Consider the following 114,358-nt stretch of genomic DNA (forward strand, 5'->3'; position numbering starts at 1 on the left):
CCCGGAAGTCGGCGCCCGTGACGGCCTTGACGATGTGCGGCACGGCCAGCCCGACGAAGGCGATGGGCCCGACGGCCGCGGTCGCCGCCGCGCTGAGCAGCGTCGCCGCGAGCAGCCCGAGCGCCCGCGTCACGCCGGGGCGCGCGCCGAGCGCGGAGGCGGACTCGTCGCCGAGCGCGAGCGTGTTGAGCGCGGGCGCCAGCAGCAGCGCCAGGAGCAGCCCGAGCCCGGCCGTCGGCAGCACGGACAGCAGCACCTCGAAGTCCCGGCCGCCGAGCGCGCCGACCACCCAGTAGCGGTAGCTGTCGAAGACCTTCGGCATGCCCAGGGTCACGGCCTGCACGTACGCCGACAGCACCGCGGTCACGACCGCGCCCGCCAGCACCAGCCTCACCAGGCCCGCGCCGGAGCCGGCCGAGCCGATGACGTGCACCAGCACGCCGGCCAGCAGCGCGCCGGGCAGCGCCCACCACACGGTGCCCCACTGGCCGGACACCCCCAGGAAGGCCGTGGCGCTGACCACCCCGGCCGAGGCCCCCGCCGTGATGCCGAGCAGGCCGGGGTCGGCCAGCGGGTTGCGGGTGACGCCCTGCATGAGGGTGCCCGCGACGGCGAGGGCCAGCCCGGCCAGCAGGCCGAGCGCGGTGCGCGGGTAGCGGCTCTCGACGACCGCGGTGGTGTTGGCGTCCGCGGTGCCGCGCAGCACGTCCACGGCGTCGCCGATGGAGGTGGGCAGGCTGCCGAAGGCGATGCTGGCCAGCATCGCCAGCGCCAGCACGGCCAGCCCGGCGATCAGGAACCACACGAGCCGGGAGGCTCGGGCGCGCGGGGCGCCCGAGCCTCCCGGCGCGGTGCGTACGACGGTGGCGGTCACTGTCAGCGGTCGAGCTTCCCGACCGCCTCGTCGATGAGCGGCAGGTAGCGGTCGATCACCCACGGCACGGTCAGCGGGTTGATGATCGAGGACGCGGTGACGAACGGGTTGTCGTTGCTCGCCACGACGCTGCCGCGCTTGATCGCGGGGATGGCCGCGTACAGCTTCTGGGCCTCGATCTCCTTGCGGGTCTTGGCGTCGGTGTAGAACGTGAAGATCAGGTCGCTCTTGGCCAGCTTCTGGGCGTTCTCCAGGCCGATCACGGCCGAGTCGGTGCCCTTGGTCTCCTCGAACGTCTTGACCACCGGGTCCACGGTCAGGCCGAGGGAGGAGACCATCTCCACCCGCTGCTCCTCGGGCATGAACACGCCGAGGGTGCCGGGGCCGGTGGTGTAGATGTAGGAGAAGGTCACGTCCTTGTACTGCGGCCGGGTCGCGGCGGCGTCGGCGAGCTGCTTCCTGATGTCCGCGATCAGCTTGGCGGCCTGGTCGGGCTTGCCCAGCGCCTTGGCGATGATCTCGATCTGCTCGTCCCAGTTCGTGCTCCAGGCCAGGTCCGGGTAGGCGACGGTGGGCGCGATGTCCGAGAGGATCTTGAACTGGTCCTGCGTGATGCCCGACCACGGGGCCAGGATCACGTCGGGCTCCAGTTCGACGATGGCCTCGATGTCGATGTTCTCGCCGCCGGTGAACTGCTTGGGCAGCGTGCCGCCGGCCTTGGTCACCGCCTCGTGGATCCACGGCAGGTAGCCGGTCTTGTCGCTGCCCCACTCGTAGCTCTCGATGCCGACGGGCGTGTGGCCGAGCGCGATCGCGGTCTCCGCCGAGCCCTGGCCGAGCGTGACGACGCGCTCGGGCTGCTTGGTGATCGTCGCCTGGCCGAGGGCGCTGTCGATCGTCACCGGGAACGCGCCGGCCGCGCTGCCGCTCGTCGTGGGCGCCGCCGACGCCTGGGGCTCGGGGGCGGAGGTGCCGCAGCCGGTGACGACCAGCAGGGCGGTGACGGCGACGGCCGAGAAGGCGCGCACGCGGGTGAACCTGAACGGCATGGGAGTTTCCTTGTACGTCGACACGCTCGTGGGGCGGGGCGCCACGATCACCGGGGTTGTGGCATCGCACAGGCCACAACCTGAACTCGCACCACTTAGGTAAGCCTAACCTATAGATTCTTAAGCCATCAAACCCTCCCCGAGAGGGACAAATCACCCCGCAAGGGTGGGCGGGTGACTGCGGAAAGGCAGCGGCCCCGGGTGGGCACCTTCGGAGGGCGGGCTCGGGAGGGAGGCGGGGGTAACGGGGGCCTCGGGAGGCGGCGGTCCGGGGAGGCGGGGGGTCTCGGGAGGCGGCGGTCCGGGGAGGCGGCGGGCTCGGGAGGGCGGCGGCTCTGAGGGGGCCGCGGGTTCATGGAGGCCGAGGGGCCGGAAAAGGGCGCGACGAGGCCTGAGCGGTCGTGTCAGCATGCACGGTCATGGTGGAGCACGAGCCGAGCGACGAGACCCTGGCCGCCCTCGCCCGCCGGCACGGCGTCGCGGCCGGCCGGGTGCGGCCCCTGCCACGCGGGGTGGCCAACCACGTCTTCCTGCTCGGGGACGACCTGGTCCTGCGCATCCCGCGCGGCGAGCGGTTCCTGCCCGACCTGGTCAAGGAGGCCGCGGTCATCCCCGTCGCCCGGCGGGCCGGGGTGCGGGCGCCGGAGGTCGCCGACTTCGACGCCACCCGCGAACGGGTGGGCGTGCCGTACATGGTGCTGGCCCGGGTGCGGGGCGTGGAGCTCTCCGACCTCGCGCCGGACGGCGCCGCCAGGGCCCTGCGCGAGGTGGGCCGGGAGCTGGCCAGGCTGCACCGGCTGTCCCCGGACACCGCGCCCGAACTGCCCGGCGTGCCCGTCGACGACGTCACCGCCGACCCCTGGACACTCATCGCCGGCCTGCACGCCGAGGGCTGGATCGACGCCGAGGCCGCCCGCCTCCTGGGCCTGCTCCGCTTCTTCACCTCGCCCCCGCCCCACCCCTGGGCCGAACTGGCCTGACCCTCGCGCGACCGGCCTCGTGGCCACCCCTCCTGACCAGGACCGTGGACGCCCGAACCCGGCCTCCCAAGTCCCAAGCCCCAGGCCCCAGGGCGGGTGGCGCGGGTCGTCGTCAGTTCTGCGCCGCGGGGCGGTCGTAGATGCCGATCGCCCAGTTCCCCGGCCGTTCGCCGACCCGGGCCAGCAGGCGTTCGCGTACGTCGGCGTTCATCAGCGCCTGCTCCTGGGCGGACTCGTCGCACTCACCCGCCGGCGAGGGGCAGCCGGTCACCTCCTGAGCCACCTCCCGCACCGGCGCGTCCGCCGGGAAGACCCAGACCCGTATGGACTGCGGACGCCGCAGCCAGTCCGAAGGGGTGGAGAGCTTGTCGTGATGGCCTCCCAGCAAGCCGTCGCACCGTGCGGCCGTGCCGCCCGTCTCGCCGCCCTTGAGCCGCTGCGACGTGACGACCCAGGCCCGGGGGTCGTCGCAGACCACCCTGTAGCTGGTCCAGTGGCTGGTCGGCTCGAAGATCACCGTCCACGTGGCGCCGACGGTGTCGAAGCGGAAGGGGTGGGCGAGCGTGAGGTCGACCCGCGTCCCCCCCAGCCGTACGGGGAACGTCGCGGGCAGCTCGGGGCCCTGATCGACCACGGCCGAGTCCGGCGGCTCCGCCGCCACCGGCGGGCCCTCCGTCCTGGGCAGGCCGTTGACCAGCACCACGGCGGCGACCGCCGCCGCCACCCCGGACGCCAGGGCCCGCCTCTTCCGGCGGATGCGCCGGCCGCGCCGGACGATCGCGTCGAGGGACACGGACGGCTGTCCGGCCTCCGCGCGTACGGTCAGCAGCTCGCGCAGGTCGCTTTCCTCATGCCTCATCGCCGGCCCCTCTCCAAGCTCATGGTCCGAACGTCCGGATCGACCCTCAGGCGCGTCAGAGCCCGGTTGAGCTGGCTCTTCACCGCCCCCAGTGAGGAGCCGACGATGTCGGCCACCTGGGTGAGCGTCCGTCCCTCGTAGTAGTGCAGAACGATCACCGCGCGCTGGCGCGGGGAGAGCGCGCCGATCGCGTTCCACAGTGCCGCCTGGTCGTCCAGCTCGGCGGGCGCGTCGCGCGGATCGGCCGTCTCGGGCAGCGTCTCGGCCGGGACCTCACCCCGCCACCTGCGCCGCCACCACGACGTGTGGGTGTTGACGATGATCCGGTAGACGTACGGGTCGGGGTTGCCCTCGATCCGCCGCCAGGCCAGCCAGGCCCGTGCGAGCGCGGTCTGCACCAAATCCTCAGCCGTGCCCCAGTCCCGGGTGAGGAGATACGCCATCCGGCACAACCGCGACTGCCGCTGTGCCACGTACTCGGCGAACCCGTCGTCCATCCGTCATCTCCGTCTCGTCGCCACCGGTGATGACTACCGCCCAGGAGACGTGTTCGGTTCACAGCCGTCCGGCAGTGATTTTCACGCGGGCCGGCGGGCGGTGCGTTCAGCCGGCCGGTTCCAGGGCTTCGGCGGGGTGGTGGCGGGCCCGCAGCAGTGGTACGGCGGCGGCCAGGCAGAGCGCCGTGGCCAGGGCCAGGCCGGGAAGGAGCGCCGGCGGCGCGGGCGTGTCGGCGGCGAGGCCGGTCAGCCGGCTGACGGGCCCGCTCAGGACGTCGCCCGCCGTCTGGCCCAGCATGGCCAGGGCCACCAGCAGGCCGCTGACCCGGCCCAGCAGCCGGCCGGGCGTGATCGCCTGGCGGTGGCTGACCAGGGCGATGGCGGCCACGATCGTGCCGATCAGCGGGACGAGCCCGCCCAGCGTGTGCCAGACCGGCCCTCCCGGAGCGCCGGACAGCGCGAGCAGCAGCAGGCACGGCTGGCTCACCAGCACGGCCGCCGCCGCCAGCCGGAAGGTGCCGAACCTGCGGTGCAGCAGCACGGCCAGCAGCGGGCCCAGGACGAACCCGCCGAGGGACGAGATCATGGTGGAGAAGGAGACGACGGCGTACGTCATCGAGTCGTCCGTCACGAGCACGCGGCGGGCGGCGCGCGTCGCCTCGTCCGCGAACTGCCCGGCCGCCGCCGACACCACGACGTACAGGGTGATCGCCCGCAGCACCGGGTGCCGCGCCGTGAAGCGGACCCCCTCCAGAGCCTCCCGCCACAACCCGGCCCCGGGCGGCGGCTCCTCCACCGGCCTCCCCGCCGGCTCGATCCCGTGGAAGGCCGCTGCCGCGCAGAGCGCCAGCGCCCCGGCGGCGAGCAGCACGCCGGTCTCGTCGATGTCCAGCGCGGACAGCGGCAGGGTGACGGCGACGAGCAGGACGGTGGGCAGCACGTACAGCAGGGCGTTGGCCCGGACCAGGAACCCGCGGCCGGCCACGGCGGGCAGCAGGGCCTCCTGCGGGACCGGCGCCAGCGCCCCCACCCCGCTCACGGCCACCACCGCGACCAGGACGTGCGGCGCGGTCATCAGGCCGAGCCCGCCGGTCGCCGCCACGGAGGGCACGATCGCCGCCGCCAGCAGGGCCGCCACGACCAGCACGGTACGGCGGCGCCGCGCCCGGTCCACGAGCACCCCGAGGGGCGCCCCCAGCAGGACGGCCGCCACGACGGTCGCGACACCGCCCGCCGCGAACCAGCCGGAGGTCGCGCCCGACGCCTCGTAGCCCGCCGACGGCAGGGACGACGTGGCGAGCGAGGTGGCGGCGGACAGGGCGGCGACGCCCAGGATGAAGAGCGGCAGCCGCCGTGGCGGTAAGGGGCTGGGGGAGTTCATCCGGACATCTTCCTATGTGTGGCAGCTCTGATGGTGGTGCCGATGTGTCGTCGGCGGCAGGAGTTCACTGCTGAGTGGTGACATGATTACTAAGCGGTATTGGCCGGGGTCGCGAGCAGAGCGGAGAGTTGAGGAACCCCCGGCCTTTTGGAGACCGCACATGGATCCCCTGCAGATTCCAGTTCTCGGTGAGCGGACGTCGGAGACGATCCGCCGGTTCAGAGACCAAGGTGGGCCGGTCGTTCCCATCGAACTGCCCGGCAAGGTCAACGCCTGGATGGTCGCCTCGTACGAAGCGGTCGGCGAGGTCCTCGCCGGCGACGGCACCCTCTTCAGCAAGAACTCGATCAACTGCCCGGCCATGCACGACGGCACCATCCCCCCTGACTGGCCGCTGCGGCGGCTCGTCGAGGGCGACCACCTGCTCACCCAGGACGGCGCCGACCACCGCCGCCTGCGCGGCCTGGTCAACCGCGCCTTCACCCCCGCCCGCGTGGAGGCCATGGCCCCGCGCATCCAGGAGATCACCGACGGCCTGCTCGACGGGCTGGCGGCGCAGGGCGAGGTGGCGGATCTCGTCCGCCACTTCTCCGAGCCGCTGCCCATCGCGGTGATCTGCGAGCTGTTCGGCGTGCCCGAAGAGGAGCGCTACCAGATCCGCGAGTGGACGAACGTCCTGCTGTCGCACCTGGCCACCCCCGAGGAGACCACCGCGGCGGCGCAGTCGACGCTCGGCTACCTGGCCTCCTACATCCAGCGCAGGCGCGTGGAGCCGGGCGACGACCTCACCACCGGCCTCATCCGGGCCCAGGAGGACGACGGCGACCGGCTGTCGGACAAGGAGATGTTGTGGCTCCTGTGGCTGGCGCTCATCGCCGGCCACGAGACGACCGTGCACCAGATCGCGAACGCCGTCATCGCCCTGTGCCGCGACCCCGCGCAGCTCGCCGCGGTGAAGGAGCGCGGCGCCTGGGCCGAGGCGGTGGAGGAGGCGCTGCGCAGCCGCACCTCGGTGCTCACCGTCATGTTCCGCTACCCGCTGCGGGACGCGATGGTGTGCGGGACGGTGATCCCGGCGGGCGAGCCGATCGTCGTCGCGCTGGAGGGGGCGGGCACCGACCCGGCCCGGTTCGGCCCGGACGCCGGGCGGTTCGACGTCTTCCGCGAGCCCGACACGCACTTCGCCTTCGGCCGCGGGCCGCACTTCTGCCTGGGCGCGCCGCTGGCCCGGCTGGAGCTGCGGATCGCGCTGGAGTCGCTGTTCGGGCGCTTCCCCGATCTGCGGCTCGCGATCGCGGCGGACGAGATCGCCTACACCCCCTCGCTGATCACGGAGGGGCCGCTGGAGCTGCCGGTGCTCCTGGGCAAGCCCCGCTGACCGATGATCCCGGGGCCGCCCCACCGACCGGGGCGGCCCGGGCGCCGGCGCCGGTCCCGGCAACGGCCCCGGCGCCGGTTTCGGCAAGGGCCCCGGTGCTGGTCCCGGCTCCAGTTCCGGTTCCGGATGCTGTGAGGGTGTTCAGCAGGTTCGTGACGAGCGGGTTGCGGTCGTCCGCGCGCCACGCCACGGCCACGTCCGTACGCGCGTCCCCCGGCGTCACCCCGCGGAAGGCCACGCCCCTGAGCCGGAGCCGCCGGATGCCCGCCGGGGCCAGCGAGACCCCGAGCCCGGCCCCCACCAGCGCGCAGACCGTCTGCCACTCCACCGCGTGCTGGCCCACCTCGGGCGTGAACCCGGCCGCCCGGCACACGTCCACGATCCGGTCGTACAGGCCCGGCCCCTGCTCGCGCGGCAGGAGCACGAAGGGCGAGCCGGCCAGGTCCGCGAGCCGCACCGTGCGGCCGGCGGCCAGCGGGTGGGCGGCCGGCAGCACCGCCACGAACGGCTCGCGCAGCACCGTCGCGAACGCCAGGCCGGGCTCTCCGCCCTCCGGCGGCTCGCGCAGCAGGCCGACGTCGATGCGCCGCTCCCGCAGGGCGGCGAGCTGCGGCGCGGTGGTCATCTCGTGCAGCTCGACGCGCACCCGCGGCACCCGCTCCCGGTACGCGCCCAGCAGCGCGGGCAGCACCGTCAGCGCCAGCGAGGCGGCGAACCCGAGCCGGACCCGGCCCGCCCGCCCGTCGCCGACCGCCCGCGCCGCCGCCAGGCCGCCCGCCAGCTCGGCCAGCGCCGTGCGCGCGGCGGGCAGCAGCTCGCGGCCCGCCGGGGTGAGCTCGACCCGGCCCGGCGCCCGGCTGAACAGCGCGTGCCCGACCTTGTCCTCCAGGCGGCGGATCTGCTGGCTCAGCGGTGGCTGCGCGATGCCCAGGCGGTCGGCCGCGTGACCGAAGTGCAGCTCCTCGGCGAGCACGACGAACGCGTGGAGCTGCGCGAGCGGAACTTTCGGGCGATCCATACCTCTAGAGATATCAGCCCATGGGCTTGGCTGTATTAGACGTATCGGCCCTGGTCCCCTAGCGTTCGGCACATGATGGAGCGACGCGCGATCCTCAGCGGTTCCACGTTCGAGGAGCAGATCGGATATGCCCGGGCCGTGGTGGACGGCGACTGGGTGCACGTCTCGGGGACGACCGGTTTCGACTACACCACCATGACGATCTCCGACGACGTGGTGGAGCAGGCCAGGCAGTGCCTGCGCAATATCGGGGCGGCGCTGGAGGAGGCCGGCTGCACCTTCGCCGACGTCGTGCGCGTGCGCTACCTGCTGCCCGACCGCGCCGACTTCGAGCCCTGCTGGCCCGTGTTGCGCGAGTGCTTCGGCGAGGTGCGGCCGGCGGCCACGATGCTCATGTGCGGCCTGGCCGACCCGCGCATGAAGATCGAGATCGAGGTGTACGCCAGGCGCCGCCCCGCCGCGTGAGACCCCGGCCGGGGCGCTACCCGCGGCCGGCCAGCCCGCCGAACAGGTCCGTGACGCCGATGGACTCCAGCAGCGAGGACGACGACCGGACCGAGGGCGCGCCGGGCGCGGCGGGCGGGCAGGCGGCCGGGTCGCCGGCCAGCGCCTCCAGGAAGTGACGCACGCCGAGCGCGGCCAGCAACGACGTGGCCCCCTCCGACTGACCCTGAGCCTGGCCCTGTGCCGCGCTCTGCGCCTGCCCCTGCGCCGGGTTCTGGGCGGGGGCCTGTCCCTGCGCCGGGTTCTGGCCGGTGGCCGGGCCGGGGGCGGGCGCGCAGGCGGCCGAGGGCCGGCCGGTCACGAGCGCTTCGAGGTAGCGCGCCAGGGCCGCCGTGCCGATGAGCGGCTTGACCGCCAGGCCGGTGCCCGCCCCGGCCGCCTGCCACGCACCCGCGCCCGAGCCCGCCCCGGCCGCCTGTCCCGCGCCTGGCACGGCGCTCGATCCCGCGCCGGGGACCGTGCCGGGCGGTGTGCCCGGGTTCGTCCCCGGGGAGGCCGTGCTGCGGGCGCACGCCAGCGCTTGGTTGATGAGGTCTTCGAGCACGACCCGCAGGGGAGAGGGCGAGGACTCGCCGGAGTTCGCGTTCAGGGGCTGACCCGGGCTCGCGTCCAGGGCCCGGCCGGGGCTCGGGAAGGGCGCCTGGCTGGGGTTCGGAAGAGCCGACTGGCTGGGGTTGGGGAGAGGCGCCTGGCTCGGGTTGGGGAAAGGCGGCTGGCCGGGGTTGGGGAAGGGGGACTGGCGGGGGCTGGGCAGGGGTGGCAGGCTCGGGCGCGGGAAGGGCGGCAGGGTCGGACCGGCCTGATCGGGCGCGGGCGACGCGGCGAGCGGCGTCCCGTACGGCACCCAGGGCACGGCCGGCACGCCCATCCCCTGCGTGAAGAACCCGCTCAGCAGGGTGCCGTCCGCGATCGAGTGCAGCAGGGCGCTGATCTCCTCGGTGGTGACGTTCCCGGCCAGCGGCGGGGGCGGCGAGACGTTGATGCTGATGACGTCGAAATTGCCGCAGCGGGCGGTGGGAGCGGCGCTTTCGCCCTCCGCGTGGGCGGGCGCGGCACCCGTGAGCAGAACGGCGGAGGCGGCGGTGAATACGGCAACGGTATGCCGGTACATGATGCTCCTTGATGGCGATGATCCGGTTATCGTTGCGATCAGTACCCTTAGCGATGGTCCAATTACTTAATTGTTGGATCTAGCCCTCTTTACCGCTCATCGCCACGTTGCGAGGAAAGCCGCCTGGCCCTAGGGTCACGCTTCATGAAACCCCTCAAGACCGCTGTTCTGGCGTGCGCCCTCATCGCTCCTTTAGGGGTCGGCGCGACCGCCGCCTCGGCAGCCGCGTACCCGGTGAACGAGACCGAGCTGACCGCCAACCCGCTCTATGAGAGCGGCGCGCTGCCCAAGTCGACCTGCGCGGAGCCCAAGGTCAAGGCGGGCGACGTCAAGCAGGCTCGCAACTATCTCGACAAGATCATCGCCTGCATGGGGAAGACCTGGGAACCTCACCTCACCAAGGCGGGCCTCACCTACAGCCAGGTGAAGGTCCAGCACGTGAACAAGCTGCCCAAGAAGTGGTGCGACCTCGAGACGAACAAGGACGATTCGCAGGCGTACTACTGCGACCAGACCCGCACAATTGTCTTCAAGGTCGGTAAAACCTGGACCGAGTCGCCGTCCGACCTGTGGCTGTTCTACGTGGCCTCCTCCATGTACGGCTATCACGTGCAGAACCTCGTGGGCATCGCCGAGGCATTCGACGCGGTCCCCTATGACAAGAGGGCCGAACTTCTCGAGCAGAACCGCCGGCTGGCTCTTCAGGCGGACTGCCTGGGTACCGCCTCGATGAAGAGTGTGTGGCCGTTGAAGGGCCGTACGACGAAGGACTGGAAGCACTTCCTGACGCTGCCCGAGGGCGATGTCGCCGGCCAGGAGCGCTGGCGCGGCAAGGAGCCCAACATCCGGTACTGGCTCAAGAAGGGCTTCGCCACCGGCGACCCCGCCTCGTGCAACACCTGGACGGCCTCGCCCTCCAAGGTGGCTTAGCCAGAGCCTGAAAGCCTACAGACCTGGGCGGCCTTCCGCGGTGGCTGTCGCGGAAGGCCGTACGGGGCGCCGGCTCCCGGTACATTGAAGCGCTGTTATATCCAGGGAGAGGAGCCCCATGTATCCCCCGATCGAGCCGTACGAGCACGGGATGCTCGACGTCGGCGACGGCGACCTCGTCTACTGGGAGGTCTGCGGCAACCCGGACGGCAAGCCGGCGGTCGTCGTCCACGGCGGCCCGGGATCGGGCTGCTCGGTCAACGCGCGCCGCACCTTCGACCCGGAGCGGTTCCGCATCGTCCTGTTCGACCAGCGCAACTGCGGCCGCAGCCGCCCGCACGCCAGTGACCCGGCGACCGACCTGACCCGCAACTCTTCCCCGAGGCGCAGGAGCGGTTCCTCCAGGGCGTGCCCGAGGCCCACCGCGACGGGGACGTGTTCGAGGTGCTGGCGGCGTACTCGCGCCTGCTGTCCAGCCCCGACCGGGAGGTGCGCGAGAAGGCCTGCGCCGACTGGATCGCCTGGGAGGACGCGGTGATCTCGCAGGAGAGCAACGGCAAGCCCAACGCCTACAGCGACCGGCCCGCCGACGCCCAGATGGCGATGGTCCGGATCTGTGCCCACTACTTCTCCAACGCCGCCTGGCTGGAGGAGGGCGCGCTGCTGCGCGACGCGGACCGGCTGGCCGGCATCCCCGGCGCGCTCGTCCACGGCCGGCTCGACCTGGGCAGCCCGCTGAGCACCGCGTGGGAGCTGACCAAGGTCTGGAAGGACGCCAGGCTGACCGTGGTGGGCGACTCCGGGCACACCGGCAGCGAGACGTTCAGGAAGGTCCTGCACGAGGCCATCGAGGGCTTCTCCCCGGCCAAGAAGGGCTGAGCCGCACCGCCCCCGCGACACTGAATCCCGCCGCCCCCGCGCGACGCTGAGCCCCGCCGTCCCCGCGACGCTGAGCTCCACCGCCCGTGACGCTGAGCCGCACCGTCCCCGCGATCATCGCGGAGCCGGCGCCCGCTCAGCGTTTGCGGCCGGTCCTCGGGCGTGACGGGCGCTCGGGGGGCAGCACCTCCACCGACGTCTTGCGGATGTGGTCGTAGACCAGCGAGGTGCGCACGTCGGCGATGTTGCGGTGGCGCGAGACGTGGTCGAGCACGAAGTCGCGCAGGTGGCCGGCGTCCCGCACGCCCACCTGGATGATGAAGTCGTCGCCGCCCGACACGACGAACACCGCCAGCGTCTCGGGCAGCGCGGCCACGTAGTCGCGGAAGCCCTCGACGGCCTCGCGGATCTTCGGGTGCAGGCGCACGTTGATCAGCGCCTGCACCGGGCGGCCGATCGCGTCGAGGTTGACCTCGGCGTGGAAGCCCTCGATGACGCCGGCCGCGCGCAGCGAGCGCACCCGCTCCAGGCAGGTCGAGGGGGCGATGCCGAGGTGCTCGGCGAGCTCCCGGTTGGTCTGGCGGCCGTCGCGCTGCAGCTCGGCGAGGATCGCCGTATCAAGTTCGTCCACGTTCCCATCCTGCCAGCACTTTCCGAACTTCCTTCGGAAATCGGCTCTTCCGGTTGGTGGATCGACGGTGAAAGTGTGAATGTTCTGGGTGACCTTCGGAGAAAGGAGCCCGTGAATGAGCGTGCTGGACGAGCTCGACCGCCGTACCGATCTGCCCACCAAGGAGCTCGCGGTCAAGTGGGTGATCGTGATCGACCGCGACCTGCCGCGCGGCCTCCAGGCCAACGCCGCCGCCTGCCTGGCCGCCTCCACCGGGGTCGCCGTGCCGGCGATCGTCGGGTCGGGCGGCGTGGACGCCTCGGGGCTCGCGCACGCCGGGCTGCCGTGGACGGGCTGCACGGTGCTCGGCGCCCCCGGCCCGGTCGTGGGACGGCTCAGGAGCGACGCGGCGGCCGAGCCCGAGCTGGTGGTGACCGACATGGCCGCCATCGCCCAGCGCACCAACGTCTACGACGACTATCTCGCCGAGCTGGCGCGTACGGAGGAGCCGGCGTACTACGCGGTCAGCCTGTTCGGGCCCCGGGCGATCGTCGACCGGCTCACCGGGCGGCTGCCGCTCCTGCGCTGAACCGCGCCGGCCTCCCGCCGCCCGGCGGGCGCCGTGTCAGGTGAGGGTCACTCCGTCGATTACTTGAAGTATCCGAAGAGTAACTTTAAGTAATATTCCCTGGTGGAAGGTAATCACGGACAGCCGGATGACGCAAGACGCGTCCGGAAACTCTCACGAAGGGAAACCGACCATGGAGAACGTCCACGACCGCCCGCAGAGCCCCTATGAGCCGCCCGTGATCCAGGAGGCCGGCGGCTTCGCCGGCGTCACCCACGGCCCCGGCCTCGGGGGCGACCCTGACACCTTCACTTACTACTTCGACTTCGGCAACTGACGGGGGCCGATCGGTGTCGTCCGTGAGCATCGGCTACGACTGGTTCACGGTGCTGCCCGACAGCCCGGCCGCCGCCTCGGTGGCGCGGCGGCTGGCGGCCGTGGCGGGCGCCACCGTGGTGCTGCGCCATCCCTCCGGCCGTCCGTGCCTGATCGGCTCCTTCCCCCATGATCCGGTCGTCAGTGCCACGGCGGGCCCGGTCCGCCTGGCGGTGATCGGGCACTGCCCGGTCACCGCCGCGGCTCTTGAGCGGCACGCCGCCCGGCTGGATCACCTGGACGACGCCGATCGCCTCGCCCGCGCCCTGGCGGGCAGCGTCCACCTGGTGGTCGCGCACCAGGGCCGGGTGCGCGTGCAGGGCAGCGCGTCGGGCCTGCGGCGCGTCTTCCACACCCGCCTGCCCGCCGGAACGGAGGGCTCGCCGGGGATGGCCGCCGACCGCGCCGACGTGCTCGCCGCGCTGATCGGCGCCGAGGTGGACCCGGAACACCTGGCGCTGCGCCTGCTCACCTTCCTGCCGCCCGCGCTGTCGGCGCCCCTGTGGAAGGGGGTGCACGCCGTGCCTCCGGGCAGCGCCGCCTGCCTCGAGGCCGGCGGCGCCGTGCGCGTGCGCCGCTGGTGGTCCCCGCCCGAGCCGCGGCTGAGCCTGGAACAGGCGGCCCCGGCACTGGCGGACGCGTTGCGGGACGCCGTGGCCGCCCGGGTCCCGGCGGGCGGCGTGGTGGCCGCCGACCTGTCCGGCGGGCTCGACTCCACCCCGATCTGCTTCCTGGCCCAGGACGCCGCGCGCCGCCGCGACACCCGGCAGCTCACCGTCCGCTACCGGGTGGACGATCCCGCCCACGACGACGAGGCGTGGGCCCGCCTGGCCGCCGCGCACCTCGACGGCGAGCACCTGGTGCTGGGCTTCGACGAGATGCCCGCCCGTTACGAGGGCGTGGCCGACCCCGTGACGGGGCTGGACGAGCCGCTGCCGCTGCTGTTCGGCTGGCGCAGGGAGAGCGCCGTCGCCGGCCTGTTGGCCGGGCGCGGCGCGCGCGTCCGCCTGAGCGGCCACGGCGGCGACGAGGTCACCCAGCCCCTGCCCTGCTACCTGCACGACCTGGCGATCGTCAGGCCGCTCGCCCTGCCCGCCCGCCTGCGCGCCTTCCGCGCCCAGTCCCGCTGGTCCCGCGCCGAGGTGGCCATGGCGCTGGCCGAGCGGCGCCGGTACGCGCCCTGGCTGGCCGGCCGGGCCGACCGGCTCACCATGGCGCCGGCCGCGTCCGCGCCGGACTTCGGCTGGGACCCGCCGATGCGGCTGCCCGCCTGGATCCACCCCGACGCGGCGGCCACCGTGGTCCGGCTGGCGCGCCGGGCCGCCGGCCGGGCCAGGCCGCTGGCCGCGCTGCGCTCCCAGCACCAGACCCTGTCCCTCGTCCGGCACAACGCCGGGATGTACCGGCTCATGCACCGCCTGACCGCCCGGTACGGCGCCGCCCTGCACCTGCCGTTCCTCGACGACCGGGTGATCGAGGCGTGCCTGTCGGCGCGCATCGACCAGCGGGCCCGGCCGGGACACTACAAACCGCTCATCGTGGCCGCGATGACCGGGCACATGCCGGCCCAGTGCCTGGGGCGCACCACCAAGGGGCAGTTCTCCAGCGAGATCTACCAGGGCCTGCGCCGGCACCGTGACCAGCTCGCCGCCCTGGCGGCCGACTCCCGGCTGGCGGAGCTCAGGCTCGCCGACGCCGCCGCGCTGCGCCAGGCCGTCGTCCGCCCCCTGGTCGACGGGCAGGACCTGGACCTGCGGCTGCTGGTGGCGATGGAGAACTGGCTGCGGGCCCTGCCCGCCCGGCCGGCCGCGGCGTTCCCGGGTGCGGGCGGGCGCGCCGCGGCCCCACTCGGGAGGGGGCGGTCATGAGCGTGCCCATGGTGCCCGACCCCCGCCCGAGCCTGCCCTGGCGGCGGCGTCCTGCGGCGCTGGTGGCGGTGGCCGCCGCGCACGTGCTCGCCCGCCGCCCGCCGGCCCGGATCCGCGCCGTGCTCCTCCTCGTCAGGCGGGGCGCCCGCCCGGCCACCGCGGCCCAGGCCAAGGCCGCGCGGGACGCGGTGCTCGCGGTGAGCGCCTCCTGCGCGGGAAAGGGCTGCCTGCCCCGGTCCCTCGCCGCCGCGCTGCTGTGCCGCCTGTGGGGCGTCTGGCCGACCTGGCGCACCGGGGTACGGCTGCGGCCGTTCGCCGCGCACGCCTGGATCGAGGCCGACGGCCACCCCATCGACGAGCCGCCCGTCCGGTACGAAGCGGTCATCACGGTCGCTCCCGTGACCCGAGAGCCACCGCCGGCCGGATGACCCTTCGTCACCGTCCGTTACTATACAAAGGCGACTAGTCGCGATGCGTGACGGCTGGGGCGCCTCGACGGCGGTCCGGAAGCGGGCGATGGAGGTGAGGGCAGCGTGGGGCAGGTCGCCGGCGGCCGGTCGGGCACGGTGTGCGTCGGGGTGGTGGTGCCGCGGACGGGCCGGCTGTCCCAGCTCGGTGATCCGCTGTCGTTCGTGGCCGAGTCACTCGCGCCGGCGCTGGCGGGCGGCGGGCCAGGCGGCGGCGGGCGGCGGAACGTGCGCCTGCTCTGCCGCGACAGCCGATCCGATCCGGAGACGGCCCGGCGGGTGGTGCGCGAGCTGGCGCGCGACGAGCGGGTCGCCGTCGTGGTCACCATGGCCGGCACCAAGGTGCTGCCGGCGGTGGCCGACGCCTGCGAGGAGGCCGGCCTGCCCTGCCTGTCCACCACCTTCCCCTGGCAGGCCTTCGTGTACGGCCGGGGCGGCGACCCGCGACGGCCGTTCGCTTGGACCTACCACTTCGCCTGGGGCCTGGACGACATCGCCGACGTCTTCGCCGAGATGTGGGAGCGTCTCGGCCCGTCCCGCCGGGTGGGCTGCCTGTGGAACGACGACCTCCAGGGGCGGTTGCTGCGCCATCCCGAGCACGGGTTCGTCCCCCGTGCCCTGGCGCGCGGGCACGTGCTGACCGACCTGGGCGGCTACTCAGAGCCGGCCGGCGACTTCACCCCGCACCTGGACACGCTGGGCAGCAGCGGCGCCGAGATCGTCACCAGCGCCGCGACCGGCCGCGACCTCGCCCTGTTCGCCGGGCAGGCCGCCGCCCGCGGGCTCCTGCCCCGCCTGATGACCTGCTCGCGCTGGCTCGCCTACCCCCACCTGACCCCCGGCGCCCACGATGCCTCCGGCACCGGGGACGCGCCGGGCGCACGTGACGCCACTGACGCCGCCGGTGCCCCCGGCCTGCCTGACGCCGGGGGAGAGCCGGGCGCCGCGGACTGGGCCGCGCTGGCGCGGGCGCGGGTGGCCACGCTGTTGTACTGGTCGCCCAGGCATCCCTACCGCTCGTCACTGGACGGCACCACCGCGGCCAGCCTCGCCGAGGCGTACGAGCGGCGCACCGGCAGCCAGTGGCTCCAGCCCCTCGGCCTGGCGCACGCCCTGCTGGAGGTCGCGCTCCACGCCCTCGGCACCGTGGCCGACCCCGCCGACCGCCGCGCGGTCGCCGACGCGATCGCGGCGACCCGGCTGTCCACCATCGCCGGAGTGCTCGACTGGCAGGCCGGGCCCACGCCGAACGTGGCGCTGGTGCCGCTGATCGGCGGGCAGTGGCGGCCGGGCCGCCACCACCCGGGCGACCTCGCGGTGGTCACCAACACCGCCCTGCCCGAGATCCCCATCGAGGCCGAGCTGGCGACCGCGTTCTGAGGGGCTCGTCCGGCGGGTGCTCCCCTTCATGCACCTCGCTGTGCCCCGCGCCGGAGATCGGCCTCCATCGCTTCTCGCCGCGGGTACGCGACGGCGGCCACGGCCAGCGAGAGCCCGACGAGCAGCGCGCTGACCCACAGCGGCGCGCGGAACCCGAGCCCGGCCCCGATGACCACCCCGCCCAGCCAGGGGCCGAGCACCGCGCCCACGTTGAGCGCCGACGTGGCGAAGGCGCCGGCCAGGGTGGGGGCGCCGGTGGCGGCGTACAGGACCTGGGAGATCAGCGTGGAGCCGACGGCGAACGACAACGTCCCCTGGACGAAGACGAGCACGACCGCCAGGGCCGTCGTGCCGGCCGCCGCCCCGAACGCGGCCCAGCCCGCCGCCAGCGCCACCCCGCCGATCACCAGCAGCGGCATGGGGCGCGTGTCCCCGATCCGCCCGCTGATCGTCACCCCCGCGAACGAGCCCAGCCCGAACAGCGCCAGCATCGCCGGCATCCAGGCCGGGCCGAGCCCGGTGACCTCGGTGAGCAGGGGTGCGAGGTAGGTGAACGTGCAGAAGGTGGCGCCGTTCACCAGCGCGCCGAGCAGCAGGAGCACCAGCAGCCGGGGGCGGCGCAACGTCCGCAGCTCACCCCTGGCCGTCCCCTCGGCGCCCCCGCCGGCCGCCGCGCTCGCCTCCCCGCCGGTGGCGGGCTCGGCGGCCCTGCCCGGTACGGACTTCAGGACCGCGACGATGGCGGGCACCAGGGCCAGCGCGACCGCCCAGAACGCCGAGCGCCACCCCCACAGCTCGCCGAGCAGCGCGCCTCCCGGCACCCCCGCCACGCAGGCGATGGTGACGCCGCCCAGCAGGACGGAGGTGGCGCGGGCCTTGGCGTGCGGCGGCGCGAGGGCGATGGCGGTCGCCATGGCCACCGCCAGGAACCCGGCGTTGGCCAGCGCCGCCACGACGCGGGTGACGAGCAGCACCTCGTAGCTGGTCGTGACCGCGCCGATCACGTGCACGAGCAGGAAGACGGCCAGGAACGCCGGCAGCGCGGACCGCCGGGACAGCCGCAGGCTGAGCACCGCCATCAGCGGCGCCCCCACCACCATCCCGGCGGCGAACGCCGAGGTCAGCAGCCCTGCGGCGGGGATGGACACGTTCAGGTCGGCGGCGATGCCGGGCACGAGCCCGGACAGCATGAACTCGGACGTCCCTTGGGCGAAGACCGCCAGTCCGAGCAGGTAAATGGCAAGAGGCATGACGAACTCCCGCGACCACGCGATGGGCCGGAACAGGAAGGCGGGCGGGCCGGAGCCCGGCGTCCGCCCGCGATGGGCAGGCCCGGCGGCGCGGGCGCCGTGACGGCGACGCGCGGCCGGGCGGGACACGGCCGGTGTCACGGCGATCCGGAATGGCGGGAGGAATTGAGCGCACGACGGCGCGGCAAAGGCGAGCGAAGGCTCAGACTCGGCGGGCGAGCCGTGAGCGAAGGCTCAGACTCGGCCGGCGAGCCGTGAGCGAAGGCTCAGGGCCGGCGGGTGAGCCGGCACTCCCGAAGCTCCGCGAAAGCGCGCCCTCGCCTCAGCGGGCGGGGCGGCACGGCGGAACAGCCACCGGATGACCGGTGGCTAGCGTCTTGACGCCTCGGGGCTGGACATGCCAGGCAACCTAGCAAGCCCGTGCGAGCGGCGTCGAATCGATTTCTCCGTCAATGCGACCGCCCCGGGGCGCTCGGGGGCGGTCGCTCACGCGTGCCGGCGCAGGAAGTCCAGCACCATCGGGCTGGCCACGTGCCTGAACTCCTCGAAGTAGGCGTGCCGGGCCCCCTCGATCAGCCGCAGCTCGGCCCCGGGGATGCGGCCGGCCAGCAGCGGGGCGTTGGCGGCCGGGTTGAACACGTCGTCGGTCCCGTGCACGACCAGCGTGGGCGCGGTGATGGAGGGCAGCGCGTCCCAGGCGTCGTGGCCCGCGCTGGCCGCCAGGTGGCGGCGGCGGGCGTGGGCGGGCATGCGCGGGTCGCCGATCGTGTGGTACGGGCCGGGGTGGGCGGCCAGCCAGGCGGGCGTGTACATGAGCTCCAGCAGCGCCCGCTCGGCGGCGGCCCGGTCCGGCTGGGCCAGCGACCTGCGGACGTCGTTGTCGCGCTCGATCCCGTGGGCGCCGCCCGGCGAGCTGCATCCGAGCACCAGCGCCCCGACCCGCCCGGGATGGTCGGCCGCCAGCCACTGGGCCACCCGGCCGCCCATCGACGTCCCGTACACGTCGGCCCGCGCCACCCCCGCGTCGTCGAGCACGGTCACCACGTCGGCGGCGAACCCGCGGGTCGTGTACGGCTCATCGGGCTTGTCGCTGTCGCCCGTGCCCCGGTAGTCGAGGGTGATGGTCAGGTGTCCGGCGTCGAAGTCCGCGCGCACCGGATCCCACCAGCGGTGGTCGTTGGCCTGCCCCTGCAGCAGCACGAGGGGCCGGCCACCGCCGCGGACCTGGTAGGACAGCTTCACGCCGTCCGGGGTGGTTACGTATGGCACGCCTTCGATGGTGCCGCACGCGAAAAAAGAGGAGAAAACCGGGTGCATGATGTCCGGTGGGCGGGCCCGGCTCCGACGTCCCTGCTGAAAGGCAACGGAAGAGAGGACGAAGACCATGAAGTACATGATCCTTTCGTACGCGTCCCAGCGGGAGTACGACGAGATGGCCGGCAAGGACACCGGGGGGAGCTCCTGGAGGGCGGAAAATATTCGCGGCGCGGCGGGAATGAGGCGGGCGGAGGTGTGGTTACATACATCGTGGCCGGTGTGCCCAGTGTCCCCGGGCCTCACCTATCGCCTTCGCGGACTACCGTTCGGCTGGAGCCGCGTTGTGCCTTTCGCCGAGAGGCGACACGCACACCGGTACGCACTCGTCGGGCGCCCGCCCTCTCCGGAGGGCGGGCGCTCACGTGTGTTCAGCTCCGCTGGTAATACGGGTCCGTGATGCCCCCGGGGCAGGCCAGCCCCTCGGCGTCCAGCCCGGTCAGCCGGGCCCCCGCCTGATAGGCGCTGTCCAGGAACTCCAGCACGGCCCCCACGGGGTCCTCCATCACGCGTACGTCGTCGTACCGCAGCACGGCCAGATGGCTGCCCCGCGCGGGCAGCCACTCCGCCTGGGCCGGGCGCAGCGGCTCCCGTTCCAGCCCCTCGGGCTCCGGGGCGGTGTAGGAGTAGAAGGCCGGCCACGGCCGCTCCTTGTCCCCGAACCAGAACCCCGAGCTGATCACCTCCCAGCTGTACGCCTCCCGCGTGACCGGGTCGGCCTCGGGCGAGACCTTCACCACCCGCCCGGTGAACCGGGTGACCGCGATGTCGAAGGTGTGCCAGAAGTGGTGCACGGGGCTCGTCTTGCCGGCGTAGTCGGCGGCGAAGCGGTCCAGGAGCTGCACCACCTGCGACAGGATCCGCCAGTAGCGGTTGATGAGCACAGGGTCGTAGCGCGCGTGCAGCGTGTCCTCGGCGAACGGCGTGTCGTCGTCCAGGTCGAACGGCACCGCCCAGATCTCGGGCCGGATGCCCAGCCCCGCCAGGGTCTCGAAGAGCCGGTCGTGGAACGAGGCCACCGACCTGCCGATCAGGCTGAACTCCGCGCTGCGGCCGTCGAACACGTCCACCACGAGCCGGTGGCGCACGAGGTCGAAGTCCACGCAGAACAGCGGCTGCTCGCCGAGCCCGCCCATCGGCCGGGTGGTCAGGCCCCGGCCCGTGGGATGGAACGGCACCTGCCACCAGTGGTTGCGCCGGTTGCACGATGCCAGCCGGATCTTCCCGACGATCTGGGCGAACCGGTGAAAGGTCTCCTTGGCCTCCTTCCACTCGGCCAGTGGCATGGGTGGAAACAGCTCCATGACGGCCCCCTCCGGCGTAGAGCGCATTTCACCACAATCGTAACTACTCGCCGTATTCGACCGGCTCCCCGGGGTCGCAGGGGCGGCCGGGCACGCCGGGCGGTGCCGGCCGGGCGGTGCCGGCCGGGCGGTGCCGGCCGGCAGTGTCGGCCGGCACCTCGGGTCAGCCGGAGCTGACGTATTTCCTGGGCCGCAGGGCGTGGGCGCGCAGCGCCGCCAGGGCCGCGAGCTGGCCCGGCCGGTCCATGCGCACCGCCAGCTCGTCCCCGAACGCCAGCCTCAGCGCCGTGAGCTGGGCCACCAGATCGTTCACCGGCCCCGCGACGTCCTCCAGGCTCGTCGCCGGATGCCAGCCCTCGCCGCCCACCACCTCGGCCACCCGCTCGCGCAGCTCGGCGGGCGACATCAGCGTGCCGTCGGCGAGCAGCAGCAGCGCGGCCTCCCTGGCCGACACCTCGAACTCGTGCTCGCCCCTGGCCAGCAGCAGCCGGGTGACCGCCGTCCACATGGCCGACTTCGACTCCAGCAGGCGCAGGCCGTAGTCGGTGATGGCCAGCCGGGCGCCGTCGCGGCGGATCGCGCCCAGCTCCCGCTCGGCCAGGTCGCGCAGCCGCAGCGCCTCGGGCGAGGGCGCCAGCCGCAGCGGCAGGGTCTCCCCGGAGGCGGCCACGGACAGCAGCCGGTGCAGGGCCGGCAGCGGCTGCGGGGCCACGGGGGCGTGCAGCCGCACCTCGAACGGCTGCGCCAGCTTGCGCCGGGCCGGCCCCCGGCCCAGCACCCAGCGGTTGAGCCGCTCGCCGTGCACGCGGTTGAGCCAGCTGTCGCCGCCCAGGTCGCCGCGCGGCTCGGTGAGCCAGCGGCGGGTCAGGGCGGTGCGGTCGACGCTCTCGCCGGCCACGATGGCCAGCTCCAGGGCGGCCGAGCAGGCGAGGTGCGCGCCCAGCTCCTCCGGCCCCATGATCATGCTCCACTGCAGCTCGGGCACGTCGGGCGGGAGCACCCCGGTGGCCTCCAGCGCCTGCTGGTAGGCGGTGGTGCCGGCGTCCTCGCCCTCGTGGGCGTAGGTGCGCAGGATCTGTACGGTCGTGGGGGACACACACAGGGCGGCGTAGCGTTCCATGCCGCCGAGCTGAAGCAGCCGCCCCAAGGAACGTGCCAGACGTTCCAGGTCGTCCTCGGCCTTCATGGGCCCGACCTTGAGCGGCAACGTGTACCAGAGGAACTCGCAGACGTCGAGCTGGGTCACCGTCTCCAGTGGCTCCCCACCCGTCAACCATTCGACGGCGGTCCTGGCCTCCTCGGCCAGATCCGGCTGAGATCGCTCCAACTCGGCGAGCAGGGCGGTGACATCCGGTGCACTCATGCCTCGAAGTTTGCCGTATCGACCCCGGGCCTGACGATGACCGAATCCGGTGCGTATTGGGTCTTGCACAGCACTACCCTAAAAACCCCTATTGAGCCGACTGTGAAGCGATCATATCCACCGTTTCTCGAACAACATACGGGCCTTCCAGTCCACGTAGGGGATCAGCTCGCCGGACAGCACCGGGTGCAGCCACCAGAAGTTGATCAGGGCGAGCAGGGCGAAGGCGCCCACGACGGCCGCCCCGAGCGTGCGCCGCAGCGGCATGCCGCCGGTGGCCGTCGGCGTGGCCGGCCCGATCAGCAGCCCGGCGCACAACGTGATGGCCAGCACCATGAACGGCACCATCGGGATGGCGTAGAACAGGAACATCGTGCGGTTGTCGGCGATGGCGAAGTAGAACCACGGCAGCCAGCCCATGGCGTAGGCCAGCAGCACGGCCCCGGCCCGCCAGTCGCGGGAGGAGACGTACCACGCGATGAGGGCCACCAGGGCGGCCAGCGCGCCGAACCAGATCACCGGCGTGCCGACGCCGAGCACGGCCTCCGAGCAGTCCTTGGCGCCGCACCCGGTCTGCTTGCCCTCGTAGTAGAAGGCGACGGGGCGCAGCAGCAGCGGCCACGACCACGGCTCGGACATGTACGGATGCGAGGTCTCCAGCCCGCTGTGGAAGGTGAAGACCTGCCACTGGTAGTGGATCCAGGAGCGCATCGAGTCGAAGACGAAGAAGATCGGGTTGCCAGGCGAGGTGGCCTGGTCCCAGTTGCGGCCGTAGCCGCCGGCGGTGACGAACCAGCCCGTCCAGGTCGCCATGTACGCCGCGAACGGCACGACGCCGAACGCCACGACCCCCTGCGGCACGTCCTTGTTGAACGCCCCCACGTAGGGCCGGCGCAGCCCCACGGCGCGGCGGGCGCCGAAGTCCCACATCAGCGACATGATCGCGAACGCCACCGCGAACGCCAGCCCGGACCACTTGACCGACATCGCGAAGGCCAGGCACACCCCGGCCGCGATCCGCCACCACCTGATGCCCAGCGACGGGCCGAGCGGGGAGACCGGCGAGCTCTCGTACCAGGTGACCAGCCTCTCCCGCGCCTGGTCGCGGTCGGTCACCAGGCACGCGAAGGCGGCCAGGACCCAGAACATCAGGAAGATGTCCAGCAGCGCCGTGCGGGAGAGCACGTAGTGCAGGCCGTCGAGCGCCAGCAGCAGGCCCGCGAAGCAGCCGAGCAGCGTCGAGCGGGTCATCCGGCGCGCCACCCTGGCCAGCACGAGGATCGACAGCGTGCCGATCACGGCGGCGGCGAAGCGCCAGCCGAACGGGTTGAGCCCGAACAGCCACTCGCCCGCGCCGATCATCCACTTGCCCAGCGGCGGGTGGACGACGTAGGAGGCGCACTTGTCGAGCTCCTGCGCGCCGCACGCCTGCCAGATGTCGGTGTTGCCGGCGATGATCGCCTTGTCGGCGTCTTTGATGGTGACCTTCTCGACACCGTGGGTGATGAGCGAGAAGCCGTCTTTCATATAGTACGTCTCGTCGAACACCACGGCCTTGGGATGGCCGAGGTTGATGAAACGCAGGATCCCGCCGAACACGGCGATGATCAGCGGCCCGACCCATCCCCACATCACGCTGCCGCGCATGGGGGGAATGACCCGATCGCGTACGGACCTCGTCTGCGGGTGGCTCTCGCCGGCCTCCGAGTTCTCGTAGGCCTGGTACGGGGAATCGGTCACCGCCATTCGGACATCGTACGGGCCCCAGAGCGGTGGTTACCCAAGAAACACGGTCTAATTGGGATGCCCTGCCACAATGGTCAGGTGACAGGGAACGGCAGGTTGGTGCTGGCAGGAGCCCCCATCGGGCAGGTGGGAGACGTCTCGCCCCGGCTGCGCGAGGCGCTGGAGGGCGCGGACGTCGTGGCGGCCGAGGACACGAGGCGGCTGCGCAGGCTCGCGGCCGACCTCGGCGTCGAGCTCACCGCCCGGGTGGTGTCCTACTACGACCAGAACGAGGCGGGCCGGGCCCAGGAGCTGGTCGAGATCCTGAAACAGGGCCGCACGGTCCTGGTGATCACCGACGCGGGCATGCCGGGCGTGTCCGACCCCGGCTACCGCCTGACGCACCTGGCGGTCGAGGCGGGCGTCACCGTCACCGCGCTGCCGGGGCCGAGCGCCGTCACCACCGCGCTGGCCGTGTCGGGCCTGGCCAGCGACCGGTTCTGCTTCGAGGGCTTCCCGCCGCGCAAGACCGGCGACCGGGCGCGCCGGCTGGCCGCGCTGGCGGGCGAGGAACGCACGATGGTCTTCTTCGAGGCGCCGCACCGGCTGGCCGAGTCGCTGGGGGCGATGGCCGAGGCGTTCGGGCGCGACCGGCCGGCCGCGGTGTGCCGGGAGCTGACCAAGACCTACGAAGAGGTGCGCAGGGGCGGGCTCGGCGAGCTGGCCGAGTGGGCCGCCGCCGGGGTGAAGGGCGAGATCACGGTCGTGGTCGCCGGCCGGGCCCCGGGCGAGGCGGAGCCGGACCTCGGCGAGCTGGTCGCCGAGGTGGAGCGCAGGGTCGCCGAAGGGGAGCGGCGCGGCCAGGCCGTGGCAGAGGTGGCCAAGGGCGCCGGCGTGCCCAGACGGGAGCTGTACGACCTGGTTCACAGGAGAAGTGCCACCCCATAGGGTGCGCATCGTGAAGAACTGGGGGGTGTCGGCACGACGGCTGGTCCCGCCGATGCAGGGCGGCCCCCTCCCGGGCTGGCTCGGCCCCCTCGCGGTGGCGGTCTTCGGCGGCCTGCTGCGCTTCCTCAGGCTCGGCGAGCCCAGGGCCGTGGTCTTCGACGAGACCTTCTACGTCAAGGACGCCTACTCCCTCATCAGGCACGGCGTCGAGCGGACCATGCTCGGCGACGCCGACGACCCGATCGCCGACCGGCGGATCATGGCCGGCGACCTCGACGTCTTCAAGCAGTGCCCGCAGCCGGCCGACTGCGCCTCCTTCGTGGCGCACCCGCCGCTGGGCAAGTGGATGATCGGCGCGGGGGAGTGGCTGTTCGGGATGAACCCGTTCGGCTGGCGCTTCTTCGCCGCGCTCGCGGGCACGCTGTCCATCCTCATCCTGGCCAGGGTGGCCCGCCGGATGACCCGCTCGACGCTGCTGGGCTGCCTGGCCGGGCTGCTGCTGGCGCTCGACGGCCTGCACCTGGTGCTGTCGCGCACGGCGCTGCTGGACATCTTCCTGATGTTCTGGGTCCTGGCCGCCTTCGCGTGCCTGGTGACCGACCGCGACCGCGCGCGGGAGAGGCTGGTCGCCTGGTACGAGCGCGGGGCCCGCACGGAGTCCGGCCCGCGGCTGGGGTGGCGGCCGTGGCGGCTGGCGGCCGGGGCCTGCCTCGGCGCGGCCTGCGCGGTCAAGTGGTCGGGGATCTTCTTCCTCATCGCGTTCGCCGTCCTGTCGCTCATGTGGGACATGGGGGCCAGGCGGGCGCTGGGGCTGCGGGAGCCGTACCGGGAGGCGACGGCCCGCGACCTGCCGGGCGGGCTCGGGGCGCTGGCGCTGGTGCCGGCCGTGACGTACACGGCGTCGTGGACCGGCTGGTTCGTCACCGCCGGCGGGTGGGGGCGCGACTGGGACCAGGCGGTCTCCGCGGGCAACCCGTTCTTCTTCGTCTTCGACAGCCTGCGGTCGTGGTTGCGCTATCACGCGCAGGTGCTCGGCTATCACAGCGGGCTTGAGACGTATCACCCGTACATGTCGGAGCCCTGGCAGTGGCCGCTGCTGTTACGGCCGGTCTCCTTCTACTACCCCGCCGACCTGCCGCCGTCGGCCTGCGGGGCCGGCGAGTGCGCGCAGGCCGTGCTCGGCGTCGGCACCCCCGCCCTCTGGTACGCCGCCATCCCCGCGCTGCTCGGGCTCGTCATGTGGTACGTCTCCGCCCGCGACTGGCGGGCGGGGGCGACGCTGCTGGCCTTCGCGGCCGGCTGGCTGCCGTGGTTCTACTACGCCCTGGCCGACAACCGCACGATGTACCTGTTCTACATGATCCCCGTGGTGCCGTTCATGGTGCTGGCGCTCACGCTGTGCGCCGGGCTCATCCTCGGCAGGCGGGACGCCCCGCCCGCCAGGAGGGCGGCCGGGGCGGCGGTCGTGGGCGCCTTCGCGCTCGTCGTGCTGGTCAACTTCTGGTGGCTGCACCCGGTGCTGGCGGGCGAGATCATCACGCACGGGGAGTGGTGGAGCCGGATGCTGCTGAGCTCTTGGGTGACCGCCGCGCCCAAGTGACCCCGTGGCGCAGCGTGATCGCCGCCGCGATGCAGGCCAGCGGCACGGCCGGCAGCACGTAGCGGTAGTCGAACTCCGCCGTGGCCGCCGGGGCCAGCAGCAGCCCGACCGCGCCCAGCCAGGGCAGCACCACCGGGCCGCCGAACTTGCGCCAGCGCACCACGACGCCGTACAGGCCGATCAGCAGGATGCCGCCGAGCATGATGCCGCGCAGGTAGAAGACCTTCTGGTAGTTGCTCATGATCGTGGCCCAGGGCTGCACGACCCGCGTCTCCGGGGGGCCCTGCTCGTAGCTGAACGCGTCGGTGTCGGTGCGGCCGCCCGCGTAGGACGACCACTTCGGCAGCCGCTTGGGCTGGCCGGTGTCGTCCAGCTCCACGTACGGCTTGAACTCGTACATGCTGTATGTCGACGGGTCCGGGAAGCGCGGCCGGGACCAGTGGAACGAGCGGAAGAAGTCGCGCGCCACGACCTTGAGATAGTCGCCCGGCTGCGACAGGATCGCCCGCGTGGCGAACGCGCTGGCCGCGTCGTTGGTGATCTCGCTCCACTTCTTGTTGGTGCCCCATCGGTGCAGCACCTCACCGGTGCCGACGCCGTCGCCGTTGCCCTGGCCCCACAGGTACCACTGTGCGTAGTCCTTGCGCTGGTGCACCGGATCGTTGATGCACAGCAGCAGAAGTTGCACCTCTTTGTACTTGTCGATGTCCATCTTGTTGCAGTCGGCGAAGATGGCCGTGCGCATGTAGAGGATGAGGCCGTCGCTGTTGGTCATGGCAAATTTCCCGTAAACAGTGGCGAACCATCCCATGTACGCCATGACCGGGATCGCGCAGGCCGTCACCACCGCCACGATGGGCCGCCAGCCGGTCCGCTTGACCAGCAGGTAGAGCACCACGAGCGCCAGGATCGGCAGGCCGATCGAGCGGGTCAGCCAGGTCATCGCCAGCAGCAGGCCGATGACCGCGCCCGCCCGCCACGTCAGCCGCCGCTTCCACAGCACCAGCGTGATCACGCCCACCACGAGCAGCATGAACAGCGTGTCGGACATGATGAGCTGTTCGAGCTGGATCTGGTAGGCGTCGAGCAGCACCGGCGCCGCCGCCAGCGTGGCCCCCCACTTCGGCAGCCGGAACTTGATGCGCAGCAGCGCGTAGATCAGGCAGGCCGTCGCCAGGCCCATCAGGTGCTGGGTGAAGACCACCAGGGAGAAGCTGTGGAAGGGCTGCAGCAGCATCAGCCAGAAGCTGTAGCCGTCGGGCCTGATCGGGTGCGGCCGCGGGTGCAGCGCCACCGAGACGTACTCGTAGGAGTCGTTGAACCACATGGCCGGCCCGTAGCCGAGCATGGTGATGAGCCGCAGCACGGCGCCCACGCCGAAGGCCGCGGCGAACACCCGATGCCTGCGCACCATCGCCAGCAGACGTGCCGTCCTGCCAGGGGCGGAGTGGTCCGCAGGGGTAATCTCCGCGACGCTCACCATGCTGTAAAGAATGCCAGTCGTTTCCAGCTCTGTGCCCGAGCATGGGGGCGTTCGGTGCATGATGGTTCACTGGAAGAGCCTTAACTGAAGGGTAGACACGTGGAACTGACGGTGGTCATGCCCTGCCTCAACGAGGCGGAGACCGTGGAAGTCTGTGTACGCAAGGCCCTGGCGTGCATGGAGGAGCACGGCATCGAGGGCGAGGTGGTGATCGCCGACAACGGCAGCACGGACGGCTCGCAGCAGCTGGCCCGCGACGCCGGCGCCCGCGTGGTGCATGTGGATGAGAAGGGCTATGGAAACGCCTTGATGGGCGGAATCAGGGCTGCTCGCGGCAAATACGTCATCATGGGCGATGCCGACGACTCCTATGACTTCACCGCCCTGTTGCCGTTCGTCGAACAGCTGCGCGACGGCGCCGACCTGGTGATGGGCAACCGCTTCCGGGGCGGCATCGCCCCCGGCGCGATGCCGCCGCTCCACCGCTACCTGGGCAACCCGGTCCTGTCGTTCATCGGGAGGCTGTTCTTCCCGTCGGCGATCAAGGACTTCCACTGCGGGCTGCGCGGCTTCAGGCGCGACTCGATCCTGCGGCTGCACCTCCAGACCGGCGGCATGGAGTTCGCCTCCGAGATGGTGGTCCGCTCCACCCTGGCCGGCCTCGACGTGCGCGAGGTGCCCACGACGCTCTCGCCCGACGGCCGCTCCCGCCCGCCGCACCTGCGCTCCTGGCGCGACGGCTGGCGCCACCTGCGCTTCCTGCTCCTCTACAGCCCGAAGTGGTTGTTCTTCTACCCCGGCGTGCTGATGATGATCATCGGTCTGGTGGCGGGCACGGCGCTCGTCTTCGGCCCGGTGGAGATCGGCGAGCTGGCCTTCGACGTCGACACGCTGGTCGGCTCGGCCGCCCTCGTGGTGATCGGCTTCCAGGCGGCGCTGTTCGCGGTGTTCACCAAGGTCTACGCGGCCGAGGAGGGCTTCCTGCCGGAGTCGTCGCGCATCCGGCGGCTGATCTCCATCGTGAGCCTGGAGAAGGGGCTCGTGGTGGGCGGCCTGCTGGCGCTGGCCGGCCTGGTCGGGCTGGTGGCCTCGCTGGTGCACTGGCAGGTGCGCGACTTCGGCGAGCTCAACCCGCGCGAGTCGCTGCGGCTGGTGGTGCCGTCGGCGACGGCGCTCATCATGAGCTTCCAGACGATCTTCGCGGCGCTGTTCATCAGCATCCTGGGCATCCGCCGCACCCGCGAGACCTCGATCGACCACGCCGCCGCCGCTGCCGAGGAGGCCGCCGCCGCGCTCTCGCTGGAGGACTCCAAGCGCTGAGGCGCGTTCTCAGGACTTCTCTACGCGGGCGGGTGCCGTGTCCGGTCCTGCGCGGTGCTGTGGCCGGTCCTGCGCGGTGCCGTGTCCGGTCCTATGCGGTGCTGTGTCCGGTTTACGCGGTGACGTGGCCGGCCACCCGCCGTCGCCGGCCGGCGCCCGTCCAGGGAAACGCCCGCTGACCGGTCAGTGGCGCGCCGCCGTGACGGCGCGCACGGCCGGCCGGGTTCCGTGGTCCACGGGCCGGCCGCGTCCCGCACGGGTGTTCGGTGGGCGGGGACGGCGGGGGCGAGCGGGCGGACGGCATGGCGGCGGGGAACAAATGATCTTGGAGAACCCCGTAGGCTTAGGACCATGTCCCAGCACATCTTGACCGCCGTTGCGTGGCCGTACGCCAATGGTCCTCGTCATATCGGGCACGTCTCCGGTTTCGGCGTGCCGTCCGACGTCTTCAGCCGTTACCAGCGGATGGCGGGCAACAAGGTGCTGATGGTGTCCGGCACCGACGAGCACGGCACGCCCATCCAGGTCCAGGCCGACAAGGAGGGCGTGACCGCCAGGGAGCTGGCCGACCGCTACAACCGGGTCATCGCCGAAGACCTGACCGGGCTCGGCCTGTCCTACGACCTGTTCACCAGGACCACGACGCAAAACCACTACGCCGTCACGCAGGAGATCTTCAAGGGTCTCTACAACAACGGCTACATCTTCCCCAAGACCACGATGGGGGCGATCTCCCCCTCCACCGGGCGCACCCTCCCCGACCGCTACATCGAGGGCACCTGCCCCATCTGCAGTTACGACGGCGCGCGCGGCGACCAGTGCGACAACTGCGGCAACCAGCTCGACCCGATCCAGCTCATCAACCCGAAGAGCCGCATCAACGGCGAGACGCCCACGTTCGTCGAGACCGAGCACTTCATGCTCGACCTGCCCGCCTTCGCCGAGGTGCTCGGCACCTATCTGCAGTCCAAGCAGGGCGAGTGGCGGCCCAACGTGCTGAAGTTCGCCCTCAACCTGCTCGGCGACCTGCAGCCGCGGGCGATCAGCCGCGACCTCGACTGGGGCGTGCCGATCCCGCTCGACGGCTGGCGCGACCAGCCCAACAAGCGGCTCTACGTCTGGTTCGACGCGGTCATCGGTTACCTGTCGGCCTCCATCGAGTGGGCCAGGCGCTCCGGCGACCCCGACGCCTGGCGCCAGTGGTGGCAGAACCCCGACGCCCGCGGCTACTACTTCATGGGCAAGGACAACATCGTCTTCCACGCCGAGATCTGGCCGGCGATGCTGTTCGGCTACAGCGGCATCGGCGCGCGCGACGGCTCGGCGGGCTCGCTGGGCGCGCTCAACGTGCCGTCCGAGGTGGTCTCCAGCGAGTTCCTGACGATGGAGGGCAAGAAGTTCTCCTCCTCCCGCCAGGTCGTCATCTACGTGCGCGACTTCCTGGCCCGCTACGACGCCGACGCGCTGCGCTACTACATCGCCGTGGCCGGCCCGGAAAACCAGGACACCGACTTCACCTGGCAGGAGTTCGTCAACCGCAACAACGGCGAGCTGGTCGCGGCCTGGGGCAACCTGGTCAACCGGTCGATCTCGATGGCGGCCAAGAACTTCGGGGCCGTGCCCGAGGCGGGCGACCTCACCGACGCCGACCGGGCGCTGCTGGAGCGCTCGCGCAAGGCGTTCGGGCCGGTGGGCGAGGAGCTGGGCCGGTCGCGCTTCAAGAACGCGATCACCGAGGCGTTCGACGTCGTCCGCGAGGCCAACAAATACCTGGCCGAGCAGGAGCCCTGGAAGCTCAAGGAGGACCCGGAGCGGCAGAAGTCCATCCTGCACGTCGCGCTGCAGGTGGTCGACGACGCCAAGACGATGCTCACGCCGTTCCTGCCCGGCTCCTCCAACAAGGTCTTCGCCATGCTGGGCGGCGAGGGCGTGTGGTCGGGCATGCCGGAGATCCGCGAGGTCGACGAGGACGGCGGCACCCCCTACCCGGTGATCACCGGCGAATACGACGGGGCGGCCCGCTGGGAGCACCGGCCGATCAAGCCGGGCACGCCGCTGGCGCCGCCCGTGCCGCTGTTCAAGAAGCTCGACCCGAAGGTCGTGGACGAGGAGCTGGCCCGGCTGGGCGAGTGACACCGGCGCCGCGCGGGCCTCTGGTGAGGCTTCGGGTCCGCGCGGGCCGTACGCGTGAGGGTGCGGTCCGCGCGGGCCGTACGCGTGAGGGTGCGGTCCGCGGGGGCCGGGCGGGAGGCTAATTTGGAGGGCGTGAGCAAGCTTCCCGCCGCGCCAGAGCCGCTTTCCGCGCCCGTGTTCGACAGTCACTGCCACCTCGACATCATGGTGGGCAACCGGCAGGCGTCGTCCGGTGACCCGGTCGCGCAGGCCGCGCAGGCGGCCGCGGCGAGCGTGCGGAGCATCCTCGACGACGCCAGGGCCGTCGGCGTGACGCGGCTGGTCACGATCGGCTACGACCTGGCCTCCTCCCGCTGGAACGCCGAGGTGGCGGCCGAGCAGGAGGGCGTCTACGCCGGCGTCGCCATCCACCCCAACGAGGCCCACGAGGCCACCCCCGAGGTGCTGGCCGAGATCGAGGCGCTGGCCCGGCGGCCGGAGGTGCGGGCGGTCGGGGAGACGGGGCTCGACTACTACCGCGACTGGGCCGGCAAGGACGACCAGCACGTCAGCTTCCGGGCGCACATCGAGATCGCCAAGCGCACCGGCAAGGCCCTGGTCATCCACGACCGTGACGCGCACGACGACGTGCTGAAGGTGCTGGCCTCGGAGGGCGCGCCGGACAAGGTCGTCTTCCACAGCTTCTCCGGCGACGCCGAGATGGCCAAGAAATGCGTCGAGGCCGGATATTTCATGTCCTTCTCCGGGCCGGTCACGTACAAGAACGCCGCCTACCTGCGCGCGGCGGCCGAGGTCGCGCCCGCCGAGCTCATGCTGGTCGAGACCGACGCCCCCTACCTGCCGCCCGTCCCGCACCGCGGCAAGCCCAACGCGCCCTACCTCATCCCGCTCACCCTGCGCTGCCTCGCCGAGGTCAAGAACGTCCATCCCGACGAGTTGTGCGCGGCGATCAGCGGCAACGGAGTCAACGTCTTCGGCGAGTGGTGACCATCTTTCGGTGAACCGGCGGGGCCCGGCACGGGGCCGCCACTAGCGTTCGGGCCATCCTGCCCCCTTTACCGGAGGTGGTCCGTGCGAGGAAAGAGGCGCGCGCCCCGTCCGCCGATCCCCTGGCGTTCTCCGTGGACGCCCGTGGTGTGCGTGGCCGGCATGGTGGCCGCCGGCGCACTCGTGGCGGTGTCGTCCCTGGTCAAAGAGGTGGTGGTGGTCGTCGACGGCGAGCGCAGGCCGGTCCGCGCGTTCGCCGGGACCGTACGCGAGGTGCTCGCCGACGCCGGGGTGCCCGTCGCGCAGGGTGACGTCGTGCGCCCGTCCGGCCACGAGGAGGTCTCGGACGGGACCACGATCGAGGTGCGCCGCGCCCGTCCCCTCACCCTGATCCTCGACGGCCACACCAGCAGGCACCTGATCACCGCCACGAACGTGGGCGACGCCCTGGCCGAGCTCGACCTCACCCCCGTCGCCGGCGAGCTGTCCTCCCCGCCCGGGCAGGCGGTGCCGCTGGAGGGGATGGAGCTGACGGTCTACACGCGGCGGAAGGTGTACGTGGTGGCGGGCACCACGCGGATGACCTCCCGTACGACGGCCAGGACGGTGCGCGAGGTGCTCAGGCAGAAGCGCATCGCGCTGCGCCGCGGCTACCAGGTGGACCCGCCGCTGGGCAGCTTCCCCAAGGACGGGACGGTCATCACGGTCACGCCACCGCGAACCGTGCCGATCCGCCCCGATGTCATGCGGCTCGACTGGCAGGCGCTGGCCGTGTGCGAGTCCCACGGGGACCCGCAGGCGTACAACCCGGACGGGCCCTACTACGGCATGTACCAGTTCAGCCTGCCCGTGTGGCAGGCGGTGGGCGGCATGGGGCTGCCGAGCACGTGGCCGGAGGAGGAGCAGACCTATCGGGCGCAGCTCCTCTACCAGCAGGTGGGCGGCCGGTGGCAGAGCCAGTGGCCGAACTGCGGCAACCGCCTCTTCCCCACCCCGCCCCCCGCCCCTGCCCCGGCCCCCGGCCACGACTCGGGCCCCGCTGACGAACCCCGCCCGGACCGGGCGGGAAGGCCCGCCGGCCGTGACCCCCTGGCCCGGGCCCCGGCCACGACTCCGGCCCCGCTGACGAAACCCGCCCGGACCGGGCCGGAAGGCCCGCCGGCCGTGACCCGCTCCCGTGAAACACCCGCCGGCCGGGACCCGGACGCCGTGACGCCGGAGGCGGTGTCCTGGTCGGGCACGGTGACGCCGGGAGGCGGCGTGCTAGCCGGAGATCGAGACGCCGAAGTCGGCGCCCTTGGAAGGCTGGAGCGGCTGGAGCGTGTCGCTGTTGCGCGGCGCCACCGAGACCCTCCCGTACGGCCGCGCGTCCGGCTGCCCCACGTACAGCTTGTTCCCGCTGAACGCCACCGACCAGCCGAACAACCCCTCCTCGGCCGTCAGCCTCCGATCCTCGGACGCGTCCTTCCACGAGACGATCCGCACCGCGTCACCGTAGGGGGCGCCGATCGCCAGCCGGCCGTCGGCGGAGGCGGCCATCGAGAACCCGAACGCCTCCCCGCCCGCCTGCGCCACCTGCCGCACCTGCCGCACCTGCTTCCGCGCGAGATCCAGGAGCTGCACGTAACCGGGGCCGGGAGCGCCGATGGCGTACCCGGAGCCCTCGGCGTAGGCGATGGCGTATCCGTACCTGTCGCCCGAGGCGGCCGTCGGGGAGTCCAGCTTGACCGAGGTGATTCTCGCGGCCAGCGCGTCGTCGATGAAGACCACCGAGCCCGAGTCGATCCGGCCCGCCTCGACCTGGCGGCCCGCGCCGTCGTCGTTCTCGTACGGCACGCCGACGACCAGCCCGTTCCGCGGGCCGAACGCCAGCGACCAGCCGAACTGGTCGCCCACCTCGCCGTTGCCCCGCACGTCCACGCTCTCCTGGCTGATCCGGCGCAGCTCGCCCGTGCCCTTGCGTACGTAGACGGCGCCCGTGTCAGGAAGCCGGCCTTCGTCCTCGTGGGGCGCGCCGATCGCGACCAGGTCGCCGCGTGCGGCCAGCGACCAGCCGAAGTGCGCGAACGGCTGCGGCCGGGGCGCGGTCAGGCGCTGCGGGGGCGTCGTGCCGCCGCCGTGGACGACGTACGCGGCGCCGGCGTCCTCGATGCCGTCCACGTCCGCGTATGGGGCGCCGATCACCAGGTCGGCGCAGGCGTCACCGTCGACCCGTGCCAGCCGTACGGACCAGCCGAACCCGTCACCCCCGGCCGGGCCGGGCACGGCGACGGGAACGACCTTGCCCGCCGACAGCACGTGCACCGCGCCCTTCTGATCGTCCGCGAACGGATCACCCACGGCCACGTCGTCCACACCGTCCCCGTCGAAGTCCGCCCCGCCGGCGCAGGCCCGCCCGGCGGTGGCCTGCGCCTCACCCGCGGCACCGGTGACGGCGGTGGCGGTGGCGGCGGTGGCGGTGGCGGCGGTGGCGGTGGCGGCGGTGGTGCTGGCGGCGGTGGTGGTGACGGCGGTGGCGGTGGCCAGAAGGAGTGCGGCGAGTGCCGGTCCGATCGTCACAGCCGCACCTCGATCTGCTCGCCGTTCTCCAGCAGGTTCGCCGTCATCCGCACCGGTCTGCGATAGGTCGCCAGGTCGAACACGAACGCGCTGTCCACCCGCCCGCCGGGCAGGATGGCCGGCGGCAGCGTGACGGGGGCCGCGTCGTGCTCCCCGCCCCTGTCGTCGAGCAGGGTGACCACGGGCTGGATCAGCACCCGCCGCTCCCCGCCCGGATTGATCATCGTCCAGCGGACCACGCAGAGCTGGCCCTTGGCGGACCTCCGGCCCTCGTACTCCTTCAGCCCGCACTCCGGCGCCGCCGGGACGATCGCGACGGGGTCGTCGAAGGCGCCGCCGAGCGCGAACCTGCGGCCCACGTCGTCGGGGACGTTGCCGCCCGGGGGCGCGGACGGGGTGCCGGGCTGCGCGGTGACGGTGGTGTCGCGCTCGGAGTTCACGATCAGCACGGCCACGGTCACGACGATCGCCAGCACGGCCGCCCCGGCGGCGATGAGCCACCGGGTGCCGGCCGTACGCGTGCCGCCGAGCGTGTCGGGCTCGTCGGCGGGCACCGCGGGAGAGGTCAGCGCACCCGGCCGCGTCTCGGAGCCCGGCGACATGTCCTGCCGGGTCGGGTGGTCCGGCCGGCGCTCGTCCTGCCGCGTTCCATCCGTGGGGTCCGTGAGCGGCGGCTTGCCCGTACGGAACAGCCCGCGCAGCCCCGGCCTCTGAGGCGGCTCCTGACCGGGAACCTGCCACCGAGCCAGCTCCTCCTTGGCCTCCGCCTCCTCCCGCCTGGCCCGCTCCTCCAGAGACCCGCCACCAGAGCTGGCAGAGCCGCCGCCGGAGCCACTGTGAGAACCGCCGGCAGGCCCGCCACCATTGCCGAGCCCCGGCCGCGCCGCCCCGCCGGGCGATGACCTGCCCGTCGCGTCACTCGGTGGCGGTGTCGTGAACGTGGCGGTGATGTCGGGTTCGTCCACCACGTTCTGCGGCGGCTCCCAGTCGCCGAGCATCTCGGTGGCGGCGAGGGTCGGCAGGTTGGCCGTCGCGGGCGCGGGCGTACTGCCTCCCACCAGGGCGATCAGCAGATCCTGCGCGGAGGGCCGCAGGGCGGGGTCCATGGAGGTGGCGCGCCGTACGAGCTCGTTGAGCGGCGCCGGCAGCGCGCCCAGGTCGGGGGGCGTGTTCAGGACGCGGTTGGCCAGCGTGATGGGGGCGCCACGGCCGAAGGGGTGCCGCCCGTTGCCCGCGTACGCCACCAGGCAGCCCCAGGCGAAGATGTCGGCGGCGGGGCTGACGAGCTCGCCGCGCACCTGCTCGGGAGCCCACCACCCCGGGCTGCCCAGCAGCTCGCCGGAGAGCGTGAAGCCGGTCTCGCGGTCGAGCGCCCGGGCGATGCCGAAGTCGATCACCCGTGGCCCGGACAGGGAGAGGATCACGTTCGCCGGCTTCAGGTCACGATGCACCAGCCCCGCCACGTGGATCGCGGCCAGCGCGGCCGCGACCCCCAGCGCGACCCCGTGTAACGGCCCCGGATCCAGCGCCCCGTGGGTCGTGATCTGTTCCGACAGGGGGGTGCCCGCGATGTACTCGGTCACCATGTACGGGCGCCCGTCCCGGGTGTTGCCGTTGTCCAGGACCTGGGCCGTACAGAACGACGCCGCCCGGCGGGCGTTGTCGACCTCCGCGTGGAACCTGGCGGCGAAACCCTCCTGATTGGCGAACTCGGCCTTGACCACCTTCAGCGCGACGAAACGCCCCGTCGGGGCCCGCGCGAGGAACACGGTCCCCATCCCGCCCTCACCGAGCCGGCCCAGCAGCCGGTACGGGCCGATCTCCCGCAGGTCGGTCGGCCGGAGGGGCGCGGCGCCCGTTGGCTCCATGAGGGAAGTCCCTTCCTGTTCCACGCCATCCTCTCCTTAGGTCTCCCCATCCGCCATCGCACGTAGTTCGATGCGGGAGACTGGTTGGATGATGAGGCTGTTGGGCCCTGCAGAAATACGTAATTTGGCAGACAGGCTAGATCTTCGTCCGACAAAAAAACTTGGCCAGAACTTCGTGATCGACGCGGGCACCGTCCGGCGCATCGTCCGTGTGGCGGATCTGTCCCCCGATGACGTGGTCATCGAGGTGGGCCCCGGCCTCGGCTCGCTCACCCTCGCCCTGCTGCCGTCGGCCGCCCACGTGGTCGCCGTCGAGATCGACCCGGTGCTGGCCAGGCAACTCCCCATCACGGTGGCCGACCGCGACGCCGCCGACCGGCTCACGGTCGTCAACGCCGACGCGATGAAGATCACCCTCGACGACCTGTGCGGCCACGTCCCCACCGCCCTGGTGGCCAACCTGCCGTACAACGTGGCCGTCCCCGTGGTGCTGCACCTCCTTGAGGTCCTGCCGTCGCTGCGCAAGGGCCTGGTCATGGTGCAGTCGGAGGTGGCCGACCGGCTCGCCGCCGGTCCCGGCTCGAAGGTGTACGGCGTGCCGTCGGTCAAGGCCGCCTGGTACGCCGACGTACGCCGGGCGGGCCCCGTGGGCCGTACGGTCTTCTGGCCCGTCCCCAACGTCGACTCGGGCCTCGTCTCCCTCGTCCGCCGCGACCCGCCGGAGACGACGGCGTCGCGCGAGGAGGTGTTCGCGGTGGTGGACGCCGCCTTCGCCCAGCGCCGCAAGACCCTGCGAGCGGCCCTGTCCTCCTGGGCCGGCAGCCCCGCCGACGCCGAACGCGCCCTGCGCGCCGCCGGGGTGGACCCTTCGGCGAGAGGCGAACAACTCGACATCCACGCCTTCGCCCGCATAGCCGAACTCAAACCCTGAACACCGCCGCGGGGAGGCCGGGCCGCTGATTTCAACACCAGGACCGGACGAACCAGGACACCACGCCGCCGCCTCGAACCAAGCCCTTCCCGCACCACCTTTTCCACAGAACCGCGTTCGGCCCAACCCCACCCCCTCCCGCCGGCAGATCCTGGCCTCCCACCGATCCGCAGCACCGGGAGGCACGATGTCCAAGCTCCTTCTCTTCCCTCGCCCCGCCCGCGCCGCAGGGCTCCTGACGGCCGTCATCACGGCCTTGCTCACCATTACGGCCTTGCTCACCATCGCGGCCATGTCGGCCACCGCCGCCCAGGCCGCCACACCTCCACGACCATCACGCCTCCTGTCCAGCATGTCGGGCCTGTCCGGGCTGGCTGGGCTGGCCGAGCTGTCCGGCAAGGGCAAGAAGGTGCTCACAAGAGGCCAGATCGCCGCCGCGGCCGCCCTGACCCAGTTGGGCGTGCCGTTCTCCTGGGGCGCAGGCTCGCCGAAGGGCCCGACCCTCGGCAAAGGCAGAGGTTCGTCCACCAGAGGCTTCGACTGCAGCGGCCTGACCCTCTACGCCTGGTCCAGAGCCGGCATAAGACTGAGCCACTACACGGGCGCCCAGTTCCGCCAGGGCCGCAGAGTCCCCATCGGCTCCCGTCGCACCGGCGACCTGCTCTTCTTCGGCGGCGGCACGGGCGACCCCACCCACGTGGCCATCTTCCTGACCGGAGGCCTGATGATCCACGCCCCGAAGACGGGCGACGTGGTGAAGACGACGAACTTCCTCGGCGTCCCCTACTACCGCGCCACCTACCGAGGCGCCATCCGCCCGGCCTGACTCGCCCTGCCGACGGTCGGGCGCGAACACCCGCTCGGCGGGGCGGCCGGGCGCGAGCACCTGCTTGGTCGGATGGTCCGGCGTGGACACTCGCTTATCCGGGCAGGTCCGGTGAGGGGCAGCGGTGCTCGTCGGCCGGCATCGGCAGCACGTCAAATCCGCGAATAGTCGAATGACCGGAAAACCTCACGATCAGTCACCATCGGACGAACCTCACCAAATCTGACTCTCCGTGTTGAGGAAATGACAGTCCTGCAGTTCATCTTTCAAGAACCGCATGTCAGGGCGGCGAGCCCGGATAACATCGAGTGTCCTTGACCCCGGCAAGTGATGAGAGTGGCAGAAGATCGATGAGTTCGGTGACCGTACGTGTGCCCGCGAAGGTCAACGTGCAGCTTTCTGTCGGCCCGCTCAGGGAAGATGGCTACCACGACCTGGTCAACGTCTTCCACGCAGTATCGATCTTCGATGAGGTGGTGGCGAAGGAGTCGGAGTCGATCACCGTACAGGTGGATGGCAAGTGGTCCGACCAGGTGCCGACCGACGACGGCAACCTGGCGATCCGGGCCGCTCGCGCGCTCGCCAAGCACGCGGGCCGCACCTATGGCGCCGACCTGGTCATCCAGAAGGCCATCCCCGTGGCGGGCGGCATGGCGGGCGGCAGCGCCGACGCCGCCGGGGCGCTGGTGGCCTGCAACGAGCTGTGGGGTCTGGGGCTGCCCGTCGAGGACCTGATGGAGATCGCGGGCGACCTCGGCAGCGACGTGCCGTTCTCCCTGATCGGTGGCACGGCCGTCGGCATCGGGCGCGGTGAGCAGCTGAGCGAGCTGCCCACCGGGGGCACGTTCCACTGGGTGTTCGCGCTGGCCGACGGCGGCCTCTCGACGGCCAGCGTGTACGCCGAGTGCGACCGCCTGCGCGAGGCGTCCGGCGTCCAGGTGCCCTGGCCCCAGCTGAACGACTCCCTGATGGAGGCCCTCGGCACCGGCGACGCCTACGCCCTCGGCTCCCACCTGAGCAACGACCTGCAGGCCGCCGCGCTCAGCCTCCGCCCCGAACTGGCCCTCACCCTCGACGCGGGCCGCCAGCACGGAGCCTTGGGCGCCATCGTCTCCGGCTCGGGCCCCACCTGCGCCTTCCTGGCCATCGACGCCACCCACGCCCGCGACCTCGCGGAGAGCCTGACCACGACGGGCGCCGCCCACACCGCGGTCGCCGCCCACGGCCCCGTCCACGGCGCCACCCTGGTCTGACCCCTGGTCCGATCCACCCCCATCCGGCATCACGCAGCCTTCGAGCGGCCTCGGGGCCCGCGTGGTGCCGGTGCGGCGCCGGGCCCGAGCCGCTTCCCGGCCGCTCTGGGTTGTGCCGGGCCGGAGCCGTTTCCCGGCCGCTCCGGGTTGTGCCGGGCCGGAGCCGTTTCCCGGCCGCTCCGGGTTGTGCCGGGACCGGCTCCGAGCGGGCCGGGACGCGTGCGACTCGGCTTCCCGGGGGCGACATCTGGCGGGCTGGTCCCGGCTGTGGACGGGGTCACCGTGGGGGTGCTCTTCATGGGGCGGCCGTGTTCTGCCGGGACGGGGGTTGTGACGGCGGGGAGGTGGGCGGGAGCCGATACCCTGGGGAGGCCATGAATCTGGTCAATCTTGAGTCGGTTTCCCACGCGTACGGTCCCAAGCCGCTCCTCAGTGACGTCTCCCTCGGGCTGGAGGCCGGTGATCGCATCGGCGTCGTCGGCCGCAACGGGGGCGGCAAGACGACGTTGCTGTCCGTGCTGGCGGGCACCGTACGCCCCGACAGCGGCCGCGTCACCCACAACCGCGGCCTCCGGGTCGGGTTCCTGTCCCAGCAGGACACGCTCGACCCGGCGGCCACCGTCAGCGAGCTCGTCCTGGGCGGGCTGGCCGAGCACGAGTGGGCGGGGAACCAGCGCGTACGCGAGATCCTCGCCAACCTCATCGGCGACCTCGACCTCGACGCCAGGTCGGCGGACCTGTCGGGCGGGGAGCGCAGGCGTACGGCGCTGGCCAGGCTGCTCATCGACGACCACGACCTGATCATGCTGGACGAGCCCACGAACCACCTCGACATCGAGGCCATCGCGTGGCTGGCCGGGCACCTGTCGAGCCGGAAGAGCGCGCTGGTGGTCGTGACCCACGACCGGTGGTTCCTCGACGCCGTCTCCACCCGCACCTGGGAGGTCGTGGACGGCCGGGTCGAGCGCTACGAGGGCGGTTACGCGGCATACGTGCTGGCCAAGGCCGAGCGCGCGCGCATCGCCCAGGCCGCCGAGGAGCGCCGCCAGAACCTCATGCGCAAGGAGATCGCCTGGCTGCGGCGCGGCCCGCCCGCCCGTACGTCGAAGCCGAAGTTCCGCATCGATGCCGCCCAGGCCCTGATCGCGAACGAGCCACCGCCGCGCGAGACCGTCGAGCTGATGCGCTTCGCCGCGGCCAGGCTCGGCAAGACCGTCTACGACCTGGAGGACGTCACCCTGCACGCGGGCGGTCCCGGCACGGGCCCGCTGGTGCTCGACCACCTGACGTGGCAGTTCGGCCCGGGTGACCGGATCGGGCTGATCGGCGTGAACGGGTCGGGCAAGTCCTCGGTGCTGCGGCTGCTCGCCGACTCGATCAAGCCCGACTCGGGCCGGGTGATCCGCGGCAAGACCGTCCGCCTGGCGCACCTGTCGCAGGAGCTGGCCGAGCTCGACCCGACGCGGCGGGTGCTGGAGTCGGTGGAGGAGGTGCGCAAGTACCTCCAGCTCGGCAAGCGCGAGTGGACCGCCTCCCAGCTGCTCGAACGCCTCGGCTTCCGCGGCGAGGCGCAGTGGAAGGTGATCGGCGACCTGTCGGGCGGCGAGCGGCGGCGGTTGCAGCTGCTCCGGCTGCTGATGGACGACCCCAACGTCCTGCTGCTCGACGAGCCGACCAACGACCTCGACATCGAGACGCTCAACGAGCTGGAAGACCTGCTGGACGGCTGGCCGGGCACGCTGATCCTGGTGAGCCACGACCGCTACTTCCTGGAGCGGGTCACCGACCGGTGCGTGGCGCTGCTCGGCGACGGCAAGCTCTCGCTGCTGCCCGGCGGGGTGGACGAATACCTCGAACGGCGTGCGGCGGGCACGGCGGTCACCGCCCGTCTCGGCGCCGGCGCTCCGGCGTCCGGCCGCCCCGGCGACGGGGCCGCCGCGTCCGGGCGTCCCGGTGGTGGCGCGGAGGGCGTGGGCGTCGCGGCGTCCGGACCAGCCGGTACGCCGACCGCGCCCGCGTCCGGGCCGGCCCAGGGCGGCGGGTTGTCGGCCAAGGAGGAACGCGAACTCCGCAAGGAGCTCAACCGCCTGGAACGCCAGCTCGACAAGCTCAGCGACCAGGAGTCCCGGCTCCACGCGGCCATGGCAGAGGCGGCCAGCGACTACGCCAAGCTGGGGTCGCTCGACGCCCAGCTACGCGAGATCACGGCCCAGAAGGACACCATCGAGGCCGAGTGGCTGGAGGTCGCCGACCGCCTCGGCGAGTGACCCCACCCCACGACGCCCCGATCCGCCACGACACCACGGGTACGACGGCCGTCCGCCGAGCGAGCGGACGGCCGTCGGCGCAAGCAGAGCCTGCTGAAACGGACAGAACCGACCGATGTGGACCCGGTCGCCCTCCAGGCAGGGAGCCGCTCCGGGCAGGGAGCCGCTCCGGGCAGGGAGCCGCTCCGGGCAGGGAGCCGGCCCGGGCAGGGAGCCGGCCCGGGCAGGGAGCCGGCTCGGGCGGAGGAGCCGGCCCGGGCGCGGAAGTCGCCCCCGCGCAGGGAAAGTCGTCCCAGGTGGGAAAAGTTGGTTGATGTGGGAAGGGAAGGGGAGGAGCAGGGTCAGAGCGGGGAGTCGAAGGGGGCGAGGAGCGTGCGGAGGAGTGAGGCCAGGGCCCGCTGGTCCGCGCCCCCCAGCCCCGACAACAGCTCCCGCTCCCGCCGCAACAGGTCGGCGAAGGCCGCGTCCACCCGGGCCAGCCCCGTCTCCGTCAGCGACACCAGCACCCCCCGCCGGTCCTCCGGGTCGGGTCGCCGGCGCACCAGCCCCGCCTGGGCCAGCCGGTCGATGCGGTTGGTCATGGTGCCAGAGGTCACCAGCGTGGCCCGCAGCAGGGCTCCGGGGCTGAGTTCGTACGGCTTGCCGGCCCGCCGCAGCGCGGTCAGCACGTCGAACTCCCAGGGCTCCAGATCGTGTTCGGCGAACGCCGCCCGCCGCGCCCGGTCGAGATGCTTGGCCAGTCGTGACACCCTGGAGAGCACCTGGAGCGGCTCGACGTCGAGGTCGGGGCGCTCAGCTCGCCAAGCCGCGACGAGGCGGTCCACCTCGTCTCTAGCATCCTCCGTCATGACACAAGAGTGTACTGTCTTGACATCGAGATATCTCTCTCGATATCAATTATCTTTATGTCGAGAGATATTTGGGACCCGGTGACCTACGCGGTCTACGCGGACGAGCGGTCGCGGCCGTTCATCGAGCTGATCTCCAGGGTGGGGGCCGTGGAGCCCGATTATGTCGTGGACGCGGGCTGCGGCAGCGGTGAACTCACCGTGGAGCTGGGCAGCCGCTGGCCCAACGCGACCATCGAGGGCTTCGACTCGTCACCGGCGATGATCACCAAGGCCCGCAAGCTGGAGACGCGGGCCAGGTTCGCGGTCGCCGACGTCGCCACCTGGCGGCCCGACCGCCCCATCGACGTGCTGATCTCCAACGCCGTCCTGCAGTGGGTGCCCCATCACCGCGACGTGCTGGAGCACTGGGTCGAGGTGGTGGCCCCGGGCGGCTGGCTGGCCTTCCAGGTGCCGGGCAACTTCGACGCCCCCAGTCACGTCGCGATCCGCGAGCTGTGCGCCTCGCGGACCTGGTCCGACCGGCTCGGCGACTACAGCAGGGGCAACCCCGTCGGCGACCCGCTGGAGTACGTCGACCTGCTCAACCAGGGCGGCTCCCAGGTGGACGCGTGGGAGACGACGTACGTGCACATCCTGCACGGCGAGAACCCGGTGCTCGAATGGGTCTCCGGCACCGCCCTGCGCCCCATCCTCGACCGCCTCGACCCGGACGAGCAGCGGCGCTTCAAGCAGGACCTGGCCAAGCCGCTGGCCGAGGCGTACCCGGCGCGCAGCTACGGCACGCCGTTCCCGTTCCGGCGGGTCTTCGTGGTGGCGCAGAAGTGACCTCCGGCGTCCCGAGGCGCCGCCGGCCCCCCAACACGGTGGCATAGGAGCCGCCGGCCCCCAGCACGGCGGGATAGGAGCCGCCGTCCCCCCAGCACGGCGGGATGGGAAATGTCGGGTGTGATGGCGGACGGCCCGGTTTGTAGCTGTCGGCACATCTACGTTTCCGGCCCGACGGGCAACACAATCGAACTCCTGCAACCCGTGTGATATTCGCCGGTCAGTGGCATCATTGTCCGAAATCGGACTCTTGCGAGGTGCAGTGGGCATCGAGATCGAGGACAAGTTCGACGTTCCCCCGGAGTACGCGATCCCGGACCTCAGCGGTCTGGCGGACGTCGTGGGCCCGAAGAGCCACCAGCTCGTGGCGCTCTACTATGACACGCCCGACCTGCGGCTGGCCGCCCGCGGCGTCACGCTCAGGCGGCGGCGGGGCGGCTCCGACCCCGGCTGGCACCTGAAACTGCCCAAGGCCAAGGGCGTGCGCCAGGAGATCACCCACCCGCTCACCCGCAGCACCAAGGTCGTGCCCGTGGAACTGGCCGAACTCGTCCGCGCCTACACCCGCGGAGCCGAGCTGCGGCCGGTCGCCGAGCTCGACACCCGCAGGAGCGTCACGCTCCTGCGCGACGGCGACACCCCGCTGGTCGAGATCGCCGACGACCGCGTCAAGGGCACCGCGTTCGGTACGGAGCCCAAGGTCGTACGGTGGCGCGAGGTCGAGGCCGAGCTGCTGCAAGGCACCACGACGCTGCTGGCCAAGGTCGGCAAGCGGCTCAGGAAGGCCGGGGCCACCCCCTCGGAGTCCGCCAGCAAGCTCGCCAGGCTGCTCGAACCCGCCCCGCCCCCCATCGCCGCCACCAAGCCGGGCTCGGCCGGCGAGGTCGTCGTCGCCTACCTGGCGGGCCAGGTCAAGGCCCTGCTCTCGCAGGATCCGCGGGTCCGCCGCGCCGAAGAGGACGCCGTGCACCAGATGCGCGTGGCGGCCCGCAGGATGCGCAGCGCGCTGAAGGCGTTCAAGAGCGTCGTGACCGGCACCGAGGCGCTGCAGGACGAGCTGCGCTGGCTCGGCAACGTGCTGGGCGAGGCCCGCGACCTGGAGGTGATCAGGGCCAGGTTCGCCAAGGAGCTGGCGGGGCTCGCGCCCGAGCTGGTCACCGGCCCCATCCAGACCCGGCTCGGCTCCGACCTGCTCAAGCGCGAGGAGGAGGCGTACGGGCGGATCAAGGAGACGCTCAGCGGCGAGCGCTACTACCTGCTGCTGAACGCCCTCGACGCGCTCGTCGCGGCTCCGTCCCTGGGCAAGGCGGCGGCCAAGCCGGCGCAGGAGCAGCTGCGCACCGTCGCCGCGGCCAACTGGAACAGGGTGACCAGGGCCTACGACACCGCCCAGGCCATCGAGGACCCGGAGCGCCGCGAGATCGCCATGCACGACGTGCGCAAGGCGGCCAAGCGCGCCCGCTACACCGCCGAGGCGCTGCGGCCGACGCTGGGCGACGACATGGGCAGGCTGGCCAAGCTGGCGGCGGGCGTGCAGGAGGTCCTCGGGACCTACCAGGACGGCGTGGTGGCGCAGGAGCTGCTGGCCAAGGAGGCGGAGAGCGCCCGGCAGGCGGGTGAGGACACCTTCACGTACGGGCTGCTCATCGGGATCGAGCGCGGTGCCGCCGAGCGCGCGCACGCCGAGTTCCCCCGGGTGTGGCAGGAAACGCTCAAAGCGGTCACGAAGGTCCTCTGAGAACGCGTCCTGGAACCGTCAGGTGGAGTAGCGTTCGATGTCGCCGGCCGGTTGCCCGGCCGCCGTGTGCAGCACCGCGAACGCCCCCTTGCGCAGGTGCACGCTCTTGCCGCCGCGCAACGCCTCGATCAGCCCCGGCAGCACCTTGCCGTGACTGCACACGACGGCGGGCGCCGCCAGGCCGCGCACCAGCGCGGGAGTCTTCTCCGGGTCCTGGCCCTCCTCGCTGAGCAGCGGCTCGGTCCTGACCTCGGCCCGGAGCGCCCGCGCGTACGGCTCCAGCGTCTGCACGCACCGGGCGCTGGGCGAGCTGACCAGCGTCGCGGGCCGGTACGCGGGCAGCACGGCGGCCAGGTTCGCCGCCTGGGAGGCCCCGCCGGCGTCGAGCGGGCGCGCGGCGTCCGCGCCCGTCCACTCGCTCCTGGAGCCGGCCGAGCCGTGGCGGACGAGGACGAGGGGCACCGTGTCGAGCGGCGCCGCGCGCAGGCCGCGCAGCAGCCCGGCGTCCCATTCGTACGTCAGCAGCCGCCCGGCCTCGTCCACGGGCACCCAGCGCAGCTCGTCCACCTCGTCGCCGGGCTCGAACCCGGCGTCGGCGAAGACCCGCGCCGCCCAGTAGTCCACCCGCTTGAGCCGGTCGCCCAGCAGGTAGCGCACGGGCGGCAGCGCGCGGCCGAGCAGCACGGTCAGGCCGGTCTCCTCGCGCACCTCGCGCAGCGCGGCGGCGATGACGTGCTCGCCGGGCTTCAGCTTGCCCTTGGGGAAGGTCCAGTCGTCATAGGCGGGGCGGTGGACGACGGCCACCTCGGGGCGGTGCTGCGCGCCCCGCCAGACCACGGCTCCGGCGGCCCGGAGCAGGTCAGTCGTCAACGGTCCTCCAGCGGCGGGTGGCGATGAGGCGGCTCTGCAGGTCGTCGCCGGCATGGCGGGCCCAGGTGCCGTCGGAGTTGAGCCACCACGCGTTCGTGGTGTCGGCCATGGCCTGGTCCATCAGCTCGATGAGGTACGCCTTGTGCTGCTGGGAGGTCACCTTGACCAGGGCCTCGACGCGGCGGTCGAGGTTCCTGCGCATCAGGTCGGCGCTGCCGATCCACACCTCGGGCCGCCTGCCCAGGCCGAACTCGTACACCCTGGAGTGTTCGAGGAAGCGGCCCAGCACCGAGCGCACGCGGATGTTCTCCGACAGGCCGGGGATGCCGGGGCGCAGGATGCAGATGCCGCGCACCCACAGGTCCACCGGCACGCCGGCGCGGGAGGCGCGGTAGAGGGCGTCGATGATCGGCTCGTCCACCAGCGAGTTCGTCTTGATCCTGATCCGCGCGGGGCGGCCGGCCTGCTGGTGGGCGATCTCCCGCTCGATCCTGGCCACCAGGCCGCTGCGCATGGAGTGCGGCGCGACCAGCAGGCGGCGGTAGGCAGAGTGGTGGGAGTAGCCGGTCAGGTGGATGAACAGGTCCGTCACGTCCTCGCCGACCAGCGGGTCGGCGGTGAGCAGGCCGAAATCCTCGTACTGGCGGGCGGTCTTGGGGTTGTAGTTGCCGGTGCCGATGTGGCAGTAGCGGCGCAACTCGCCCGAGGGCTCCTGGCGCACGACGAGGGCCAGCTTGCAGTGGGTCTTCAGGCCGACCACACCGTAGACGACGTGGCAGCCGGCGCGCTCCAGCTTGCGGGCCCAGGAGATGTTGGCGTGCTCGTCGAAGCGGGCCTTGATCTCCACGACCACGACGACCTGCTTGCCCGCCTCGGCCGCGTCGATGAGCGCGTCCACGATGGGGGAGTCGCCGCTGGTGCGGTAGAGGGTCTGCTTGATCGCCAGCACCCTCGGGTCGGCCGCGGCCACCTCGATGAAGCGCTGCACGCTGGTGGCGAAGGAGTCGTACGGGTGGTGCAGCAGCACGTCGCGCTCGCGCAGCGTGGAGAAGATGTCGTCCTCGGCGTTGATCACCTCGGCGGGCACGAACGGCCGGTAGCTCAGCTCGCCCCGGTCCAGGTCGGCGATGGCGTGCAGGCCGGACAGGTCGAGCGGGCCGGGCAGCCGGTAGATCTCGTGCGGGGCCAGCTCCAGCTCCTCCACCAGCGGCGCCAGCACCTCGGGCGTGATGGTGTCCTCCACCTCCAGCCGTACGGGCGGCCCGAACCGGCGCTTGAGCAGCTCCTTCTCCAGGGCCTGCATGAGGTTCTCGGTGACGTCCTCGTCCACGTCGAGATCCTCGTTCCTGGTCACGCGGAAAACGTGGTGCTGGAGGATCTCCATGCCCTTGAAGAGCTGCCCGAGATGGGCGGCGATGACGTCTTCGAGCGGTACGAAGCGGTCCTTGGACGCCTGGACGAACCGCGGCAACTGCGAAGGAACCTTTACCCGGGCGAAAACGGTGTGATCGGTCGCCGGATTACGCACTAGGACCGCCAAATTCAGGCTAAGTCCTGAAATGTAAGGAAATGGGTGTGCCGGGTCCACGGCCAGCGGCGTGAGCACCGGCCGGATGCGCTCCCTGAACAGCTTGCGCAGCTCCGTACGCTCCTCGCGGCCCAGATCGTCCCACCGGACGATCTCGATGCCCTCGGAGCCGAGCTGCGGGCAGATCTGCTGATGGAAGACGGCCGCGTGGCGCCTGGCCAGCTCGTCCGCGATCGCGGCGATCCTGACCAGCTCCTCGCGCGGCTTGAGCCCGCTCTTGGTGCGCAGCAGCAGGCCGGTGGCCATGCGCCGCTTGAGGCCGGCCACCCGCACCCGGAAGAACTCGTCCAGGTTGCTGGCGAAGATGGCCAGGAAGCGCACCCGTTCGAGCAGGGGCAGCGAAGGGTCCTCGGCGAGTTCGAGCACGCGTTCGTTGAACTGGAGCCAGCTCTCCTCGCGATTGAGGAACCGCTCCTGTGGTAGCGGGAGGTCATTTGCAGGCTGGAACGGTTCCGCGGACATATGGCGTATATTGCCCCGTTTGGTTGAACAGCACGTTAACGTAGCCGCAACGGCTCACCCGTAATGGTCAGCCTTGCTCAACACAATCGTCACTCCGGACACCACGCTCGTTCAAGAGTCAATCGGGATGATCTACCTGTTCGAGACGTGCGGCCCGCTCGGCCAGCCGGGCCTCGCGCTGGCGGATCCTCTCCTCGCGCTCGCGAGCCTTCTCAGCCTCCTTGAGCAGCCGCTCCCGCTCCTTCTCCGCCTCCTTGAGCAGCCGCTCGCGCTCCTTCAGCTCGCGCACCCTGGCCTTCTCGGCCTCCTTGAGCTCGCGCTGGCGGGCCTTCTCCGCCTCCTTGAGCTCCTTCTCGCGGGCCTTCTCCAGCTCGCGCAGCTCCTTCTCGCTGGTGACGCGCGGCGGCTGCTTGGCCGCGGGGACGGCGGGCGCCCGGCTCGTGGCGGTGATCGACGGGCTCGGGTTGAGCCCGGTCAGGCCGTTCCAGGCCAGGTTGACCAGGTGGGCGGCGACCTCCTCGCGGCCCGGCTTGCGCACGTCGAGCCACCACTGGCCGGTCAGGGCCACCATGCCGACCAGCATCTGGGCGTACATGGGGGCGAGCTTGGGGTCGTAGCCGCGGGCCGCGAACTCGTCGGCCAGCACGTCCTCGACCTGGCTGGCGATCTCGCTGATCAGGCTGGCGAACGTGCCGGTGCCGGAGGCCGCGTGCGAGTCGCGCACCAGGATGCGGAAGCCCTCGCTGCTCTCCTCGATGTAACGCAGCAGGGCCAGCGCGGCCCGTTCCAGCTTGACCAGGGAGTGGGCGGCGGAGAGCGCCTCGGTGATCATGCCGAGCAGCTTCTGCATCTCGCGGTCCACGACGACCGCGTAGACGCCTTCCTTGCCGCCGAAATGCTCGTACACCACGGGTTTCGACACCTGTGCGGTAGCGGCGATCTCTTCGATAGAGGTCCCGTCGAACCCCTTCTCGGCGAAGAGCGCCCGGCTGATGTGGATCAGCTGCTCTCGTCGCTCGCTACCGGACATGCGCCTGCGAGATCGGGGTTCGGTCACGTTTTCCATAATGGCGGTCACGGGTCCGTGACCGCTCCCCGGCCGGTCGGCCCGCCGGGCGGCCGGGCGACCGGCCGGCCGCCGGGCCTGCCGCTCGACCGGCCGCCCGACCGGTTGCTCGACATCGGTGGACGCGGTGTCGGTGTCAGGCAATGCGCTTCGCCGCCAGCCGCTCGGGCGTCGGCCAGCGGACGTCGTACACCCAGCCCAGCTTCTCGAAGATGCGGATCAGGCCGGCGCTCAGGTCGATCTGGCCCTTGAGCGCGCCGTGCCTGGCGCAGGTCGGGTCGGAGTGGTGCAGGTTGTGCCACGACTCGCCGAAGGAGGGGATGGCCAGCCACCACACGTTGCGCGACTTGTCGCGGACCTGGAAGTCCTCCTCGCCGAAGACGTGGCAGATCGAGTTGATCGACCAGGTCACGTGGTGCAGCAGCCCGATGCGGACGAGCGAGCCCCAGAACAGCGCGGTCAGCGCGCCCTGCCAGGACCAGGTGAGCAGCAGGCCCAGCACGCCGGGCAGCAGGATCGAGGTGAGGGCGAGGGCGCCGAACCACTTGTGCAGCTTCTGCACGTCCTCGTCCTTGCACAGGTCGGGGGCGTACTTCTCCCTGTTGGTCCGCTCGCTCTCGAACAGCCAGCCCATGTGCGCGTACAGCAGGCCCTTGGCCATGTTCTTGAAGCCCGGGCCGAAGCGCCACGGCGAGTGCGGGTCGCCCTCCTTGTCGGAGAACTTGTGGTGCTTGCGGTGGGTGGCCACCCAGTCCAGCACCGACATCTCCAGGGACAGGCTGCCCGCGATGCCCAGGGCGATCTTCATCGGCCGCTTGGCCTTGAAGGAGCCGTGCGTGAAGTAGCGGTGCAGGCCCACGGTGACGCCCAGGCCGGAGACGACGTAGAAGACGAAGGCGATCGCGATGTCCGTCCAGCCGAGGCCCCATCCCCAGGCGAGCGGCACGGCTGCCGCGATCGCGACGAGCGGCAGCCCGACGACCAGGCCGAAGGTGATCAGCTCGGACTTGGACTTCGGGTCAGGTTCGAAGTCTGGTTTGGGGGCAGGGGAAGAGCGCTCGGCGAGAACGGTCATGGGCGACCTCCAAGGACACGTATGAGATTGATTGTCCGGTCTACGCAACCGTAACCTACGCCAGCGTAAGTTAGGAAGTGCCAAGCCGTGAATGTGTGGAAGGTGACGGTGGGCGGGGCGAGCTGAGTGGGGTTCGCGTCTTGCGGCTTTTCGGCTGGTCTGTTATGCGGCGCGCCATGCCTCACGCCCCTCGCCGGCAGGGGGTTGACGTCTGGGGCGGGTGGGGGAGTTAATTACGGGCGCGCACCCCGGCGCGGGGTCGGTATCGTAGGGGGTGTCGGACCTCACGTGTCCGATCTGTCCCGGATCGTCTAATCGGCAGGACAAGTGGTTTTGGTCCACTTTGTAGGGGTTCGAGTCCTCTTCCGGGAGCTTTGAGGTGCTCCCCCGGCGCGAACGTTCCGGGGGAGGCCAGGTATCCTCACGGTGTCGGGAGGGTATCGGTGCGGTTGACGCGCCGAGATGCCCTGAACTGTCCAGTCACAGGGAGCCTCTGTCCGTGAGTGTGCCGCGCCCGGCAGCCGTCATCGTCCTCGCCGCCGGCGAGGGCACCCGGATGAAGAGCCAGACCCCGAAAGTCCTGCATGAGGTGTGCGGCCGCGCCCTGGTCGACCACATGCTGGCCGCAGCCCGCGACCTCGGTCCCGAGCAGCTCATCGTCGTCATCGGCCACGCGCTGGAGCGGGTCGGCGGCCACCTGGCCGCCACCAGCCCCGACGCGCGCGCCGTCGTCCAGCGCGAGCAGCGCGGCACCGGCCACGCCGTCCGCACCGTGCTCGAAGAGGTCGGCACCATCTCCGGCACCGTCCTGGTCACCTACGGCGACGTGCCGCTCCTGCGCACCCAGACCCTGGCCGGCCTGCTCGAACGGCACGCCGCCGACGGCAACGCCGTCACCGTGCTGACCGCCGAGGTGCCCGACCCGACCGGCTACGGCCGGATCATCCGCGACGACGCCGGCGCCGTGCTGGAGATCGTCGAGGAGAAGGACGCCACGCCGGAGCAGCGCGCCGTCAGGGAGATGAACTCCGGGATCTACGCCTTCGACGGCCTGCTGCTCGCCGACGCCGTCAAGCGCGTCTCGGCCGACAACGCCCAGGGCGAGGAATACCTCACCGACGTCCTGGCCATCCTGCGCCGCGACGGCCACCGGGTCGGCGCCTGCGTGGCCGCCGACCACGTCGAGGTCGAGGGCGTCAACGACCGCGTGCAGCTCGCCGCCGCCCGCAAGGTGCTCAACCTGCGCCTGCTCGAAGAGCACATGCGCGCCGGCGTCACGGTCGTCGACCCGGCCGGCACCTGGGTCGACGTCGGCGTGCGCATCGGGCCCGACGCCGTCATCCACCCCGGCACCCAGCTCCACGGCGCCACCGTCATCGGGGCGGGGGCCGAGGTCGGCCCCGGCACCACGCTGACCGACACCTTCGTCGGCGAGGGCGCGGTGGTGCGCAACTCCGTCTGCGACAGCGCCGAGATCGGCCCCGAGGCCAACGTCGGCCCCTACGCCTACCTGCGCCCCGGCACCGTGCTGGGCCGCAAGTCCAAGGCCGGCACGTTCGTCGAGATGAAGAACACCAAGGTCGGGCAGCGTTCCAAGGTGCCGCACCTGTCCTACGCGGGCGACGCCACCATCGGCGACGACGTCAACATCGGCGCCTCCACCGTCTTCGTCAACTACGACGGGGTCAACAAGCACCACACCACCGTGCGCGACGGCGCGTTCGTCGGCTGCGACACCATGCTCGTCGCACCCGTGACGGTCAACGAGGGCGCCTACACGGCGGCCGGCTCGACCATCACCGACGACGTTCCTCCGGGCGCGATCGGAGTGGCGCGGGCGCGTCAGCGCAACATCGACAAATGGGTGCTGCGCCGGCGCTCGGGTACGAAGTCGGCCGCGGCCGCCGAAAAGGCGCTGGCCGAGAAACAGCAGCGGGAGAAAGATTCATGACCAGCATCAAGCAGCCCGGAGAGAAGAACCTCATGCTCTTCTCCGGGCGAGCCCACCCGGAGCTGGCCGCGGAGGTCGCCGAGCACGTCGGCGTCTCCCTCACCCCCACCAAACTCATCGACTTCGCCAACGGCGAGATCTACGCCCGCTACCTGGAGTCCGTACGCGGCTGCGACGCCTTCGTCATCCAGAGCCACACCGGGCCCATCAACAAGTGGATCATGGAACAGCTCATCATGGTCGACGCGCTCAAGCGGGCCTCCGCCAAGCGCATCACCGTGGTCATGCCGTTCTACGGCTACGCCCGGCAGGACAAGAAGGGCCGCGGCCGCGAGCCGATCACGGCCCGGCTCATCGCCGACATGTTCAAGACCGCGGGCGCCGACCGGCTCATGTCGATCGACCTGCACACCTCGCAGATCCAGGGCTTCTTCGACGGCCCGGTCGACCACCTGTTCGCCATGCCGGTCCTGGAGAGCTACCTCAAGAACAAGCTCGACCTGGAGAACACCACCGTCGTCTCGCCCGACACCGGCCGCGTGCGGCTGTCGGAGCGCTGGGCCGACACGCTGGGCACGCCGCTGGCGTTCATCCACAAGCGCCGCGACCTCGACGTGGCCAACTCGGTGAAGGTCAGCGAGGTCGTCGGCACCGTACGCGGGCGCACCTGCGTGCTCATCGACGACATGATCGACACGGCCGGCACGATCTGCAAGGCCGCCGACGCCCTCTACGAGCAGGGCGCGACCAACGTCATCGTGGCCGCCACCCACGCCGTCTTCTCCGACCCGGCCGTCGACCGGCTGAAGAACTCCCGCATCTCCGAGGTCATCGTCACCAACACGCTGCCGCTGTCGCAGGCGAGCAGGTTCGACAAGCTGACCGTGCTGTCGATCGCGCCGCTGATCGCCCGCGCGATCACGGAGGTCTTCCAGGACGGCTCGGTCACGAGCCTGTTCGAGGGCGACACGTGAGCGGTCCCGCCGCCTGACCGGTGACAACCGGTCCGGCCGGCGCGCGCCGGCCGGAGCCGATGGGCGCGGGCCGGGAGCCGGTGGACGCGGGCCGGGGCCGGTGGGCGAGCGCCGGGAGCCGGTGGGCGCGCGCCGGGCCGGGGGCCGTGAGGCCGGTAGCCGGTCGGCCGGGGGCCGTGAGGCCGGTAAGCTATCAGGGTTGCGCTCGTAACGCCTTCCGCTAGGGCGGGTGAGGGAGAGCGCCGACACATCCGTCTACCGCATCCCTAGGAGATGTCGTGTCCGAAGTACGTATCGCCGCCGAGCCGCGCACCACGTTCGGCAAGGGCGCAGCCCGCAAGATCCGCCGCGCCGACAAGGTGCCCGCCGTTCTCTACGGGCACGGCATCGACCCCAAGCACCTGACCCTGCCGGGCCACGAGGTGCTGCTCGCGCTGCGCACGCCCAACGTGCTGATCCGCCTCCAGGGTGAGGGCGTCGACGAGCTGGCCCTGCCCAAGGGCGTCCAGCGCGACCCGATCAAGGGCTTCGTCGAGCACGTCGACCTGCTCCTGGTCAAGCGCGGCGAGAAGGTCACCGTCGAGATCCCGGTCACCACGACCGGCGACGTCAACTCCGAGGGCCTGCTCGACCAGCAGCTCGTCTCCATCGCCGTGGAGGCCGAGGCCACCCACATCCCGACCGGCGTCGAGGTCGACGTCGAGGGCATGGAGATCGGCACCGTGGTCACCGCCGCCGACCTGCGGCTCCCGCAGGGCGCCACGCTGACCGCCGACCCCGAGACCGTCATCCTCCAGGTCATCAACAAGCCGGTCGAGGCTCCGGCCGAGGGCGAGGAGGCCGCCGAGGGCGAGGCCACGGCCGCGGCCGCCGAGGGCGAGAGCGCGGAGGCTCCCGCCGCCGAGTGAGCGACGGGTTCACCCGTGAACGGGGCGGCCGGACTCGAGCCGTCCCGTTCCGTTTCACCCGGACGGGACGGCCGGACGCGAGCCGTCCCGTTCCGCTATCCAGGGGTTGTGGAAGGCTGGGAGCATGGATCGCTGGCTGATCGCCGGACTGGGCAACCCGGGGGCCGAATACGCGGGCAACCGGCACAACGCGGGCTTCATGGTGCTCGACGAGCTGGCCGCACGGGCCGGTGGGCGGTTCAAGGCCCACAAGAGCAGGGCCGAGGTGTGCGAGACGCGGGCCGCCGTCCTGGCCAGGCCCCTGACGTACATGAACCTCTCGGGAGGGCCGGTCAAGGCGCTCTCCGACTTCTACAAGATCGGCCCGGAGCGGCTGATCGTGGTCCACGACGAGCTCGACGTGCCCTACGGGGCGCTGCGGGCCAAGCTGGGCGGCGGCGACAACGGCCACAACGGGCTCAAGTCGATCACCAAGGTCCTCGGCACCCGCGACTACCTGCGGGTCCGCTTCGGCATCGGCCGCCCGCCGGGGCGCATGGACCCGGCGGCCTTCGTGCTCAAGGACTTCGCCACCATGGAGCGCAAGGACCTGCCCTTCCTGGTCGACCGGGCCGCCGACGTGGTGGAGTCGCTGATGAGCCGCGGCCTGGAGGCCACCCAGAACGACTTCCACCGGGCTGACCTCCACATTTCCGGCCCTCCTCGCTGATCCCCGCAAAGGGTCGTTCGCCGGTTCGCCGGTCGCCGCCTCGCTACGATCTGTGACTGTCCGTTCGGGAGCTGATCACACCTGGAGGCGCGCGTGCGCGGTGAAGGGTCCATGGCCGTCGTCAGGACCGGGCATGGGGTCTGCTGGGGCGCCGGCCCGCGCACGCCCTCCTGGGTCCGCTCCTACCGGCTGGGAGCCGTGCTGGGCGACCTGTGCGGGGCGGGCCTCGGGGCGGCGGCGGCGTTCACGGTCAGGTTCGGCGGGCTCACCCCGTACGTGCTGCCGTACCTGCTGGTCAGCCTGGCCCTGCCGGTCGTGTGGTGCTGCGCGGTGGCGCTCAACCGGGCCTACGAGCCACGCATGCTCGGCGTCGGCTCCGAGGAGTTCCGCCGGGTCGTGCAGGCGGGGGTGGCGCTGACGGCGGGCACGGCCATCGGCTCCTACCTGACCAAGACCGACGTGGCCCGGGGCTACGTCGTGCTGGCCCTGCCGCTGGTCACGCTCTTCACCCTCGCCTTCCGATACGCCCTGCGCCGCTCGCTGCACCGCCGCAGGGCCGCGGGGGCGTGCATGCGCAAGGTCGTCGCGGTCGGGCACGCCGCGTCGATCGATGAGCTGGTACGCCTCTTCCGCCGGGAGCGCCACCACGGCATGGACGTCGTGGCCGCCTGTCTGCCCGGTGGGCACGCCGGGGAGCGGGTGGCGGACGTGCCGGTGGCCGGCGACCTCAGCGACGTGCCGATCGTGGTGGAGCAGTGGCAGGCCGACACGGTCGCCGTGCTGGCCTGCCCCGAGATGGACGGCCAGGCGCTGCGGCGGCTGGCCTGGCGGCTGGAGCGCACCAGGACCGAGCTGGTCGTGGCCCCCGCGCTGATGGACGTGGCGGGGCCGCGCACCATGATCAGGCCGGTGGCCGGCATGCCGCTGCTGCACGTCGAGCACCCCGAGCTGAGCGGGGCCAGGCAACTGGTCAAGAACGTCTTCGACCGGCTGGTGGCCGCCGCGCTGCTGGTGCTGCTGGCGCCGGGGCTGGTGGCGCTGGCGGTGGCCGTACGCGCGACGAGCCCCGGCCCGGCGCTGTTCCGCCAGACCAGGGTGGGCAGGGACGGCCGGCTGTTCACGATCGTGAAGTTCCGCACCATGCGGCGCGGGTCGGAGCAGCAGAAGGTCACGCTGGTGAGCGACGGGAGCGGGCTGCTGTTCAAGGTCCGCAACGATCCGCGCGTCACGCCCCTCGGCACGTTCATGCGCCGCCACTCGCTCGACGAGTTGCCGCAGCTCATCAACGTCGTGCTGGGGCACATGTCGCTCGTGGGCCCCCGGCCGCCGCTGCCGGAGGAGGTGGCGCGCTACGGTGACGACGTGCGCAGACGACTCCTCGTACGCCCCGGGCTGACCGGGCTGTGGCAGGTCAGTGGTAGATCTGACCTATCGTGGGAGGAATCGGTTCGTCTGGACCTGCGTTACGTGGAGAACTGGTCCCTCACGCTGGACCTCCAGATCCTGTGGAAGACTTGGTCGGCCGTCGCCCGCGGGCAAGGAGCATATTGATGACGATTCGCGACGACCACGCCCTGGCCGCCGACCTGGCGACCGAGGCGGGCGAGAGGCTGCTCCGGGTCCGGGAGCGCACGGGGTTCGCCGACCCCGCCGCGCTGCGGGCCGAGGGCGACCGCTCCTCTCACGTCTACCTCATGGAGTCGCTGGCCCGGCTGCGGCCCAGCGACAGCGTGCTGTCGGAGGAGGCCACCCGCGAGGAGCGCCTCGACCCGCGCCGGCTCAGGGCCGATCGGGTGTGGATCGTCGATCCGCTCGACGGCACCCGGGAGTTCTCCGAGGAGGGCAGGGCCGACTGGGCCGTGCACGTGGCGTTGTGGGAGCGGGGCGAGCTGACCGCCGGCGCCGTGGCGCTGCCCGCGCAGGGGCGCACGCTGACCACCGCCGACCCGCCCAAGCCGCCCGTCCACGACAAGGGCCGCTTCCGCATCGCGGTGAGCCGCACCAGGCCCCCCGAGTTCGTGCGGAAGCTGGCCTATCTCGTCGGGGCCGACCTCGTGCCGATCGGCTCGGCCGGGGCCAAGATCTCCGCGGTGCTCAGCGGCGAGGTCGAGGCATACGTGCACGCGGGCGGGCAGTACGAATGGGACTCCGCGGCCCCCGTCGCCGTCGCGCTGGCCGCCGGGGCCCACGCGAGCCGCATCGACGGCTCCGAGCTGACCTACAACCAAGCCGACCCGTCGCTACCGGATATCCTGGTTTCCCTACCGGAGCTGGCGGCATCACTGCTCGCCGGAATCCGGGACCTGCACCGCTGAACCCGCCGGAGGAAGCTCCATGCTGCAGCGCGACTACACGACGTCGCAGCTCGACGTGCTCGAAGCAGAGGCCATCCACATCATGCGCGAAGTGGCGGCCGAGTTCGAGCGGCCCTGTCTGCTCTTCTCCGGAGGCAAGGACTCCATCGTCATGCTCCGGATCGCGGAGAAGGCGTTCTGGCCCGCCGCCATCCCGTTCCCGCTCATGCACGTCGACACGGGGCACAACTTCGACGAGGTCATCGAGTTCCGCGACCGCCGCTCGGCCGAGCTGGGCGCCCGGCTGATCGTGGCCAGCGTGCAGGACTCCATCGACCAGGGCCGCGTGGTGGAGGAGACCGGCCGGCGCGCCTCGCGCAACCGCCTGCAGACCACCACCCTGCTCGACGCGATCGAGGAGCACGAGTTCGACGCCGTCTTCGGCGGCGCCAGGCGTGACGAGGAGAAGGCGCGCGCCAAGGAGCGGGTCTTCTCCTTCCGCGACGACTTCGGCCAGTGGGACCCGAAGAACCAGCGCCCCGAGCTGTGGAACCTCTACAACTCGCGCATCCGCAAGGGCGAGCACATCCGCGTCTTCCCGCTGTCCAACTGGACCGAGCTCGACGTCTGGGACTACATCAGGCGCGAGGGCATCGAGATCCCCTCCATCTACTTCGCCCACACCCGCAAGGTCTTCGAGCGCGACGGCATGCTGCTGCCCGACTCCGAGGTGGTGCAGCGGGGCGATGACGAGCCGCTGTTCGAGGCGGTGGTGCGCTACCGCACCGTGGGCGACATGACCTGCACCGGCGCGGTGCAGTCCACGGCCGCCACGGTCGAGGAGATCATCGAGGAGATCGCGGCCACCCGGATCACCGAGCGCGGGGCCACCAGGGCCGACGACCGCTCCTCCGAGGCCGCGATGGAAGACCGTAAGCGAGAGGGCTACTTCTAACGATGGACATTCTTCGCTTTGCCACGGCGGGAAGCGTCGACGACGGCAAGTCCACCCTCATCGGACGGTTGCTCTTCGACTCCAAGGCGATCTTCGAGGACCAGCTCGAGGCCGTCGAGCGGACCTCCCGCGACCGTGGCACCGAATACACCGACCTGTCCCTGCTGACCGACGGCCTGCGGGCCGAGCGGGAGCAGGGCATCACGATCGACGTGGCCTACCGCTATTTCGCGACGCCGCGCCGCAAGTTCATCATCGCCGACACCCCGGGGCACATCCAGTACACGAGGAACATGGTCACCGGCGCCTCCACGGCCGACCTGGCGATCATCCTCATCGACGCCCGCAAGGGCGTGCTGGAGCAGTCGCGGCGGCACGCGTTCCTGACCTCGCTGCTGCGCGTCCCGCACCTCGTGCTGGCCGTCAACAAGATGGACCTCGTCGACTACTCCCAGGAGCGCTTCGAGGAGATCAGGGAGGAGTTCACGGCGTTCGCCTCCAAGCTCAACGTCTCCGACCTCACCTTCATCCCGATCTCCGCGCTCAACGGCGACAACGTGGTCTCGCGCTCGGAGAACATGCCCTGGTATCTCGGCACGTCCCTCCTGCACCACCTGGAGAACGTGCACATCGCCTCCGACCGCAACCTGACCGACGTGCGCTTCCCCGTGCAGTACGTCATCCGCCCCCAGCGCGCCACCGACCCCGCCTTCCACGACTACCGCGGCTACGCCGGCCAGGTGGCGGGCGGCGTGCTCAAGCCCGGTGACGAGGTCGTGCACCTGCCCTCGGGCCTGACCACGCGCATCGCCTCCATCGACACCTATGACGGGCCGGTGGAGGAGGCGTTCGCGCCCATGTCGGTGACGCTGCGCTTCGAGGACGACCTCGACATCTCGCGCGGCGACATGATCGCCAGGCCCAACAACCAGCCGGCCGTCGCGCAGGAGCTGGAGGCGATGGTCTGCTGGATGGCCGACGGCGTCAAGCTGACCCCGCGCACCAAGCTGACGATCAAGCACACCACGCGCACGGCCCGCGCCATGGTGCGTGACCTGCACTACCGGCTCGACGTCAACACCCTGCACAGAGACGAGGAGGCGACCTCGCTCGGCCTCAACGAGATCGGCCGGGTGTCGCTGCGGATCACGCAGCCGCTGTTCGTGGACGACTACGCGCGCAACCGGCTGACCGGCGGCTTCATCCTCGTGGACGAGGCCACCAACGGCACCGTCGGCGCCGGCATGGTCATCGACGCGCGCTAGGTAGATCTTTTAGGGTTCGCCTTACCGGGCGTTTACTCTCCGCGCTAGGGTCGTCGCGTTCCGTGTCCACGACGTGCGAAGGCCCTCCTCCGTGACTGATCACGCCGCCGCCCAGGTGATCTATCTGGGCGGCCTCGGCCGTAGCGGCACCACGCTGCTCGAAAGGCTCCTCGGCGAGCTTCCCGGCGTGGTCGCGCTCGGTGAAGTGGTGCACCTCTGGGACCGGGGGGTGCTCGCGGAGGAGCTCTGCGGGTGCGGATCCGCGTTCCCCTCCTGCCCGTTCTGGCGGGCGGTGGGGGAGCGCGCGTTCGGCGGCTGGACCCGCGCGCTGGCCGAGCGGATGCTGGCGCTGCGGAGCCGGGTCGACCGCACCCGCAGGATCGCCCGCATCTCCCACCCCGACCTGGCCGAATACGCCACCGCATACCGGCTGCTCTACGACGCGGCCGGCGCGCCCGTCGTGGTCGACTCCAGCAAGCACGCCTCGCTGGCCTGGTGCCTGGTGGCCAGCGGCATGGACGTCAGGATCGTGCACGTGGTCAGAGACCCGCGCGCGGTCGCCCACTCCTGGAGCAGGTCCGTGCGGCGGCCCGAGGACGGGCAGCCCATGACCCGGTGGAGCCCCGCCCGCACCGCCATCCACTGGTCGGCCCAGAACGCCGCGCTGGAGCTGCTGCCCGGCCGCGGGGCGCGGGTGACCAGGGTCCGCTACGAAGACCTGCTCGCCGCCCCCGGCGCCACGCTGACGGACCTGGCGCTGCGCCTCGGCCTGCCCGAGCCGGAGCTGCCCTTCCTGGAGGGCCGCACGGTCTGGCTCGGCCCCTCCCACACGGCCTCCGGCAACCCCATGCGCTTCCACGTCGGCCGGGTGGAGCTGCGGCGCGACGACGCGTGGCGCTCCAAGCTGCCCGACGGCGACCGGCGCGTGGTCAACGCGCTCACCTGGCCGCTGCGGGCCCGCTACGGCTACGTCGGGGCGCCGGCATGAGCCGGCCGCCGTCCGTGGGGGTCGTCATCCCGACCCGCGGAGACCGCCCGCTGCCGCTGCGCGAGGCCGTGGAGGCGGTGCTCGTCCAGGACTACCCGGGCGAGCTGTCGGTGGTCGTGGTCGTCGACGGCGCGCCCGCCTGCCCGGTGGCCGCGCAGCTGGGCCGGTCCGTACGCGTGCTGCCCAACCGGCTCACCCCCGGCCTCCCCGGCGCCCGCAACACCGGCATCGCGGCCTGCGCGACCGACCTGATCGCCTTCTGCGACGACGATGACGTGTGGCTGCCAGGCAAGCTCACCGCGCAGGTGCGGGCCCTGCGGGAGGCGGGCGGCGAGTTCGCCAGCTGCGGCATCGAGGTGGAGCACGGGCGGCGCCGGGTGACCCGCCTGGCCGGCACCTCCGCCGTGACCGTGGCCGACCTGGTCCGCTCGCGGATGATGATGGTGCACTCGTCGACCTTCCTGTTCGAGCGCGGCGTGCTCACGCCCGACGAGGGCGCGCCCGGCGGACAGAACGAAGACTGGGACCTGGCCCTGCGCGCCGCCAAGCGCCGGCCGCTCGTCCACGTAGACCGGCCGCTCGTGCTGGTGCGCTGGGCCGGGTCCCACTACGCGGCCCGCTGGGCCGACCGCATCGCCGGGCTGGAGTGGATGCTCGCCCGGCATCCGGAACTGGCCGTGGACCCGTGCGGCGCGGCGCGGGTCTACGGCCAGCTGGCCTTCAGCCACGCCGCGCTCGGGCAGCGCCGGGCGGCCCTGCGCTGGGCCGCCCGGGCCTTCTCCGCCCGCCGCGCCGAGCCGCGCGCGCCGCTCGCGCTGGCGGTGGCCGCCGGGCTCGTCTCCCCGTCCCGGATCCTGTCCGCCCTCCACAACCGCGGCCACGGCATTTGACCCCCTTGCTGAGCCGGGGGGCCGGCTCGCCGGGCGGGCGGGTGCGGGTGGGCGGGGTGGAGGTGGACGCGGTCACCGAGGACGAGGTGCTGCGGCGGGTGGCGGTGGCGCTGGAGGAGGGCAGGGGCGGGCGGATCGTCACCCCCAACGTGGACATCTGCCGCGCCGCCGCCACCGACCCCGCGCTCAGGGAGCTGGTCTGCTCGGCCGACCTGGTCGTCGCCGACGGCATGCCGCTGGTGTGGGCGGCCCGGCTGCTCGGCACGCCCCTGCCCGCCCGCGTCACGGGCGCCGACCTCATCTGGTCGCTCAGCGGGCTGGCCGCCCGCCACGGCCGGACCGTCTACCTGCTCGGCGGCGGGCCCGAGGACGTGGCGCGCCGGGCGGCCGACGCGCTCACCGGCCGCCACCCCGGCCTGCGGGTGTGCGGCGTGCACGCGCCGCCCCGCCATTTCGACGCCACCCCGGAAGGCGCCGCCCGGGTCCGCGAGCGGGTGGTCGCCGCCCGGCCCGGGTTCGTCTTCGCCGGGCTCGGGTTCCCCCGCCAGGACCGCCTCGTCGCCGACCTGCGGGCCGACCTGCCGCAGACGTGGTTCCTCGGGTGCGGGGCGGCCATCGCGTTCGCGGCCGGCACGCTCGGGCGGGCGCCGGAGTGGATGCGGCGGGCCGGGCTGGAGTGGGCGTACCGGCTCGGGAGCGAGCCGGGCCGGCTGGCGCGCCGCTACCTGGTCCACGACCTGCCCTTCGCGGCACGCCTGCTCGCCGGCTGCCTGCTCGCCCGCGCGCTCAGGAGACCCGGCGGCTGATGGCCCCGCCCGGCCGCAGGTCAGGTGCGGGTGAGGGCGCGGATGCGGGTGATCTCCTCGGGGGTGAGCCCGCGCGCGCCGTCCGCCAGCGCCCTGCGGGAGTCCATCGGCCGGTACGCCGTGCGCGACAGGCCCGACCACGCGAACCCGGCCCCGGCCCCCGCCCTGGTCCCGGCCTCCGCCCTGGTTCCCGCCCCCGTCCCGGTCCCGGGCGTGCGGGGGCCGGGGCGGCAGGCCCGTAGGACGCGGCTTTCGGCGGACGGGGTCCAGCGCAGGCCCGCGTAGGCGTACAGGCGGCGGAAGCCGGCGATCGGGTCGGCGGCCAGCGACTCGTACGACGTCAGGAGGACCTCCGGCGTCCGCTCCAGGATGGCCCGCGTCACCCGCCACAGGGCGGCGGCCTTGGCGATCCGGTCCTGTGACCCGACCAGCGCGCGCAGTTCCAGCAGCTCGGGGTGGTCGCGGACGAGCAGCGGCTGTTCGAGCAGCTCGTGGAAGTACACCGTCCACCCCAGCCGCTGCCAGCTCGCCACGAACGACACCGGATCGCGCACCAGCGCGATCACCCGGCAGCCCAGCCGCCGCGCGAACCATCCCGCGCTCAGCACCGCGAACGGGTCGTCCAGCAGCGCCCGCCGCCCGGTCAGCCGCCCCCAGGTGAAGGCGGCGCCGTAGCGGAGCAGCCGGGCCAGGTCGTACGGGGCGTGGTTGGCGCGCAGCTCGGCCGCCCACCGGTAGCGCAGCGCGACCGTGTCACGGAAGGCGGGCAGCCACTGGCCGGCGTTGTCGTCGCAGATGTACTGGAACCGGTGCGTCACCCGGGCGGCCAGCACCCCGGGACAGCGGCCGGGCGGATGCTCGGGGTTGAGCGGCTCGTTGACGTAGACCAGCTCGCCGCCGGCGGCCAGCATCTTGCCCGTCCAGCTCGTGCCGCTCCGGGGCAGCCCCGTCACCAGCACCGGGGCCCCGCTCACGCCGCCGCCCAGCCGCGTACGCGCAGCGCCGCGAGCGTGTGCCGGCCGAACGGGTGCAGTCCGTACCGATGGTGTAGCTGCCACAGCGGCAGCAGGTTCTTCACGATCACGCCGCCCGACCAGCCGGCGACCGCGCCGAGCGCCCCGTGGGAGGGGATGAGCGCCAGGTCGAGCAGGACCGTGCAGGCGACCGCGACCAGCAGGTTGGCCAGGCTCGCGCCGGTGTGCCCGGCGGCGGTCAGCACCACGTCCACCATCCCGCAGGCGGTGGCCACCATCATGGTGCCCGCCAGCACCAGCGCGACGGGCGCGGCGGAGGCGTACGCGGGGCCGAAGATCCGCAACGCCCAGGGGGCCAGCGCCGCGTACGCCAGCCACACCGGCCAGGTGAGCACCACCAGCCAGACCGTGGCCGCCTGGTACAGCTCGCCGGCCCGCTCCCGCTCGCCCGCGGCCAGCGCCCTGACCAGCCCGGGCTGCACCGCCTGCGCCAGCCCCTGCCCGGCGAGCTGCCCGACCACCTTGAACCGCGTGGCGGCCGTGTAGACGGCGGCCGGCGCGGGCCCGGCGAGCAGCGCCACGATCACGATGTCCACCCGCTGGAACACGGCCTGCACCGCCCCGGCGACCGACCGGGGCGCGGTGTGGCGCCACAGCTCCCGCGCCGTCCCCGGCACGTACGGCCCCCGCGGCGCCCGCCCCCGCACCCCGGCCGCGGCCAGCACCAGCATCGGCGCGTACGGCGCCGCCCAGGCCAGCGCCAACCCCGCCGGCGAGGCCCCCGCCAGCGCGGCCACGCCCACCGCGGCGAGCTGGCACAGCGGCGTCAGCATCCCGTCGAGCAGCACCGTGGGCCGGATGGTCCCGAACCCCCGGGTGGCGGCCAGCAGCACGTCGGCGGCCACGATGACGGGCAGCACGGCGGCCAGGGGGCCCAGGCGCGGCCACAGCACAGCCGCCGCGCCCGCGGCCACGACCGTGGGCGGCAGGAGGGCCGCCCGGACGTATCCGGAGATTCCGGGGCGGCGGGCGGCCCTGGCGCGGGCGACGAAGTAGATCAGCCCGTTCCCCGCGTCGAGCTTGGCGACGCCCGCCACCATGAGCACCAGCGCGGTCACGGTGAAGAACGCCCCCGCCTCGCCCGCCGGGCACGCCCTGGTCACCACCACGACGAGCGCGAGCTGCGCCAGCGCGCCGCAGCCCGCCCCGGCCAGCCCGGCCAGCCCCCGCCGCACGCTCACCGCCGCCACGAGGGCTCACCGCCCAGCCAGCGCGTCAGCCGCGCGTCGTAGGGCTCGAAGTGGTCGCGCAGCGCCCGCGCCAGCACGGGGGAGACCCGGCGCGGCAGCGGCCGGCCGTTGTGCCGCTCGAACGGGGGATAGCCCAGGTGCGGCACGCCCAGGAAGTCCAGCACCCGGTCGTAGACGGTCTCCGGCTCGGCGAAGAAGCGGTGGCTGTCGAGCACGAGCATGCGCTCGCGGCCGATCAGCGGCTCCAGCCGGTCGAGCTGGTCGGCGTAGCGGCCCCTGGCCAGGTAGGCGTGGTGGCGGTGCGAGTGGTGCAGCGCGTGGGGGGACTCCAGCAGCTGTTCCTCGGCCCCGGCCAGGCGCCTGCCCTCCAGCTCCACGGCGTGCTCGAAGTGCGACTCGGTCTCGTAGCCCCTGGCCAGCTCGTGGGCGTGCGCGGAGCAGGCCCGCTCCACCGGGTCGCGGACCAGCACGATCACCTTGACCCCGGGCAGGTCGGCGGCGATGCGCGCGCCGGCCAGCGGGTGGAACAGGTAGTAGGGGGAGGACTCGTAGGCCAGGGCGCGGGCGCCGTACCGGTGGGCGAGCAGGGCCGCGCCCACCCGCAGCGGGAAGTGCGCCTGATACCAGGCCGGGCCGCGCCAGTAGGCCACGTCGAAGTAGTGCACGCCCTTGTGCAGCACGGGTTTGAGCAGCAGCGGATGCCGGGCCAGCGCCCGGTACAGCGAGGTGGTGCCGCACCGCTGCGCCCCCATGATCAGGAACGCCGGCAGCATCCGCGCCCCCGCCGTGAACCGCCCGGTGGCGCGCGACAACGACAGCGCCGATCGCTTCATGGTCCTCATGTGAGCTGCTCCTCGTGGTCGACGGCCGGGTTGAGCCAGGTCTCCGGCGGGCCGAGCGGCGCGTGGCCGTCGGCGGCGTGCCGGCCGGCCAGCGCGATGAGGTACCGCACCGCGGTCTGCCTGGCCGCCGCCGCCGTCAGGCCCAGGGGCGCCAGCACCCGGGCCGCGCGCGCCACGCACGCCCGCGCCGCGAGCGGCGGCCCCATCCTGCGCAGCGCCCGCTGGAAGAAGTGGTGCACGGCGTCGAAGCCGAGGGGCACGCCGATCTCGTACCGCTCCCAGTCCCACACCAGCAGCCGCCCGTCGGGGGAGCGGCACATGTTCCACGGGGAGAGGTCGCCGTGCCAGGCGGGGCGCGGCCCGCCGGTGCCGGCGATCTCCTTCACCGCGTCGAGCAGCAGCCCGCGCGGCACCCGCCGGCCGCGCCGCACCGGCAGCGGCGACAGCGCCAGCACCGACAGCCCCCGCCAGTCGCCGTGGTGCAGCACGGCCGGGACGGTGACCGTGGCGAGCGGCAGCCCGGCCAGCCGGCGCAGCGCCGCCGCCTCGGCGCTGATCAGCGCGCGCGCCCGCGCGCTGTCGCCGATCTTCACGTACGCCAGCCGCCGCCCGTCCGCGTGGGCCTCCAGGATGGGCTTGCGGTTGGCCCGCAGCGCCGGGCGGACGTGCAGGACGGTCTCGACCCGGCGCTGGAAGACCTCGCTGAGGTGCGCCGCGATGGAGTCCGCGACCGGCACGACGACCGGCGGGCCCGGATGCCACCACCGGCGCGGCGCCAGCCTGCGCGGCACGGCCGGGTGCGGCAGCACGGTGTACGCCCGGGGCGACCCGGCCCCCGGATACAGCAGCCGCACGGTCTCCGCGAGGTAGCCGAGGCGGACGGCGGCGTCCCTCATGCGGGCCTCCCCTGTGTGCCGGCCCCGTTGCGCCACAGGAGGGCGAACGAGACGAGATAGAGGCTGAGCGGCGTGACCAGGCCGTCGTAGATGAACATGTAGAGCAGCACGAGCCCCATCACGAGCACGCCGCCCAGCCCGATGGGGCTGCGGTCGCGCCAGTGACGGCGGATCGCGCCCAGGAAGAACGCCACGTAAAGGGCCGCCCCGGTGAACCCCTGGGTGATGATCAGCAGCCAGAGCTGCCCGTCGCTGCCCAGCGGCGGGTGCCCGCAGGTGTCGCACCAGTCGGTCTTGCCCGTGGTGATCGAGCGGTGGTTGCCGGTGGCGTTGCGGGTGTTGCCGTACCCGATCAGCGGCGAGTGCGTGGCGGCGGCCAGGGTGGCGCTCACGGTGAAGGCGCGGATGTCGTTGGAGTGGGGTTTGTCCAGCCGCTGGGCGAACAGCGTGGCCAGCGGGCTGAGCGCGAACGCCAGCGCCGCCGCCGCGACGGCCGCGCAGAGCGCGATCCTGGTGCGCCCGCCCACCCGGCAGATCACGTACAGCACGGCCAGGCCGAGGCCGATCCACAGGCCGCGGTTGAGCGAGTAGACGATGGGGACGGCGGCCAGGGCGAGCACGACGGCGACGAGGACCCGGTGGCGCGGCCGGCCGTACACCCACCATCCGATCACGAACCAGACCAGCAGCACCGAGGCGTTGCTGCCCCAGGCGTTGGCCCACTCGAAGGGGGCCTCCGGCCGGGGTGAGGCGAAGCCGAGCACCTTCTGGGTCTGGGCGGCGGTGGGGTGGATGAGGTTCTGCACGAAGGAGTTGCCGCCGATCCACTCGGGCAGCAGCAGCTCCAGCGGCGCGGTGAAGGAGAAGCCCGGCGCCAGCACGCCGAGCAGCCCGCCGGCGACCGTGGTGACGAACAGCACGCCGAGCATGCGCACCAGGCGCAGCTGCGGCAGCTCCCGCTCGGTGAGGTTGCCCAGGTAGACGACCAGGACGAGGATCGAGACGTAGAGCGCCAGCCGCATGCCGTAGCCGACGAGCCGGCCGGGCCCGAACCCGCCGTACGTGCCGGGCGGCGTCTCGGTCAGCATCAGCGCGCTGATCAGATAGCCGGCCAGCAGCAGCAGCCACAGCCCGAACCCGGGCGGCACCCTGACCGGCCGCCGCCGCCACAGCAGCACCGCCATGGGCACGGCCAGCACGATCACCGACAGCCCGCCGAACCCCAGCGCCCACCAGACCGGATAGCCGACCAGCAGCGCCGCGACGGGCCACGTGGCGCTCACGTCGGCTGGCCCGGCCGCCGCTGGTGGTGGTGGAGCGCCTGCATGGGCGTGGTCTCGGCCGACACGCCCACCTCCAGCTCGCCGGTCGCGACGAGCTTGCCCAGCGGGGTGTGCGGGCGCGGCTCCAGCAGGGGCACGAACGAGGGGACGGCGTCGGTGGCCGTCACCACGCCGATGACCGGCACCTGGTGCCGGGCGAGCCGGCGGACGACGGCGGCGACCTCCACCGAGGTGACCCGGCCCAGGCCCACCAGCAGCACGGCCGCGTCGGCCCTGGACAGGTCGCGCACGTCGGAGCCGTCGAGCACGACCAGCGGCGCGCTGACGGCCAGCGGCTCGGCCAGCGAGGAGGCGTACAGGTCGGCGGGCAGCGCCTTGACCAGCAGCCGCTTGCCCGGGCACGCGGAGACCACGGCGCAGGCCAGCTCGTGCAGCACGCCGTGCTCGCGCGGGCTGGACAGGTCGCCGAGCACGGGCAGCCCGGTGAGCCGCTCGACGTCGGCGGACGTGCGCAGCCGCCGGTCGAGCCGGTCGCGGGCGTAGGCGGCGGCCGAGCCGGTCAGCAGCCCCGCCATCAGGCCGGTGCCGAGGTGCAGCGGCAGGCTGGGCGAGCTGGGCGACTCGGGCGGCGCGGCCTGGCTGATGACCTGGCCGGGGGTGACCGCGACCGTGCGCAGCGCGTCGTACTTGAGCGCCAGGCCGGCCGCCTGCCGGTTGAGCACGCCCTGCCGCTGGACGGCGATCGCGTGCTCGGGGCTGCCCTTGGCCAGGCCGGCCAGGCTCTTGATGACCTGGTCGATGCCGGCGTTGACCTGCTTGAGCTTGCTCAGCACGGCCTCCTGCTGCTCGGCCATGGAGGTCAGCGCGCTCTCGCGGCGATGGGCGAGGTACGCCTCGGCGTAGGCGTGGGACTGGGCGGCGGCGTCGGCGGGGTCGGCGGCCGTCACCGAGATCCACAACACCGCGGAGTTGGGCGGCACGGAGACCTCGACCGGATCGGTCTCGGCCTCGGTGCGGCCCAGCGCCCTGGCCGCCCGCGCCGCGACCACGGCCGACTGCGCGACCTGGGCCTCGGTGTCGAGGTTGAGCGCCTCGCGCTGGCGGCTGGTCACCTGGTTGCCGGGCTCCTGCGGGCCGACCGGCATGACCAGGACGTGGGTCGTGGCGGTGTAGGCGGGCGGCGTCAGCCGCATCAGCGCCAGCCCGGCGGTGCCGCCGAACACGACGCAGCCCACGAGGAGCAGCCACCGCCTGCGCAGCAGTGAGAGGTGCTCGTCGAGGTCGGTGCCGGAGCTCATGTGCGCCCACTATAGGACGGACGGTCATTACCCCCGATGAATACTAAAGATTTTCTCCGGTAAAGACAGATAGCGGCGATCTGATATAGCGAAATATCGGGAAATTCTGGACCTTACTTGGCGGCCATGAACTGGGAGGACTTCCACACTGGCTGAAGTTCCAGGAATGACATGGCAAGGTTCAGGTGTGACAGGCGGGGGTCGTTCGACGAAGGAGTTGGAAGGCTTTGCAGCTACGGGGCATTTCGCAGAACATAACGAACACCGCATATGCCGGCGTCATTCTGGCGATGGTCGCGGTGCTGGCCGCGTGCTCAAGCGCCGAGGGCTCCCACGCCCCGCCGCCCGGCGTCCGGGTGCCGGCGGCCAAGCCGGCGGGCACGCCCGCCTGCACGGCCACCAGCCGGCTCATCCCGTCCTGCGGCGCCTGGTGGGGCATGGCGCCGGAGGTCTTCACCGGCGCGGACATCGAGCAGGCGCTGCACGGGGCCGAGGAGCGCATGGGCGCGGCGGCCGACGTGCTGCACGTCTATCACCGGGGCAGTGAGCTGTTCCCCACGGAGGCGGAGGTCCGGCTGGCCCGCGACCCGGCCAGGCCGCGGCTGCTCATGATCAACTGGAAGCCGTCGCTGGAGCGCACCTGGGCGGAGATCGCCAAGGGGGAGCTCGACGCCCGGATCGACCGGCTGGCCGGCTACCTGCGGCGCACGTTCCCCGAGCGGTTCTTCCTCACGCTGCACCACGAGCCGGAGAACGACGTCGACGCGGCCACCGGCTCGGGCATGCGGGCCGCCGACTACGCGGCCATGTTCCGGCACGTGGTGCAGCGGCTGCGGGCCGGGGGCGTGAAGAACGCCGTCATGGTCATGACGTACATGGGGGCGCCCAACTGGGCGGCCGAGCCCTGGTTCGAGGAGCTCTACCCGGGCGACGACGTGGTCGACTGGGTGGCGATGGACCCGTACGCCGACGACCGGGTGCAGGACTTCGACGGGCTGGTCAACAAGACGCGCAAGGAATATCCCGACTGGCCGGGCTTCTACCGGTGGATGCAGGCCCGCTTCCCCGGCAAGCCGGTGATGGTGGCCGAGTGGGGGGTGTTCGAGCGGCCGGACGACCGCGCGTTCAAGCGCAAGTTCTTCGAGTCGGTGCTGCGCCAGATCAAGCGGTATCCACAGATCAAGGCGCTGCTCTACTTCGACTCGCCGCAGGCGCCGCGCGGTGACACCAGCTTCGACTCCGATCCCGGGGCCGACCGGGCGTTCAGCGCGCTGGCTCGAGATCGCTACTTTCGCGCGACGCCCGTGCCGCGGCCCTGACCCGCAGCCGCCAGCCCGCCACCGTGACCGCGGTGGCGGCCAGCAGCGCCCAGACGGTGGGCACGTTGCCGACGTCGAGGAGCTTGAGCGCGGAGGCGAGCAGGACGATCGCCAGCAGGGCCCTGATCAGGCCGCCCGGCGCGCGGGAGGAGATCCGCGCGCCGAGGTAGACGCCGGGGATCGAGCCGATGAGCAGCGACAGCGTGAGGTCCATCTGGAAGTCGCCGAACAGCAGGTGGCCGAGCGCGGCGGCGGCGACCAGCGGCACCGCCTGCACCAGGTCGGTGCCGACGAGCTGGTTGGCCTTGAGCGCGGGATACAGGACGAGCAGGGCCACGATGATCAGCGAGCCGGAGCCGACGGAGGAGACCCCGACCACCAGACCGCCCACCATACCGACCAGTAGGGTCGGAATTGGGCGCACGACGACGTCGTGGGCGCTCGACGTCCCTCCCCGGGCGCCGAGCCAGCTCTTCAGCGCCATGCCGGCCACGGCCAGCAGCAGAGCCACGCCCAGGGCGTACTTCACCGCGTCGGTGACCGCGAACGCCCTGGCCAGGAAGACCCCGCAGAAGGCGGTCGGCACCGAGCCCGCGCACAGCCAGCCGACCAGGCGCAGGTTGACGGTGCCCCGGCGCAGGTGCACGACGCTGCCCACCGGCTTCATCACGGCCGAGGCGACCAGGTCGCTGGAGACCGCGGCCAGCGGCGGGACGTTGAAGAACAACATCATCATCGGCGTCATGAGGGCCCCGCCGCCCATGCCGGTCAGCCCGACCACGATGGCGACCACGAAGGAGCCGCCGATCAGCGCCCAGTCGATCAACGGACCCAGCCTCCGCTCCTGAGCGTGTCCAGCACCCTGGACACGGCCGCCTCGATCGAGATATGCGTGGTGTCGATCACCAGGTCGGCGTCGTCCGGCTCCTCGTAGGGGTCGGAGACGCCGGTGAACTCGGGGATGAGCCCGGCGCGGGCCTTGGCGTACAGGCCCTTGCGGTCGCGCCGCTCGCACTCCTCCAGCGGCGTGGCGACGTGCACGAGCAGGAAGTCGGCCCCGACGGACGTGACCATCTCGCGCACCTCCTCGCGGGTGGCCGCGTAGGGCGCGATCGGGGCGCAGATGGCCAGGCCGCCGTGGCGCGCCGCCTCGGCGGCGACGAAGCCGATGCGGCGGATGTTCAGGTCGCGGTCGGCCTTGGAGAAGGTCAGGCCCTTGGACAGCAGGTGGCGCACCACGTCGCCGTCGAGGTAGGTGACCGTGCGGGTGCCCAGCTCCAGCAGCGCGTCGCGCAGGCGGCGGGCGATCGTGGACTTGCCCGAGCCCGACAGGCCCGTGAAGAACACCACCAGGCCGCGCCGGTGCGGCGGGCCGGGGATGTGCACGGGCTCGGGGCCCGCCAGGTGCTCGGTCGCGCCGTAGGCGGTCGCGACGTGCTCGCGCAGCTCCAGGTCGATCTCCGGCTCGTCGCGCGGGGCCAGGGGGACCGACGCCACGATCGTGTCCCCGGGGAGGCGCTCCTTGGCCCGCAGCGCGGCGCGCACGACGGCCGGGCCGGCCTCGCCGTAGGCGAGGGGGAGCAGCAGGACCACCGCGTCGAGCTCCTTGGCGGTGGCGGTGATCTCGGAGAGGTCGTCGAGCGGCCCGCGCATGGTGACGGCGAGCGCGGGCCGGCCCGCCAGCTCCTCCCTCACCTCGGCCGGGGTGCGGCGCAGGCGGGCGAACGGCCCGTGCTCCGGCGCGCCCAGGGCCTTGACCGGCCCCCAGGTCAGCCCGTCGGGCTCGTGGCCGGTGACGGTGAGCGCCGCCAGCGGCAGGCCCTCGGGGTCGAGCAGCGTGATCTCGTCGCCGGGGGAGAGCTCGGCCGGCACGTGGAGGGTGACGGGCGCGGGCCACGGGGCGCCGTCGGCGAGCGTGCCGCGCTCGTGCACGGCGTGCAGGTCGTCGTGGCCGAGGAACCCGGTCAGCGGCTCGAACGCGCCGGAGAGCAGCAGTTCGAGATCGGCCAGCTCACGCGGGTCGGGGGTCCACTCCACGATGTCTGCATCCCAACTATTCCGATTGAATTGGTAGGAAAGGAGTCTAGCGAGGGATACCAGTGTGTCGCCAGTCCCTTGCGCCCACGAACGTCCTTCCTGTCCCGTACGGCCCCCGCGCCCTTCCCCGAACCCGGCGCGGCGGTCAGAGGAGCCGGGCGAAGTGGTGCTGGGGCTTCCTGATCACCATGGTGATCTCGTCGTGGGAGGCGGGGTAGCGGCCGCTGGTCAGCCGGGACATCAGCGCGACGGCCGCCGCGCCGATCCCGCGGGCGCGGGCCGGGCCGCTGACGGTGCGCTCGTCGTCGGTGATCATCAGCCCTCTGCTGAGGCAGAAGGCGTGCATGCCGTCGCTCGACGCCAGCGGTTCGTACACGGCCGGCAGCGGGCCGGGCGTGCCCGGCCGCACCAGGCCGCGCCAGAGCAGGCGGCGCAGCCAGGACGGCGTCATCCGGTCCAGCAGGCCGTAGGCCGACCTGCGGTCGCGCATGCGCAGCAGCACCAGGCCGCCGGGCCGCAGCGACTGCAGCAGCCGGTCGAAGACCAGCTCGGCGTGCCTGACCCGCTCCAGCAGGAACGACACCTGGATGACGTCGAAGCCGCGCGGCGGCAGCGGCACCGAGCGCAGGTCTCCGAGCTGCCAGGCCACCAGGTCGGCCCGCTCCGCCAGCACCCTCCTGATCGCGGGATGGTCCTCGTCGGCTCCCGTGGCCCTGGTCTCGATGTGCTCCAGGACCAGCGGCTCATCGTGCGCGCACCCGGCGACCAGCACGTCCAGCCGCCTCATCGGCAGCCCGGCGCAGAGCTCGCGGACCCGCTGACCGAAAAGGTCGCCTCGCTGGGCGACCGATCGCACCTCAGACATGTGACCTACAGTAATCAGTCGATCGTCATCAGTAATGCATTTCCCTGCTAGCGTCCTGCCTCGTGAGCGAGCCGATCAGCGAGCAGATCTACGTGGGCAACGCCGGGATCGACGCGGCCGGCGACCGTGGATGGCTGCTCGGTCATTTCAAACCCCTCGGCGATCCAAGACACAGCGAGGACGTCGAGATCAAGTGGGGCGTGCACCCGGCGGGCGACGAGCGAGCCGAGTGGGTCAAGGGGGAGGCCCGCACCGCGCTGCTCGTCCTGATCAGCGGCCGGTTCCGGGTGGAGCTGCCGGGGCGCAGCGTGCTGCTGGCCGAGCCGGGCGACTACGTGGTGTGGGGCAAGGGCGTCGACCACTCCTGGCGGGCGGAGGAGGCGTCCACCGTGCTGACCGTGCGCTGGCCCTCCGTGCCTGGTTACCGCGTCGGGTAGAGCCTGTGCGGCGAGTAGGCTGAGAAGAGACCCCCGAGACCTGACACGGCCGGGGGTAGTCGTGTTGCCGTCGTGGGGCTGTGGGCGTATCTGATGAGTCTTTCCGGGCTACTTGACCTTGTTCGCGCCGACCCGAAGCTGACCGCCGCTCTCGAAGAGGGCGGCGACGCCGCGCTGATAGCGCCGTCCGCGCTGCGGCCGTTCGGCGTGGCCGCGCTGTCGGCGCACGACCAGCGCACCGTGCTCGCCGTCACCGCGACGGGGCGCGAGGCGGAAGATCTGGCCGCCGCGCTGACCAGCCTGATCGAGCCCAGCTCGGTCGCGGTGTTCCCGGCGTGGGAGACGCTGCCGCACGAGCGGCTGTCGCCGCGCAGCGACACCGTGGGGCAGCGGCTGGCCGTGCTGCGCAGGCTGGCGCACCCCGTCAAGGGCGACGCCGCCGCGGGGCCGCTCAGCGTGGTCGTCGCGCCGGTCAGGGCGCTGCTGCAGCCGATCGTGAAGGGCCTGGGCGACCTGGAGCCCATCAGGCTGCGCGCGGGCGACGACGCCGACCTCGACGACGTCGTGCGCAACCTGGTCGACAACGGCTACCACCGGGTCGACATGGTGGAGAAGCGCGGCGAGGTGGCCGTGCGGGGCGGGCTGCTCGACGTGTTCCCGCCGACCGAGGAGCATCCGCTGCGGCTGGAGTTCTGGGGCGACACGGTCGAGGAGATCCGCTGGTTCAAGGTGGCCGACCAGCGCTCGCTGGAGGCGGCCGAGGACGGCCTGTTCGCGCCGCCGTGCCGGGAGCTGCTGCTGACCGGCGAGGTCCGGGCCCGGGCGCGCGAGCTGGCCGAGGAGCACCCGGCGCTGGCCGAGGTGCTCGACCAGCTCGCCGAGGGCACGCCGGTCGAGGGCATGGAGGCGTTCGCGCCCGTGCTGGCGGGGGAGATGGACCTGCTGCTCGACCACCTGCCGGCCAGGTCCGCGGTGTTCGTCTGCGACCCCGAGCGGATCAGGGGCAGGGCCGAGGAGCTCGTACGCACCTCGCAGGAGTTCCTCGAAGCCTCCTGGATCAACGCCGCGGCCGGCGGCGAGGCGCCGATCGACCTGGGCGCGGCCGCGTTCCGCACGCTGGAGGAGATCCGCGACCACGCCGACGCGCTCGGGCAGCCGTGGTGGACGATGGCGCCGTTCGGCGCCGGCGCCGAGCTTGACGCGCAGGACTCCGAGGCCTACCGCGGCGACACCGCCAAGGCGCTGGCCGACATCAAGGGCTGGCTGGCCGAGGAGAAGGCCGTCGTGCTGCTCAGCGAGGGCCACGGCCCGGCCGAGCGCATGGTCGAGCTGCTCAAGGGCGTCGACGTGCCCGCCCGGCTGCAGCGGTTCCTGGACAAGGCGCCCGAGCCCAAGGTCGTGCACGTCACGACCGGCCGGATCGAGCACGGCTTCATCACCCCCGGCCTGGCCGTGCTCACCCACCTCGACCTGGTCGGCCAGAAGGCCTCGACCAAGGACATGCGCCGCCTGCCCTCGCGCCGCCGCAACATGGTCGACCCGCTGCAGCTCAAGGTCGGCGACCACGTGGTGCACGAGCAGCACGGCGTGGGCCGCTACGTCGAGATGGTGCAGCGCACGGTGCAGGGCGCCACCCGCGAATACCTGGTCATCGAATACGCCAAGGGCGACCGCCTCTACGTGCCCACCGACCAGCTCGACGAGGTCACCCGCTACGTCGGCGGCGAGGCGCCCACGCTCAACCGCATGGGCGGCGCCGACTGGGCCAAGGCCAAGTCGCGGGCCAAGAAGGCGGTCAAGGAGATCGCCGGCGAGCTGATCAGGCTCTACTCCGCCCGCATGGCCTCGCCGGGCCACGCCTTCGCGCCCGACACGCCGTGGCAGCGCGAGATGGAGGACGCCTTCCCCTACGCCGAGACCGGCGACCAGCTGGAGGCCATCGACGAGGTCAAGCGCGACATGGAGCGCGGCGTCCCGATGGACCGGCTGATCTGCGGCGACGTCGGCTACGGCAAGACCGAGATCGCGGTGCGGGCGGCGTTCAAGGCGGTGCAGGACGGCAAGCAGGTCGCGGTGCTGGTGCCCACGACGCTGCTGGTGCAGCAGCACATGTCCACCTTCGCCGAGCGCTTCTCCAGCTTCCCCGTCACGATCAAGCCGGTCTCGCGCTTCCAGACCGACGGCGAGATCAAGGGCACCCTCGAAGGGCTGCGCTCCGGCGCGGTCGACGTGGTGATCGGCACCCACCGGCTGCTCAGCCCCGAGGTCAGGTTCAAGGACCTGGGGCTGATCATCATCGACGAGGAGCAGCGCTTCGGCGTCGAGCACAAGGAGGCCATGAAGCACCTGCGCACGCAGGTCGACGTGCTGGCCATGTCGGCCACGCCGATCCCGCGCACGCTGGAGATGGGCCTGACCGGCATCCGCGAGATGTCCACGATCCTCACCCCGCCGGAGGAGCGGCACCCGATCCTCACGTTCGTCGGGCCGTACGAGGAGAAGCAGATCGCCGCGGCGATCAGGCGCGAGCTGATGCGCGACGGGCAGATCTTCTTCGTGCACAACCGGGTGGCCTCGATCAACAAGGTCGCCGCGCGGCTGCGCGAGCTGGTGCCCGAGGCGCGCGTCGCGGTGGCGCACGGCCAGATGAACGAGCACCAGCTCGAAAAGATCATGGTGGGCTTCTGGGAGCGCGAGTACGACCTGCTCGTCTCCACCACGATCGTCGAGTCCGGGCTCGACGTGCCCAACGCCAACACGCTGATCGTCGACCGGGCCGACAACTACGGCCTGTCGCAGCTCCACCAGCTGCGCGGGCGCGTCGGGCGGGGCAGGGAGCGCGGCTACGCCTACTTCCTCTACCCGCCGGAGAAGCCGCTGACCGAGACCGCGCATGAGCGGCTGGCCACCATCTCCCAGCACACCGAGATGGGCGCGGGCATGTACGTCGCGATGAAGGACCTGGAGATCCGCGGCGCCGGCAACGTGCTGGGCGCCGAGCAGTCCGGCTTCATCGCGGGCGTGGGCTTCGACCTGTACGTGCGGCTCATGGCCGAGGCCGTGCAGGAGCAGAAGGCCAAGCTGTCGGGCGGCGAGGTGCGCGAGGAGCAGCACGACGTCAAGGTCGAGCTGCCGATCAACGCCCACATCCCGCACGACTACGTGACCTCCGAGCGGCTGCGGCTGGAGGCGTACAAGCGGATCGCGGCCATCGCCGCCGAGAGCGACATCTCCGAGGTGCGCGAGGAGCTGACCGACCGCTACGGCAAGCCGCCGGCGGAGGTGGACAACCTCCTGGAGGTGGCCAGGTTCCGCATCAAGGCCCGCGCCGCCGGGCTCACCGACGTCACGCTCCAGGGCCAGAACATCAAGTTCGGCCCGGCCCGGCTCAGGGAGTCGCAGCAGGTGCGGCTCGATCGGCTCTACAAGAAGGCGATATACAAGCAGGCGGCGGAGACGTTGCTGGTGCCGGTGCCCAAGACCAAGCCGCTGGGCGGGCAGCCGTTGCGCGATCTCGACCTGCTCAAATGGTGCGGTGACCTGGTCGAGGCGATGTTCCTCGAGCCCGCACGGGTAAGCTAGCGGCGGTTTCTGGTCGGAAAGGGACGTACGTGAAGTCGATACGAGTGGCCGCCGTCGCCGCGGCGGGGGTCGTGGCACTGACCGCCTGCTCCTCCCCCATGCAGGCCGGGGCCGCGGCCGTGGTCGGGAGCGAGCGCATCTCGGTGAGCCGGCTCACCGAGGACACGCAGGAATATCTGGCCGCGCTGAAGAGGGCAAACCTGGACGAGTCGGCGCTCGGTGTGCCGGCCAACCAGGCCGTGCTGCGGCGCCTGGTCGATGAGAGCATCAGCCGGCAGCTCATGGTGCGCCACAAGGTGCAGGTGAGCGAGACCGAGATCGACACCGCGCTCAAGAACCCGGGCCAGTTCGAGTCGCCCGAGATCAACCTGCTGGCCAACGGCGTCAACCCCGCCGACGCCCGCAGCTATGTGCGCGCCATGGTGGGCCTGACCAAGCTGCAGCAGCAGTTCGGCGGCGAGGCCGGGCAGCAGCGGCTGATCCAGGAGTACACCTCGATCAAGCCGATCTTCAACCCGCGTTACGGCGTGCTCAACCCGCAGCGCAGCCAGGAGAACCCGGCCCTGTTCGTCGACACCGGCAGGTTCGGCAAGCTCACCCAGCAGGCGCAGCCGCAGCAGCAGGGCTGAGGCGTGCCGCTGATCGTCGTCACCACCTCGCCCAGGGTCGCGCCGGGCCTGCTGAGCCACCAGGCCTGGCAGGCGCTGCGCTCGGGCCCGGTGCTCACCGGCTCCGGCGCCCATCCGCACCTGCCCTACCTGGCCGAGGCGGGGATGGAGGTCGAGGTGGTCGAGCCCGACCCGCCGGCGCTGGCCGGGCGCGCCGTCGCCGGGACCGTCGTGTGGCTGGCGGAGCAGGACGGCGAGGACTTCATGCGCGCCGTCGGGCACGCCGCGCTGGCGCTGGCGGAGCCGCCGCTGATCGAGGTCGTGCCGGGCTCCTACGACCTGCCCGGGGCGCGGCTGCTCGACCTGGTGGCGGTGATGGACCGGCTGCGCGCCGAGTGCCCGTGGGATCGCAAGCAGACGCACGAGACGCTGGTGCCGTACCTGCTGGAAGAGGCCTACGAGGTGCTCGAGACCATCGAGCAGGGCGACTATCCGGCGCTCCGCGAGGAGCTGGGCGACCTGCTGCTGCAGGTGGTCTTCCACGCGCGGGTGGCCGGCGACTTCGACATCGACGACGTGGCGGCCGGGATCGTCGAGAAGCTCGTACGCCGCCATCCCCACGTCTTCGGCACCGTGCGAGCGGAGAGCGCCGACGAGGTCAGCGACAACTGGGAGGCGATCAAGGCGGCGGAGCGGGCGGCCAAGGGCACCGAGTCGGTGCTCGAAGGCGTGCCGATGGGGCAGCCGGCGCTGTCGCTGGCGGCCCAGCTCCTGCGCCGGGCCGGCCGGGCCGGGGCGCCGGAGGCGCTGTCGGCGGCGGTCGGGCAGGGCGTGGCGCGCGAGCTGTTCGACCTGGTGCGCCGGGCGGCCGAGGCCGGGTTGGACGCCGAGGCCGAGCTGCGCGCGGCGGCCCGCACCTACCGTGACCGGGTGCGCGCGTGGGAGTCCTCCACGGGGTGACCCCCGCCGCGACACACCGCCGGGCGCGACACACCGCCGGGCGCGACACACCGCCGGGCGCGACGCACCGCCGGGCGCGACACGCCGCCGGGCGGCGGGACGGCTCGTGCGGCGGGACGGCCCCGGCCGGGTGACGCCGGGCAGCCGGGCGGCCGGGTGGCGGGGAAGCGCCTGAAGCGGTGTGCCGGCCTACCGATAGGCTCTGAGGGCATATCAGCATTCGATTGAGGAGCGCATCCCGTGGCTACCATCGAGGTCGTATACGCTCGCGAGATCCTCGACTCCAGGGGCAACCCCACGGTTGAGGTCGAGGTCGTGCTCGACGACGGCAGCACCGGCCGGGCGGCCGTGCCGAGCGGGGCGTCCACCGGCCAGTTCGAGGCGGTCGAGCTGCGTGACGGCGGCAAGCGTTACGGCGGCAAGGGCGTGGAGAAGGCCGTCCTCGCCGTGACGGACGAGATCCAGGAGGAGATCAGCGGGGTCGAGGCGGAGGACCAGCGCATCATCGACCAGATCATGATCGATCTGGACCGCACGCCCAACAAGTCCAAGCTGGGCGCCAACGCCATCCTGGGCGTCTCGCTGGCCGTGGCCAAGGCCGCCGCCGACAGCGCCGACCTGCCGCTCTTCCGCTACCTGGGCGGCCCCAACGCGCACCTGCTGCCCGTGCCGATGATGAACATCCTCAACGGCGGCGCCCACGCCGACACCAACGTGGACATCCAGGAGTTCATGATCGCGCCGATCGGGGCGGAGTCGTTCCGCGAGGCCGTGCGCATGGGCACCGAGGTCTACCACGCGCTCAAGGCCGTGCTCAAGGAGAAGGGCTACGCCACGGGCCTGGGCGACGAGGGCGGCTTCGCGCCCAACCTGCCCTCCAACCGCGACGCGCTCGACCTGATCCTGGTCGCCATCGAGCGGGCCGGCTACGTGCCGGGCGAGGACATCGCGCTGGCGCTCGACGTGGCCGCCTCCGAGTTCCACAAGGACGGCGTCTACACGATCGACGGCAAGGGCCTGTCGGCGCAGGAGCTCATCGCGTTCTACGAGGACCTGGTCGCCAACTACCCGCTGGTCTCGATCGAGGACCCGCTCGACGAGGAGGACTGGGCGGGCTGGAAGGCCATCACCGAGGCGCTCGGCGACAAGGTGCAGCTCGTCGGCGACGACCTGTTCGTCACCAACCCCGAGCGGCTGGAGCGCGGCATCAAGGAGGGCACCGCCAACGCCCTGCTGGTCAAGGTCAACCAGATCGGCACGCTGTCGGAGACGCTCGACGCCGTGGACCTGGCCCACCGCAGCGGCTACCGCTGCATGATGAGCCACCGCTCGGGCGAGACCGAGGACACGACGATCGCCGACCTGGCCGTGGCGGTCAACTGCGGCCAGATCAAGACCGGCGCCCCGGCGCGCTCCGACCGCGTGGCGAAGTACAACCAGCTGCTGCGCATCGAGGAGCTGCTCGACGACGCCGCCCGTTACGCGGGTCGCGCCGCGTTCCCGCGGTTCCGGCGCTAGTTTCGAGTACGGCTCGCGGCACCCCGAACATCCGGCCGCGAGCCGTGCTTGAGGGGGTGTGCAGCAATTGGCGAAAAGGCCGCAGCTCACCGGGAGGGCCGCCATCCTGGCCGTCGTGGTGTGCGCGATCGCGATGAGCCTGGCCTACCCTGTGCGCGAGTACATCAGCCTGCGCCGCAGCATCTCCGAGCTGCGCGCGGAGAAGGCCAGGGTCGAGGCGGAGAAGCAGGCGTTGCTGGCCCGTGACCGGCAGAGCGACGACCCCAACTGGATCACGAAGACGGCCAAGGAACGGCTGCACTACTGCGGGCCGGGCGAGAAGTGCTACGTGGTGATGGAGCCCGAGCAGGACAGGCAGCCGTCGGTCGCCAAGCAGCCGGCGGCGGTGCCGCCGTGGTACGAGACGCTCTGGGAGTCCGTCGAGGCCGCCGACCAGGGCACCGGGCGCCGGGCCGTCACGGGGAGGGAGAGCGTTGGACAGTAAGGACGTCGAAGTCGTCGAGCGGCAGCTCGGGCGGCCGCCCAGGGGGCTGCGGGGGGTGGCGCACCGCTGCCCGTGCGGCAATCCCGACGTGGTGGAGACCGCGCCCAGGCTGCCCGACGGCTCGCCCTTCCCGACCCTCTACTACCTGACCTGTCCCAAGGCGGCCTCGGCCATCGGCACCCTGGAGGGCTCCGGGCTGATGCGCGAGATGCAGGCCAGGCTGGCCACCGAGCCCGACCTGGCGGCGGCCTACCGCGCGGCCCACGACGACTACGTGGCCAGGCGTGATGAGGCGGCCAAGGAGGAGGGGCTGACGCCGCTCCCGCGCGACATGCAGAGCACCGGCGGCATGCCGGAGCGGGTCAAGTGCCTGCACGCGCTGGTGGCGCACGAGCTGGCGGCCCCCGGGGTGAACCCGTTCGGCAGGGAGGCGCTCGACGCCCTCCCCGACTGGTGGAGTGACGGACCATGCGCGTAGCCGCCGTCGACTGCGGCACCAACTCCGTACGCCTGCTCATCGCCGACGTCGGCGCCGAGGAGCTGAGCGACGTCGAGCGGCGGATGGAGATCGTCCGCCTGGGTCAGGGCGTCGACAAGACGGGCAGGCTGGCACCCGACGCGCTGGAGCGCACGTTCAAGGCCATGCGCGCCTACCAGGAGCTGATCGAGCGCCACGGCGCCGTCGCCACGCGCGTGGTGGCCACGAGCGCGACCAGAGACGCGGCCAACCGGCAGGAGTTCGCCGACGGCGTCCGCGAGATCTTCGGGGTCGAGCCGGAGGTGGTCTCGGGCTCGGAGGAGGCGGAGCTGTCGTTCACGGGCGCGACCAGGGGGCTGCTGCGCCTGTCGCCCGAGACCGAGCTGCCGCAGGGCCCGCTGCCGCCCTACCTGGTGGTCGACATCGGCGGCGGCTCCACGGAGTTCGTGGTCGGGGCCGAGCACGCGCGGGCCGCGCTGTCGGTCGACATCGGCTGCGTGCGCCTGACCGAGCGGCACCTGCGCGAGGCCGGCGACCCGCCGTCCGCGCCGGCCCTGGAGGCCGTGGTGGCCGACATCGAGGCCGCGCTCGACCGGGTCGAGGAGGCGGTCCCCGTACGCGAGGCGCACACCCTGGTGGGCCTGGCCGGCTCGGTGACGACGGTCGCGGGCATCGCGCTCGATCTGCCGGCCTATGACTCGGCGCGCATTCACCACTCGCGGATTACCGCGGAAGAGGTCCACGACGTCACGCGGCGATTGCTGGCGATGACCCATAGTGAGCGGGCCGCGCTCGCGGTGATGCATCCGGGAAGGGTTGACGTGATTGGCGCGGGTGCGCTAATTCTTGACCGGATCGTACGACGTTTCGCGTTTTCGCAGGTCGTGGTCAGTGAACACGACATCTTGGATGGAATCGCCTGGTCCCTCGCCGGATAGCTGAAGAAATCCGGACATTTCCGATCCGCGGGTCGTGTTGAGCGTGCAATCAGTATTGTGATTAGGTAAAGGGGCATTACGGGGGCTTTGCCATATCGCCATGCGCGGAAGGCGCAGGCGTGGCGACCGTTCCCGAGCGCGTCTCTTCCCTCACGGAATGGAGCACTCTCAATGATGTCTGTTGGGTTAGCACGTAAGGCCGCCGCGTTCGGCGCGTCGGCCGCGGTGCTGGCAGCCCTGTCGGCGGGTCTGGTCTCCAGCCCCGCGCAGGCGGCCACCTCGGCCAAGGCCGCGTCGGGGGCCAAGGTCTCGGTCACCACGCCGAAGGCCTCTCCGGGCGACTACGAAGGTTCCTGTCCGACCAAGGTCAACTTCTCGGCCCAGATCAAGGTGCCCGTCAAGGGCAAGACGGAGCTGGCCTACCGCTGGCTCCACGGTGACGGGTCCAAGAGCAAGGTCAACGTGGTCAAGCTCTCGGGCAAGGGCACCAAGACCGTGACGGTCAAGCAGTCCATCACCTTCAAGGACGACGTCAAGGGCTGGGAGGCCATCCAGGTCCTCGGTCCCAAGAAGGTCACCTCGAAGAAGGGCTACTTCTCCGTCTCCTGCGAGAAGCCGCAGGAGCTGAAGGAGGTGCGCACGCACCTCGACAAGACGGTCACCGCACGCGCCTGGGCGAGCCCGAGCACGTACGTCGGCCGTTGCGACACCCGCTGGGACAAGATCGACTTCGTTGGCCTGATCAAGGTCAACCACCCCACGTGGGTGCGTTACCGCTGGGTCCTCAACGGTGACGTGGTCGACTACGGCAAGATCAAGGTCCACGACGCGCGGAAGGTCGGCTTCGGCATCTCCCCGCGTCACAGCCAGCGTGGCTGGGCCCAGCTGCAGATCCTCGGCCGTGACGGCTCCTCCTCCAACCGGGCCTACTACAAGGTCTGGTGCAAGGACGACCGTCCGGACAGGCCCAAGCCTCCGGTCCACCACGACCACGACACCAAGGTGTCGGCCTCCGCTTCGGTGAAGACCTCCGACAACTGCTCGACGGTCTCCGCCAGCGGCCAGATCACCTCGACCGGCGCCGGCCGGGTCAGCTACACCTGGACCCTGAACGGCACCAACGTGGGCAGCGGTCACACCTACTTCGACCGCAAGGGCGGCACGCACTTCATCAGCGGCTTCTCCTCGGCGCTGGCCGGCGAAGGTGCCAAGAGGGGTGTCGTGAAGCTCACGGTCACCGGCCCGGACAACAGCGACACGGCCGTCGACTTCTACTCCTGCAAGGCGCCCGCTCCGGCCCCTGCTCCGAGCGAGTCGTCCTCGCCCGCTCCGTCGCCGACGCTGTCGGCCCCGGCGGTTCCGTCCGCCGGCTGATCGGTGCGACGTTGACCGGTTGAACCGGATGGCTCCTTCGGGCGCCATCCGGTTCTTCTTTGCCGGCCTCCGACGAGGGGCCGCACCGCGAGTACTACCGGCTCAACGACGTGGAGCGGCGCCGGCGGGGCGGTGTCCGGCGCGACGCGGGCCGCCGCGACGGAGCCGGTGGGCTGAGCATCGGGCACGATCGGTGTCATGAGTTTCGTACCTCCTGGCACCGGCTGGCCCGAAGACCCCGCGACCCCTGACACCCCGGTCGCGGAGGACCCCGCGGACGTGCGCCGCCTCGCCGTCACCGCGAGCACGCTGGCGGAGCTGACGGCCCGGCAGTCCGTCTGCCGGGCCTGTCCCCGCCTGGTGGCCTGGCGCGAGGAGGTCGCGCAGGTGAAGCGGCGCGCGTTCGCGGACGAGACGTACTGGGGCCGTCCCGTCCCCGGCTGGGGCGAGGAGCACCCGCGGATCCTGCTCGTCGGCCTGGCGCCGGCCGCCCACGGGGGCAACAGGACCGGCCGGATCTTCACCGGCGACCGCAGCGGCGACTGGCTGTTCGCCTCGCTGCACCGCACTGGCCTGGCCGCGCAGGAGACCAGCACGCGCGCGGGCGACGGGCAGAGGCTGATCGGCACGCGCGTGCTGGCCTCGGTGCGCTGCGCCCCGCCCGCCAACAAGCCGGAGCCCTCGGAGAAGGCCGCGTGCTTCCCGTGGATGGCGCGCGAGGTGGCGCTGGTGGCGCCGGACGTGCGGGTGATCGTGGCGCTCGGCGGATTCGCCTGGCAGGCCATGTGGCCCGCGCTCAAGGAGGCGGGCTACGAGCTGCCGCGCAGCCGCCCGCCGTTCGGCCACGGAGCCGAGACCGAGGTCCGGTACGGCGACGCCCCCGTCACCCTCATCGGCTGCTACCACCCCAGCCAGCAGAACACCTTCACCGGCCGCGTCACCGCCCAGATGCTGGACATGATCTTCACCAGGGCCAGGTCACTGGCTGTGTGACGCGTTCCACCACGCCCGGATTGGATTCGTCGAGAGCGCTTGACGTAAGCTTGTGAATGCTTTCACAAGCATTCCACGAGGGATGGGGCCTCAGGATGAACAAGCACATCTTGATCGTCGGCGGCGGATACGTCGGCCTGTACACAGCGCTTCGACTGCAGCGCAAACTCCACCGTGAGCTGCGCGGTGGCGAAGCCCGCATCACGATCATCGACCCCCAGTCCTACATGACCTACCAGCCGTTCTTGCCGGAGGCGGCGGCGGGTAACCTGTCGCCGCGGCACATGGTGGCCCCGCTGCGGCGGATCCTGCCCAAGGTGCGCATTCTCAACGGCACGGTCACCAAGATCGACCATGCCGAGCGCCTGGCGACCTTCCAGCCCGCCGAGGGCGAGGCGCGGCAGGTGGCCTACGACGTGATCGTGATGGCGGCGGGCTCGATCTCGCGTACGCTGCCGATCCCCGGGCTGACCGACATCGGCATCGGCTTCAAGACCGTCGGCGAGGCCATCGCGCTGCGCAACCGGGTGCTGCACCTGCTCGACGTGGCCGAGTCGACCGACGATCCCGAGGTGCGGCGCAGGGCGTTGACGTTCGTGGTGGTGGGGGCCGGTTTCGCCGGGGTCGAGGCGCTGGCCGAGCTGGAGGACATGGCCAAGGACTCCACCCGCTACTACCGCAACATCAAGCCCTCGGACATCCGCTGGGTGCTCGTGGAGGCCACGAACCGGGTGCTGCCCGAGGTCGGCCCCGAGATGGGCAAGTGGACCCTGGAGCAGCTCCGGGAGCGCGGCATCGACGTCAAGCTCGAAACCCGTCTGGAGTCGTGCGTGGGCGGCCACGTGGTGCTGTCGGACGGCTCGGAGTTCGACGCCGAGACGCTGGTGTGGACCGCCGGGGTCAAGCCCAGCCCGGTGGTCAACGACAGCGACCTCCCGCTCGACGAGCGCGGCCGGATCAAGACCACCGCCATGCTGACCGTGGCGGGCGCCCCCGGCGCCTTCGCCGCGGGCGACGCGGCCGGCGTGCCCGACGTCACCAACCCCGGGCAGTACTGCGCCCCGAACGCCCAGCACGCGGTCCGCCAGGCCAAGGTGCTGGCCGACAACATCGTCCGCCACCTGCGTGGCCAGGAACTGGTCGAATACCGCCACAAGTATGTCGGATCGGTGGCCGGGCTCGGCCTGCATCAGGGCGTGGCCAATGTCTATGGCGTCAAGCTTCGCGGATTCCCTGCGTGGTTCATGCACCGGACCTACCATCTGTCGCGGGTGCCGACGCTGAACCGCAAGGTCCGGGTCGTCGTCGATTGGACCCTGGCCCTGTTCTTCAAGCGAGAGACGATCTCGCTGGGTGAGATGGAGCACCCGCGCGAAGGCTTCAGGGCCGCGGTGGCGACGACTCACCGCTAGCCCAGGTACGGCAGCGCCCCGGCGACGTATCGCCGGGGCGTTTCGGCTCCCCTGGTCGCAAGCGGAAGGGGTACGACGGGTGGGTCTTTCAGCGGTGACCGTGCTCGGTGTCGACCGGCCCGGCGTGATCGCCGCAGTAACCGGTTCGCTCGCCGACTGCGGGGCGAACATCCAGGACTCGACCATGACGTTGCTCGGCGGCCACGTCGCGATGATGCTGCTCGTCTCCGGCGAGCTGGACCCGGCCGAGCTGTCGAAACGGGTGGGAGCGCCGGACCTGGTGGTCACCGCCTCCGCGATCGAGGCCAGCCGCCACTTCTGCGAGGAGGGCGACGGGCTCGGCTACGTCCTGACCGTGCACGGCCCCGACCGGCCCGGCATCATCTCCGCGATCAGCGCGGTGCTGGCCGCCGACGGCGGCAACATCACCGGCATGAGCACCAGACTCACCGGCCGCCTCTACGTCCTGATCGCCGACGTCGAGCTGCCGAAGGAGGTGGACGTGGCGGCGCTCATGCGCAGGCTGGCCGCCGTCGGCGCCAGTCTCGACTCGGACATCACCTTCCGGCCCGTCGAACCGGACTTCCTTTGACCTCCCCCCGGCCCGTGAACGGAGCCGCCCCGTTCCCCCCGCCCGTCCCGCGGCCCGCCCCGGACGCCGCGGGGCCCTTGGCGCGCCCTGAGAGGCCCGCCCCGGACGCCTCAGGGCCCTTCGTGCGCTCTGAGGGGCCCGCCGCCTGCCTCGCGTGGCCCTTCGTGCGCCCCGAGGGGCCCGACCCGGACGCCGCAGGACCCTTCGTGCGTCCCGAGGGGCCCGCCCCCCGCGCCGTGCCGCCCTTCTTCCGGGTATGCAGCCGGGCGCGGGGAACGTGTTCCGTCGGCGGAGGGCGGGTGGGTCTCGTGGGGCGGGCGAAGTGAGGCAGCCGGAGGGGACGGCGCGCGAGGTGCTCGGCGCCCCGCACCCCGTCCTGTCGGCCGTGGCGGAGCCCGTGGACCCGACCGCTCCCGAGATCGTGGCCGCCGCGGCGGACCTGCTGGCGACCCTGCGCCGCTGCGAGCCGGGCACGACGGGCCTGGCCGCCCCCCAGATCGGCCTGAGCCTGCGCCTGATCGCCTTTGACGCCCGGCTCCACCCCCGGAGCCGGTCCTGGGCCGGAGAGCTCGTGGTGGCCAATCCACGGCTCGCCGGAGCGGCCCGCTTCGGCCCCGCGCGCGAGGGGTGCGCGTCCGTCTCGGGGCTGACCGCGGACGTCTGCCGTGCGGCGCGTATCACCGTACATGGGCATTTGCCAGGCAGCGGCGAGACCGTCACCATCGAAGCGGATGCCTTCGAAGCTCGTTGCATTCAGCACCAACTGGACCATCTGGACGGTCTACTCTTCTTGGACAGAGTCCCTGGAGCGCTATCACTTCACCGCAGACTTCACACTTGTGACGCCTGATGCGAAGTTGTGCTCCTCGGAAGCATGGTCCGTTTCGTATGATTACGGCGCCCCCGTAGCCCAATGGCAGAGGCAAACCCCTTAAAAGGGTTGACGTGCGGGTTCGAATCCCGCCGGGGGCACTTGCCACCTCCATTGTCTTTAGGCCGCTGACCTGGAGGTTTACCGGGAAGGCCGGACAAGCCTTCACTGTCCGTTCCCGACCCGATATCGAGTTGTTATGGAGTTGCCCGGCCACCGGGCCCTCACCGCTGGTGGGCGGCCGGGTGCCGGGCCGGCCGAGAGGGCCGCGGAGTGGGTGAGTGGCCCCTCGCGTGACCGGCGCCCGGGTTTGCCCCGCCGAAAACTTTCGAGCTCTCCCGCATATTGACAACCCGTCAGTTCTCTGCTTTCTCCCGCCCTTTGCGGGAGTTTCTTTCCGTGAATGGTTGACTACGCATTACACCCGGGGTTTTGATGCCGGGGAAACGCCGATACCGCCCCGCGCACTCGCCTCGCCGCCCGGTCCCGGCTGTCCCCGGGGTCCGCCCGGGGGCCGTCCCGCGTCCGCCCCGCGCCCAATCGGTGCACGTCGAGGGCCGTCCGCCGGGCCCTGAGCAAGATTTTTCCGGTGCCGGATGACCTTGGGAACTTCGCGGCGGGCACGTTCGTTGTGAACGCAGCCGAAGTCCCGAAAGAACATCGATCTGAGCGTCAGTTGACCAAGGTGCCGCCAGGCCCCGTAGGCTCGGCGTCACAGGAGGCAGCGATGGAGAGCAAGAACCCCGTATTCAGCAGGTCGCGGAAGCAGGCCGCGGCGGGCTGGGCAGGCCCCACCCCGTCCCCCGACCAGCTGCAGAACATGTACGACGCGCCGTCGTACGCCCCGCCGTCCCGGCCCGCACACCGGACCATGACGCTCGACGACGTGGTGGTCCGCGGGTTCCTCACCCTCGGCACGCTCGTCGCGGCCGCCGCGGTGTCCTGGATCCTCGAAGTCCCGCCCATGGTCGCCATCGGCGCCGCCGTCGTCGCGCTGATCCTGGGCCTGATCGCGTCGTTCACCATGAGCACCAACCCGGCGCTCATTCTGGGATACGCGGTCTTCGAGGGCGTCTTCCTGGGCACGATCAGCTCCCTGTTCGAGGGGAGGATCAGCGGCATCGTGCTGCAGGCGGTGCTGGGCACGGCGTTCGCCTTCGGCGCGGTGCTGACCGTCTACTCGCTACGCATCATCCGCGTCACGCCCAAGCTGGTGAAATACGTGATCGCCGCGGCGATCGCGGCCCTCGGCCTGGTGCTCGTCAACCTGCTCGTCGGCCTCTTCAACGAGGGCGCCGGCCTGGGCATCCGCACCGACAGCCCGCTGGGCTGGATCTTCAGCGTCGCGATGATCCTGCTCGGCTGCTTCTTCCTGCTGCTCGACTTCGACTCGATCGAGCAGGGCGTCAAGCAGGGCGCCCCGGAGAAGTTCGCCTGGCAGTGCGCGTTCGGTCTCACGCTGAGCCTGGTGTGGATCTACCTGGAGGTGCTGCGGTTCATCAGCTATTTCTCCAACAGCGACTGACCGCACATCCTCGCGTCACCCCGGAGGGCCTCGCCGTTCAGGCGGGGCCCTCTCGCTGTGCGACCGAAAATCTACCTGCCGTCACAGAACGATCCCGGACCAGGGTCTTGCCATTCGCACGCCAGTGTTGCAGTGTCAAGCAAAGGACCTTAATCCGCGGAGGTGCCCATGTCCTTGAACCACTCACCGGAGACGCAGACGAAGCTCATCGCAAGAGTCCCGACCATCACGGGACGCGAACTCCCAGAGTGGTTTCAAGCCATCGACAACGGCCCGGCTTTCCTACGGTGTGACGAGCGGGCCAACTGGCTCGCCGACGAGCACGGGCTGACCCACGGCTACGCCGCCGCCATCGTCCACGAGCACGAGCGGCACCGCCGTAACCGTATGGGCTTCATCTAAGCCCGCCCCAACCCCGCGCCCGCGCTCCCAGCGCGGGCGCGTCATCATGAGGTCATGGACCTCGACAAGGCACTCGGCTTTCTCCGCACCCATCACCGCGCCGTCCTGCTGACCAGGCATCCCGACGACCGCCCGCAGCTGTCCCCCGTCACGGCGGGGGTCCAGGACGGCCGCGTGGTCGTCAGCACCAGGGAGACGGCGGTCAAAGTCCGCAACGCGCGCCGCGATCCGCGGGTGTCGCTGTGCGTGTTCACCGACGCGTTCTTCGGTGAGTGGATCCAGGTGGACGGCACGGCGGAGTTCGTCGGCCTGCCGGACGCCATGGACCTGCTGATCAGGTACTACCGGGACATCTCCGGCGAGCACCCCGACTGGGACGACTACCGTGCGGCCATGGTGCGGGACCGGCGCGTCGTCATGCTCATCACGCCGACCCGCGTCGGCCCCGACCACCACGGCTGAGCCGGCCCCAGTGGGCCCCGACCGTCGCGGCCGGGGCCCCGGGCGGTCAGCTCAGGCGCTCGATGACCATCGCCATGCCCTGGCCGCCGCCCACGCACATCGTCTCCAGGCCGATGCTCTTGTCGTGGTGCTGCAGGCTGTTGATCAGCGTCGAGGTGATCCGCGCGCCCGTCATGCCGAACGGGTGGCCGATCGCGATCGCCCCGCCGTTGACGTTGAGCCGGTCGAGGTCGATGCCCAGCTCCTGGTAGGACGGGATCACCTGGGCCGCGAACGCCTCGTTGATCTCCACCAGGTCGATGTCGTCGATCGCCATCCCGGCCCTGGCCAGCGCCTGCTTCGACGCCTCCACGGGGCCGAGCCCCATGATCTCCGGCGAGAGCCCGGAGACGCCGGTGGACACGATCCTGGCCAGCGGCGTGATGCCCAGCTCGGCGGCCTTGACGTCGCTCATGATGACGACCGCCGCGGCGCCGTCGTTGAGCGGGCAGCAGTTGCCGGCCGTGACGGTGCCGTCGGGGCGGAAGACGGGCTGCAGCGCGGAGACCTTCTCGTACGTGGTGCCGGCCCTGGGCCCGTCGTCCTTGCTGGCCACGGTGCCGTCGGGCAGGGTCACGGGCGTGATGTCCTTCTGCCAGAACCCGTCGGCCAGCGCCTTCTCGGCCAGGTTCTGGGAGCGTACGCCGAATTCGTCCTGCTCCTGGCGGGAGACGCCCCTGAGCTGGGCCACGTTCTCGGCCGTCTGGCCCATGGCGATGTAGACGTCGGGGACCGCGCCGTCCTCGCGCGGGTCGTGCCAGGTCTTCCCGCCCTCGGCGAACGCCTTCGTCCGGCCCAGCGCGTCGAGGAAGACCGGGTTGTGCGTGTCGGGCAGCGAGTCGGAGTTGCCCTTGACGAAGCGGGAGACGGTCTCCACGCCGGCCGAGACGAACACGTCGCCCTCGCCAGCCTTGATGGCGTGGAAGGCCATCCTGGTGGTCTGGAGCGAGGAGGAGCAGTAGCGGGTCACGGTGGTGCCCGGCACGTTGTCGAGCCCGAGCATCACCGCCACCACGCGGGCCATGTTGAAGCCCTGCTCGCCGCCGGGCAGCCCGCACCCCAGCATGATGTCCTCGATCGAGGCGGGGTCGAGCTGGGGCACCTTGGCCAGCGCCGCCTGGATCATCTGCACGGTCAGGTCGTCGGGCCGGATGTCCTTGAGCGACCCCTTGAAGGCTCGTCCGATGGGGGAACGCGCGGTTGCGACGATGACTGCCTCGGGCATGGCCCCTCCTTTGTCGGCGCTAATAGTAGAACTATATTCCAGTTCTCCGCGCAAGGCCCGCGGACCCCCGGGCTCTACCCGTACATGCCCGGCGCCGTCGCCGTGTGGTCGTTGACCGCGTGCAGGGCGCCCTTCTCGTCGCGCCACAACCGCCAGCCGTCATGGCTGCCCGTGAACCAGGGCGGCGGGGCGGTGGCGGGGGAGACCCGCTTGCCGGTGCCGAGGTCGTATTCGCAGATGGCGGCCGTGGAGTAGAAGCCCGGCGCCTGCCCGCGCAGCGGCAGCGGCTTGGGATCGGTGACGCAGAAGGACCAGCCGCGCTCCTTCTCGACCGGCACCGGCCTGCCCGAGACGATGTCGAAGGCCGTGCCCTTGGCGCCGTGCTTGAGGAAGCCCAGCTTGTCCATGCGGTCGGGGAAGGCCAGCCACCAGCCCGAGCCCGGCACGTCGGCGGCGGTGATCTGGCCGACCACCCGGCCGGTGGCCGAGTCGAGCCGGGCGAAGCCGCCGTAGACGCCCTGGCGGTCCACCGGGCGCACGACCGGGGCGAAGCCGGGGCTGCCGCTGGGATAGACGCGTACGACGGAGGGCCGCATCCAGTTGATCGTCCCGTCGGCGATCCTGATGGAGAACAGCCCGAAGGTCGAGATCTTCTTGGTCCGCGGGTTGGTGTAGGGGGCGACGTAGCCGACCAGGTCCTCGCCCGTGGCGCCGAACGCCCACCCGCCCGACAGGTCGATGCCCGGCCCCAGCGCCTGCTCGATCGGCTGCTGCCACTGGAGCCTGCCGGTCTTGAGCTCGTACGACTCCACCATGGGGTTGGCGGCCAGCCGCAGCAGCAGCACCCGGTCCCGGTCGGACCACTCGACCTCGGAGATGCCCGGGAGCTGCCACAGCTGCTTGCCCGTCGCCGCGTCGAGCACCACCATGCGCGCCTTGGCCAGCGCGGTGTGCTCGGACACGCAGATGTACGGCCCGCAGCGCTGCGGCCCGAACGTCGAGTGGATCGGCCGCGTCCACTTCCGCGCCCCGGAGCGGGCGTCGCGGGCGATGAGCGTGGCGTTCCAGCGGCCCTTCTTGGCGGGGTCGAGCGCGACCACCACGCCCTGGCCCCCGGCCGTCTCCACGATCGCGGGGGCGGAGACGCCCATGCCGGGCAGGCGGCCCGACATCGTGGCGGGATGGGCCCACAGCCGCCTGCCGTCACGCAGGTCGACCGCCACGGTCTCCAGGGCGCCGTCGGGCTTCATGGAGGTGGTGGCCACGACCCCGCCGGCCACCGCCATCCGGCTGACGGCGTTGACCTGGGTGTTCTGCCAGGCCGGAAAGGCCGACGTGGCCGCGTCGCTGTCGGAGCAGCCGGCCGCGGCCAGGGTTGCTGCGAGGGTTCCGGCGAGGGCGAGGGACGGTTTCCAGAGGGGCCGGAGCACGGGCAATCCACTCCAAAGAGGACGGGGAGTGGCGGCTCCGGAGCGGAGGGTGACCGGATGGAGGTGTGCGGCCGTCAGGTGTCGTTGACTGCCTCACCGAGTCGCCGCCGGAACAACGCGGCCCACTTCCCGTGCAGGCCCGTCGCCCGTCCGTCGACCCGGGTCGCGGTGACCTCGGTGCCGGGCTCCTCCGCGGCCGTAGCCGCCGCGAGGTAGATCGGTTGCAGTGCTTCGCCGCGTGCGGGGCGCGGCTCAGGCCACAGCCCCAACGCAGCGCACACTGACGGTAGCACCGCGTAAGCGGCCTGCGCGTAACCTCGGTCAGATGGATGGAAACGATCGGGTCCGAACATCTCTGTCGGATTTGTCGCGAACTCGGGGCCCAGGACGTCCGCGAACGCCACCGTACGGCCGCCCGCGTCCACCACCGCCACCGTCTGCGCCGCCGCGAGCTGCCGGCTCCAGCGCTGCGTCACCCAGCGCAGCGGCTGCGCGATGGGCCGCACGGTGCCGAGGTCGGGGCAGGTGCCCACGACCACCTCCGCCCCCGCGTCACGCAGCCGCCGCACCGCCTTGGTCAGATGGCGTACGGCGATCGCCGGCGGCGTCTGCGTGATGATGTCGTTGGCCCCGATGAAGATCACCGCTATGTCGGGCTCCATCGCCAGCGCCACGTCCACCTGCTCGCCCAGCTCGGCCGAGGGCGCGCCGGACTTGCCCGCCACGACCAGGCGCACCGGCCGCTCGGCGACCGCGGCCAGGCCGCACGCCAGCAGCACGGCCGGCGTCTTGGCCGCCTCGGTCATGCCCAGCCCGACGCTGGTGGAGTCGCCCAGCATGGCCATCTTGAGCGGCTCGCCGGGGAAATCGCCGTAGACGCCGTCGGACGGCGGCCCGTCCAGGCCGTGCGGGCGGCCGATGGCCTTGCGCGCGAGCAGCCCCTCGGCGATGAGCAGGCCGTACGCCGTGGCCCCCAGAGCCGTCAGCCCGCCTCCTCCGAGTGCCGCCGCCGCGGCGATCCTGCGCGCCGCGCGCGCCATGCCCGCTGCCCAGACCACGTACGTGCCCTCCTCGGTCCAACTCGGCGGTAGCGTTTGCTTGATAACTAGCCGAGGGCCTGCCACCCCCACTGGATCTCGGCCTCTGACAAGCTGATCAAGCTTCGGTGAAGAAGGTGAACACCTCGGTGCGCGTTTACGATTCCCTCGTTGAGCTGATGGGGAACACTCCGCTCGTCCGGATGAGCAAAGTGACCGCGGGCGTGCCGGCCCAGGTGCTGGCGAAGGTCGAGTACTTCAACCCGGGCGGCTCGGTCAAGGACCGCATCGCCGTACGCATGATCGAGGCGGCGGAGAAGTCCGGCGAGCTGCGGCCCGGCGGCGTGATCGTGGAGCCGACCTCCGGCAACACCGGCGTGGGCCTGGCCATCGTGGCCCAGCAGAAGGGCTACCGGTGCCTGTTCGTGGTGCCCGACAAGGTGGCCCAGGACAAGATCGCGGTGCTGCGGGCCTACGGCGCGGAGGTCGTGGTCTGCCCGACGGCGGTCTCGCCCGACCACCCCGACTCCTACTACTCGGTCTCCGACCGCCTGGCCCGCGAGGTGCCCAACGCCTGGAAGCCGGACCAGTACTCCAACGTCAACAACCCCGACTCCCACTACCACTCGACGGGCCCCGAGCTGTGGGAGCAGACCGAGGGCCGGATCACGCACTTCGTGGCGGGCATCGGCACCGGCGGCACGATCAGCGGCACCGGGCGCTACCTCAAGGAGGTCTCCGGCGGGCGGGTGAAGATCATCGGGGCCGACCCCGAGGGCTCGGTCTACTCCGGCGGCTCCGGGCGGCCCTACCTGGTGGAGGGGGTCGGCGAGGACATCTGGCCGGCCACGTACGACACCGGGATCTGCGACGAGATCATCGCGGTGTCCGACAAGGAGTCCTTCAACATGACCCGCAGGCTCGCCCGCGAGGAGGGCCTGCTGGTGGGCGGCTCCTGCGGCATGGCCGTGGTCGCGGCGCTGCGGGTGGCGGCCAAGGCCGCGCCCGGCGACGTGGTGGTCGTGCTGCTGCCCGACGGCGGCCGGGGCTACCTGTCGAAGATCTTCAACGACGACTGGATGGCCGACTACGGCTTCCTGACCACCGGCACCGACGAGAGCCTGGTCGGCGACGTGCTGTCGCGCAAGGGGCCGGGGCTGCCCGAGTTCGTGCACGCGCATCCGCACGAGTCGGTCGGCACGGCGATCGCGATCATGCGCGAATACTCGGTGTCCCAGCTGCCGGTGATGAAGGAGGAGCCGCCGGTCATGGCGGCGGAGGTGGTCGGCTCCATCGTCGAGCGCGATCTGCTCGAAGCCCTCTATCACGGCAGGCTCTCCTCCGACGACCCGATCGCCGATCACATGTCCGCCCCGCTACCCATGATCGGCAGTGGTGAACCTGTGGCGCGTGCGGTGGAAGCGCTGGAGAAGGCTGATGCGGCCGTTGTGCTGGAAGACGGCAAGCCGTCCGGGCTGATCACCCGGCAGGACCTGCTGGCCTTCCTCGCCAACCACTGACGCGCCCGCGCCGTCTCGCGGCCCGGCCAGGCTCCCCGGCCGGGCCGGTGGGCCGCCCGACGCGCCGGGGGTCAGGTGAGCGGGAACTCGGCGATCACTTCCCAGGCGCCCTCGGGGGAGGGGCCCGCGTAGAGCCGGCCGCCCAGTGCCTCCACCCGCTCGGCCATGCCGACCAGCCCGAACCCGCCGCCGAGCCGGGAGACCCGCGGGTCGGGCCCGGTGCCGTAGTTGCGCACCCGCAGCACCACGGCCCGCTCGTAGCGGCGCAGGTCCGCCTCCACCCAGGCCGTGCGGGAGGCGTGCTTGCGGATGTTCGTCAGCGCCTCCTGCAGCACCCGGTGCAGGGTCGTCATGACCTCCGGGGGCAGCGTGCGGTCGTCGATGCCCTGGCCGATCTCGAAGGCCACCTTGGGGCCGTCCGCCGAGAACCGGTCGGTCAGCATCCGCAGGTCGGCCAGCGTGACGCCGGGCCTGCGGTCCGCGTCGTCCTCCGTGCGCAGCACCGCGACCATGCGCCGCATCGAGGTCAGCGCGTCGGTGCCGGCCGTCGCGATCGCGTCGAGGGCGGGCAGCACCGCCTCCGGCTTGGCCTCGGCGACCGTGCGGGCGGCCTGGGCCTGCACGACGATGCCGGTGATGTGGTGGGCGACCAGGTCGTGCAGTTCCCTGGCCAGTTCGAGGCGCTCGGCCCGGCGTACGGAATGGACGGCCTCCTTGCGGCGCTCCTGCTGGAAGCGCAGGTAGCCGCCGACGCCCGCGGCCGTCGACCAGCCCGCGAACAGCAGGAACGCGAAGACCAGGCTGGAGCTCTGGTAGTCGCGCCCGTGCGCCTCCCACATCAGCACGATCAGGGCCACGCACGCCAGCGCCGCGGCCCTGCGCACCGGCTCCACGTGCCGCAGCACCCCGATGAGCAGGATGAGCAGCGAGCCCGTCTCCGTCATCCCCGGCACGCCGTTGAACCCGACGGCCCCGATCAGCACGGAGGTGCCGAACGACAGGGCCAGCAGGACGGCGAACCCCTGCACCCGGAACCTGCGCCGCAGCGCCACCGCGACGACCCCGGCCACGCCGCAGGCGAACACCAGCCACTGCAACGGGCCGACCGAGAGGCCGAGCGCGAGGTCGAACAGCAGCAGCAGGCCCAGCCAGCCGTACATCGCGATCTCGCTCAGCCGGCGGATCCAGTACACGAGCCGTTTCGAATCCCCCACGGCCCCGAGCCTAAGCCGGAGGTCGGACATGTCGTATCAACCGTTCGGCCGAGTGGGCGCGTACGAGACCAGCCCTTCAGCGGAGGCGCCGGACGGGCGGCATCGCGGATGCTGGACGTGTCGGAAGGGGACAGACATGGTTGCCATCGGGTTCGCGCTGCTGGGTGTGGGGCTGGTCGTCGCGGTATTGCTCGCGCTGGCCGACCCCGTGCTGCTCTCGCGCATCAACGGGGAGCACGCCGAGGGCGGCAGCGGCCGGTACATCAAGGCGGACGTCGTACGGCTTCCGTCCAGGAACGGCGGGGACCGGAGCGAGCCCAGGGCGGCCTGACGGACGGGCCCGCGCGGGCATGGCGCGCGGGCCGCACGGGGGCTGTGGGGACGGTCCCCCGTGAGCGGCCCGCGATCCCGTTGGGGAACGGATCGCGGGCCGTCCTCGCGCCCCGCGGGGCCTGTAACGTTGCCTGTATGAGCAACGGTTTTGAGACCCTGGCCATCCACGCAGGTCAGGAGCCCGACCCGCTGACCGGCGCGGTCGTGCCGCCGATCTACGCCACGTCCACCTACAAGCAGGACGGCGTGGGCGGCCTGCGCTCCGGCTACGAATACAGCCGCTCGGCCAACCCCACCAGGACCGCGCTCGAATCCGCGCTGGCCGCCGTGGAGGGCGGGGCGCGCGGGCTGGCGTTCGCGTCGGGGCTGGCCGCCGAGGACACCCTGCTGCGCACGGTGTGCCGGCCGCAGGACCACGTGATCATCCCCAACGACGCGTACGGCGGCACCTACCGCCTGTTCGCCAAGGTGCACGAGCGCTGGGACCTGCACTACGACCCGGTGCCGCTGCACGACCTCGACGCCGTGGCCGCGGCGATGACGCAGAAGACGAGGGTGGTCTGGGTCGAGACGCCCACCAACCCGCTGCTCGGCATCGCCGACATCGCCGCGCTGGCCCAGCTCGCCCACGACAACGGCGCGCTGCTGGTCGTGGACAACACGTTCGCCTCGCCCTACCTGCAGCAGCCGCTGGCCCTGGGGGCCGACGTCGTCGTGCACTCGACCACCAAATACGTGGGCGGCCACTCCGACGTGGTGGGCGGCGCCCTGGTGGCCGCCGACGCCGGGCTCGGGGAGGAGCTGGCCTACCACCAGAACGCGATGGGCGCGGTGGCCGGGCCGTTCGACGCCTGGCTGACGCTGCGCGGGCTCAAGACCCTCGGCGTGCGCATGGACCGCCACTGCGACAACGCCGAGCGCGTCGTGGACCTGCTGCTCGCCCACCCGCGCGTGACCGAGGTGCTCTACCCGGGGCTGCCCGGGCACGCCGGGCACGAGGTGGCGGCCAAGCAGATGCGCCGCTTCGGCGGCATGGTGTCGTTCCGGGTGGCCGGGGGCGAGGCGGAGGCCGTGGCGGTCTGCGACCGGGCCGAGCTGTTCACGCTGGGGGAGTCGCTCGGGGGCGTCGAGTCGCTCATCGAGCACCCGGGCCGGATGACGCACGCCTCGGCGGCCGGGTCGCCGCTGGAGGTGCCGTCCGACCTGGTGCGGCTGTCGGTCGGCATCGAGACCATCGACGACCTGCTCGCCGACCTCACCCAGGCCCTGGGCTGACCCTGGAGCGGGTTATTCGGGGATGACCATGAGGAAGAGGATCACCAGCCAGATCACGGACAGCAGCCCGCTGATCGCGGCGATCCGCCCGTTCTCCACCTTCGCGTCGTCGTCCGCACTCTCGCTGGAGAGCGCCTGGACGGCGGTGCGGAGGTCACGGTCGATGATCACCAGCAGGACCGCGGCCACGATGAACAGCGTCATCGACGCCGTCATGTACCACCGGCCGAGCAGCCCGTCGCCGATCATGATGCCGAGCGCCAGCCCGAACACGAACACGCCCAGGCTGGCGAGGCTGTAGATTCTGGTTGTGCGCTGGATGAACTGCAGCGCGGAGACGTTCTTGTTCCTGATGGCGCGCGGCGCGCTCATCGTCGCGGCGGTGATGGGGCCGATCGTGAAGATCGCGAATCCGATGTGCAGCCAGAGAAGCAGGGACATGCGGGAAGACTAGTCCCCGGCGATCTCGGTGGGGGACTCGACACTCTCTTTGCTCTCCGCGGAGCAGCGCATGCACAGCTCCGTGGTCGTCACCGCGACGACCATCAGGACGATGAGGAGGACCGTGGCAATCATGGAGGCCCCTTCTTCCCCGTGACGGACGAAAATATCGTCCGTAATGACTAGACGGGTGTGCAACGGAATAAGTTCGTCGCGGGTATGGTTGTTCATCGCCGCTTTTTCCTTACCGATTGGGCACAAGGGGGTGCCGTCCGTGGCCATCAGGCACGTCGAGCCGTACACCGACGAGTGGCTGCAGCAGCCGATCAGCTACGTCCAGCAGGTGGTCGACCTGCTCGGTGCCGAGGTCGAGGACTGGTGGGAAGGCCCGTGCGATCCCCGTGACGCCACGGTGAAGCTCACCGACGGCACGGCCCTGGTGTGGGACGAGGAGAGCGGCTGGCGGCTGGGCGCGTTCGTCTCGGGCGGCCGGGGGCGGCACACCGAGCTGTCCGGGGTGCGCTACCTCGGTCACGGCCTGCTGCCCCGGCCGGAGCGGGTGCCGTCCGCGCTGGCCGACGCCAGGGCCGGCGTCGGCGCGAGCTCGGCCTGGCGCCCCTGCTACCGCTCCCACCGCAACTGCCGCGACGGCTTCGACGTCGCCCTCGACTTCTACGCGCTCGCCTGAACCCGGTCTCCACGCGCCCGCCCGGCCCTCGGCCGCTGCCCGCCGGCTGCTGCCTGGGCGCGTGAGGCGCGTCCGGGGGATCGGTCGCTTATGGTGTGGTTCGTGGCTTCCAGTCAGCGACGTCGCGACCAGCTCAAGGAGTTCCTGCGCGCCAGGCGGGAAGCGCTCACGCCCGGCGACGTCGGGCTGCCCGACGCGGGCGCCCTCACCTTCGAGTATTCGCTGTTCAGGCTGCCCGATCGGGCCGACCTCAACGTGGTGCTGCACACCCCGCAGCCCGGCACCGGCACCAGGGAGAGGGTGGAGAGCCTGGTGGCGGTACACCCACGATGAGCTGACACTGCCTCGCCGCCGGCGGGCGCAGCACGATGGACGGCATGAAGGCAATCACGATCCCCGAATTCGGCGGCCCTGACGTTCTCCTGCTCGACGACGTGAAGGTCCCCGAGCCCGGCGCGGGGCAGGTCGCCATCGACGTGGCGTACGCGGGCGCCAACTTCGCCGAGATCCTCTACCGGCAGGGTCTGGCGGACGTGCCGCTGCCGTTCGTGCCCGGCATCGAGGTGTCCGGCCGGGTCCGGGCGCTCGGCCCCGGCGTCGAAGGGCTGCGGGTCGGCCAGCCGGTGGCCGCGCTGACCATCGTGGCCGGCGGCGGTTACGCCGAGGTGGTGACCACCGCCGCCGACCTGGTGGCGCCGCTGGACGGCCACGCCCTGGAGCTCGGCGTCGCGGCGGCGGTGCCGTCCAACAGCACGACGGCGTTCCTGGCGCTGGACCGGGTGGCGCGCATCGAGCCGGGGGAGAGCGTGTTCGTGCACGCCGCCGCCGGCGGCCTGGGCAGCCAGCTCGGGCAGGCGGCCCGGCTGCTCGGGGCGGGCCGCGTGGTCGGCACCGTGGGCAGCCCCGCCAAGGTCGAGACGGCCAGGGCGTTCGGCTACGACGAGGTCGTGCTGCGCGGGGAGGCGGCCGGGGCGGGCCGGTTCGACGTGGTGGTGGACATGGTCGGTGGTGCGGCCCGCCGGCTCAGCCTGGACCTGCTCGCGCCGATGGGCCGGATGATCGTGCTGGGCAACGCCTCCGGCGCCGCGGACGAGGGGATGCCTGCCAACGAGTTGTGGCTGGCCAACAGGACGGTCTCCGGGTTCAACCTGGCCGCGTTCTCCGCCGCCTCCCCGGCGGAGGCGGGGCGCGCGTTGCGGCGCGCGGTGAGCGCGGCCGCGCGCGGGGACCTGCGGGTGCGCATGGAGTCGCTGCCGCTGGCGATGGCCGCCGAGGCCCACCGCCGCATCGAGTCGGGCCGCACCACCGGCAAACTGGTGCTCGAAGTAACCCCCCGCTGAGCCCGGCACCCTGGCGGAGAGAAGAGCGGGCCGGGGCCCCTGAGGCCGGCACTCTGGCAGGAGCCCGCCGGGCGCCCCCGCTGAGGCCGGCGTCCTCTCAGGCAGGCCGGGCCGGGCCGTCAGCGCAGCACGAGCAGGACGTGCTCGTCCTCGCCGTGGTGCACCGTGCCCTCCCGCCGGAAGCCGTGCTTCTCCAGCAGCCGCACCGAGGCGGTGTTGCCGTGGAACGGGTCGGCGTAGAGAGGCCGGACCCGCTCCTCGCCCAGGAACAGCTCCATCGCCCGGGAGCCGATGCCGCGCCCCCAGAACGCCCGCCCGAACCAGTAGCCGATGAAGCGGCGCTCACCCTCCCACCAGGCCACCAGATTGCCCGCCAGCTCGCCCCCCACCGTGACGCCCCGCACGAACACGGCCGGATCGCCCAGGATGTTCGTCTTCCAGTGGCGCATGAACGCCTCACGCTCGCGCGCGGGAAACCTGGAGCGCCGCTGGGCCTCGGGGTCGTGCTCCTGCTCCAGCAGCACCTCCAGATCGGCCTCCGTCACGTCTCTCAACCGCACGAGCTCATCCATGCCGGCCGAGTCTGCCATCCGGCACCGACAGTTCCGCGCCCGCCGCTGCCCGGGTCAGCGGGCGCGGCGCAGGCGGAGGAAGTCGCTGACGACGTACTCCCCGAGGCGGTCGGCGCTGGGGGAGAAGACGCGGCCGCCGTTTCTGCGGGCGACCTCGTCCACGAACTCCTTCAGCCGGTCGTCGGCCGCCAGCATGAAGATGTTGATCGTGGCCCGCCGCCGCGTCATCTTGTCGACCTCGGCCAGCGTCAGCTCCAGCGTCTCGTGCGAGGGCGGCCACTCGAACGCCGAGCGGCCGTTGCGCATGAGGTGGGCGGTGGGCTCGCCGTCGGTGACCACCAGCACCACCGGCTCGAAGTCGGGGTGGCGGTCGAGGTGGCGGCCGGCGATCAGCAGCGCGTGGTGCAGGTTCGTGCCCTGCACCATGTCCCAGTCGAGGCCCGCCAGCTCGTCGGCCTGCAGCACCCTGGCGTAGTTGGAGAACCCGATGACCTGGACGGCGTCCTGCGGGAACTTGGTGGCCACCAGCGCCTGCAGGGCCAGCGCCGTCTGCTTGGCGGCGGCCCACGTGCCGCGCAGGGCCATCGAGTACGACAGGTCCACCAGCAGGCAGACGGCCGCGGCGCTGCGGCGCTCGGTCTCGGCCACCTCGAAGTCGTCCACCGACAGCCGCACCCCGGGCCGGTCACGGGTGACGCCGCCGGCGCGTACGCCGTTGACCAGCGTGCGCACGACGTCGATCGGCTGCTCGTCGCCGAAGCGCCACGGCCGGGACGAGCCGGTCAGCTCGCCGGCCGAGCCCGCGTCGTGCTGGTCGTGGTCGCCGCGCCGGCCCGCGTCGAGGGAGGAGAAGACGCGGCGCAGGGCGGTCTCGCCCAGGCGGCGCACCGCCTTCGGGGTCAGCTCCAGCTTGCCCCTGCGGCGCAGCAGGTAGCCCTGCTGCTCCAGCTCCCGCTCGATGCGCTTGAGCGCCTCCAGGTCGTCCACCGCGGAGCGGCCGAGCGCGCGGCGTACGGCGGCCTCGTCGATGTCGTCGAGCCGCGCGCCCGGGTAGTCCTGGCGCAGGGCGGTTTCGAGCTGGGTGAGGTCGGCCAGCTCCTCCAGGGCCGTCACCGCGTCGCCCATGCCCAGCGGCTCCTCGCCGGTGAGGCGTTCGGGGGCGTTCCAGGCCAGGTCGGGGCGGCGGGCGTAGAGGGCCTCGCCGAGGCGGCGCATCTGGTCGGACAGGCCCGCCTGGTCGAGGGTCTGGTTGATGAGGTTGCTCAGCTCCTCGCGCTGGCGCGGGGTCATCGAGGCGAGCATGCGCTGCGTGGCGGCGGCGCGGCGGGCCAGGATGTCGATGAGCTCGTCGAGGTTGCGCGGCTTCTCCGGGAACAGGTCCCCATATTTCGACATGAAGGAGTCGAAGTCATCCTGCGTGTGCTCGCCCCGGGAGTCCTTGTCGAGCAGGTCGTTCAGGTCCGCCATCATCTGGCGGACGCGCTCCATCGCCTGCGGGTCGGGGTTGGCCAGCGCGTCCCGCAGGCCCCTGAACTGGCTGTCCAGCACCTCCCTGCGCAGCAGGTCGCGCAGCTCCTCGAAGGTCTGCCGGGCCGCGGCCGAGCGCCAGTCGTACGTGCTCAGCTCCTGGATGGCGCTGGCCGTGTCCTCGGGCAGCGCGTCGAGCCCGGCCTCGCGCAGGCGCGCCTCGTCGGACGGGTCGGGGAACAGCTCGGCCCGCTCCTGCCCGATGGCCTTGTCGAGCAGCGCCCTGGCCCGCTCCAGCGTGCCGTCCAGACGCCCGCGCTCACGCAGGTCGCGGCGGCGCCTGCGGACCTCCCTGAGCATGTCGTCGAGCCCGCGCCGCTCCTGGTTGCCGGGCAGGCCGCGCTTGAGCAGGTCGCGCAGGGCGTGGACGGGCGTGGAGCCCGACAGGATGGCGTCGCCCATCTCGTCGAGCGCCGCGCGAACGTCGTAAGGAGGGGCCAGGGGGTCGGGGCCGTCGTGGTACTCGCCATAGCGAAAGGCCATCACGCAACCACGCTAACCCGAGAAGGCCCGCAATGTGGTGTTTCAGGCGTCGCCGAACACCTCCCACACCTCGTTGAGCGAGTCCACCCCGGGCGTGTAGTCCACCTTGACCAGCACCGGGTGCCGGACGGTCTTGAGCGCCTTGGTGAGGTCGGTCCACTGGCACGACTTCTTGCCCAGCCCCTTCCGGTCCGCGTTCACCGGCCTGCCGCTCAGCCAGCCGGCCCCGCAGGTCGCGGTGGTCCGGTGGAAGGTCGTGGTGTACGAGTAGCCCAGCTTGATCCGCTTGCCCCCGGTCGTGAACAGCACGGTCGTGTCGTTGACCCGCTTGATCGTGCCGCGCGCGGTGCGCGGGTCGGGCCAGGCGCCGGCCAGGATCTCGCTGACCCGCGTGGCCCGGCCGTCGCGGTGCTCGACGCGCACGGGCACCGGGCCGAGCCCCAGCGTGTCGGTCAAGTCCTCGGTCGCGCACTTCGTCCGCCCCAACCCCTTGGCGTCCACGGCGACCCGGCCCTCGGTCTCCTTCAGGTCGCACGCGACCGTGACCCGGGTGTAGGCGGCCCCGGTGTAGTCAAGCCGCAGCTCCCGGGCTCCGGGCAGGGTCTTCAGCGCGTACGTCCGCCGCGTCTCGCGGACGGCCTTCTTCGGCACGATCCGCAGATGCCCCTTGCCGTCGGCCCAGGCGAAGCCGTAGACGGAGCGGGCAGGGCCGGTCGCGGGGCCGGTCGCGGGGCCGGCCGCCGGGACGGCCGCCGGGACGGTCGCGTGGGCGGGTGCGGCGAGCGCGCTCAGCGCGAGAGCGGCGGCGGTGACGGTGGTGGTGGCGCAGGCGAGCAAACGCATGGGTGGTCTCCCCCAGAAAACGGATCAGCCACCACTATGACGCGGAAAACCGCCACCAAGTTCGCGCGCGACAGGCGGTGACACCGCCGGGCTTCGCGTACGCCGGACGGTGCCGCCGCCGGTTCACGCCGCGACCGGACGGTGACACCACCGGTTCACGCCGCGACCGGACGGTGACACCGCCGGCCGCACCGGCGAGGGGAGCGTGACGCCGCCGGGTTCAGGTGCGGTAGACCGTGACGCCGTCGAGGTCCTCCTTCGACAGCCGGCGCATGAGGTAGAGCCCTTCGAGCGTGAACTCCAGCGCCGCCGCGGCGTGCCCGGGCGACTCCTCGCCCGCGCCCATGCCCAGCCGCGACATGACCTTGGCCAGGCCGGCCACGGGGCCGATGCGGTGCAGCAGCTCGCCCGCCGGCACCAGCTCGCCGGACTCCACCTGGTTGCCCTCGGCGAACTTGTCGGTCAGCGCCGACAGGTCCATGCCGCCCAACCGGCTCCTGAACGTCTCGGCCGTCGCCCGGCGCAGCAGGTGGGCCAGGATCTCGGTCTCCCTGCCCTCCTCGCTGACCTCGAACTCCACCTTGCCCCGCAGGCTGTGCACCACGCAGGCCAGGTCGACCACGCGGGTGACCGGCTGCTCCTCGCCGGCGATCGCCGCGCGGCGCACGGCAGAGGCGGCCGCGGTCTCGGCCGCGGCGATGGCGAAGCGCGCCGACACGCCGGACCGGGCGTCGACCGCGGTGGACTCGCGGACCAGGCGGGTGAAGCGGGCGATCACCTCGACCAGGTGCTCGGGGACGTCGGCCCCGATGTCGGGCATGGCCTCCTGGCGGATGAGCGTGAGCTCGTCCTCGACGGTCATCGGGTAGTGGGTGCGGATCTCGGCGCCGAACCGGTCTTTCAGCGGCGTGATGATCCGGCCCCGGTTGGTGTAGTCCTCGGGGTTGGCGCTGGCGATGAGCAGGATGTCCAGCGGCAGCCGCAGGTTGTAGCCGCGCACCTGGACGTCGCGCTCCTCCAGCACGTTGAGCAGCGACACCTGGATGCGCTCGGCCAGGTCGGGCAGCTCGTTGACGGAGAAGACGCCGCGGTTGGTGCGCGGGACCAGGCCGTAGTGGACCGTCTCGGGGTCGCCCAGCCGCCGGCCTTCGGCGATCTTGATGGGGTCGACGTCGCCGATCAGGTCGCCGACCGAGGTGTCGGGCGTGGCGAGCTTCTCGCCGTAGCGTTCGTCGCGGTGCTTCCACGCCACCGGCAGCTCGTCACCCAGCTCCCGCGCCAGCGCCTGGCAGCGCGTGCAGGCCGGCGCGTACGGATGATCGTTGATCTCGCAGCCCTCGACCACCGGCGTCCACTCGTCGAGCAGGCCGGTGATCGTGCGGATGAGCCGCGTCTTGCCCTGGCCGCGCTCACCGAGCAGGACCAGGTCGTGACCGGCGAGCAGGGCCCGCTCCAGATGCGGCAGGACGGTGTCGTCGAAGCCCACGATGCCGGGGAATCGCGGCTCGCCCGCACGCAGCCTGGTCAGCAGGTTTTCCCGGACCTCGGCCTTGACCGTGCGGTGAACGTGGCCGCTGCCCCGCAGCTCGCGGAGAATACGTGGCTGATGCACGGGATCGAGACTACGTCCCCTGCGAGGAATGTGGCAGAGCCTTTCGCATCTGGCGGAGATTTCGGATCTTGACCATTGCGTGACGGTTCGTGGGCGTGCTTATCCCTTTAGTGGGGAGAATCGGGCCTAGGGAACTTGGACATGTCGAGGGAGGCGAGATCCGTGGCCTTGATGACAAGCCGCTTCGCCGACGGCCTCGCCGTGGGTTCCGACCTGGTGGAGGCCGCGGAGAACGCCGTCGGCCAGGCACTGTCGAGGCTCAGCGGCCAAGCCGACCTGGTCTGCTTCTTCATCTGCGGCGACGATCCCGACGACGTCGCGCGGGCCGGTGAGGCCGCGATGAAGCTCGCGCCCGAGGCGCACGTGATCGGGTGCAGCGCCACGGGCGTCATCGGCGACGGCCAGGGGGTGGAGCTGACCCCGGCCGTCAGCGCGTGGGCGGCGACCCTGGAGGGGGCGCGGCTGACCACGTTCGCGCTGGAGACGCTGGCGGCCGAGGACCGGTTCGTGGTCGTCGGGCTGCCCGAGCGCGGCGGGGACGACCACGTGGCGATCCTGCTGGCCGATCCGTACAGCTTCCCGACCGACGCCTTCGTCGAGCGCTCGGTCGACGTGCTCGGGGACCTGCCGCTGATCGGCGGCCTGGCCAACGGGCTGCAGGGAAGGGGCTCCGTACGGCTGTTCGCCGACGGCGAGATCTACACCGAGGGCGCGATCGGCGTGCTGCTCAGCGGGCCGATCCACATCAGCACCGTGGTCAGCCAGGGCTGCCGCCCGATCGGGCCGAGCATGGTGGTCACCGCCTCCGAGGACAACCTGCTGCTGGAGCTGGCCGGCCAGCCGGCGCTGGCCCGGCTGGAGGACATCGTCAGCGAGCTGGACGAGGACGACCGCGAGCTGGTCGCCTCCGGGCTGCAGATCGGGCTGGCCATGGACGAGTACGCCGAACGCCACGAACGCGGCGACTTCCTCATCCGGGGCGTCATCGGCATCGACCCCGACCGTGAGGCCGTGGCCATCGGCGACATCGTGGAGGTCGGCAGGACCGTGCGCTTCCAGGTGCGCGACGCCGCCACCGCCGACGAGGACCTGTACGACCTGCTCGACGCCCACCGCGAGGAGCTCGGCAAGGTGGACGGGGCGCTGCTGTTCTCGTGCAACGGGCGGGGCTCGGCGATGTTCGGCACGGCCGACCACGACCCGGTCGCGCTGCGCGACACGCTGGGGCCGATCGGCGTGGCGGGCTTCTTCTCGGCCGGCGAGGTGGGGCCCGTGGCGGGGCACAACCACGTCCACGGGTTCACGGCGTCCGTCCTGGTCTTCTCCAGCGCCGCCGGCAGCCCATGAGCCCGGCGGCCTCCGCTGCTCGGGAGGAGGCCACCGGGCCCGGGGGGTGGCCGGCCTGGAGCGGCCGGGCCCGGGGGGTGGCCGGCCTGGAGCGGCCGGGCCCGGGGGTGATCGACGTGGAACGGCCGGGCCGGGTGGCCCGGACGGGGTCAGCCGGTCGTGCTGTCCAGGCTCGGGCCCTGGTCCTGCTCGCCGGTGCGGGAGGAGAGCCCGGGGCCGGAGTCCGTGGTGCCGCCCTCCGGGGACGGCGGGGGCGCCGGCATCGAGGTGGGCTCGCAGGGCCCGACCTCGCCCTTGACGATCTCCAGCGTGGTCGCGAACGGCGGCTTGTCGTCGCCGTCCTTGCTCTTGGATACCGTCAGCACCAGCGTGGACCCCGGCGGCACCTGCCCCTTCTCGATGGTGAAGCCGATGCCGTCGCCGTCGCGCCCGATGCTCGCCGCGAACTGCCCGGCGCCGCCTCCCGCGGCCCCGCGCGGCTGCTTGCAGGTCTGCCCCTCGGGCAGGTAGTCCACCACGGCCGGCACCCCGGCCCCGGCCAGGTCGGCCTCCAGCCCGTCGGGGTCGGTGAACGCGGCGATCCGCACGCTCACCCTGCCGTCGGCACCCGCGCTCACCGCGTGGGCCGGGCCGCCGGTGAGCCCGGTCGCCAGCACCACCGCCGTGGCCGCCGCCGCGACCCCCGCCAGCGCGGCGGACAGCCCCACGAGGCGCTTCCCGGAGCCGGGCCGAGCCGGTGTCACTGTCGTCATCCTGTCCTCCGCCGTTCTCGTCGTGATCTCTTCCTTGAGTGCACTGAGAAGGCGATCTTCGAAGCTGCTCATGTCCGTCCTTCCAGGTACACGGCCGATGGCGAAGCGACGTTCTCAAGGGCGCGCCTGGCCCTGTGCAGCCTGACGCGCGCGGTGACCTGCCTGATGCCCAGCGCCGCGGCGGCCTCGGAGACGGTGAGCTGGTCGATCGCCACGAGCTCCAGCACTGCGCGCTCGCCCTCGGCCAGGCCGGCCATGGCCTCCAGGGCGCTGCGCATCCGGCGTTCGGCGTCGATCCGCTCCTCCATCCTGGCCAGGTCGTCGTCGTCCATCAGGCGGCGACCGGCCAGCCGTCCGGCGGCCCGCGCCTCGCGTGCGGCCCTGCGGTGCTGGGCCGACACGACGTTGCGCGCGATGCCGTACAGCCAGGCGACCTCGCTGCCGCGTCCGGGCACGTAGGTGTGCGCGGAGTCGAGGACCGCCAGGAAGATGTCCGCCGTCAGGTCAGCGGCGAGGTGAGGGTCGCTCACCCTGCGGACCACGAACCGCATGACGGCATCGACGTGGCGGCGATAGAAGGCCTCAAAGGCCACAGGGTCTTCGTTGAGGCGCACTGGCCTCGCTCCCTTCGTCGTTCGCCCTTGCAACCCGTACTTGGACGGAGCGACGAGAAGCGTTTCCGCGCGGGCGGCTCAGGCGGGACGTCTGGGCTGGAACAGCCAGGCGTCGAAGAGCGCGTCGAGGCTCTTGCCCGACAGCCGCTCGGCGAGGTCGATGAACTGCTCGGTGGTGACATGACCGTAGCGGTGCTCGGAGGTCCACGTCTTGAGCAGCCGGAAGAACGTGGCGTCGCCGATGGCCTGGCGCAGGGCGTGCAGGGTCATGCCGCCGCGCGTGTAGACGGAGGCGTTGAACAGGTCGTCGGGCTTGGCGCGGCCGGGGGGATATTTCCAGATCGGGTCGGAGGCGGGGCGGGCGTGGGCCTCCTTGAAGTGGGCGGCCGCGCTCTTCTTGCCCTTGCGCTCCGACCACAACCACTCGGCGTAGGTGGCGAAGCCCTCGTTGAGCCAGAGGTCCTTCCAGCGCCGGATGGTCAGGCTGTTGCCGAACCACTGGTGGGCCAGCTCGTGCGCGATGATCATCTCGTCGGGCTGGAAGCCGCCGTAGAGCGGCTTGGTCTGGTTTTCCAGGGCGTAGCCGGCGCTGTAGTCGTCGACGATGCCGCCGGTCGAGGAGAACGGGTAGGGCCCGAACACCGTGGCCCAGTAGTCGGTGGCCTCGCCGGAGATCCGGTGGAGCGAGTCGAGCGAGTCTTTGTACTTCGGGTCGGCGGCGGCCAGGTTGGGGATGCCGCCGGGCGTGGCGCCCTCGCGCAGCTCGAACTTGCCCAGCGTGGCCGTGGCCAGGTAGGTCGCCATCGGATGGCGCTCGCGCCAGCGGTAGGTGGTGCGGCCCCCGGAGGTGGTGGGCTCGCCGACCCGCTCGCCGTTGGCGAGGGCCGTCAGCCCGGCCGGCACGGTGATCGTGAAGTCGAACGTGGCCTTGTCGGAGGGATGGTCGTTGCCGGGGAACCAGGTCTTGGAGCCGTTGGGCTCGGAGGCCACGAAGGCGCCGTCGGAGGTCGGGATGAACCCGTAGGTGCCCAGGTTGGCGTGGTCCTGGGCGGGCTTGGGCATGCCGGAGTAGGTGACCTTGACCGTGAAGTCGCTGTCGTCGCCGATCGGCTCGGCGGGCCGCACGGTCAGCTCGTCGCCCTTCCTGCCGAACGTGGCCGGCACCCCGTCGACCGTGACCTCGCGCACGTCGAGCCCGCTCAGGTCGAGGTTGAAGCTGGTCAGGTCGTGGGTGGCGGCGGCGCTGATGGTGGCCACGCCGTCGAGCCGCTTGGTGGCGGGCGTGTAGCCGACGACCAGGTCGTAGTGGGAGACGTCGTAGCCGCCGTTGCCGTCGCCGGGGAAGTCGGGGTCGCCGATGCCGGCCGCGCCCACGCCCTCGGCCGCCCCGGCGGCCGCGGCGGAGGGGGTGGACGTGGCCCGGCCGGTCGGCGGCTCGCCGGCGGGCGAGCAGGCGAGCACGCTGACGAGCGTCGCGAGCATGGCCACCCGGCGTCTGGTGGAACGCATAGGCGAACGGGCCCCCTTCAGGTCGTGACCAGAATATTACGCTGAGTCAGGCGTTCACCACGACCGTCCGGGCTGCCTTGTCATGAAGGGCCTGTTTACGGGGGTCGAAGAGGATCCAGCCGAGATCCAGCAGGGTGCCGACGCAGCAGAGCCAGCCGAGCGCGGTGGCCACGGCCTGCCTGACCGCCGCCTGCCCCACGCCTATCCTCCCGTCGTACTCGGACACGACACGGAGGCCGAAGAGCTTCTTGCCCAGAGTCTGACCGTTCCAGAAGGCGTGCAGCAGCCAGAAGTACAGGAAGGCCACCAGACCTGCCAGAAAGGTGTGCTGCACCGGATAGCGGTCCCAGGCGCCTCTGCTCGCGTCCCAGACGTAGTCCCAGCTCGTCCGGGTGAAGGGGGCGGAGATGACGATGACGACGAGCCAGTCGAGGACGCCGGCGAACAGCCGCCGCCAGCGTCCCGCCAGCCCCGGTGGCGGCAGTCCCATGAGATCTGGATGACCACCACCAAGTCGGGACAAACTAAAGGTTGCCCCTGCGTTCCTGCTCGCGCTCGATGGCCTCGAACAGCGCCTTGAAGTTGCCCTTGCCGAACCCGAGCGAGCCGTGCCGCTCGATGAGCTCGAAGAAGACCGTGGGCCGGTCCTGCACGGGCTGGGTGAAGATCTGCAGCAGGTAGCCGTCCTCGTCGCGGTCCACCAGGATGCGGCGCTTCTTCAGCTCCTCGATCGGCACGCGCACCTTGCCGATGCGCTCGCGCAGCTCGGGGTCGTCGTAGTACGAGTCGGGCGTGTCCAGGAACTGCACCCCGGCCGCCCGCATGTGGTCGACCGTGGTCAGGATGTCGTTGGTGGCCAGCGCGATGTGCTGCACGCCGGGACCGCCGTAGAACTCCAGGTATTCGTCGATCTGCGACTTCCTGCGGCTGACGGCCGGCTCGTTGAGCGGGAACTTGACCTTGCGGGTGCCGTCGGCCACGACCTTGGACATGAGCGCCGAGTATTCGGTGGCGATGTCGTCGCCGACGAACTCCGCCATGTTCGTGAAGCCCATCACCTCGCGGTAGAACTCCACCCACTCGTCCATCCTGCCCAGCTCGACGTTGCCGACGCAGTGGTCCACCGCCTGGAACAGCCGGCCGTGCTTGGTGGCGGGCGGGGCGACCAGCGGCTCCGCGGGCGCGTAGCCGGGCAGGTAGGGGCCGGCGTAGTTGGACCTGTCGACCAGGGTGTGCCGCGTCTCGCCGTACGTCGCGATGGCCGCGAGCACCACCTTGCCGTGGTCGTCCTCCATCGTGTACGGCTCCGCCAGCCCCTTGGCCCCGTGCTTGACCGCGTAGGCGTACCCCGCCTCGACGTCGGGCACCTCGATGGCCAGGTCGATCACCCCGTCGCCGTGCTCGGCCACGTGCCGCGCCAGGTCCGTGCCGGGCCGGACCGAGGCCCGGAACTCGAACGTGGCGCTGCCCGAGGTCAGCACGTACGCGGCCAGGTCCGGGCTGCCGTTCTCCGGCCCGCGGTAGGCCACGAGTCGCATGCCGAACGCGGTCGAGTAGTAGTGGGCCGCCTGCTTGGCGTTGCCGACGGCGAACACCACGGCGTCCATGCCGTTGACCGGAAAGACATCACTCATACCTCAAACTCTGGATTTGTCTGGACGAGTTGCGCAAGAGTTACCTGAATGAGTGCACAATCTGCCTAGTGCTCCGGCGATCTCTCCGGTAATGCTGTGCAGCATGACGACGATCGACGACCTCGACGCCCGGCTGATCGCCCTGCTGACGAAGGAGCCCCGGCTGGGGGTGCTGGAGTGCTCACGGAGGCTGGGGGTGGCCCGTGGCACGGTCCAGGCCAGGCTCGACCGGATGGTCGACAGGGGGGTGATCACCGGCTTCGGGCCCGACGTGTCGCCGGCCGCGCTCGGCTACGACGTCACCGCGTTCGTCAGCATGGAGATCCGGCAGGTGGCCGGGCACGATCCGGTGGCCGACCGGCTGGCGCGCATCCCGGAGGTGCTGGAGGTCCACACGATCACCGGCGACAGCGATCTGCTGTGCCGGGTGGTCGCCAGGACGAACGCGGATTTGCAACGGGTTATCGATCGGATCGTCGATGTACAGGGCGTACTCAGGACTAATTCGATCATCGCCCTTGACACTCCGGTTCCGTATCGGGTGTTGCCTTTGGTCGCCGATGTTCCGCGTCGCGAGGGCCGTTAGCCGTACTATCGGCAAGGGACGAGGCACCATTGTCGATCGTTTACCCTTACCATTCGCCCAGCTTGCGGGGGTTGGGCGAGGCTCGACGAGGGGAGGTCGTGGGTGCGGAGCGGCGGTGGTAAGGGAATGCGGAAACGGCGGATTCTCCGGGTTGTTCTGATTTCAATCGGCACGGGAATCCTCGTACTGGTCGGGCTTTTCGCCGTAGCCTGGGCGCTGACTCCGATTCCGGACACAACCCAGAAACAGGCCACCGCGCAGGGTTCGGTGATCTATTACCGCGACGGCAAGAGCGTGCTCGCCCGGCAGGGGGTCGACCGCAGGAGGGTCGATCTCGCCCAGGTGCCCAAGCACGTGCGCGACGCGGTCATCGCCGCCGAGAACCGCTCGTTCTACGACGACGCCGGCGTCTCGCTCAAGGGCACCGCGCGGGCCGTGTGGTCCACCGTCACCGGGCAGCAGCTCCAGGGCGGCTCCACCATCACCCAGCAGCTCGTGCGCAACTACTACAGCGGGCTGAGCCAGGAACGTTCCGTCACCCGCAAGTTCAAAGAGATCCTCATCGCGATGAAGGTCGACCAGTCCAAGTCGAAGGACTGGGTGCTGGAGCAGTACCTCAACACGATCTACTTCGGCCGGGGCGCCAACGGCGTGCAGTCGGCCGCGCGCGCCTACTTCGGCAAGGACGTCGAGGAGCTGAGCGTGGCCGAGGGCGCCTACCTCGCGGCGGTGATCCAGCAGCCCAGCCGCTTCGCCGACCCCAAGGGCTCCGACCTGGCGGCGGCCAGGGCGCGCTGGCGGTCGGTGATCGACGCGATGGGGCAGACCGGCGCGCTGACCCCCCAGCAGGCGGCCGCCGAGACGTTCCCCGAGCTGCGCGTGCCGAAGAAGCCGTTCGAGCTCAAGGGGCAGGCCCAGTACATGCTGGAGCAGGTCACGGCCGAGCTCAACCGCCGCGGCTACACCGACGAGGACATCAACAGCGGCGGCCTCAAGATCGTCACGACGTTCGACAAGAAGCTCATGCAGGCCGCCCAGCGGGCGGTGGACGACGTGCTGCCCGACAACACGCCCAAGAAGGTGCGCACGGGGCTGGCGGCCGTCGATCCCGGCACCGGCGAGGTCGTCGCCTTCTACGGCGGGCGGCCGTCGCAGTCGCAGTACTACGACAGCGCGTTCTCGGCCAAGGTCATGGCCGGGTCCACGTTCAAGCCGTACACGCTGGCCGCGGCCCTCGACAACGGCTTCGACCTGTCCACCAGGGTCGACGGCAACTCGCCGCTGCGCGTGGCCTCGGCCGCCCAGGCCATCCCCAACGACGGCGACCGCTCCTACGGCCAGATCAACCTGGTCAGCGCCACCCAGAACTCCGTCAACACCGCGTTCGTGGACCTCGGCCAGAAGGTCGGCCTGGACAAGGTGGCCAAGACCGCCGAGGCGGCCGGCATCCCCGCCGCCCAGCTGGAGAAGCAGAAGAGCGCCGCCTCCTTCCCGCTCGGCGTGTCCTCCGTCAGCGCCGTCCAGAACGCCTCCGGCTTCTCCACCTTCGCCAACAAGGGCGTGCACATGGAGGCCCACGTGGTGCGGTCGGTCACCGACGCGGAAGGCCACAAGGAGGTCGTCAAGCCGGCCTCGACGAGGGTGGTCAGCGAGCAGGCCGCCGCCGACACCACCTTCGCGATGCAGCAGGTCGTCAAGTACGGCACCGGCACCGCCGCCAGGCTCTACGACCGCCCGGTGGCCGGCAAGACGGGCACCACGGACGACTCGCGCTCGGTCTGGTTCAACGGCTTCACCCCGCAGCTCGCGGTGGCGGTCAACATGTTCCGCGACGACAACGCCACGGTCTCGATCCCCGGCTACGGCACGCAGTTCGGCGGCCAGCTCCCGGCGCAGATCTGGCGGGCGTTCATGACGGAGGCGATGGCGGGCAAGCCGGTCGAGGAGTTCCCCGAGCCGTCGGAGTTCGGCTGGTCGTCCGGCTACTCGCAGCCCGAGCGCGGCATGGGCGGGCCCGACCGGACGTACCCGCGGCCGGGGAACCAGGACGACTGGGACTCGCCCGAGCCGGGCACCGGCCCGCCGCCGTCCTCCGGCCCGCCGGCCACGCAGGGGCCGCGCGGCGACGGCCCGCCGGAGGAGCAGGAGGAGGAGCCCTCCCCGTCCGACCTCGACCTGCCCGCCCAGCCGTCACTCCAGGAGGAGGACACGGTGGACGACGGCCGCGACCGCCAGGAGCGCCAACCGGCCCGCTGACCCGTCACGACCCCGACGCCCGCGCCCTTCCGCGACCACGCGCCCGGCCGCGCCTTCCCGCGCCCTTCCGCGACCACGCGCCGGGCCGCGCCCTTCCGCGCCCTTCCGCGACCACGCGCCGGGCCGCGCCCTTCCGCGCCCTTCCGTGACCACGCGCCCGCCGGAGCGCCGGGCCCGGGCAGTGGCGCGATCCGGGGTCGTGCCGGTGCTCGGGGTCTCCCGGTGGGCCGGGGTCAGCCGGAGGAGAGTTCGGCGCGCAGGGCGTCGGTGGTCGTCACCGGCATCCGGCACGTGAAGCCCCTGCACACGTAGGCGGCCGGCGCCTCGCCCACCAGCCCGCGCCCCTCCAGCAGGGCGGGGAAGACGGGCTCGCGCGGCACGAGCGGATCGCCCGTGCCCCGGTCGGCGGTGTCGCCCCGCCCGAGCGCGACGACCAGCCCCGGCGTGTCGGCCAGCAGCGCCTGCCTGTGCAGCGCCGCCGTGCGCGGGTCGTCGGCGGGGCCGACCACCGCCACCTCCACCGGCCCCGACAGCGCGGCCCGCGCCACCGCCAGCCCCCACCCGGCGAACCTGGCGTGCCCGGGCGCCAGCACCGACACGGTGCCGA

Annotated in this window: 104 protein-coding genes, 2 tRNA genes and 1 pseudogene (2 of these 107 cut by a window edge); 61 read left to right on the forward strand and 46 right to left on the reverse strand. The window is 71.9% G+C overall.

Going from position 1 to position 114,358, the window contains the following annotated elements; genetic code table 11:
- Positions 1–874, reverse strand: partial view of a FecCD family ABC transporter permease gene (locus IO39_RS27015; protein ID WP_043628647.1) — the 5' portion only. It extends 167 nt beyond the left edge of the window; 874 of the gene's 1,041 nt are visible here — the first part of the coding sequence; the start codon lies at positions 872–874; its stop codon lies beyond the left edge, outside the window.
- A 2-nt stretch (positions 875–876) separates the two neighbouring features.
- A complete protein-coding gene (locus IO39_RS27020) occupies positions 877–1,923 on the reverse strand; it encodes an iron-siderophore ABC transporter substrate-binding protein (protein WP_043628649.1) in 1,047 nt (348 codons plus the stop codon).
- Between the two features lie 419 nt (positions 1,924–2,342).
- On the opposite strand from IO39_RS27020, the gene IO39_RS27025 reads away from it, so the two are divergent.
- Positions 2,343–2,903 (forward strand): phosphotransferase family protein, encoded by a 561-nt coding sequence (locus IO39_RS27025; protein WP_052423415.1) that lies wholly within the window; start codon positions 2,343–2,345, stop codon positions 2,901–2,903.
- Positions 2,904–3,015: 112 nt separating this feature from the next.
- On the opposite strand, the gene IO39_RS27030 is transcribed toward IO39_RS27025, so the two are convergent.
- The 3 genes from IO39_RS27030 to IO39_RS27040 all read right to left on the reverse strand — a co-directional run bounded on the left by IO39_RS27030 (position 3,016) and on the right by IO39_RS27040 (position 5,640).
- Positions 3,016–3,762 (reverse strand): hypothetical protein, encoded by a 747-nt coding sequence (locus IO39_RS27030; RefSeq protein WP_043628651.1) that lies wholly within the window; start codon positions 3,760–3,762, stop codon positions 3,016–3,018.
- The gene (locus IO39_RS27035) at positions 3,759–4,259 is read right to left on the reverse strand and encodes a SigE family RNA polymerase sigma factor (RefSeq protein ID WP_043628653.1); all 501 of its coding nucleotides are present in this window, start codon (positions 4,257–4,259) and stop codon (positions 3,759–3,761) included. The genes IO39_RS27030 and IO39_RS27035 overlap by 4 nt, the downstream gene beginning before the upstream one ends.
- Positions 4,260–4,365: 106 nt before the next feature.
- Positions 4,366–5,640, reverse strand: coding sequence for an MFS transporter (locus tag IO39_RS27040; protein ID WP_043628656.1), 1,275 nt, complete (start codon positions 5,638–5,640; stop codon positions 4,366–4,368).
- Positions 5,641–5,800: 160 nt separating this feature from the next.
- On the opposite strand from IO39_RS27040, the gene IO39_RS27045 reads away from it, so the two are divergent.
- Entirely contained in the window at positions 5,801–7,018 is a 1,218-nt protein-coding gene (locus IO39_RS27045) for a cytochrome P450 family protein (RefSeq protein ID WP_052423416.1), read from the forward strand.
- Here IO39_RS27045 and IO39_RS27050 read toward each other — a convergent pair.
- A complete protein-coding gene (locus IO39_RS27050; RefSeq protein WP_084773562.1) occupies positions 6,969–8,036 on the reverse strand; it encodes a LysR family transcriptional regulator in 1,068 nt (355 codons plus the stop codon). The genes IO39_RS27045 and IO39_RS27050 overlap by 50 nt on opposite strands.
- A gap of 72 nt (positions 8,037–8,108) precedes the next feature.
- Between IO39_RS27050 and IO39_RS27055 the strand changes: the two genes are divergently transcribed.
- The gene (locus tag IO39_RS27055) at positions 8,109–8,501 is read left to right on the forward strand and encodes a RidA family protein (RefSeq protein ID WP_043628657.1); all 393 of its coding nucleotides are present in this window, start codon (positions 8,109–8,111) and stop codon (positions 8,499–8,501) included.
- Between the two features lie 16 nt (positions 8,502–8,517).
- On the opposite strand, the gene IO39_RS27060 is transcribed toward IO39_RS27055, so the two are convergent.
- Positions 8,518–9,651, reverse strand: coding sequence for a hypothetical protein (locus IO39_RS27060; RefSeq protein ID WP_043628658.1), 1,134 nt, complete (start codon positions 9,649–9,651; stop codon positions 8,518–8,520).
- Between the two features lie 144 nt (positions 9,652–9,795).
- Here IO39_RS27060 and IO39_RS27065 point away from each other — a divergent pair, with 144 nt between their 5' ends.
- Positions 9,796–10,581 carry a neutral zinc metallopeptidase gene (locus IO39_RS27065; protein ID WP_084773564.1) on the forward strand — a complete coding sequence of 262 codons (786 nt, stop codon included), beginning with the start codon at positions 9,796–9,798 and terminating at the stop codon, positions 10,579–10,581.
- 408 nt (positions 10,582–10,989) lie between these two features.
- Complete coding sequence (locus tag IO39_RS59475) at positions 10,990–11,460, forward strand: alpha/beta fold hydrolase (RefSeq protein WP_342671446.1); 471 nt, start codon at positions 10,990–10,992, stop codon at positions 11,458–11,460.
- 136 nt (positions 11,461–11,596) lie between these two features.
- Here IO39_RS59475 and IO39_RS27075 read toward each other — a convergent pair whose 3' ends face one another.
- Positions 11,597–12,091, reverse strand: coding sequence for an Lrp/AsnC family transcriptional regulator (locus IO39_RS27075; RefSeq protein WP_043628660.1), 495 nt, complete (start codon positions 12,089–12,091; stop codon positions 11,597–11,599).
- A gap of 115 nt (positions 12,092–12,206) precedes the next feature.
- On the opposite strand from IO39_RS27075, the gene IO39_RS27080 reads away from it, so the two are divergent.
- From IO39_RS27080 to IO39_RS27095, 5 genes are all read left to right on the forward strand, one after another.
- The gene (locus IO39_RS27080) at positions 12,207–12,659 is read left to right on the forward strand and encodes a DUF2000 domain-containing protein (RefSeq protein WP_043628661.1); all 453 of its coding nucleotides are present in this window, start codon (positions 12,207–12,209) and stop codon (positions 12,657–12,659) included.
- A gap of 172 nt (positions 12,660–12,831) precedes the next feature.
- Entirely contained in the window at positions 12,832–12,975 is a 144-nt protein-coding gene (locus tag IO39_RS54835) for a lasso RiPP family leader peptide-containing protein (protein WP_157548952.1), read from the forward strand.
- A 22-nt stretch (positions 12,976–12,997) separates the two neighbouring features.
- On the forward strand, positions 12,998–14,881 hold the full coding sequence (locus IO39_RS27085; RefSeq protein ID WP_157548954.1) for an asparagine synthase-related protein: 1,884 nt from the start codon (positions 12,998–13,000) through the stop codon (positions 14,879–14,881).
- Positions 14,878–15,309, forward strand: coding sequence for a lasso peptide biosynthesis B2 protein (locus tag IO39_RS27090; protein ID WP_043628663.1), 432 nt, complete (start codon positions 14,878–14,880; stop codon positions 15,307–15,309). Before IO39_RS27085 ends, IO39_RS27090 begins: the two co-directional genes overlap by 4 nt.
- A gap of 105 nt (positions 15,310–15,414) precedes the next feature.
- Positions 15,415–16,728 (forward strand): ABC transporter substrate-binding protein, encoded by a 1,314-nt coding sequence (locus IO39_RS27095; protein ID WP_043628665.1) that lies wholly within the window; start codon positions 15,415–15,417, stop codon positions 16,726–16,728.
- A gap of 26 nt (positions 16,729–16,754) precedes the next feature.
- On the opposite strand, the gene IO39_RS27100 is transcribed toward IO39_RS27095, so the two are convergent.
- The 5 genes from IO39_RS27100 to IO39_RS27120 all read right to left on the reverse strand — a co-directional run bounded on the left by IO39_RS27100 (position 16,755) and on the right by IO39_RS27120 (position 23,705).
- A complete protein-coding gene (locus IO39_RS27100) occupies positions 16,755–17,978 on the reverse strand; it encodes a Cmx/CmrA family chloramphenicol efflux MFS transporter (RefSeq protein ID WP_052423418.1) in 1,224 nt (407 codons plus the stop codon).
- Positions 17,979–18,464: 486 nt separating this feature from the next.
- Complete coding sequence (locus tag IO39_RS27105; RefSeq protein WP_043628668.1) at positions 18,465–19,247, reverse strand: alpha/beta fold hydrolase; 783 nt, start codon at positions 19,245–19,247, stop codon at positions 18,465–18,467.
- A 416-nt stretch (positions 19,248–19,663) separates the two neighbouring features.
- Positions 19,664–20,596, reverse strand: a complete 933-nt coding sequence (locus IO39_RS27110) for a DUF5996 family protein (RefSeq protein WP_043628669.1) — start codon at positions 20,594–20,596, stop codon at positions 19,664–19,666.
- Positions 20,597–20,759: 163 nt separating this feature from the next.
- On the reverse strand, positions 20,760–21,959 hold the full coding sequence (locus IO39_RS27115) for a hypothetical protein (protein WP_043628670.1): 1,200 nt from the start codon (positions 21,957–21,959) through the stop codon (positions 20,760–20,762).
- A gap of 111 nt (positions 21,960–22,070) precedes the next feature.
- On the reverse strand, positions 22,071–23,705 hold the full coding sequence (locus IO39_RS27120; RefSeq protein ID WP_052423419.1) for a dolichyl-phosphate-mannose--protein mannosyltransferase: 1,635 nt from the start codon (positions 23,703–23,705) through the stop codon (positions 22,071–22,073).
- Between the two features lie 57 nt (positions 23,706–23,762).
- On the opposite strand from IO39_RS27120, the gene rsmI reads away from it, so the two are divergent.
- A complete protein-coding gene (gene rsmI, locus IO39_RS27125) occupies positions 23,763–24,632 on the forward strand; it encodes a 16S rRNA (cytidine(1402)-2'-O)-methyltransferase (RefSeq protein ID WP_052423420.1) in 870 nt (289 codons plus the stop codon).
- Between the two features lie 10 nt (positions 24,633–24,642).
- The gene (locus tag IO39_RS27130; protein ID WP_342671447.1) at positions 24,643–26,232 is read left to right on the forward strand and encodes a dolichyl-phosphate-mannose--protein mannosyltransferase; all 1,590 of its coding nucleotides are present in this window, start codon (positions 24,643–24,645) and stop codon (positions 26,230–26,232) included.
- Here IO39_RS27130 and IO39_RS27135 read toward each other — a convergent pair.
- Complete coding sequence (locus IO39_RS27135; RefSeq protein WP_043628673.1) at positions 26,168–27,715, reverse strand: hypothetical protein; 1,548 nt, start codon at positions 27,713–27,715, stop codon at positions 26,168–26,170. The genes IO39_RS27130 and IO39_RS27135 overlap by 65 nt on opposite strands.
- Before the next feature lie 99 nt (positions 27,716–27,814).
- Here IO39_RS27135 and IO39_RS27140 point away from each other — a divergent pair, with 99 nt between their 5' ends.
- From IO39_RS27140 to IO39_RS59680, 4 genes and pseudogenes are all read left to right on the forward strand, one after another.
- Positions 27,815–29,035 (forward strand): glycosyltransferase family 2 protein, encoded by a 1,221-nt coding sequence (locus tag IO39_RS27140; protein WP_063765343.1) that lies wholly within the window; start codon positions 27,815–27,817, stop codon positions 29,033–29,035.
- 351 nt (positions 29,036–29,386) lie between these two features.
- Entirely contained in the window at positions 29,387–31,168 is a 1,782-nt protein-coding gene (gene metG, locus IO39_RS27145; RefSeq protein ID WP_043628674.1) for a methionine--tRNA ligase, read from the forward strand.
- 132 nt (positions 31,169–31,300) lie between these two features.
- Positions 31,301–32,155 carry a TatD family hydrolase gene (locus tag IO39_RS27150; protein ID WP_084773593.1) on the forward strand — a complete coding sequence of 285 codons (855 nt, stop codon included), beginning with the start codon at positions 31,301–31,303 and terminating at the stop codon, positions 32,153–32,155.
- Positions 32,156–32,317: 162 nt separating this feature from the next.
- Positions 32,318–33,115 (forward strand): annotated as a pseudogene (locus tag IO39_RS59680) (resuscitation-promoting factor); the annotation flags it as partial.
- Between the two features lie 303 nt (positions 33,116–33,418).
- Here the strand turns inward: IO39_RS59680 and IO39_RS27160 are convergent.
- Together IO39_RS27160 and IO39_RS56875 are read right to left on the reverse strand one after the other, a co-directional pair.
- The gene (locus IO39_RS27160) at positions 33,419–34,714 is read right to left on the reverse strand and encodes an FG-GAP repeat protein (RefSeq protein WP_043628677.1); all 1,296 of its coding nucleotides are present in this window, start codon (positions 34,712–34,714) and stop codon (positions 33,419–33,421) included.
- Complete coding sequence (locus IO39_RS56875) at positions 34,711–36,582, reverse strand: serine/threonine-protein kinase (RefSeq protein WP_052423421.1); 1,872 nt, start codon at positions 36,580–36,582, stop codon at positions 34,711–34,713. Before IO39_RS56875 ends, IO39_RS27160 begins: the two co-directional genes overlap by 4 nt.
- Before the next feature lie 70 nt (positions 36,583–36,652).
- Between IO39_RS56875 and rsmA the strand changes: the two genes are divergently transcribed.
- The 4 genes from rsmA (at position 36,653) to IO39_RS27185 (ending at position 41,859) form a co-directional block, all read left to right on the forward strand.
- A complete protein-coding gene (rsmA, locus tag IO39_RS27170) occupies positions 36,653–37,513 on the forward strand; it encodes a 16S rRNA (adenine(1518)-N(6)/adenine(1519)-N(6))-dimethyltransferase RsmA (protein WP_043628678.1) in 861 nt (286 codons plus the stop codon).
- Positions 37,514–37,787: 274 nt separating this feature from the next.
- Positions 37,788–38,339, forward strand: coding sequence for a C40 family peptidase (locus tag IO39_RS27175; RefSeq protein WP_169789123.1), 552 nt, complete (start codon positions 37,788–37,790; stop codon positions 38,337–38,339).
- A 350-nt stretch (positions 38,340–38,689) separates the two neighbouring features.
- Positions 38,690–39,592: a 4-(cytidine 5'-diphospho)-2-C-methyl-D-erythritol kinase gene (locus tag IO39_RS27180; protein ID WP_043628681.1), complete on the forward strand. Its 903-nt coding sequence runs from the start codon at positions 38,690–38,692 to the stop codon at positions 39,590–39,592.
- A gap of 374 nt (positions 39,593–39,966) precedes the next feature.
- Entirely contained in the window at positions 39,967–41,859 is a 1,893-nt protein-coding gene (locus IO39_RS27185) for an ABC-F family ATP-binding cassette domain-containing protein (RefSeq protein WP_043628683.1), read from the forward strand.
- Positions 41,860–42,200: 341 nt separating this feature from the next.
- On the opposite strand, the gene IO39_RS27190 is transcribed toward IO39_RS27185, so the two are convergent.
- The gene (locus IO39_RS27190) at positions 42,201–42,707 is read right to left on the reverse strand and encodes a MarR family winged helix-turn-helix transcriptional regulator (protein WP_043628686.1); all 507 of its coding nucleotides are present in this window, start codon (positions 42,705–42,707) and stop codon (positions 42,201–42,203) included.
- Between the two features lie 57 nt (positions 42,708–42,764).
- On the opposite strand from IO39_RS27190, the gene IO39_RS27195 reads away from it, so the two are divergent.
- Together IO39_RS27195 and IO39_RS27200 are read left to right on the forward strand one after the other, a co-directional pair.
- Complete coding sequence (locus IO39_RS27195) at positions 42,765–43,535, forward strand: trans-aconitate 2-methyltransferase (protein ID WP_245642273.1); 771 nt, start codon at positions 42,765–42,767, stop codon at positions 43,533–43,535.
- Between the two features lie 250 nt (positions 43,536–43,785).
- Complete coding sequence (locus IO39_RS27200; protein ID WP_245642275.1) at positions 43,786–45,273, forward strand: CYTH and CHAD domain-containing protein; 1,488 nt, start codon at positions 43,786–43,788, stop codon at positions 45,271–45,273.
- A gap of 18 nt (positions 45,274–45,291) precedes the next feature.
- Here the strand turns inward: IO39_RS27200 and IO39_RS27205 are convergent, their stop codons facing one another.
- From IO39_RS27205 to IO39_RS27220, 4 genes are all read right to left on the reverse strand, one after another.
- A complete protein-coding gene (locus tag IO39_RS27205) occupies positions 45,292–46,143 on the reverse strand; it encodes an NUDIX hydrolase (RefSeq protein WP_245642277.1) in 852 nt (283 codons plus the stop codon).
- Positions 46,133–48,193, reverse strand: a complete 2,061-nt coding sequence (locus tag IO39_RS27210; RefSeq protein ID WP_043628691.1) for an RNA degradosome polyphosphate kinase — start codon at positions 48,191–48,193, stop codon at positions 46,133–46,135. The genes IO39_RS27205 and IO39_RS27210 overlap by 11 nt, the downstream gene beginning before the upstream one ends.
- Before the next feature lie 118 nt (positions 48,194–48,311).
- Positions 48,312–49,259, reverse strand: a complete 948-nt coding sequence (locus tag IO39_RS27215) for a TetR/AcrR family transcriptional regulator (protein ID WP_043628693.1) — start codon at positions 49,257–49,259, stop codon at positions 48,312–48,314.
- A 136-nt stretch (positions 49,260–49,395) separates the two neighbouring features.
- Complete coding sequence (locus tag IO39_RS27220) at positions 49,396–50,334, reverse strand: acyl-CoA desaturase (RefSeq protein WP_043628695.1); 939 nt, start codon at positions 50,332–50,334, stop codon at positions 49,396–49,398.
- Between the two features lie 300 nt (positions 50,335–50,634).
- On the opposite strand from IO39_RS27220, the gene IO39_RS27225 reads away from it, so the two are divergent.
- From IO39_RS27225 to IO39_RS27280, 12 genes are all read left to right on the forward strand, one after another.
- Positions 50,635–50,706, forward strand: a tRNA-Gln gene (locus IO39_RS27225).
- A 127-nt stretch (positions 50,707–50,833) separates the two neighbouring features.
- Entirely contained in the window at positions 50,834–52,285 is a 1,452-nt protein-coding gene (gene glmU, locus IO39_RS27230) for a bifunctional UDP-N-acetylglucosamine diphosphorylase/glucosamine-1-phosphate N-acetyltransferase GlmU (RefSeq protein WP_043628697.1), read from the forward strand.
- A complete protein-coding gene (locus tag IO39_RS27235; protein WP_043628699.1) occupies positions 52,282–53,259 on the forward strand; it encodes a ribose-phosphate diphosphokinase in 978 nt (325 codons plus the stop codon). The genes glmU and IO39_RS27235 overlap by 4 nt, the downstream gene beginning before the upstream one ends.
- Positions 53,260–53,537: 278 nt before the next feature.
- Positions 53,538–54,167, forward strand: a complete 630-nt coding sequence (locus tag IO39_RS27240; RefSeq protein WP_043628700.1) for a 50S ribosomal protein L25/general stress protein Ctc — start codon at positions 53,538–53,540, stop codon at positions 54,165–54,167.
- Between the two features lie 124 nt (positions 54,168–54,291).
- Positions 54,292–54,876 carry an aminoacyl-tRNA hydrolase gene (gene pth, locus IO39_RS27245; protein WP_043628703.1) on the forward strand — a complete coding sequence of 195 codons (585 nt, stop codon included), beginning with the start codon at positions 54,292–54,294 and terminating at the stop codon, positions 54,874–54,876.
- A 111-nt stretch (positions 54,877–54,987) separates the two neighbouring features.
- Complete coding sequence (locus IO39_RS27250; protein WP_043628706.1) at positions 54,988–56,427, forward strand: sugar transferase; 1,440 nt, start codon at positions 54,988–54,990, stop codon at positions 56,425–56,427.
- Positions 56,427–57,191, forward strand: coding sequence for a 3'(2'),5'-bisphosphate nucleotidase CysQ (locus tag IO39_RS27255; RefSeq protein WP_084773571.1), 765 nt, complete (start codon positions 56,427–56,429; stop codon positions 57,189–57,191). The genes IO39_RS27250 and IO39_RS27255 overlap by 1 nt, the downstream gene beginning before the upstream one ends.
- Positions 57,192–57,210: 19 nt before the next feature.
- Complete coding sequence (gene cysD / locus IO39_RS27260; RefSeq protein WP_043628710.1) at positions 57,211–58,125, forward strand: sulfate adenylyltransferase subunit CysD; 915 nt, start codon at positions 57,211–57,213, stop codon at positions 58,123–58,125.
- 2 nt (positions 58,126–58,127) lie between these two features.
- The gene (cysN, locus tag IO39_RS27265; RefSeq protein ID WP_043628712.1) at positions 58,128–59,390 is read left to right on the forward strand and encodes a sulfate adenylyltransferase subunit CysN; all 1,263 of its coding nucleotides are present in this window, start codon (positions 58,128–58,130) and stop codon (positions 59,388–59,390) included.
- Positions 59,391–59,481: 91 nt separating this feature from the next.
- The gene (locus tag IO39_RS27270; protein ID WP_043628714.1) at positions 59,482–60,378 is read left to right on the forward strand and encodes a sulfotransferase; all 897 of its coding nucleotides are present in this window, start codon (positions 59,482–59,484) and stop codon (positions 60,376–60,378) included.
- Positions 60,375–61,268: a glycosyltransferase family 2 protein gene (locus tag IO39_RS27275; RefSeq protein WP_043628716.1), complete on the forward strand. Its 894-nt coding sequence runs from the start codon at positions 60,375–60,377 to the stop codon at positions 61,266–61,268. Before IO39_RS27270 ends, IO39_RS27275 begins: the two co-directional genes overlap by 4 nt.
- 5 nt (positions 61,269–61,273) lie before the next feature.
- Entirely contained in the window at positions 61,274–62,074 is an 801-nt protein-coding gene (locus IO39_RS27280; RefSeq protein ID WP_245642278.1) for a WecB/TagA/CpsF family glycosyltransferase, read from the forward strand.
- 20 nt (positions 62,075–62,094) lie between these two features.
- On the opposite strand, the gene IO39_RS27285 is transcribed toward IO39_RS27280, so the two are convergent.
- Genes IO39_RS27285 through IO39_RS27310 form a run of 6 tightly spaced genes read right to left on the reverse strand, consistent with a single transcriptional unit; the run spans position 62,095 to position 68,617 of the window.
- A complete protein-coding gene (locus IO39_RS27285; protein WP_043628720.1) occupies positions 62,095–63,048 on the reverse strand; it encodes a sulfotransferase in 954 nt (317 codons plus the stop codon).
- Positions 63,045–64,289: a lipopolysaccharide biosynthesis protein gene (locus IO39_RS27290; RefSeq protein WP_245642279.1), complete on the reverse strand. Its 1,245-nt coding sequence runs from the start codon at positions 64,287–64,289 to the stop codon at positions 63,045–63,047. The genes IO39_RS27285 and IO39_RS27290 overlap by 4 nt, the downstream gene beginning before the upstream one ends.
- On the reverse strand, positions 64,286–65,140 hold the full coding sequence (locus tag IO39_RS27295) for a sulfotransferase domain-containing protein (protein ID WP_043628723.1): 855 nt from the start codon (positions 65,138–65,140) through the stop codon (positions 64,286–64,288). The genes IO39_RS27290 and IO39_RS27295 overlap by 4 nt, the downstream gene beginning before the upstream one ends.
- Positions 65,137–66,036 carry a hypothetical protein gene (locus tag IO39_RS27300; RefSeq protein ID WP_043628725.1) on the reverse strand — a complete coding sequence of 300 codons (900 nt, stop codon included), beginning with the start codon at positions 66,034–66,036 and terminating at the stop codon, positions 65,137–65,139. The genes IO39_RS27295 and IO39_RS27300 overlap by 4 nt, the downstream gene beginning before the upstream one ends.
- The gene (locus tag IO39_RS27305) at positions 66,033–67,319 is read right to left on the reverse strand and encodes a hypothetical protein (RefSeq protein WP_043628727.1); all 1,287 of its coding nucleotides are present in this window, start codon (positions 67,317–67,319) and stop codon (positions 66,033–66,035) included. The genes IO39_RS27300 and IO39_RS27305 overlap by 4 nt, the downstream gene beginning before the upstream one ends.
- A complete protein-coding gene (locus IO39_RS27310; RefSeq protein ID WP_043628729.1) occupies positions 67,316–68,617 on the reverse strand; it encodes a Wzz/FepE/Etk N-terminal domain-containing protein in 1,302 nt (433 codons plus the stop codon). The genes IO39_RS27305 and IO39_RS27310 overlap by 4 nt, the downstream gene beginning before the upstream one ends.
- 290 nt (positions 68,618–68,907) lie before the next feature.
- On the opposite strand from IO39_RS27310, the gene IO39_RS27315 reads away from it, so the two are divergent.
- Positions 68,908–69,936, forward strand: a complete 1,029-nt coding sequence (locus tag IO39_RS27315; protein ID WP_063765344.1) for a glycoside hydrolase family 26 protein — start codon at positions 68,908–68,910, stop codon at positions 69,934–69,936.
- Here the strand turns inward: IO39_RS27315 and IO39_RS27320 are convergent.
- From IO39_RS27320 to IO39_RS27330, 3 genes are all read right to left on the reverse strand, one after another.
- The gene (locus tag IO39_RS27320; RefSeq protein ID WP_043628731.1) at positions 69,881–70,762 is read right to left on the reverse strand and encodes a sulfite exporter TauE/SafE family protein; all 882 of its coding nucleotides are present in this window, start codon (positions 70,760–70,762) and stop codon (positions 69,881–69,883) included. The two genes, IO39_RS27315 and IO39_RS27320, sit on opposite strands and share 56 nt — an antisense overlap.
- Positions 70,759–71,973: an adenylyl-sulfate kinase gene (gene cysC, locus IO39_RS27325; protein WP_043628733.1), complete on the reverse strand. Its 1,215-nt coding sequence runs from the start codon at positions 71,971–71,973 to the stop codon at positions 70,759–70,761. The genes IO39_RS27320 and cysC overlap by 4 nt, the downstream gene beginning before the upstream one ends.
- A gap of 145 nt (positions 71,974–72,118) precedes the next feature.
- Entirely contained in the window at positions 72,119–72,838 is a 720-nt protein-coding gene (locus tag IO39_RS27330; protein WP_043628735.1) for a class I SAM-dependent methyltransferase, read from the reverse strand.
- 62 nt (positions 72,839–72,900) lie between these two features.
- Between IO39_RS27330 and IO39_RS27335 the strand changes: the two genes are divergently transcribed.
- The 17 genes from IO39_RS27335 to IO39_RS27415 all read left to right on the forward strand — a co-directional run bounded on the left by IO39_RS27335 (position 72,901) and on the right by IO39_RS27415 (position 89,474).
- A complete protein-coding gene (locus IO39_RS27335) occupies positions 72,901–73,275 on the forward strand; it encodes a cupin domain-containing protein (protein WP_245642280.1) in 375 nt (124 codons plus the stop codon).
- Positions 73,276–73,368: 93 nt separating this feature from the next.
- Positions 73,369–76,857, forward strand: a complete 3,489-nt coding sequence (mfd, locus tag IO39_RS27340; protein ID WP_043628863.1) for a transcription-repair coupling factor — start codon at positions 73,369–73,371, stop codon at positions 76,855–76,857.
- A 29-nt stretch (positions 76,858–76,886) separates the two neighbouring features.
- Positions 76,887–77,486, forward strand: a complete 600-nt coding sequence (locus tag IO39_RS27345; RefSeq protein WP_084773573.1) for a SurA N-terminal domain-containing protein — start codon at positions 76,887–76,889, stop codon at positions 77,484–77,486.
- Between the two features lie 3 nt (positions 77,487–77,489).
- On the forward strand, positions 77,490–78,425 hold the full coding sequence (locus IO39_RS27350) for a nucleoside triphosphate pyrophosphohydrolase (RefSeq protein ID WP_043628738.1): 936 nt from the start codon (positions 77,490–77,492) through the stop codon (positions 78,423–78,425).
- A gap of 240 nt (positions 78,426–78,665) precedes the next feature.
- Complete coding sequence (gene eno / locus IO39_RS27355; protein WP_043628740.1) at positions 78,666–79,943, forward strand: phosphopyruvate hydratase; 1,278 nt, start codon at positions 78,666–78,668, stop codon at positions 79,941–79,943.
- 67 nt (positions 79,944–80,010) lie between these two features.
- Positions 80,011–80,427, forward strand: a complete 417-nt coding sequence (locus IO39_RS27360) for an FtsB family cell division protein (protein WP_052423423.1) — start codon at positions 80,011–80,013, stop codon at positions 80,425–80,427.
- Positions 80,417–80,905, forward strand: coding sequence for a DUF501 domain-containing protein (locus IO39_RS27365; protein ID WP_043628742.1), 489 nt, complete (start codon positions 80,417–80,419; stop codon positions 80,903–80,905). The genes IO39_RS27360 and IO39_RS27365 overlap by 11 nt, the downstream gene beginning before the upstream one ends.
- Complete coding sequence (locus IO39_RS27370) at positions 80,896–81,843, forward strand: Ppx/GppA phosphatase family protein (protein ID WP_043628744.1); 948 nt, start codon at positions 80,896–80,898, stop codon at positions 81,841–81,843. The genes IO39_RS27365 and IO39_RS27370 overlap by 10 nt, the downstream gene beginning before the upstream one ends.
- A 174-nt stretch (positions 81,844–82,017) precedes the next feature.
- On the forward strand, positions 82,018–83,217 hold the full coding sequence (locus IO39_RS27375) for a hypothetical protein (RefSeq protein ID WP_157548955.1): 1,200 nt from the start codon (positions 82,018–82,020) through the stop codon (positions 83,215–83,217).
- Between the two features lie 198 nt (positions 83,218–83,415).
- Entirely contained in the window at positions 83,416–84,210 is a 795-nt protein-coding gene (locus IO39_RS27380; RefSeq protein WP_043628747.1) for a uracil-DNA glycosylase, read from the forward strand.
- A gap of 95 nt (positions 84,211–84,305) precedes the next feature.
- Positions 84,306–85,622 carry an NAD(P)/FAD-dependent oxidoreductase gene (locus tag IO39_RS27385; RefSeq protein ID WP_043628748.1) on the forward strand — a complete coding sequence of 439 codons (1,317 nt, stop codon included), beginning with the start codon at positions 84,306–84,308 and terminating at the stop codon, positions 85,620–85,622.
- Positions 85,623–85,701: 79 nt separating this feature from the next.
- A complete protein-coding gene (locus tag IO39_RS27390; protein ID WP_043628750.1) occupies positions 85,702–86,214 on the forward strand; it encodes a glycine cleavage system transcriptional repressor in 513 nt (170 codons plus the stop codon).
- Between the two features lie 256 nt (positions 86,215–86,470).
- Positions 86,471–87,064 carry a peptide deformylase gene (locus IO39_RS27395; RefSeq protein WP_084773575.1) on the forward strand — a complete coding sequence of 198 codons (594 nt, stop codon included), beginning with the start codon at positions 86,471–86,473 and terminating at the stop codon, positions 87,062–87,064.
- A gap of 49 nt (positions 87,065–87,113) precedes the next feature.
- A tRNA-Leu gene (locus IO39_RS27400) sits at positions 87,114–87,186 on the forward strand.
- Positions 87,187–87,812: 626 nt separating this feature from the next.
- Positions 87,813–88,610, forward strand: coding sequence for a Bax inhibitor-1/YccA family protein (locus tag IO39_RS27405; protein WP_043628754.1), 798 nt, complete (start codon positions 87,813–87,815; stop codon positions 88,608–88,610).
- Positions 88,611–88,778: 168 nt separating this feature from the next.
- Positions 88,779–89,012 (forward strand): DUF4287 domain-containing protein, encoded by a 234-nt coding sequence (locus tag IO39_RS27410; RefSeq protein ID WP_043628756.1) that lies wholly within the window; start codon positions 88,779–88,781, stop codon positions 89,010–89,012.
- A gap of 54 nt (positions 89,013–89,066) precedes the next feature.
- Positions 89,067–89,474 carry a PPOX class F420-dependent oxidoreductase gene (locus IO39_RS27415; RefSeq protein WP_043628759.1) on the forward strand — a complete coding sequence of 136 codons (408 nt, stop codon included), beginning with the start codon at positions 89,067–89,069 and terminating at the stop codon, positions 89,472–89,474.
- Between the two features lie 46 nt (positions 89,475–89,520).
- On the opposite strand, the gene IO39_RS27420 is transcribed toward IO39_RS27415, so the two are convergent.
- The 3 genes from IO39_RS27420 to IO39_RS27430 all read right to left on the reverse strand — a co-directional run bounded on the left by IO39_RS27420 (position 89,521) and on the right by IO39_RS27430 (position 93,226).
- Entirely contained in the window at positions 89,521–90,738 is a 1,218-nt protein-coding gene (locus tag IO39_RS27420) for an acetyl-CoA C-acetyltransferase (RefSeq protein WP_043628762.1), read from the reverse strand.
- A 74-nt stretch (positions 90,739–90,812) separates the two neighbouring features.
- Positions 90,813–92,168: an outer membrane protein assembly factor BamB family protein gene (locus IO39_RS27425; RefSeq protein WP_043628764.1), complete on the reverse strand. Its 1,356-nt coding sequence runs from the start codon at positions 92,166–92,168 to the stop codon at positions 90,813–90,815.
- 74 nt (positions 92,169–92,242) lie between these two features.
- Positions 92,243–93,226, reverse strand: coding sequence for an SGNH/GDSL hydrolase family protein (locus IO39_RS27430; RefSeq protein ID WP_245642281.1), 984 nt, complete (start codon positions 93,224–93,226; stop codon positions 92,243–92,245).
- Between the two features lie 128 nt (positions 93,227–93,354).
- On the opposite strand from IO39_RS27430, the gene IO39_RS27435 reads away from it, so the two are divergent.
- Positions 93,355–94,725 carry a cystathionine beta-synthase gene (locus tag IO39_RS27435; RefSeq protein ID WP_043628867.1) on the forward strand — a complete coding sequence of 457 codons (1,371 nt, stop codon included), beginning with the start codon at positions 93,355–93,357 and terminating at the stop codon, positions 94,723–94,725.
- A 71-nt stretch (positions 94,726–94,796) separates the two neighbouring features.
- Here the strand turns inward: IO39_RS27435 and IO39_RS27440 are convergent, their stop codons facing one another.
- A complete protein-coding gene (locus IO39_RS27440) occupies positions 94,797–95,939 on the reverse strand; it encodes a sensor histidine kinase (protein ID WP_043628869.1) in 1,143 nt (380 codons plus the stop codon).
- A gap of 136 nt (positions 95,940–96,075) precedes the next feature.
- Here IO39_RS27440 and IO39_RS27445 point away from each other — a divergent pair, with 136 nt between their 5' ends.
- Together IO39_RS27445 and IO39_RS27450 are read left to right on the forward strand one after the other, a co-directional pair.
- Positions 96,076–96,270, forward strand: coding sequence for a hypothetical protein (locus tag IO39_RS27445; protein WP_043628768.1), 195 nt, complete (start codon positions 96,076–96,078; stop codon positions 96,268–96,270).
- Between the two features lie 137 nt (positions 96,271–96,407).
- Positions 96,408–97,547, forward strand: a complete 1,140-nt coding sequence (locus tag IO39_RS27450; RefSeq protein WP_043628770.1) for a cystathionine gamma-synthase — start codon at positions 96,408–96,410, stop codon at positions 97,545–97,547.
- Between the two features lie 12 nt (positions 97,548–97,559).
- Here IO39_RS27450 and IO39_RS27455 read toward each other — a convergent pair whose 3' ends face one another.
- Positions 97,560–97,988: a DUF2269 family protein gene (locus IO39_RS27455; RefSeq protein WP_043628772.1), complete on the reverse strand. Its 429-nt coding sequence runs from the start codon at positions 97,986–97,988 to the stop codon at positions 97,560–97,562.
- Between the two features lie 9 nt (positions 97,989–97,997).
- Complete coding sequence (locus IO39_RS59075) at positions 97,998–98,123, reverse strand: hypothetical protein (RefSeq protein WP_281200152.1); 126 nt, start codon at positions 98,121–98,123, stop codon at positions 97,998–98,000.
- A 139-nt stretch (positions 98,124–98,262) separates the two neighbouring features.
- Between IO39_RS59075 and IO39_RS27465 the strand changes: the two genes are divergently transcribed.
- The 3 genes from IO39_RS27465 to IO39_RS27475 all read left to right on the forward strand — a co-directional run bounded on the left by IO39_RS27465 (position 98,263) and on the right by IO39_RS27475 (position 100,016).
- Positions 98,263–98,676 carry a DUF6292 family protein gene (locus tag IO39_RS27465; protein ID WP_043628871.1) on the forward strand — a complete coding sequence of 138 codons (414 nt, stop codon included), beginning with the start codon at positions 98,263–98,265 and terminating at the stop codon, positions 98,674–98,676.
- A 102-nt stretch (positions 98,677–98,778) separates the two neighbouring features.
- Positions 98,779–99,009 carry a hypothetical protein gene (locus tag IO39_RS56880; protein WP_211267182.1) on the forward strand — a complete coding sequence of 77 codons (231 nt, stop codon included), beginning with the start codon at positions 98,779–98,781 and terminating at the stop codon, positions 99,007–99,009.
- Positions 99,010–99,053: 44 nt separating this feature from the next.
- Positions 99,054–100,016 (forward strand): quinone oxidoreductase family protein, encoded by a 963-nt coding sequence (locus tag IO39_RS27475; protein WP_084773595.1) that lies wholly within the window; start codon positions 99,054–99,056, stop codon positions 100,014–100,016.
- 119 nt (positions 100,017–100,135) lie between these two features.
- Here IO39_RS27475 and IO39_RS27480 read toward each other — a convergent pair whose 3' ends face one another.
- From IO39_RS27480 to IO39_RS27495, 4 genes are all read right to left on the reverse strand, one after another.
- The gene (locus IO39_RS27480) at positions 100,136–100,588 is read right to left on the reverse strand and encodes a GNAT family N-acetyltransferase (protein ID WP_043628873.1); all 453 of its coding nucleotides are present in this window, start codon (positions 100,586–100,588) and stop codon (positions 100,136–100,138) included.
- Positions 100,589–100,642: 54 nt separating this feature from the next.
- Complete coding sequence (locus IO39_RS27485; RefSeq protein ID WP_043628779.1) at positions 100,643–102,598, reverse strand: vWA domain-containing protein; 1,956 nt, start codon at positions 102,596–102,598, stop codon at positions 100,643–100,645.
- Positions 102,599–102,640: 42 nt separating this feature from the next.
- A complete protein-coding gene (locus tag IO39_RS27490) occupies positions 102,641–103,441 on the reverse strand; it encodes a hypothetical protein (protein WP_043628781.1) in 801 nt (266 codons plus the stop codon).
- A gap of 220 nt (positions 103,442–103,661) precedes the next feature.
- Entirely contained in the window at positions 103,662–105,053 is a 1,392-nt protein-coding gene (locus IO39_RS27495; protein WP_043628783.1) for a sigma 54-interacting transcriptional regulator, read from the reverse strand.
- Between the two features lie 171 nt (positions 105,054–105,224).
- Here IO39_RS27495 and IO39_RS27500 point away from each other — a divergent pair, with 171 nt between their 5' ends.
- On the forward strand, positions 105,225–106,400 hold the full coding sequence (locus IO39_RS27500; RefSeq protein WP_043628785.1) for an FIST signal transduction protein: 1,176 nt from the start codon (positions 105,225–105,227) through the stop codon (positions 106,398–106,400).
- Positions 106,401–106,549: 149 nt separating this feature from the next.
- Here the strand turns inward: IO39_RS27500 and IO39_RS51015 are convergent, their stop codons facing one another.
- The 5 genes from IO39_RS51015 to hppD all read right to left on the reverse strand — a co-directional run bounded on the left by IO39_RS51015 (position 106,550) and on the right by hppD (position 110,909).
- Positions 106,550–107,152: a hypothetical protein gene (locus IO39_RS51015; protein ID WP_157548957.1), complete on the reverse strand. Its 603-nt coding sequence runs from the start codon at positions 107,150–107,152 to the stop codon at positions 106,550–106,552.
- Between the two features lie 68 nt (positions 107,153–107,220).
- Positions 107,221–107,745 carry an RNA polymerase sigma factor gene (locus tag IO39_RS27510; protein WP_245642282.1) on the reverse strand — a complete coding sequence of 175 codons (525 nt, stop codon included), beginning with the start codon at positions 107,743–107,745 and terminating at the stop codon, positions 107,221–107,223.
- A 99-nt stretch (positions 107,746–107,844) separates the two neighbouring features.
- On the reverse strand, positions 107,845–109,275 hold the full coding sequence (locus IO39_RS27515) for a M1 family metallopeptidase (RefSeq protein ID WP_043628789.1): 1,431 nt from the start codon (positions 109,273–109,275) through the stop codon (positions 107,845–107,847).
- A gap of 46 nt (positions 109,276–109,321) precedes the next feature.
- Positions 109,322–109,765 carry an RDD family protein gene (locus IO39_RS27520; protein ID WP_043628791.1) on the reverse strand — a complete coding sequence of 148 codons (444 nt, stop codon included), beginning with the start codon at positions 109,763–109,765 and terminating at the stop codon, positions 109,322–109,324.
- A gap of 34 nt (positions 109,766–109,799) precedes the next feature.
- The gene (gene hppD / locus IO39_RS27525) at positions 109,800–110,909 is read right to left on the reverse strand and encodes a 4-hydroxyphenylpyruvate dioxygenase (protein WP_052423427.1); all 1,110 of its coding nucleotides are present in this window, start codon (positions 110,907–110,909) and stop codon (positions 109,800–109,802) included.
- Positions 110,910–111,012: 103 nt separating this feature from the next.
- Between hppD and IO39_RS27530 the strand changes: the two genes are divergently transcribed.
- Both IO39_RS27530 and IO39_RS27535 read left to right on the forward strand, forming a co-directional pair.
- The gene (locus IO39_RS27530) at positions 111,013–111,495 is read left to right on the forward strand and encodes an Lrp/AsnC family transcriptional regulator (protein ID WP_043628877.1); all 483 of its coding nucleotides are present in this window, start codon (positions 111,013–111,015) and stop codon (positions 111,493–111,495) included.
- Between the two features lie 267 nt (positions 111,496–111,762).
- A complete protein-coding gene (locus IO39_RS27535) occupies positions 111,763–113,751 on the forward strand; it encodes a transglycosylase domain-containing protein (RefSeq protein WP_084773579.1) in 1,989 nt (662 codons plus the stop codon).
- Between the two features lie 233 nt (positions 113,752–113,984).
- On the opposite strand, the gene IO39_RS27540 is transcribed toward IO39_RS27535, so the two are convergent.
- On the reverse strand, positions 113,985–114,358 hold the final stretch of the coding sequence (locus tag IO39_RS27540; RefSeq protein WP_043628795.1) for a thioredoxin domain-containing protein. It continues 1,630 nt past the right edge of the window; only the last 374 of its 2,004 coding nucleotides appear in the window; its start codon lies beyond the right edge, outside the window — the gene reads right to left on this strand; the stop codon is at positions 113,985–113,987.

The sequence above is a fragment of the Nonomuraea candida genome, assembly GCF_000725485.1.
GTDB lineage: Bacteria > Actinomycetota > Actinomycetes > Streptosporangiales > Streptosporangiaceae > Nonomuraea > Nonomuraea candida.

Coding starts and splice junctions, on each gene's coding strand:
- IO39_RS27445 (WP_043628768.1), top strand. CDS start 96,076: ATGGTTGCCATCGGGTTCGCGCTGCTGGGTGTGGGGCTGGTCGTCGCG.
- IO39_RS27210 (WP_043628691.1), bottom strand. CDS start 48,193: ATGTCCGCGGAACCGTTCCAGCCTGCAAATGACCTCCCGCTACCACAG.
- IO39_RS27195 (WP_245642273.1), top strand. CDS start 42,765: ATGTCGAGAGATATTTGGGACCCGGTGACCTACGCGGTCTACGCGGAC.
- IO39_RS27050 (WP_084773562.1), bottom strand. CDS start 8,036: ATGGATCGCCCGAAAGTTCCGCTCGCGCAGCTCCACGCGTTCGTCGTG.
- rsmI (WP_052423420.1), top strand. CDS start 23,763: ATGCCCTGCCACAATGGTCAGGTGACAGGGAACGGCAGGTTGGTGCTG.
- IO39_RS27185 (WP_043628683.1), top strand. CDS start 39,967: ATGAATCTGGTCAATCTTGAGTCGGTTTCCCACGCGTACGGTCCCAAG.
- IO39_RS27520 (WP_043628791.1), bottom strand. CDS start 109,765: ATGGGACTGCCGCCACCGGGGCTGGCGGGACGCTGGCGGCGGCTGTTC.
- cysD (WP_043628710.1), top strand. CDS start 57,211: ATGCTGCAGCGCGACTACACGACGTCGCAGCTCGACGTGCTCGAAGCA.
- IO39_RS27485 (WP_043628779.1), bottom strand. CDS start 102,598: ATGGCCTTTCGCTATGGCGAGTACCACGACGGCCCCGACCCCCTGGCC.
- IO39_RS27235 (WP_043628699.1), top strand. CDS start 52,282: ATGACCAGCATCAAGCAGCCCGGAGAGAAGAACCTCATGCTCTTCTCC.
- IO39_RS27370 (WP_043628744.1), top strand. CDS start 80,896: ATGCGCGTAGCCGCCGTCGACTGCGGCACCAACTCCGTACGCCTGCTC.
- IO39_RS27480 (WP_043628873.1), bottom strand. CDS start 100,588: ATGGATGAGCTCGTGCGGTTGAGAGACGTGACGGAGGCCGATCTGGAG.
- IO39_RS27455 (WP_043628772.1), bottom strand. CDS start 97,988: ATGTCCCTGCTTCTCTGGCTGCACATCGGATTCGCGATCTTCACGATC.
- IO39_RS27030 (WP_043628651.1), bottom strand. CDS start 3,762: ATGAGGCATGAGGAAAGCGACCTGCGCGAGCTGCTGACCGTACGCGCG.
- IO39_RS27315 (WP_063765344.1), top strand. CDS start 68,908: ATGGTCGCGGTGCTGGCCGCGTGCTCAAGCGCCGAGGGCTCCCACGCC.
- IO39_RS27310 (WP_043628729.1), bottom strand. CDS start 68,617: ATGAGCTCCGGCACCGACCTCGACGAGCACCTCTCACTGCTGCGCAGG.
- IO39_RS27300 (WP_043628725.1), bottom strand. CDS start 66,036: ATGAGGGACGCCGCCGTCCGCCTCGGCTACCTCGCGGAGACCGTGCGG.
- IO39_RS27375 (WP_157548955.1), top strand. CDS start 82,018: ATGTCTGTTGGGTTAGCACGTAAGGCCGCCGCGTTCGGCGCGTCGGCC.
- IO39_RS27110 (WP_043628669.1), bottom strand. CDS start 20,596: ATGGAGCTGTTTCCACCCATGCCACTGGCCGAGTGGAAGGAGGCCAAG.
- IO39_RS27215 (WP_043628693.1), bottom strand. CDS start 49,259: ATGGAAAACGTGACCGAACCCCGATCTCGCAGGCGCATGTCCGGTAGC.
- IO39_RS27405 (WP_043628754.1), top strand. CDS start 87,813: ATGGAGAGCAAGAACCCCGTATTCAGCAGGTCGCGGAAGCAGGCCGCG.
- hppD (WP_052423427.1), bottom strand. CDS start 110,909: ATGAGTGATGTCTTTCCGGTCAACGGCATGGACGCCGTGGTGTTCGCC.
- IO39_RS27450 (WP_043628770.1), top strand. CDS start 96,408: ATGAGCAACGGTTTTGAGACCCTGGCCATCCACGCAGGTCAGGAGCCC.
- IO39_RS56875 (WP_052423421.1), bottom strand. CDS start 36,582: ATGGAGCCAACGGGCGCCGCGCCCCTCCGGCCGACCGACCTGCGGGAG.
- pth (WP_043628703.1), top strand. CDS start 54,292: ATGGATCGCTGGCTGATCGCCGGACTGGGCAACCCGGGGGCCGAATAC.
- IO39_RS27220 (WP_043628695.1), bottom strand. CDS start 50,334: ATGACCGTTCTCGCCGAGCGCTCTTCCCCTGCCCCCAAACCAGACTTC.
- IO39_RS27475 (WP_084773595.1), top strand. CDS start 99,054: ATGAAGGCAATCACGATCCCCGAATTCGGCGGCCCTGACGTTCTCCTG.
- IO39_RS27020 (WP_043628649.1), bottom strand. CDS start 1,923: ATGCCGTTCAGGTTCACCCGCGTGCGCGCCTTCTCGGCCGTCGCCGTC.
- IO39_RS27410 (WP_043628756.1), top strand. CDS start 88,779: ATGTCCTTGAACCACTCACCGGAGACGCAGACGAAGCTCATCGCAAGA.
- IO39_RS27190 (WP_043628686.1), bottom strand. CDS start 42,707: ATGACGGAGGATGCTAGAGACGAGGTGGACCGCCTCGTCGCGGCTTGG.
- IO39_RS27180 (WP_043628681.1), top strand. CDS start 38,690: ATGAGTTCGGTGACCGTACGTGTGCCCGCGAAGGTCAACGTGCAGCTT.
- IO39_RS27295 (WP_043628723.1), bottom strand. CDS start 65,140: ATGAGGACCATGAAGCGATCGGCGCTGTCGTTGTCGCGCGCCACCGGG.
- IO39_RS27035 (WP_043628653.1), bottom strand. CDS start 4,259: ATGGACGACGGGTTCGCCGAGTACGTGGCACAGCGGCAGTCGCGGTTG.
- IO39_RS27135 (WP_043628673.1), bottom strand. CDS start 27,715: ATGGTGAGCGTCGCGGAGATTACCCCTGCGGACCACTCCGCCCCTGGC.
- IO39_RS27530 (WP_043628877.1), top strand. CDS start 111,013: ATGACGACGATCGACGACCTCGACGCCCGGCTGATCGCCCTGCTGACG.
- IO39_RS51015 (WP_157548957.1), bottom strand. CDS start 107,152: ATGACGACAGTGACACCGGCTCGGCCCGGCTCCGGGAAGCGCCTCGTG.
- IO39_RS27490 (WP_043628781.1), bottom strand. CDS start 103,441: ATGCGTTTGCTCGCCTGCGCCACCACCACCGTCACCGCCGCCGCTCTC.
- IO39_RS27385 (WP_043628748.1), top strand. CDS start 84,306: ATGAACAAGCACATCTTGATCGTCGGCGGCGGATACGTCGGCCTGTAC.
- IO39_RS27055 (WP_043628657.1), top strand. CDS start 8,109: ATGATGGAGCGACGCGCGATCCTCAGCGGTTCCACGTTCGAGGAGCAG.
- IO39_RS27415 (WP_043628759.1), top strand. CDS start 89,067: ATGGACCTCGACAAGGCACTCGGCTTTCTCCGCACCCATCACCGCGCC.
- IO39_RS27065 (WP_084773564.1), top strand. CDS start 9,796: ATGAAACCCCTCAAGACCGCTGTTCTGGCGTGCGCCCTCATCGCTCCT.
- IO39_RS27080 (WP_043628661.1), top strand. CDS start 12,207: ATGAGCGTGCTGGACGAGCTCGACCGCCGTACCGATCTGCCCACCAAG.
- IO39_RS59075 (WP_281200152.1), bottom strand. CDS start 98,123: ATGATTGCCACGGTCCTCCTCATCGTCCTGATGGTCGTCGCGGTGACG.
- IO39_RS27500 (WP_043628785.1), top strand. CDS start 105,225: ATGACAAGCCGCTTCGCCGACGGCCTCGCCGTGGGTTCCGACCTGGTG.
- IO39_RS27330 (WP_043628735.1), bottom strand. CDS start 72,838: ATGTCTGAGGTGCGATCGGTCGCCCAGCGAGGCGACCTTTTCGGTCAG.
- IO39_RS27275 (WP_043628716.1), top strand. CDS start 60,375: ATGAGCCGGCCGCCGTCCGTGGGGGTCGTCATCCCGACCCGCGGAGAC.
- IO39_RS27120 (WP_052423419.1), bottom strand. CDS start 23,705: ATGGCGGTGACCGATTCCCCGTACCAGGCCTACGAGAACTCGGAGGCC.
- IO39_RS27040 (WP_043628656.1), bottom strand. CDS start 5,640: ATGAACTCCCCCAGCCCCTTACCGCCACGGCGGCTGCCGCTCTTCATC.
- rsmA (WP_043628678.1), top strand. CDS start 36,653: ATGCGGGAGACTGGTTGGATGATGAGGCTGTTGGGCCCTGCAGAAATA.
- IO39_RS27100 (WP_052423418.1), bottom strand. CDS start 17,978: ATGCCTCTTGCCATTTACCTGCTCGGACTGGCGGTCTTCGCCCAAGGG.
- mfd (WP_043628863.1), top strand. CDS start 73,369: ATGAGTCTTTCCGGGCTACTTGACCTTGTTCGCGCCGACCCGAAGCTG.
- IO39_RS27380 (WP_043628747.1), top strand. CDS start 83,416: ATGAGTTTCGTACCTCCTGGCACCGGCTGGCCCGAAGACCCCGCGACC.
- IO39_RS27515 (WP_043628789.1), bottom strand. CDS start 109,275: ATGCGTTCCACCAGACGCCGGGTGGCCATGCTCGCGACGCTCGTCAGC.
- IO39_RS27115 (WP_043628670.1), bottom strand. CDS start 21,959: ATGAGTGCACCGGATGTCACCGCCCTGCTCGCCGAGTTGGAGCGATCT.
- IO39_RS27250 (WP_043628706.1), top strand. CDS start 54,988: ATGGCCGTCGTCAGGACCGGGCATGGGGTCTGCTGGGGCGCCGGCCCG.
- metG (WP_043628674.1), top strand. CDS start 29,387: ATGTCCCAGCACATCTTGACCGCCGTTGCGTGGCCGTACGCCAATGGT.
- IO39_RS27255 (WP_084773571.1), top strand. CDS start 56,427: ATGACGATTCGCGACGACCACGCCCTGGCCGCCGACCTGGCGACCGAG.
- IO39_RS54835 (WP_157548952.1), top strand. CDS start 12,832: ATGGAGAACGTCCACGACCGCCCGCAGAGCCCCTATGAGCCGCCCGTG.
- IO39_RS27395 (WP_084773575.1), top strand. CDS start 86,471: ATGCAGCCGGGCGCGGGGAACGTGTTCCGTCGGCGGAGGGCGGGTGGG.
- IO39_RS27090 (WP_043628663.1), top strand. CDS start 14,878: ATGAGCGTGCCCATGGTGCCCGACCCCCGCCCGAGCCTGCCCTGGCGG.
- cysN (WP_043628712.1), top strand. CDS start 58,128: ATGGACATTCTTCGCTTTGCCACGGCGGGAAGCGTCGACGACGGCAAG.
- IO39_RS27025 (WP_052423415.1), top strand. CDS start 2,343: ATGGTGGAGCACGAGCCGAGCGACGAGACCCTGGCCGCCCTCGCCCGC.
- IO39_RS27045 (WP_052423416.1), top strand. CDS start 5,801: ATGGATCCCCTGCAGATTCCAGTTCTCGGTGAGCGGACGTCGGAGACG.
- IO39_RS27060 (WP_043628658.1), bottom strand. CDS start 9,651: ATGTACCGGCATACCGTTGCCGTATTCACCGCCGCCTCCGCCGTTCTG.
- IO39_RS27420 (WP_043628762.1), bottom strand. CDS start 90,738: ATGCCCGAGGCAGTCATCGTCGCAACCGCGCGTTCCCCCATCGGACGA.